This window comes from Bradyrhizobium nitroreducens (assembly GCF_002776695.1).
GTDB classification, from domain to species: Bacteria; Pseudomonadota; Alphaproteobacteria; order Rhizobiales; family Xanthobacteraceae; genus Bradyrhizobium; species Bradyrhizobium nitroreducens.
Genome location: NZ_LFJC01000003.1, coordinates 845095 through 958366, shown reverse-complemented (window position 1 = coordinate 958366; position 113272 = coordinate 845095). Strand labels below are relative to the sequence as shown.

The 113272-nt window shown below is 64.3% G+C and carries 105 protein-coding genes, 3 tRNA genes, 1 pseudogene and 1 riboswitch (2 of these 110 running past the window's edge); of the genes and pseudogenes, 57 read left to right on the top strand and 52 right to left on the bottom strand.

Going from position 1 to position 113272, the window contains the following annotated elements:
* The 3 genes in view from folD to TSA1_RS04795 are tightly spaced (at most 14 nt apart) and all read right to left on the bottom strand, a layout consistent with a single transcriptional unit that may run on beyond the window.
* Positions 1-394, bottom strand: partial view of a bifunctional methylenetetrahydrofolate dehydrogenase/methenyltetrahydrofolate cyclohydrolase FolD gene (gene folD, locus TSA1_RS04805; protein ID WP_100175343.1) — the beginning only. It extends 491 nt beyond the left edge of the window; only the first 394 of its 885 coding nucleotides appear in the window; the start codon lies at positions 392-394; its stop codon lies off the left edge, out of view.
* Positions 395-403: 9 nt separating this feature from the next.
* Positions 404-760, bottom strand: coding sequence for a DUF167 domain-containing protein (locus TSA1_RS04800; RefSeq protein ID WP_100175342.1), 357 nt, complete (start codon positions 758-760; stop codon positions 404-406).
* Between the two features lie 14 nt (positions 761-774).
* Positions 775-1065 carry a YggT family protein gene (locus TSA1_RS04795; protein ID WP_097660567.1) on the bottom strand — a complete coding sequence of 97 codons (291 nt, stop codon included), beginning with the start codon at positions 1063-1065 and terminating at the stop codon, positions 775-777.
* Between the two features lie 203 nt (positions 1066-1268).
* Between TSA1_RS04795 and TSA1_RS04790 the strand changes: the two genes are divergently transcribed.
* Positions 1269-1344: transfer RNA gene (locus tag TSA1_RS04790), tRNA-Ala, on the top strand.
* A 112-nt stretch (positions 1345-1456) separates the two neighbouring features.
* On the opposite strand, the pseudogene TSA1_RS04785 reads toward TSA1_RS04790, so the two are convergent.
* The 7 genes and pseudogenes from TSA1_RS04785 to TSA1_RS04755 form a co-directional block, all read right to left on the bottom strand.
* Positions 1457-2269, bottom strand: a pseudogene (locus TSA1_RS04785) (enoyl-CoA hydratase).
* Between the two features lie 97 nt (positions 2270-2366).
* A complete protein-coding gene (locus tag TSA1_RS04780; protein WP_100175341.1) occupies positions 2367-3161 on the bottom strand; it encodes a glutamine amidotransferase in 795 nt (264 codons plus the stop codon).
* A 124-nt stretch (positions 3162-3285) separates the two neighbouring features.
* Positions 3286-4065 carry an SDR family NAD(P)-dependent oxidoreductase gene (locus tag TSA1_RS04775; protein WP_100180971.1) on the bottom strand — a complete coding sequence of 260 codons (780 nt, stop codon included), beginning with the start codon at positions 4063-4065 and terminating at the stop codon, positions 3286-3288.
* Positions 4066-4293: 228 nt separating this feature from the next.
* Positions 4294-4782 carry a tellurite resistance TerB family protein gene (locus TSA1_RS04770; protein WP_100175340.1) on the bottom strand — a complete coding sequence of 163 codons (489 nt, stop codon included), beginning with the start codon at positions 4780-4782 and terminating at the stop codon, positions 4294-4296.
* 165 nt (positions 4783-4947) lie between these two features.
* A complete protein-coding gene (locus tag TSA1_RS04765) occupies positions 4948-6357 on the bottom strand; it encodes an adenylate/guanylate cyclase domain-containing protein (protein ID WP_100175339.1) in 1410 nt (469 codons plus the stop codon).
* A 51-nt stretch (positions 6358-6408) separates the two neighbouring features.
* A complete protein-coding gene (locus TSA1_RS04760) occupies positions 6409-7779 on the bottom strand; it encodes a cytochrome P450 (protein ID WP_100175338.1) in 1371 nt (456 codons plus the stop codon).
* A 35-nt stretch (positions 7780-7814) separates the two neighbouring features.
* A complete protein-coding gene (locus TSA1_RS04755; protein WP_100175337.1) occupies positions 7815-9191 on the bottom strand; it encodes a hydrolase in 1377 nt (458 codons plus the stop codon).
* 136 nt (positions 9192-9327) lie between these two features.
* On the opposite strand from TSA1_RS04755, the gene TSA1_RS04750 reads away from it, so the two are divergent.
* On the top strand, positions 9328-11016 hold the full coding sequence (locus TSA1_RS04750; protein ID WP_100180970.1) for an MFS transporter: 1689 nt from the start codon (positions 9328-9330) through the stop codon (positions 11014-11016).
* A gap of 59 nt (positions 11017-11075) precedes the next feature.
* Here the strand turns inward: TSA1_RS04750 and TSA1_RS04745 are convergent, their stop codons facing one another.
* Both TSA1_RS04745 and TSA1_RS04740 read right to left on the bottom strand, forming a co-directional pair.
* A complete protein-coding gene (locus tag TSA1_RS04745; protein WP_100175336.1) occupies positions 11076-11291 on the bottom strand; it encodes a hypothetical protein in 216 nt (71 codons plus the stop codon).
* Positions 11292-11456: 165 nt separating this feature from the next.
* Positions 11457-11780, bottom strand: a complete 324-nt coding sequence (locus tag TSA1_RS04740; RefSeq protein ID WP_100175335.1) for a hypothetical protein — start codon at positions 11778-11780, stop codon at positions 11457-11459.
* 253 nt (positions 11781-12033) lie between these two features.
* On the opposite strand from TSA1_RS04740, the gene TSA1_RS04735 reads away from it, so the two are divergent.
* Positions 12034-13095, top strand: a complete 1062-nt coding sequence (locus TSA1_RS04735) for a polysaccharide deacetylase family protein (protein ID WP_100175334.1) — start codon at positions 12034-12036, stop codon at positions 13093-13095.
* 73 nt (positions 13096-13168) lie between these two features.
* Here TSA1_RS04735 and TSA1_RS04730 read toward each other — a convergent pair whose 3' ends face one another.
* From TSA1_RS04730 to TSA1_RS04705, 6 genes are all read right to left on the bottom strand, one after another.
* On the bottom strand, positions 13169-13561 hold the full coding sequence (locus TSA1_RS04730; RefSeq protein ID WP_100175333.1) for a hypothetical protein: 393 nt from the start codon (positions 13559-13561) through the stop codon (positions 13169-13171).
* 108 nt (positions 13562-13669) lie between these two features.
* Positions 13670-15259 (bottom strand): F0F1 ATP synthase subunit delta, encoded by a 1590-nt coding sequence (locus tag TSA1_RS04725; protein WP_245448101.1) that lies wholly within the window; start codon positions 15257-15259, stop codon positions 13670-13672.
* Positions 15260-15443: 184 nt separating this feature from the next.
* Positions 15444-15519 (bottom strand) — tRNA-Thr (locus TSA1_RS04720).
* 97 nt (positions 15520-15616) lie between these two features.
* Complete coding sequence (locus TSA1_RS04715; RefSeq protein ID WP_100175331.1) at positions 15617-17353, bottom strand: heme biosynthesis HemY N-terminal domain-containing protein; 1737 nt, start codon at positions 17351-17353, stop codon at positions 15617-15619.
* A 36-nt stretch (positions 17354-17389) separates the two neighbouring features.
* On the bottom strand, positions 17390-18583 hold the full coding sequence (locus tag TSA1_RS04710) for a COG4223 family protein (RefSeq protein WP_100175330.1): 1194 nt from the start codon (positions 18581-18583) through the stop codon (positions 17390-17392).
* A 60-nt stretch (positions 18584-18643) separates the two neighbouring features.
* Positions 18644-19390 (bottom strand): uroporphyrinogen-III synthase, encoded by a 747-nt coding sequence (locus TSA1_RS04705; RefSeq protein WP_100175329.1) that lies wholly within the window; start codon positions 19388-19390, stop codon positions 18644-18646.
* A 155-nt stretch (positions 19391-19545) separates the two neighbouring features.
* Between TSA1_RS04705 and tsaD the strand changes: the two genes are divergently transcribed.
* Genes tsaD through TSA1_RS04690 form a run of 3 tightly spaced genes read left to right on the top strand, consistent with a single transcriptional unit; the run spans position 19546 to position 22012 of the window.
* Entirely contained in the window at positions 19546-20613 is a 1068-nt protein-coding gene (tsaD, locus tag TSA1_RS04700) for a tRNA (adenosine(37)-N6)-threonylcarbamoyltransferase complex transferase subunit TsaD (protein WP_174719275.1), read from the top strand.
* A gap of 2 nt (positions 20614-20615) precedes the next feature.
* Positions 20616-21596 carry an NAD(P)H-dependent glycerol-3-phosphate dehydrogenase gene (locus TSA1_RS04695; protein ID WP_100175327.1) on the top strand — a complete coding sequence of 327 codons (981 nt, stop codon included), beginning with the start codon at positions 20616-20618 and terminating at the stop codon, positions 21594-21596.
* Positions 21597-21598: 2 nt separating this feature from the next.
* A complete protein-coding gene (locus tag TSA1_RS04690) occupies positions 21599-22012 on the top strand; it encodes an EVE domain-containing protein (protein ID WP_100180969.1) in 414 nt (137 codons plus the stop codon).
* 71 nt (positions 22013-22083) lie between these two features.
* On the opposite strand, the gene TSA1_RS04685 is transcribed toward TSA1_RS04690, so the two are convergent.
* Positions 22084-23178, bottom strand: a complete 1095-nt coding sequence (locus TSA1_RS04685; protein ID WP_100175326.1) for an adenylate/guanylate cyclase domain-containing protein — start codon at positions 23176-23178, stop codon at positions 22084-22086.
* A 101-nt stretch (positions 23179-23279) separates the two neighbouring features.
* Here TSA1_RS04685 and TSA1_RS04680 point away from each other — a divergent pair, with 101 nt between their 5' ends.
* Positions 23280-23735, top strand: coding sequence for an SRPBCC family protein (locus TSA1_RS04680; RefSeq protein ID WP_100175325.1), 456 nt, complete (start codon positions 23280-23282; stop codon positions 23733-23735).
* Between the two features lie 11 nt (positions 23736-23746).
* Here TSA1_RS04680 and TSA1_RS04675 read toward each other — a convergent pair whose 3' ends face one another.
* Positions 23747-24916, bottom strand: coding sequence for a DNA topoisomerase IB (locus TSA1_RS04675; protein WP_100175324.1), 1170 nt, complete (start codon positions 24914-24916; stop codon positions 23747-23749).
* 402 nt (positions 24917-25318) lie between these two features.
* Between TSA1_RS04675 and acs the strand changes: the two genes are divergently transcribed.
* Together acs and TSA1_RS04665 are read left to right on the top strand one after the other, a co-directional pair.
* Positions 25319-27265, top strand: coding sequence for an acetate--CoA ligase (gene acs / locus TSA1_RS04670; protein WP_100175323.1), 1947 nt, complete (start codon positions 25319-25321; stop codon positions 27263-27265).
* Between the two features lie 443 nt (positions 27266-27708).
* Positions 27709-28224, top strand: coding sequence for a L,D-transpeptidase (locus TSA1_RS04665; protein WP_100175322.1), 516 nt, complete (start codon positions 27709-27711; stop codon positions 28222-28224).
* 55 nt (positions 28225-28279) lie between these two features.
* On the opposite strand, the gene TSA1_RS04660 is transcribed toward TSA1_RS04665, so the two are convergent.
* Both TSA1_RS04660 and TSA1_RS04655 read right to left on the bottom strand, forming a co-directional pair.
* On the bottom strand, positions 28280-28870 hold the full coding sequence (locus tag TSA1_RS04660; RefSeq protein ID WP_100175321.1) for a thermonuclease family protein: 591 nt from the start codon (positions 28868-28870) through the stop codon (positions 28280-28282).
* Between the two features lie 168 nt (positions 28871-29038).
* Positions 29039-30031, bottom strand: coding sequence for a methyltransferase domain-containing protein (locus TSA1_RS04655; protein WP_161497183.1), 993 nt, complete (start codon positions 30029-30031; stop codon positions 29039-29041).
* A gap of 895 nt (positions 30032-30926) precedes the next feature.
* On the opposite strand from TSA1_RS04655, the gene TSA1_RS04650 reads away from it, so the two are divergent.
* The 4 genes from TSA1_RS04650 (at position 30927) to cysN (ending at position 36675) form a co-directional block, all read left to right on the top strand.
* Positions 30927-32636: a methyl-accepting chemotaxis protein gene (locus tag TSA1_RS04650; RefSeq protein WP_100175319.1), complete on the top strand. Its 1710-nt coding sequence runs from the start codon at positions 30927-30929 to the stop codon at positions 32634-32636.
* 159 nt (positions 32637-32795) lie between these two features.
* Complete coding sequence (locus TSA1_RS04645) at positions 32796-33815, top strand: sulfotransferase family protein (RefSeq protein WP_100175318.1); 1020 nt, start codon at positions 32796-32798, stop codon at positions 33813-33815.
* A 14-nt stretch (positions 33816-33829) separates the two neighbouring features.
* Complete coding sequence (gene cysD / locus TSA1_RS04640; protein ID WP_100180968.1) at positions 33830-34780, top strand: sulfate adenylyltransferase subunit CysD; 951 nt, start codon at positions 33830-33832, stop codon at positions 34778-34780.
* A complete protein-coding gene (gene cysN / locus TSA1_RS04635) occupies positions 34780-36675 on the top strand; it encodes a sulfate adenylyltransferase subunit CysN (RefSeq protein WP_100175317.1) in 1896 nt (631 codons plus the stop codon). The genes cysD and cysN overlap by 1 nt, the downstream gene beginning before the upstream one ends.
* A 39-nt stretch (positions 36676-36714) precedes the next feature.
* Here cysN and TSA1_RS04630 read toward each other — a convergent pair whose 3' ends face one another.
* Positions 36715-36918: a DUF1674 domain-containing protein gene (locus TSA1_RS04630; protein ID WP_100175316.1), complete on the bottom strand. Its 204-nt coding sequence runs from the start codon at positions 36916-36918 to the stop codon at positions 36715-36717.
* A gap of 189 nt (positions 36919-37107) precedes the next feature.
* On the opposite strand from TSA1_RS04630, the gene TSA1_RS04625 reads away from it, so the two are divergent.
* The 3 genes from TSA1_RS04625 to purH all read left to right on the top strand — a co-directional run bounded on the left by TSA1_RS04625 (position 37108) and on the right by purH (position 42087).
* The gene (locus TSA1_RS04625) at positions 37108-38454 is read left to right on the top strand and encodes an RsmB/NOP family class I SAM-dependent RNA methyltransferase (protein WP_100175315.1); all 1347 of its coding nucleotides are present in this window, start codon (positions 37108-37110) and stop codon (positions 38452-38454) included.
* A gap of 156 nt (positions 38455-38610) precedes the next feature.
* Positions 38611-40329, top strand: coding sequence for a heparinase II/III family protein (locus TSA1_RS04620; RefSeq protein ID WP_174718756.1), 1719 nt, complete (start codon positions 38611-38613; stop codon positions 40327-40329).
* Positions 40330-40387: 58 nt separating this feature from the next.
* A riboswitch (ZMP/ZTP riboswitch) is annotated at positions 40388-40469 on the top strand.
* A gap of 25 nt (positions 40470-40494) precedes the next feature.
* Positions 40495-42087: a bifunctional phosphoribosylaminoimidazolecarboxamide formyltransferase/IMP cyclohydrolase gene (gene purH, locus TSA1_RS04615; RefSeq protein WP_100175313.1), complete on the top strand. Its 1593-nt coding sequence runs from the start codon at positions 40495-40497 to the stop codon at positions 42085-42087.
* Positions 42088-42195: 108 nt separating this feature from the next.
* Here the strand turns inward: purH and TSA1_RS04610 are convergent, their stop codons facing one another.
* Positions 42196-43581: an MFS transporter gene (locus TSA1_RS04610; protein WP_100175312.1), complete on the bottom strand. Its 1386-nt coding sequence runs from the start codon at positions 43579-43581 to the stop codon at positions 42196-42198.
* 103 nt (positions 43582-43684) lie between these two features.
* Between TSA1_RS04610 and ggt the strand changes: the two genes are divergently transcribed.
* Together ggt and TSA1_RS04600 are read left to right on the top strand one after the other, a co-directional pair.
* A complete protein-coding gene (ggt, locus tag TSA1_RS04605; RefSeq protein WP_174718755.1) occupies positions 43685-45433 on the top strand; it encodes a gamma-glutamyltransferase in 1749 nt (582 codons plus the stop codon).
* Between the two features lie 116 nt (positions 45434-45549).
* Positions 45550-46845 carry an MFS transporter gene (locus TSA1_RS04600; protein ID WP_100175311.1) on the top strand — a complete coding sequence of 432 codons (1296 nt, stop codon included), beginning with the start codon at positions 45550-45552 and terminating at the stop codon, positions 46843-46845.
* A 223-nt stretch (positions 46846-47068) separates the two neighbouring features.
* Here TSA1_RS04600 and TSA1_RS04595 read toward each other — a convergent pair whose 3' ends face one another.
* Positions 47069-47734 carry a glutathione S-transferase family protein gene (locus TSA1_RS04595; RefSeq protein ID WP_063198664.1) on the bottom strand — a complete coding sequence of 222 codons (666 nt, stop codon included), beginning with the start codon at positions 47732-47734 and terminating at the stop codon, positions 47069-47071.
* 149 nt (positions 47735-47883) lie between these two features.
* Between TSA1_RS04595 and TSA1_RS04590 the strand changes: the two genes are divergently transcribed.
* From TSA1_RS04590 to panE, 4 genes are all read left to right on the top strand, one after another.
* Entirely contained in the window at positions 47884-48480 is a 597-nt protein-coding gene (locus TSA1_RS04590) for a DUF2239 family protein (RefSeq protein ID WP_100175310.1), read from the top strand.
* 76 nt (positions 48481-48556) lie between these two features.
* On the top strand, positions 48557-49921 hold the full coding sequence (locus tag TSA1_RS04585) for an MATE family efflux transporter (protein ID WP_100175309.1): 1365 nt from the start codon (positions 48557-48559) through the stop codon (positions 49919-49921).
* Positions 49922-50011: 90 nt separating this feature from the next.
* Positions 50012-50620, top strand: a complete 609-nt coding sequence (locus TSA1_RS04580) for a 2-hydroxychromene-2-carboxylate isomerase (RefSeq protein WP_100175308.1) — start codon at positions 50012-50014, stop codon at positions 50618-50620.
* 108 nt (positions 50621-50728) lie between these two features.
* Positions 50729-51652 (top strand): 2-dehydropantoate 2-reductase, encoded by a 924-nt coding sequence (panE, locus tag TSA1_RS04575; protein WP_100180966.1) that lies wholly within the window; start codon positions 50729-50731, stop codon positions 51650-51652.
* A gap of 92 nt (positions 51653-51744) precedes the next feature.
* On the opposite strand, the gene TSA1_RS04570 is transcribed toward panE, so the two are convergent.
* From TSA1_RS04570 to TSA1_RS04560, 3 genes are all read right to left on the bottom strand, one after another.
* Positions 51745-52338, bottom strand: coding sequence for a c-type cytochrome (locus tag TSA1_RS04570; protein ID WP_100180965.1), 594 nt, complete (start codon positions 52336-52338; stop codon positions 51745-51747).
* A gap of 178 nt (positions 52339-52516) precedes the next feature.
* Positions 52517-53785: a PQQ-dependent sugar dehydrogenase gene (locus TSA1_RS04565; RefSeq protein WP_100175307.1), complete on the bottom strand. Its 1269-nt coding sequence runs from the start codon at positions 53783-53785 to the stop codon at positions 52517-52519.
* Between the two features lie 340 nt (positions 53786-54125).
* Entirely contained in the window at positions 54126-55124 is a 999-nt protein-coding gene (locus TSA1_RS04560; protein ID WP_100175306.1) for an NAD-dependent epimerase/dehydratase family protein, read from the bottom strand.
* A 533-nt stretch (positions 55125-55657) separates the two neighbouring features.
* On the opposite strand from TSA1_RS04560, the gene TSA1_RS04550 reads away from it, so the two are divergent.
* Positions 55658-56398, top strand: a complete 741-nt coding sequence (locus tag TSA1_RS04550; protein ID WP_145984263.1) for a DUF3800 domain-containing protein — start codon at positions 55658-55660, stop codon at positions 56396-56398.
* A 767-nt stretch (positions 56399-57165) separates the two neighbouring features.
* On the opposite strand, the gene TSA1_RS04545 is transcribed toward TSA1_RS04550, so the two are convergent.
* Both TSA1_RS04545 and TSA1_RS04540 read right to left on the bottom strand, forming a co-directional pair.
* Positions 57166-58893 (bottom strand): DUF262 domain-containing protein, encoded by a 1728-nt coding sequence (locus tag TSA1_RS04545; RefSeq protein WP_100175303.1) that lies wholly within the window; start codon positions 58891-58893, stop codon positions 57166-57168.
* 291 nt (positions 58894-59184) lie between these two features.
* Positions 59185-59259: transfer RNA gene (locus TSA1_RS04540), tRNA-Gly, on the bottom strand.
* A gap of 275 nt (positions 59260-59534) precedes the next feature.
* Here TSA1_RS04540 and trxA point away from each other — a divergent pair.
* Together trxA and TSA1_RS04530 are read left to right on the top strand one after the other, a co-directional pair.
* Complete coding sequence (gene trxA, locus TSA1_RS04535; RefSeq protein WP_174718754.1) at positions 59535-60458, top strand: thioredoxin; 924 nt, start codon at positions 59535-59537, stop codon at positions 60456-60458.
* A 34-nt stretch (positions 60459-60492) separates the two neighbouring features.
* Positions 60493-61170 (top strand): LON peptidase substrate-binding domain-containing protein, encoded by a 678-nt coding sequence (locus TSA1_RS04530; RefSeq protein ID WP_100175301.1) that lies wholly within the window; start codon positions 60493-60495, stop codon positions 61168-61170.
* 73 nt (positions 61171-61243) lie between these two features.
* On the opposite strand, the gene TSA1_RS04525 is transcribed toward TSA1_RS04530, so the two are convergent.
* From TSA1_RS04525 to TSA1_RS04515, 3 genes are all read right to left on the bottom strand, one after another.
* Entirely contained in the window at positions 61244-61846 is a 603-nt protein-coding gene (locus TSA1_RS04525) for a cytochrome b/b6 domain-containing protein (protein ID WP_174718753.1), read from the bottom strand.
* A 60-nt stretch (positions 61847-61906) separates the two neighbouring features.
* The gene (locus tag TSA1_RS04520; protein ID WP_100175299.1) at positions 61907-62185 is read right to left on the bottom strand and encodes a PepSY domain-containing protein; all 279 of its coding nucleotides are present in this window, start codon (positions 62183-62185) and stop codon (positions 61907-61909) included.
* Between the two features lie 224 nt (positions 62186-62409).
* On the bottom strand, positions 62410-62760 hold the full coding sequence (locus tag TSA1_RS04515; protein ID WP_100180964.1) for a hypothetical protein: 351 nt from the start codon (positions 62758-62760) through the stop codon (positions 62410-62412).
* A gap of 89 nt (positions 62761-62849) precedes the next feature.
* Between TSA1_RS04515 and TSA1_RS04510 the strand changes: the two genes are divergently transcribed.
* Both TSA1_RS04510 and TSA1_RS04505 read left to right on the top strand, forming a co-directional pair.
* Complete coding sequence (locus tag TSA1_RS04510; RefSeq protein WP_100175298.1) at positions 62850-63380, top strand: TetR/AcrR family transcriptional regulator; 531 nt, start codon at positions 62850-62852, stop codon at positions 63378-63380.
* A gap of 59 nt (positions 63381-63439) precedes the next feature.
* On the top strand, positions 63440-63637 hold the full coding sequence (locus TSA1_RS04505) for a Trm112 family protein (protein WP_100175297.1): 198 nt from the start codon (positions 63440-63442) through the stop codon (positions 63635-63637).
* A gap of 114 nt (positions 63638-63751) precedes the next feature.
* Here TSA1_RS04505 and TSA1_RS04500 read toward each other — a convergent pair whose 3' ends face one another.
* Positions 63752-64972 carry a ubiquinone biosynthesis hydroxylase gene (locus tag TSA1_RS04500; RefSeq protein ID WP_100175296.1) on the bottom strand — a complete coding sequence of 407 codons (1221 nt, stop codon included), beginning with the start codon at positions 64970-64972 and terminating at the stop codon, positions 63752-63754.
* 201 nt (positions 64973-65173) lie between these two features.
* Here TSA1_RS04500 and tesB point away from each other — a divergent pair, with 201 nt between their 5' ends.
* Positions 65174-66037, top strand: coding sequence for an acyl-CoA thioesterase II (gene tesB, locus TSA1_RS04495; RefSeq protein WP_100175295.1), 864 nt, complete (start codon positions 65174-65176; stop codon positions 66035-66037).
* Here tesB and TSA1_RS04490 read toward each other — a convergent pair.
* Positions 66034-66882 carry a DUF4339 domain-containing protein gene (locus tag TSA1_RS04490; RefSeq protein ID WP_100175294.1) on the bottom strand — a complete coding sequence of 283 codons (849 nt, stop codon included), beginning with the start codon at positions 66880-66882 and terminating at the stop codon, positions 66034-66036. The two genes, tesB and TSA1_RS04490, sit on opposite strands and share 4 nt — an antisense overlap.
* A gap of 33 nt (positions 66883-66915) precedes the next feature.
* Positions 66916-67812, bottom strand: a complete 897-nt coding sequence (locus tag TSA1_RS04485; RefSeq protein WP_100175293.1) for a DUF4339 domain-containing protein — start codon at positions 67810-67812, stop codon at positions 66916-66918.
* Between the two features lie 248 nt (positions 67813-68060).
* Here TSA1_RS04485 and TSA1_RS04480 point away from each other — a divergent pair, with 248 nt between their 5' ends.
* From TSA1_RS04480 to xth, 12 genes are all read left to right on the top strand, one after another.
* Complete coding sequence (locus tag TSA1_RS04480) at positions 68061-68399, top strand: P-II family nitrogen regulator (protein WP_100175292.1); 339 nt, start codon at positions 68061-68063, stop codon at positions 68397-68399.
* A gap of 109 nt (positions 68400-68508) precedes the next feature.
* Positions 68509-69810 carry an ammonium transporter gene (locus TSA1_RS04475; protein WP_100175291.1) on the top strand — a complete coding sequence of 434 codons (1302 nt, stop codon included), beginning with the start codon at positions 68509-68511 and terminating at the stop codon, positions 69808-69810.
* Positions 69811-69849: 39 nt separating this feature from the next.
* Positions 69850-70164 carry an ArsR/SmtB family transcription factor gene (locus tag TSA1_RS04470; protein WP_100175290.1) on the top strand — a complete coding sequence of 105 codons (315 nt, stop codon included), beginning with the start codon at positions 69850-69852 and terminating at the stop codon, positions 70162-70164.
* 12 nt (positions 70165-70176) lie between these two features.
* On the top strand, positions 70177-70533 hold the full coding sequence (locus TSA1_RS04465) for an SRPBCC family protein (RefSeq protein ID WP_100175289.1): 357 nt from the start codon (positions 70177-70179) through the stop codon (positions 70531-70533).
* 39 nt (positions 70534-70572) lie between these two features.
* On the top strand, positions 70573-71175 hold the full coding sequence (locus TSA1_RS04460; RefSeq protein ID WP_100175288.1) for an ATP-dependent Clp protease proteolytic subunit: 603 nt from the start codon (positions 70573-70575) through the stop codon (positions 71173-71175).
* Positions 71176-71616: 441 nt separating this feature from the next.
* Complete coding sequence (locus TSA1_RS04455) at positions 71617-71955, top strand: P-II family nitrogen regulator (protein ID WP_008142813.1); 339 nt, start codon at positions 71617-71619, stop codon at positions 71953-71955.
* A gap of 37 nt (positions 71956-71992) precedes the next feature.
* A complete protein-coding gene (locus tag TSA1_RS04450) occupies positions 71993-73441 on the top strand; it encodes an ammonium transporter (protein ID WP_100175287.1) in 1449 nt (482 codons plus the stop codon).
* Between the two features lie 203 nt (positions 73442-73644).
* Complete coding sequence (locus tag TSA1_RS04445) at positions 73645-74049, top strand: GFA family protein (protein WP_100175286.1); 405 nt, start codon at positions 73645-73647, stop codon at positions 74047-74049.
* A gap of 283 nt (positions 74050-74332) precedes the next feature.
* Positions 74333-75547, top strand: a complete 1215-nt coding sequence (locus tag TSA1_RS04440; RefSeq protein WP_174718752.1) for an aminotransferase class I/II-fold pyridoxal phosphate-dependent enzyme — start codon at positions 74333-74335, stop codon at positions 75545-75547.
* A gap of 9 nt (positions 75548-75556) precedes the next feature.
* Complete coding sequence (locus TSA1_RS04435; protein WP_100175285.1) at positions 75557-78034, top strand: DNA translocase FtsK; 2478 nt, start codon at positions 75557-75559, stop codon at positions 78032-78034.
* A 151-nt stretch (positions 78035-78185) separates the two neighbouring features.
* Entirely contained in the window at positions 78186-78944 is a 759-nt protein-coding gene (locus TSA1_RS04430) for an outer membrane lipoprotein carrier protein LolA (protein ID WP_100175284.1), read from the top strand.
* Between the two features lie 254 nt (positions 78945-79198).
* Positions 79199-80014 (top strand): exodeoxyribonuclease III, encoded by an 816-nt coding sequence (xth, locus tag TSA1_RS04425; protein WP_100175283.1) that lies wholly within the window; start codon positions 79199-79201, stop codon positions 80012-80014.
* 53 nt (positions 80015-80067) lie between these two features.
* Here the strand turns inward: xth and TSA1_RS04420 are convergent, their stop codons facing one another.
* On the bottom strand, positions 80068-80511 hold the full coding sequence (locus TSA1_RS04420; protein WP_100175282.1) for a cyclic nucleotide-binding domain-containing protein: 444 nt from the start codon (positions 80509-80511) through the stop codon (positions 80068-80070).
* Positions 80512-80569: 58 nt separating this feature from the next.
* A complete protein-coding gene (locus tag TSA1_RS04415) occupies positions 80570-81256 on the bottom strand; it encodes a response regulator transcription factor (protein WP_007598630.1) in 687 nt (228 codons plus the stop codon).
* 202 nt (positions 81257-81458) lie between these two features.
* Between TSA1_RS04415 and TSA1_RS04410 the strand changes: the two genes are divergently transcribed.
* Positions 81459-82028 (top strand): L,D-transpeptidase family protein, encoded by a 570-nt coding sequence (locus tag TSA1_RS04410; protein WP_174719273.1) that lies wholly within the window; start codon positions 81459-81461, stop codon positions 82026-82028.
* Between the two features lie 6 nt (positions 82029-82034).
* Entirely contained in the window at positions 82035-82820 is a 786-nt protein-coding gene (locus tag TSA1_RS04405) for a 2-keto-4-pentenoate hydratase (protein ID WP_100175280.1), read from the top strand.
* 221 nt (positions 82821-83041) lie between these two features.
* Here the strand turns inward: TSA1_RS04405 and TSA1_RS04400 are convergent, their stop codons facing one another.
* Positions 83042-83731: a YggS family pyridoxal phosphate-dependent enzyme gene (locus tag TSA1_RS04400; RefSeq protein WP_100175279.1), complete on the bottom strand. Its 690-nt coding sequence runs from the start codon at positions 83729-83731 to the stop codon at positions 83042-83044.
* Positions 83732-83839: 108 nt separating this feature from the next.
* Here TSA1_RS04400 and TSA1_RS04395 point away from each other — a divergent pair, with 108 nt between their 5' ends.
* Positions 83840-85543 carry a diguanylate cyclase domain-containing protein gene (locus TSA1_RS04395; RefSeq protein WP_100175278.1) on the top strand — a complete coding sequence of 568 codons (1704 nt, stop codon included), beginning with the start codon at positions 83840-83842 and terminating at the stop codon, positions 85541-85543.
* 29 nt (positions 85544-85572) lie between these two features.
* On the opposite strand, the gene TSA1_RS04390 is transcribed toward TSA1_RS04395, so the two are convergent.
* The gene (locus TSA1_RS04390) at positions 85573-86622 is read right to left on the bottom strand and encodes a GGDEF domain-containing protein (protein WP_174719272.1); all 1050 of its coding nucleotides are present in this window, start codon (positions 86620-86622) and stop codon (positions 85573-85575) included.
* Between the two features lie 192 nt (positions 86623-86814).
* Here TSA1_RS04390 and leuS point away from each other — a divergent pair, with 192 nt between their 5' ends.
* The 3 genes from leuS (at position 86815) to holA (ending at position 91149) form a co-directional block, all read left to right on the top strand.
* Positions 86815-89451, top strand: coding sequence for a leucine--tRNA ligase (gene leuS / locus TSA1_RS04385; RefSeq protein ID WP_100175277.1), 2637 nt, complete (start codon positions 86815-86817; stop codon positions 89449-89451).
* The gene (lptE, locus tag TSA1_RS04380) at positions 89438-89989 is read left to right on the top strand and encodes an LPS assembly lipoprotein LptE (protein WP_100175276.1); all 552 of its coding nucleotides are present in this window, start codon (positions 89438-89440) and stop codon (positions 89987-89989) included. Before leuS ends, lptE begins: the two co-directional genes overlap by 14 nt.
* Before the next feature lie 131 nt (positions 89990-90120).
* Positions 90121-91149: a DNA polymerase III subunit delta gene (gene holA / locus TSA1_RS04375; RefSeq protein WP_100175275.1), complete on the top strand. Its 1029-nt coding sequence runs from the start codon at positions 90121-90123 to the stop codon at positions 91147-91149.
* 199 nt (positions 91150-91348) lie between these two features.
* Here holA and TSA1_RS04370 read toward each other — a convergent pair whose 3' ends face one another.
* The 7 genes from TSA1_RS04370 to hemJ all read right to left on the bottom strand — a co-directional run bounded on the left by TSA1_RS04370 (position 91349) and on the right by hemJ (position 99986).
* On the bottom strand, positions 91349-92236 hold the full coding sequence (locus tag TSA1_RS04370; RefSeq protein ID WP_174718751.1) for a ParB/RepB/Spo0J family partition protein: 888 nt from the start codon (positions 92234-92236) through the stop codon (positions 91349-91351).
* 153 nt (positions 92237-92389) lie between these two features.
* Positions 92390-93244: a ParA family protein gene (locus TSA1_RS04365; protein ID WP_100175273.1), complete on the bottom strand. Its 855-nt coding sequence runs from the start codon at positions 93242-93244 to the stop codon at positions 92390-92392.
* Between the two features lie 29 nt (positions 93245-93273).
* The gene (gene rsmG, locus TSA1_RS04360; protein WP_245448099.1) at positions 93274-93960 is read right to left on the bottom strand and encodes a 16S rRNA (guanine(527)-N(7))-methyltransferase RsmG; all 687 of its coding nucleotides are present in this window, start codon (positions 93958-93960) and stop codon (positions 93274-93276) included.
* Positions 93961-94069: 109 nt separating this feature from the next.
* Positions 94070-95950 (bottom strand): tRNA uridine-5-carboxymethylaminomethyl(34) synthesis enzyme MnmG, encoded by a 1881-nt coding sequence (gene mnmG / locus TSA1_RS04355; RefSeq protein ID WP_100175271.1) that lies wholly within the window; start codon positions 95948-95950, stop codon positions 94070-94072.
* 433 nt (positions 95951-96383) lie between these two features.
* Positions 96384-97721 carry a tRNA uridine-5-carboxymethylaminomethyl(34) synthesis GTPase MnmE gene (gene mnmE, locus TSA1_RS04350; protein ID WP_100175270.1) on the bottom strand — a complete coding sequence of 446 codons (1338 nt, stop codon included), beginning with the start codon at positions 97719-97721 and terminating at the stop codon, positions 96384-96386.
* 313 nt (positions 97722-98034) lie between these two features.
* On the bottom strand, positions 98035-99300 hold the full coding sequence (gene rho / locus TSA1_RS04345) for a transcription termination factor Rho (protein WP_008133567.1): 1266 nt from the start codon (positions 99298-99300) through the stop codon (positions 98035-98037).
* A gap of 251 nt (positions 99301-99551) precedes the next feature.
* Positions 99552-99986, bottom strand: a complete 435-nt coding sequence (gene hemJ, locus TSA1_RS04340; RefSeq protein WP_100175269.1) for a protoporphyrinogen oxidase HemJ — start codon at positions 99984-99986, stop codon at positions 99552-99554.
* 461 nt (positions 99987-100447) lie between these two features.
* On the opposite strand from hemJ, the gene TSA1_RS04330 reads away from it, so the two are divergent.
* From TSA1_RS04330 to dnaQ, 4 genes are read left to right on the top strand one after another with little or no spacing between them, the layout of a single operon-like run.
* Entirely contained in the window at positions 100448-101287 is an 840-nt protein-coding gene (locus tag TSA1_RS04330; RefSeq protein ID WP_100175267.1) for a pyruvate, water dikinase regulatory protein, read from the top strand.
* Positions 101288-101295: 8 nt separating this feature from the next.
* Positions 101296-101904, top strand: coding sequence for a Maf family nucleotide pyrophosphatase (locus TSA1_RS04325; RefSeq protein WP_100175266.1), 609 nt, complete (start codon positions 101296-101298; stop codon positions 101902-101904).
* 23 nt (positions 101905-101927) lie between these two features.
* Complete coding sequence (gene coaE / locus TSA1_RS04320; RefSeq protein ID WP_100175265.1) at positions 101928-102527, top strand: dephospho-CoA kinase; 600 nt, start codon at positions 101928-101930, stop codon at positions 102525-102527.
* Between the two features lie 54 nt (positions 102528-102581).
* The gene (gene dnaQ / locus TSA1_RS04315; RefSeq protein WP_100175264.1) at positions 102582-103298 is read left to right on the top strand and encodes a DNA polymerase III subunit epsilon; all 717 of its coding nucleotides are present in this window, start codon (positions 102582-102584) and stop codon (positions 103296-103298) included.
* Here the strand turns inward: dnaQ and secB are convergent.
* Positions 103295-103783, bottom strand: coding sequence for a protein-export chaperone SecB (gene secB, locus TSA1_RS04310; protein ID WP_097660485.1), 489 nt, complete (start codon positions 103781-103783; stop codon positions 103295-103297). The genes dnaQ and secB overlap by 4 nt on opposite strands.
* A gap of 416 nt (positions 103784-104199) precedes the next feature.
* On the opposite strand from secB, the gene TSA1_RS04305 reads away from it, so the two are divergent.
* Genes TSA1_RS04305 through TSA1_RS04295 form a run of 3 tightly spaced genes read left to right on the top strand, consistent with a single transcriptional unit; the run spans position 104200 to position 107001 of the window.
* Positions 104200-104907 carry a Tim44/TimA family putative adaptor protein gene (locus TSA1_RS04305; RefSeq protein ID WP_100175263.1) on the top strand — a complete coding sequence of 236 codons (708 nt, stop codon included), beginning with the start codon at positions 104200-104202 and terminating at the stop codon, positions 104905-104907.
* Entirely contained in the window at positions 104885-106414 is a 1530-nt protein-coding gene (gene mltA, locus TSA1_RS04300; protein ID WP_174718750.1) for a murein transglycosylase A, read from the top strand. The genes TSA1_RS04305 and mltA overlap by 23 nt, the downstream gene beginning before the upstream one ends.
* Entirely contained in the window at positions 106411-107001 is a 591-nt protein-coding gene (locus TSA1_RS04295; protein ID WP_100175261.1) for a Smr/MutS family protein, read from the top strand. The genes mltA and TSA1_RS04295 overlap by 4 nt, the downstream gene beginning before the upstream one ends.
* On the opposite strand, the gene TSA1_RS04290 is transcribed toward TSA1_RS04295, so the two are convergent.
* The 4 genes from TSA1_RS04290 to hslV all read right to left on the bottom strand — a co-directional run bounded on the left by TSA1_RS04290 (position 106998) and on the right by hslV (position 110771).
* Positions 106998-108122 carry a hypothetical protein gene (locus TSA1_RS04290; RefSeq protein WP_100175260.1) on the bottom strand — a complete coding sequence of 375 codons (1125 nt, stop codon included), beginning with the start codon at positions 108120-108122 and terminating at the stop codon, positions 106998-107000. The two genes, TSA1_RS04295 and TSA1_RS04290, sit on opposite strands and share 4 nt — an antisense overlap.
* A 28-nt stretch (positions 108123-108150) precedes the next feature.
* Complete coding sequence (gene hslU, locus TSA1_RS04285) at positions 108151-109455, bottom strand: ATP-dependent protease ATPase subunit HslU (RefSeq protein WP_100175259.1); 1305 nt, start codon at positions 109453-109455, stop codon at positions 108151-108153.
* A 49-nt stretch (positions 109456-109504) separates the two neighbouring features.
* Positions 109505-110119 (bottom strand): DUF2585 domain-containing protein, encoded by a 615-nt coding sequence (locus TSA1_RS04280; protein ID WP_100175258.1) that lies wholly within the window; start codon positions 110117-110119, stop codon positions 109505-109507.
* A 91-nt stretch (positions 110120-110210) separates the two neighbouring features.
* Complete coding sequence (gene hslV / locus TSA1_RS04275; RefSeq protein ID WP_100175257.1) at positions 110211-110771, bottom strand: ATP-dependent protease subunit HslV; 561 nt, start codon at positions 110769-110771, stop codon at positions 110211-110213.
* A 190-nt stretch (positions 110772-110961) separates the two neighbouring features.
* Here hslV and hisB point away from each other — a divergent pair, with 190 nt between their 5' ends.
* The 4 genes from hisB to hisA form a co-directional block, all read left to right on the top strand.
* Positions 110962-111555 (top strand): imidazoleglycerol-phosphate dehydratase HisB, encoded by a 594-nt coding sequence (gene hisB, locus TSA1_RS04270; protein WP_100175256.1) that lies wholly within the window; start codon positions 110962-110964, stop codon positions 111553-111555.
* Between the two features lie 67 nt (positions 111556-111622).
* Positions 111623-112153 carry a DUF2628 domain-containing protein gene (locus tag TSA1_RS04265; RefSeq protein ID WP_100175255.1) on the top strand — a complete coding sequence of 177 codons (531 nt, stop codon included), beginning with the start codon at positions 111623-111625 and terminating at the stop codon, positions 112151-112153.
* Positions 112150-112800: an imidazole glycerol phosphate synthase subunit HisH gene (gene hisH / locus TSA1_RS04260; RefSeq protein WP_100175254.1), complete on the top strand. Its 651-nt coding sequence runs from the start codon at positions 112150-112152 to the stop codon at positions 112798-112800. The genes TSA1_RS04265 and hisH overlap by 4 nt, the downstream gene beginning before the upstream one ends.
* On the top strand, positions 112797-113272 hold the 5' portion of the coding sequence (gene hisA, locus TSA1_RS04255; RefSeq protein WP_100180961.1) for a 1-(5-phosphoribosyl)-5-[(5-phosphoribosylamino)methylideneamino]imidazole-4-carboxamide isomerase. Its footprint extends 262 nt past the window's final position; 476 of the gene's 738 nt are visible here — the first part of the coding sequence; the start codon lies at positions 112797-112799; its stop codon lies beyond the right edge, outside the window. The genes hisH and hisA overlap by 4 nt, the downstream gene beginning before the upstream one ends.

Below are 113272 nucleotides of genomic sequence, written 5' to 3'. Positions count from 1 at the left end.
CGAGCCGGCCGGCATTGTTCGGGTGCAACCCGTCGACGTCCTTGGCGGGGTCGATGGCGTTGATGACGGCTTCCGTGTTCAGCCCCTTCGGCAGCGGCAGCTGCACCAGGATGCCATGCACAGCCGGATCGCGGTTAAGCTTTGCGACCAGCGCCAGCAGGTCTGCCTGCGACACGTCGGCCGGCAGCTTGTGCTCGAACGAAGCCATGCCGGCGGCCTGGGTCTGGGTGTGCTTGGAGCGGACATAGACCTCGCTGGCGGGGTCGTTGCCGACCAGGACCACCGCAAGGCCCGGCACCAGATTGTGCTCGCGCTTGACGCGGGAAACCTCGTCGGCCACGCGGGCACGGAGCTCCGCGGCAATCACTTTTCCATCGATGATCTTGGCGGTCATGTCAGCTCCTCAGTCTGTCGATTTGGCCGCAACGAGCTGGCGCAGGGCATCGCCGAGCCGCGCCGGATCGCCATCGACCGCGATCTGCTTCAGCCGCGAGGTGGCTCCGGACAGGAGCCTCACGCTGGCCTTGGGGACGCCAAGCGACTTTGCCAGCAGCACCAAAACGGCCTTGTTGGCCTCGCCTCCGTCGGCGATCGCGCGCACCCGCACCTTGAGCACGCTGCGGCCATCGGCCAGTTGCTCGATCCCGTCGATGTCGTCGCGGCCACCGCGCGGCGTCACACGCAGCGCGATGCTGATTCCTGCGGCCGAATAGCGCCAAGGTTCCTTGCAAGGTTCCCTGGAGGCGTCTTTGGCGACCAAGGCGTCCGGCTCGCTCAGATCACGTTCGGATAGATGTAGTACAGGATCACCCGCTCGATGAACATGATGAGCAGGATCAGGATGATCGGCGAGATGTCGAGGCCGCCGAGACTGGGCAGGAGATTGCGAATCGGTGCCAACACCGGCTCGGTGATCCGGTACAGGAACTCAGCGACCGCCGACACGAACTGGTTGCGGGTGTTCACCACGTTGAAGGCGATCAGCCAGGACAGGATCGCGGACGCGATCAGCAGCCAGACGTAGAGGTCGAGCACGATGATGACGATGTCGAGAACGGCACGCATGGCTATTGAAGACTCTGGCTTTTGAAGACTTTGGCTGCGATCGGAATTGACGCCTTTTGCTAGATATCGGTTCCCCCCCGCCCAAACAAGGGAAGTCGGCGCCGGAATGGCTAAAACCGGGTTATAGCCGTCCTTGACTTGACCTTGGCGGGGACTTAAATGGCGCCCGGTTGTCGGCCGCGTTTACCAGAGCGGCCAGCAAAGGGGCCATAGCTCAGCTGGGAGAGCGCGTCGTTCGCAATGACGAGGTCGGCGGTTCGATCCCGCCTGGCTCCACCACGCTTCGCCCTTCGGGCTCCGCGTGGCGCAGCCACGACGGCGCCCGAAGGACGAAGCGTGGTGTCCGGCGAAGCCCGCAGGGCGAAGACGGACTATCCCCCGATCCTCCCCCCTACCTCCCCGTAAACCGCGGCGGCCGCTTTTCCATGAAGCTCGCCACCCCCTCGCGGAAATCGCTACTGCCCAGCGCCACCATCATCTCCCTGTTCGCCTCGGTCGTGGCCTCGGCCAGGGTCTGGAACGGCACCTCGTAGAGCTGGCGCTTGATCACGGCCATCGCACTTGGCGAGACGAAATCGGCGAGATCGCGCGCATAGGCGTAGGTCTCCTCGCGCAGCTTCTCCGGCGAGCAGAGCCGGTTGACCAGGCCGATCCGCAACGCCTCCTCGCTCGTCACGCGCCGGGCCGAAAGCAGGAGATCCATCGCGTTGGCGTGGCCGACGATGCGCGGCAGCATCCAGCTGATGCCGTGCTCGGCAATCAGACCGCGTCGCGCGAAGGCTGTGGTGAACACCGTATTGTCGGCGGCAAAGCGCAAATCGCAATAGAGCGCGTGAACGAGGCCGATGCCTGCGGTCGCGCCGTTGAGCATGGCGATGACCGGCTTCCTGATCGAGGGTTAATAGCCATAGCGCGTCTGCCAGTCCGGCCGCCGGTTCATGTCGAACGGCGGCAGATTCGTTGCGCGCCTGACGTCGTCGGGGTCGAGCCCCTTCAACGCATCCATGTCGGCACCGGCGCAGAAGGCACGGCCAGCGCCGGTGAGCACGATGACGCGGACATTGTCGTCGGCGCTCGATGCTTCCATGGCATGGCGAACGTCGCGCTCCATGATCGGCGTCCACGCATTCATGCGATCGGGCCGGTTGAGCGTGATGGTCGCGACCTTGTCGCTCACCTCGTAGAGGATGTGTTCGTAGGCCATGGCGCTCTCCCTGTCTGCCGGCACGCGTTCGCGCGCGCTCGTTAGCAATGAGCCTAGCATATCCAATGGTAAGGCAGGGACTTGCGCGAAGACGCGATCACTCGGCCGCTTGCGCCAGCACCGGCCGGCGCGCGAGCCAGCCGTCGATGAAATGATCGAGCCAGGCGCGCTCTGCGGCATCGTACACGGCACGATCCGCGAAGTGATGGTGCCGTTGCCGCGCTCCGGGCGCGTTGAAGCCGTCATAGCCGCGCGTGGTCCAGCGATGCATCATCGCGTAGGTCACGTCGGGGTGAAACTGCACGCCGAAAGCGTTGCCGGCGCGGAACGCCTGCACCGGAAAATCATCGCCTTCTGCCAGCAGCTCCGCGCCGACAGGCAGTTCGAATCCCTCGCGGTGCCAATGATAGACCTGCGCCGGCCAGGCCGGGCAGAGCGCGCGCCCGGCAGCGGTCGGGCGGATCGGGTAGTAGCCGATCTGGGTCAGCGCCTCCGCATGCGGCGCGACGCGCGCACCGAGCTGCATGGCGAGCATTTGTGCCCCAAGGCAGATGCCGAGGAACGGCCGCTGCTCGCGCAGCGGAATTTCGAGCCAGTCGATCTCGCGGCGGATGTAGTCGTCGGGATCGTTGGCGCTCATCGGGCCGCCGAAGACCACGGCGCCGGCATGAGCGTCGAGCGTCTCGGGCAGCGGATCGCCGAAGCGGGGACGGCGGATGTCGAGGGGATGACCGAGGGCGCGCAGCGCGTTGCCGACGCGGCCGGGGGTTGAAGATTCCTGATGCAGGACGATCAAGACCGGCAACCGGCTTTCGGAGGCGGCAGTGCTCGGCACCCTCTTTCGGAAGGGCACCAATTCTGCGCCACCAAACCTGTCCGTCCGGAACGACATGGCCTCTGCGAGTGCTATCGGTTCAGACCGCCAGCATAGCTAAGCGATGGTTAACATCGTGTGAGTTCGCGCACACAACGATAGTGAAGCAAGCTCCGGGCCACTACGGCGGCTGCGGACTTTTCTAATTCCGGCGCCTCTGGAACCGGCTGGTGGCAGCCAGGATGAAGCCGCGCGGGAAAAAGCGCAGCGCAAACGGCACAATCTTGATGCCGAGACCGGGCAGCACCGCCCGTTTGTTGGTCATCAGGCCACGATAAGCCTCTTGCGCGACATCGGCGGCCGAAACGTTGAGAAGGGCCGTATTGTGCTGCGACCCGACGCCGGCGCGCGCCTGGAATTCGGTGGGCACAGGGCCCGGGCAAAGCACGGTGACGCGAACGCCGCGCGGCGCGAGCTCCGCCCGAAGCGCTTCGGTGAAGGAAATCACGTAGGCCTTGGAGGCATAGTAAACGGCCATGCCGGGGCCGGGCAGGAAGCCTGCAACCGAGCCGACGTTGAGAAGACCGCCCTTGTTCCTGATCAGCTGATCGGCAAAGCGCAGCGACAGATCCGTCAGAGCCCGCACGTTGACCTCGACGATCCCGATCTGCTCGTCGCGGTCGCGCTCGATGGCATCACCGAACACGCCGAAGCCGGCATTGTTGACGAGGTGATCGAGCTCGACGCCTTCGGCCGCGAGCGCTGCTGCGATGGCCTCGCCGGCGGCGGGATCCTCGAGATCGCAGGCGATCACGATCGGCTTCTTGCCGCCCCTGGCAGCGAGCTCGTTCGCAAGCGCCTCCAATCGATCCGCGCGCCGCGCCGTCAATGCGAGACGATGTCCATTGGCGGCGAACACGCGTGCCAGCTCCACACCTATGCCCGCCGAAGCACCGGTGATCAACGTTACCCGCTCAGTCACGATCGAAGTTCTCTTGAATTGAAGTCTTTGGCCCCGGCAATGGCCGAACGAGAGCATAAGCCGTGCGCGACAGGCAAGCGGCGCTGGCGGCATGGCCGCTTGAGCGGGCGACAGGGGGAGCAGGAAAGACCGGTATTTGCAGGCGAATCCGCAAAACCGGGAGGAAGGTGCGGCCTACATTAAAATTTCGTCATGTGACTTGCGTGTCAGGCCGCCGGCCGGGACAAGTCAGCCGCCGACGGCACCATCCTTCACCTGGCCACCGACGCGCTCGGCCACAGCGTGCTTCAGGTCGATCCGGTCGCGCTGGGAAATCCCGAGCAGGTCGGAGGCACGCCAGACGACGTTGTCCTCGAATTCGGTCACCTGGCCGTCGGCATAAACCAGCTCCCACATCATCCGGACGATGCGCTTGCGGCCCTCTTCGTCGAGCGAGCGCATGATGACGCTGGTGAAGTGATAGAGATCCACCGCCTCGCCCTCGACCTGGGTGGCGTCCGCGATCAGGCGATCCGCGGTGCCGTGATCGAGCCCGAAATGGCTCTCGATCAGGCTGTGCAGCTTGCGCTGCTCGGCCGCCGTCGGCTGGCCGTCCAGCGAGACCACGTGGACCAGCAGCGCCGTCGCCGCCAATCGATAATCGCTGTCGCCGAACGAACGACTCTGGTCGTTGGGGGCGACGATGTCGGCGATGAATTGGCGCAGGCCGTCGAGCATGAGATCCTACCGAAATCGATGCAGCCGCGAGGGGGGAGGGCGGCTGTTACCAGCATTATATGAGCAGGATACTCAACCGGCGCAACGTGCGGCAGTTCCGCGCGCCGGATTACGTTTCGGCAATCTGGCCGCTGCGCATTGGGCGGGGACGACAACGGAAATTCTTCACGGAATCTCGTAAACCACCATCTTGTCGGCGATGCCGCGCAGCGCGGCCTGCTTCTGGATCGGCTTGATCTCGCGCTGCTGGAGTATTGCCGCGACCGCCGGCGCATCGAGCACCGGGCCGGTGATGTGGATCTCCTGCGCGGTCGACAGGCTCTGCACGCGGGCGGCGATGTTGACCGTCTGGCCGAAATAATCCTGCCGCTCGTTGAGCATCACCGCAAGACACGGTCCTTCATGGATGCCGATCTTGACGATCAGATCGTCGGTACCGCGCTGCTTGTTGAGCGCGTCCATGGCCGCGCGCATCCGCAAGCCGGCGACGATGGCGTGCTCGGGACGGACGAAGGTCGCCATCACGGCATCGCCGATGGTCTTCACCACTGCGCCCTTCTCCGACGAGATGATCTCGAGCAGCGCATGGAAATGCGCGCGCACGAGATCGAAGGCGGCAAGATCGCCGACGCGCTCGTAGAGCGCGGTCGAGCCCTTCAGGTCGGTGAACAGGAAGGTCAGCGAGGTGATCTGGAGCCGCTGGTCGAGACTGAGATTGTCCGCCTTGAACACGTCGCGAAACGTCTGGTTGGACAGCATCCGCTTGGCGGTGAGGAACGGCTTGCGCTTGCCGATGAGATGGTGGAGCGCCTCGGCCGCGATGAACACCGACGGCAGCACGCGCACGCCCGCCTGGTTCTCCAGCGACAGCCGTAGCGGGCCGGGCCGCATGGTCGTGGTCCCCGTCGGGGCCTGCACCTTGTTGTACATGATGGCGAGCTGCTGGCGGTCCTTGGTCGGCTCGCCCTGGACGTCGATGAAATGGGCGGCGTGCGTCACCGGCTCGAAGATGATGACGAAGTCACCAGGCAGTTGCAGCGACATCGTCGCCTTCTCGCCCGCCGGCAGCTCCATCGTATCCAGCGTCACCTCGTTCGCCAGTGTCGCGAATGATTCCTTGTTGAAGTCGACGCCGGAGCTCCAGAATACCTGCTTGAAATATTCCCACACCGGAAGCGTATCAGGATCGTGCGCCGCGATGCGCCGGACCCTCGGATTCACGGTGAAGGACACCTCGACCTGATCGTCGACGGAGGCCTTGTAGCCGCAGGCGCAGAGCGCGCAATGATAATCGTCCGGCTTGAGCGCCTTCAACGTCGTGTGCGCGCCCAGCACGCCGCCGCAGCCCGGACACAGCACGTTCCAGCCGAGATCGAACAGCCCGAGCCGCGCCGCGTGCAGAAAGGCCGAGATCGCGTGCTCTTCGTCGACGGCATGTTGCGTGGCGAAGTCGAGGACGTTGACGCGGTTGAGCTCGTGATCCTCGCCATCCTCGATCAGACGCGCAATCGCATCGACCACCTTCGCGTCGGCGGTCTGCTTGAGAACGGAAAACTGGGCCTGGATGTCGCTCATGGCGCAACTCTATCTAGGGCGCATCACGCCGTCGGCCAGACGAGGGGCCTGTCACCGACGCGTGATGCGGAACATGGGTGAGTGGTCCGGCTGGGTCGTGACGACGCCGAGCGGAATCACGGGGTTGGTCGTATCGGCAAGCTCGACGCGGAACGCGCCGATCAGCCGGGCCAGCGCCAGCACGGATTCGGCCTGCGCGAACGGCGCGCCGATGCAGACGCGCGGACCTGCGCCGAACGGCAGATAAGCGAAGCGATCGGGCGCTTCCTTCGACATGAAGCGCTTTGGAATGAACGCGTTCGGCTGGTCCCACAGCTTCTCGTGCCGGTGCAGCAGCCACGGTGCGATCATGATGATGTCGCCCTTGCCGATCTCGATTCCGGCCGCATTGTCCTTCTCGCGCGCGGCCCGCGCGACCAGGAATGCCGGCGGATAGAGCCGCATGGTCTCCTCGATCACCGCGCGGGTGAATTTCTGCCGGTCGATGTCGGCGATGCTGTCGAGATGCTCGCCGCGCGTCTCGGAGGCGACTTCCTCCTGCGTCTCCGGATCGAGCGCGAGCAGATAGAGCGCCCAGAACAGCGCCGTCGCCGTGGTCTCGTGACCCGCGAGGATCATGGTCGCGACCTCGTCGACGAGCTGCTCGTCGGAAAAGCCCTTGCCGGTTTCGGGGTCGCGCGCCGCATCCATGAGATCGAACAGGTCGCGCGGCGGCGCACCGTCCTTCTTGCCGGCTTTGCGCCGCTCGGCGATCAGCATCGCGACGAATTCGGTCCAGCGCTTGCGGAAACGGGCGCGGGCAAAATCCATCGGGCTTGGCCACGACACCGGCAGCAGCATGTCGAGGAAATACGGCCGTCCGAGCCGGGCGGCATATTCCATGATGAAGTTGCGCAAGGTCGTGCCGTGCTGGTCCATGCCGAACGAGAACATCGTGCGTCCCGCGATCTCCAGCGTCATGCGCTGCATGACCTCGCGCAGGTCGATGTCTTCCCCCGAGCGCGCCTCCAGCTTCGCGATGGTCTCGTCGAGCACCGCCGTCATGTGCGGAACGAGATTGGCGGTGGCGCGCGGCGTGAAGGCCGGCGCAAGGGTGCGGCGCTGAAACGTCCAGGAGTGACCTTCCGCGATCAGAAGGCCGTCGCCCAGCACGGGACGCAGCATGCGGATCCCCGCCGGCGTGCGCGTATAGTTCTCGTAATTGGTCAGCAGGACGTGCCTGATCGCGTCCGGCTGGTTCAGGATGAAGCTGTTGCTGAGGAAGAAGCGGCCCTTGATGACGTCTTCCTCATAGGCGCGCTGCCCCCAGGTCGCGATCATGTTGTGCCGGATCACGGCAAGCCGGCCGAAGAACGACATGTCGTCGGGCGCACGCGGGGGAGCGGGAGGGATGATGGGCCGACGCACGCTGGCGATGTTCATGGCTCTCTCCCGAGAGGTGTGACGCAGGTCAATAGCTAGTAAGTCAGCTCGGCAATCGCAATCCTGTTTTCCGAGGCCGGCCAGGCCCGTGCCACAATCCGTTCTTCGCCGAACTGGGCCACGAATTTACGCCCAACCTCGCTGGTTGGAAGACGCAACGTCGCTGCCGAATCCGTGGGTACACCCGGCTTGACGTCGGCCGGCTCCTTGCCGTCGAACAAAACCACGTCCCGCGGCAGACCGAAATAGCCGCGCGGACGCGACATGATCACGACCGCGCCGGCATCCTTGTCGGCGGGACCGAGCGGGCGCGCGGCACGCAGATGCACGACGTCGGAGGAGCGCGGGAAAGGCGAGCGATAGACGTGCGTCGTCGGCGCATCTGGGGACGTCACGACGAATTCGAGCGCCCAGAAGGGTTCGACCTGCGCCGGCCCCCAGCGACCATCGGCGCCGGTCTTTGCGCTATGCACGGCGGCACCATTACGCTCACCAGTATCAGGATCGACGCGGAAGATATCGACGGTTGCACCCGCCACCGGGCGGTTGGTCGATACGCCGCCGGGCGTGCCGGTGACGAGGCCGCTGAGCTTGACGGCCGGCTCCGGCACGATCGCAATGCGCGCAGGCTCGCGACCCGCGATGAATTTGTAGATCTCCCGGAAGGCACGCGGATGGAACGCCACCTCGCGATGGTCGAGCGCGCCGAGCACGAGATTGGTGGCGCCCTTCAGCTCCGGCCCTTCATTGGTGACGCCGGTCGGCGTGCCGGGCTTGCCGATGAAGCGACCGTCGGCCTGCGCGTATTTGTCCATGCCGTCGCTGCGCAAGGTGAGGAAGGCAACACCGGGCGTCACCTCGCTCTCGCCCTCGTTCAGGCCGCGCAGGAACGTGCCGCGGCCGTTGAACTCGTTGTTCGGCTGATCGTCGGTCGCGAACACGCCGTGATTGGGCGTGCCGCACAAGACGGCGTGGCTGACATCGCCGGCGCCACCGTTCTTGATGACATTGCGGATCGCATAGCCGCCGCGCGAGCTGCCGACCAGCGCCACGCGGGACGCGCCGGTCCGGCGCTTCAGCTCGGCGATGGCGGCAGCGAGCTCGCGGCGCTGGTCCTCGGTCGAGGAACGGTTCGCCTGCTCGACCTTGTCGTCGGCGCGTGCATTGGGGTCGGTGAAGTTGATCGCCATCATGCGATCGCGCGCGATGCCGTTGGATTCCATCCGCCACAGCGTCGTCATCCAGAGCGCGTCGTAGTCGCCATTGCCGTGGACGAACAGGATCGGCGGCGGCGGGTCCGAAGGCAATGCAGCCGCCGGCGCTGATTGAGCCCATGCGCCCGTCCGCAAGCTCGCAATTGCGAAAGGCAAGCTGCCCGCCCCCTGCAGGATCGTCCGTCGCGACAGCTTCATCTGTTCCTCCCCGGCAAACCGCCTCTTTGCACCGCTTATAGCGGCCTAACCACTGGACAGCGAAGGACTTTCGCAGGCATCACTGAATTTGCCGGAATCGCCAGCACCACTTCTGCCAGCCCATATGGAAGGGGATATGACCGAGCCGCCGAACCGTCAGAAAATGGCCGCCGACGGCATCACCGCGCCGCTGCGCTACACCGTGTTCCGGCGCATCTGGCTCGCCAGCCTGCTCTCCAATCTCGGCCTCCTGATCCAGGGCGTGGGCGCGGCCTGGGCGATGACGCAGATGGCGGCATCGGCCGATAAGGTCGCGCTGGTGCAGACCGCCCTGATGCTTCCGATCATGCTGATCTCGATGCCGGCCGGCGCCATTGCCGACATGTATGACCGCCGCATCGTCACGCTGGTCTCGCTGATGATCGCCCTCACCGGCGCGACGGCGCTGACGGTGCTGGCCGGGTTCAATCTCATCACCCCGGAAACGCTGCTCGCCTTCTGCTTCGTGGTGGGCAGTGGCAACGCCCTGTTCGGCCCGGCGTGGCAGTCCTCTGTCAGCGAGCAGGTACCGCCCGATGCGCTGCCTTCGGCGGTCGCGCTGAACGGCATCAGCTACAACATCGCGCGCAGCTTCGGCCCCGCGGTCGGCGGCGTCATCGTCGCCGCGCTCGGCGCGGTGGCCGCCTTTGCCTGCAACGCGCTTCTCTATCTGCCGCTTCTCGTGGTGCTGCTGCTCTGGCGCCGCTCGGTCGAGCCCTCGCGGCTGCCGCGGGAAAAGCTCAACCGCGCCATGGTCTCGGGCTTCCGCTACATCACCAATTCGCCGCCGATCAAGATCGTGCTGTTGCGCACGCTGGTGATGGGCCTGATCGGCGGCGCCATCATGGCGCTGATGCCACTGGTCGCGCGCGATCTGCTGCACGGCGGCGCGCAGACCTATGGCATCATGCTGGGCGCCTTCGGTATGGGCGCTGTCGTCGGCGCACTCAATATCCATGAACTGCGCAAGCGCATGAGCGGCGAGGCCGCGATCCGCGCCTGCACCATCTCGATGGCGTTCGCGATGGCCGCGCTTGCGCTGAGCACGGAGCCGGTGCTGACGGCAACGGCGCTGGTGCTGGCCGGCGCGGTCTGGATGGCCGCCATCGCGCTGTTCAACATCGGCGTGCAGCTGTCGGCGCCGCGCTGGGTGGCGGGCCGCTCGCTCGCGGCATTCCAGGCCTCGATTTCCGGCGGCATCGCGATCGGCGCCTGGGGCTGGGGCCATCTCACCGACTTTGCCGGCGTCGAGATCGCGCTGCTGACGGCCGCCGGCCTGATGCTGATCTCGCCGCTGCTCGGGATCTGGCTGACGATGCCGCGCGTCGGTGCCCGCAACGAGGATGCCGACGTGCTGGCCGATCCCGAGGTGAAGCTGTCCCTGACGGGCCGCAGCGGCCCGCTGGTGGTCGAGATCGAATATCGCGTGGCGCAGGACAACGCGCGCGCGTTCCACAATGTCATGCAGGACGTGCAGCTCTCCCGGCAGCGCAACGGCGCCTATGGCTGGTCGATCGCCCGCGACATCGCCGATCCGGAATTGTGGACCGAACGCTATCACTGCCCGACCTGGTTCGATTACCTGCGCCAGCGCAACCGCTCGACCCAGTCCGAACGCGCGCTGCATCAACAGGCGATCGATTTCCACATCGGCCCGGACCCGGTGCGGATCCGCCGCATGCTGGAGCGTCCGTTCGGCTCGGTGCGCTGGAAGGACGAGACGCCGGACAGCGCAAGCGCGGAGGTGTTGCCGGTGGTCGCGACAGCGGCGGGAAGCAGCACGTAGGACTCTCTTCGTTCCGGGCTCGCGCCTTACGGCACGCCCCGGAATGACGAGGGTATGCTTTATTGCCCGTGCTCGGTCAGCACCTTCTCGCAGCCTTTGCTCAGCTTCGGGCGGTTCTGCTTCAGGCAGGCGAGCACGGCGCCGTCGCCATTGTTCATCACGGCGCGGCAGAAGCGCGTGACGTCGCGCGCGCAGGCATCATGGCCGGGCTGCTGTTGCGCTGACGCGGCGGACGCGCACAGGAGCAAGGAAACAACGAAAAGAAATCTGGTCATCGCATAATGCCTCTTACCCGGAAAGATGTGCGGGGAAGCTAGTGCGACGATCCCGCACCTGCAACGGCTTTATTGCCGAGCGGGAGGCGTGCCGCCGCGTGGCCCCGGCACAAGGCCGGGGCACATCGCGAGGGGAGCTAACCAACGCAACGATGTCGTTGCGCGTTACTGACTGTCCTGGGCGTCAGCGACCTTGCGCGAGGCGCCCTTGGCGAGGTCCTTGTCCATCACCGCGCGGCAGCCGGCGCTGAGATCCGAGCGATGCTTCATCATGCACGCCGTGATCTTCGGGATGTTGGGGATTTCCGACGAGCACAGGCGGAAGGCATCGCCGGTGCACATCTGCTGCGCCTCGGCCGAGAAGGCGAAGCTCGAGGTCGTCGAGACCAGCGAGACGATGGCGGCGAAGCCGAGGGCCAGGCTGGTGTCGCGGACCCTGGCAGAGAAGGACTTGGTGTTCAGCGACGTGGTTTTCAGCGACTTGGTCATTTGAAGCTCCCATTGGCGCCGTCGCAACGGCGCCCGTTGTTGATGGGAACTACGATGCTCCAGCAAAACAGTTTCCACTGTGATGACCATCACGTGCCGCGCCCCGACTGTGACCTTGGTCACTTTGGCGCAGCTGTCTGAAATTCCTCCACAACCGCCGTCGTGTTGGTGTCACGTTAACTGTTACTTCGCATTAATGGCTCGTCGCGCGGGAAATTCCGCAGGTTTGGTTGCGTAATTGGAAAGAGTAGCGATGCGTAATGCGTTGGGCCTGATGCTGGCCAGTGTCCTTGCGGCGGTCGTGATCGCCGCCGGCGGTTGGTTTTATTATTCCTCGCGCGCCGACCAGGGCGCTCCCAAGACAGTTGCAGCCCGTGCCGCCGACCCATTGCCGGCACCGGCGAAGTTCGCCGCCAGGGATGACGTCGAGACCACCGCGACGGTCCCGGCGAAGCCGGCAGCGATTGCCCAGGCACCCGCGCCCATGCCAGCTCCCGTCATGCCGGTCCAGCCGAAGCAGGCCTGCGCCAATCCGAATGCGCTGGGCGTCTCCCGCGTGGTCGAGATCGACACCACCGGCGGCCCCGGCTTCGGCTTCGATCATTTCAAGCAATTCGACTTCCTCACCGACAAGGAGGTCGTACTGACCTTCGACGACGGCCCCTGGCCGGTGAACACGCCGAATGTGCTGAAGGCGCTCGCTGACGAATGCACCAAGGGCCTGTTCTTCTCGGTCGGCAAGCATGCGACCTATCATCCGGAAATCCTGCGCCAGGTGCTGGCCCAGGGCCATACGGTCGGCACGCACACCTGGTCGCACGTCAATCTGAACGGCAAGAAGATGACCGAACAGATGGCCAAGGACGAGGTCGAGAAGGGCGTCAGCGCGGTGAAATTCGCGCTCGGTGCCAACCCTGCGCCGTTCTTCCGCTTCCCGCAGCTTCAGCATAATCCGGCGATCGTGAGCTATTTCGGTACCCGCAACGTCGCGATGTTCTCGACTGACGTCGACTCCTTCGACTTCCGCAAGGGCGCCACGCCGGAGAAGATCATCGAGACGGTGATGACGCGGCTCGACAAGCTCGGCAAGGGCATCATCCTGATGCACGACTTCCAGAAGAACACCGGCATCGCGCTGCCGGCGCTGCTCGCGCGCCTCAAGGCCGGTGGCTACAAGGTCGTGCAGATGAAGGCCAAGACGACGCTGCAGTCGCTGCCGGAGTATGACGAAGCGCTGATGAAGGACATGAAGGTGCCGACAGCAAGCACGAATACGCGTCCGATCTCGAGCGTGGTGCAGACGGTGTCGCAGTAAACGCCATCGGTTCGATCCAGAATTCTTGCGTCATGGCCGGGCTTGTCCCGGCCATTTGCTTTTGGCGAGCCGCTTACCAATAGATGCCGTGGCGGTGCAGCTCGCTGATGATGCGGCCCTCGGTCCAGCGCTTGGACCTCGGCTTGTCCGCCCTCGCCGTCTTTTTGTTGGCGGGCCTGGTTGTCGCGACCGGCGCCGGAGTCGGCGGCGGCGTGGTCGCCGCCGGAGCGGTCGTAGTGGCCGGCGCGGAGAGCGACACTGCCGGCGGACGATCCGAATATTTCGGCGCCTCGGTGGCCGGCACAGCTTCGCTCGCCTGCGGCGTGGAGGTGGTCGCCGAGGTCGGCGTGGTCAGTGGCGCGGGAGCCTGAGCACCCGCCGCCGACAGCGACAGGCTGCGGGAGCCGTCTGCCTGGGCAGAGGCGGAAACCAGGACCATGGCGGCAACCAGAATGATCTTGCGCATGTGAAATCTCCCCGTGTTTGCGTGCTCGGGATACTACGGACGCCGTGCTGGAGATTAAGTGATTGGCCTCACATAAGCGCGGTACATTTTCGAACCGGCATGCCGCGGTCAACACCCGCGTCGATAGACCCGCACGCTCACGTCCGGAAAGCTCATGCTGTCGAGCAGGCAGAGGCCCTTCTCCGCGTCCATGCGGGCGATCAGCTCGTCGCCAACGCGCGGCCCGACCAGCGTGTGCTGGATCGAACTCGAGAGCACCAGAATCTCCGACCGCAACAACGCATCGCCCGTTTCTTGCGCGCTCCGATAAAACAGCTCGTCGCGGATGACGAGATTCATCTTCGCCCGCGCCGCGTAGAGCTGGATGGTCGCCGACGTCACCGGATAAGGGCTGGAGAAGCCGACATAAAGCGGGCCGGGCGTTTGCGGCTTGATCTCGCGCAGCAGGGACCAGAGCCGTTCGGTCGCGAGGCGGATGCTCTCCTGCTGCTGCGCGCTCAGCGGCGTCGCCGTGCTGATCTGACCGACGACGACATGCCTGAGGAAGAGCTGGAGAACAAATGCAAGCGCCAGCACCCGGCCCGCCGTGAGGAGGTAGCGGCGGATCTCGTTGCTCAAGCCGAGGCGGGCGAGCAGCTCTTCGATGAGCGCCGCACTGGCGCACCCATTGAGGACCATCGCGACGACGAACAGGCCATAGAACATCGCACCGAAATAGTAGGTCTTGATCGCCGCGACGGAGGGGATGGCATAGGCGATCAGCACGGACACGAGCAGGACAAGGGCATCGCGCAGCGCTGCGCTTCCGCAGATCGACGCGAGCACTAGACGCAGCAGCATCAGGCCGGTCCCGATGGCGAACCAGTAATGCAGACCGAACCGTCCTTCTCCACCGATCGAGAAGCGTAACAATCCAACCCAGAAACCTTCGCCCGTCGTCCAGAGATCGCGCTGGCTGACAAACACCAGGAGGATGTAGGTGACGGTCTCGACCATTGCGGGTCCGATCAGTACGGCCGCGGTCGCGATCAACGGCAGCACGAACCACACGAGCACGCTGAGTGCAGTCCGGAGCGACGGGCGCAATCCGCCGGCCTGGATACAATCGACGACCAGCCGGATCGCGAATGCGCTGCCGAGCAGAGCGAGCGCAGCCGGGAACGATGTCGGCTTGATGCTGGCGGCGAGTGCGCAGGCAACGCCGAGGCCAGCCAGCGACCAAGTGCTGCGCCGGAGCACGCCGCGGTAGACGATGGCTCCCGCAGCAAGACCGACGGCAAGACCCGAGGGCAAATCGGGACGTGCCTCGGTGACCGTGTGCCACAGCACAGGCACGCAAGCCGCCGCGACCAGACACGATGCGATCTCGAGAACCGGCCGTCGTCGAACGAGCCAGACGATCCCGATCAGGAAGCCGAAGACGATCGCGGCATGAACGAGATAAGGACCGACATAAGTTTCGGGAAACAACCAAAAACCAGTGGCCGCCACCAGAGTCGAAAACGGCGCATGGTGATGCAGCAAGTCCGAGATGCTGCCGGCGACGCCGCGACTTCCAAAGGCATTCACCCACCTGACGGCGTCGCCGAAATAGGAGACGTCGTCATAAAGCGGAGGAACGGATAGCCGCCCGTGCAGCCGCGAGGCGTCGAGCGATCTGGAGGCGACGACGGCGGTGATGCCTGAGGCGAGAATCACGAGGCCGGCGATCCGCAGCCATGCGCCCCAATCCGTTCTGCCCCTCGTCTCCGTACCCAGCACTTGCCCCGTCGCGCGCATTTCATCGGCAGCGCATCGTAGTGACACAAGGGCGGAGCGCAACGCGCGAGCCGGCCTCAGTGAGAAGACCGCAGGCGTGTGAGGACCGGGAAAATCGAGGCGCTGGTGCCGCAAGAGGGATTCGAACCCCCGACCCCGTCATTACGAATGACGTGCTCTACCGACTGAGCTATTGCGGCGAACCCTGCCCGGAGCCTGATGCCGACCCCGATACGCGCGCTCCTGATATCGGGCATGGCCCGAATTGGCAAGGACAAGCCGGGTTCGAAATGCGGCTCACGCGCCCCAGCGCGACCAGAACCCGCGCCAGCCGCCGGCCTGGGCCTTGGGGGTGCCGATTTGTTCCGTAAATTCATCGCTCGGGCCCTCGTCATCGATCCCGGGATCGTCGGGAGCCCGAACAATCGGGATGACCGCGGGAATCGGCGCCAGCGCGGGCTTGGCGAGGTCGGCGCGGGTCCGGAACACCGGTGTTGCCGCCGGAGGCGATGATTCGGCGGGCTCGGGAGCCGGTTGGACCGGTTCGGCGGTCACAACGGCGGGCTCTTCCATGGCGCTCGGGGGCGAATTGTCCTGAGCGGCCGGGGCTGGGGCTGGTGCCGCCACGGGCGGTTCCGCCGGACCTTCGCTGGGAGCGACCGTCACGCGCTTCGGCGGCGGCGCCGCCAGCATGGCTTCCTCGAAGGCGGAGGATTCGATCGTGGTGCCCCTGCCCGAGGGCAGGCTCGCGACCGGCGTCTGCCACTGGAAGGCGTCGAGGCGGCCGGTGACCGGGGAAACCGGGCGCCAGCGGTCGCTGACATAACCGTCCGCCGTCCAGGCCGGATCGTGGCGGGCGCGCACCGCGCGCAGGGTCCAGGCGCGGGCACGGCCGCTATCGCCATGCTCGGCGCGCTCGATCTCGGCCATCAGCAGCGCCACGCGCTGGGTCGGATCGTTGACGTAGGGCGCCAGCACCTCGCGCGCGCGGGCGAATTCGGAGGCATCGATCGCGGCGCGCGCGATCGCGAGCTGGCCCTCGACATGGCCCGGCTTGTCGGCCGAAATCTTCGCCGCAAGCGTCTCGACGCGCTGCAGGCGCTGCCGCGCGGAATCGCCGAGCTTCACATGGGCATAGGCCTCCGCGAGATCGGGATGCGGGTTGGCGAGCCAGGCGGCCTCGACCAGCTTCATGGCACGGCGCACCTGATGCGCCTCGCTCTCGAATTTTGCGGCGAGCACCGCCGCCGGCACCAGGGTCGGCGCGAGCTTGATGGCTTCCATCACGCTCTCGCGCGCGACGTCGCGGTCCATGGTCTCCAATTCCAGCGCGCGCGCCGCGAGCAGCACGCCGCGCTGGCGGCGATAGGCCGGCTTGTCGATCAGGCCGGCGGACAGGTTCGAATCGAGAATCGCCAGCGCCCCGCTCCAGTCGCCGCGTGCGCAGCGGAAGCCGAGTACCGCATGGGAGGCCCAGGTCGAGGACGGCGACAGCTTGATCGCCTCCTCCGCGATCATCACGGCGCCGACGGCATCATCGGCGCGCTGCGCCTCGATGAACAGGCCGCGCAGGCCGAGCAGGCGCGTGTCCTCGCGTTCGGCCATGGCGCGGAAGACGCGCTGCGCCTCGTCGCGATTGCCTTCGAGCTGCGCCGATTGCGCATGCAGGAGCAGTGCGAGCGGATCATTCGGTGCATGCCGCCGCGCCGCCTCGGCGTGACGGCGGGCGAGCGCGGTGTCGCCGTGACCGATCGCGAGCAGGCCGTGGGTGATGGCGTGGCGCCCCCGCGCGTGACGCTTCTCGTGGCGGCGGCGCCGCATGCGCCCAGGCGTGCGCCAGATCGTCGTCACGATGCTCCAGACCAGCACGACGGCGGCGGCAAAGAGCCCAAGCAAGAACACGAATCGGGGAAGCGTCGTCGAGACGCGGAAACTGCCCGCAGTCAGGACGAGATCGCCCGGCTGGTCGGCAACCCAGGCCGCGCCGGCCGCCGCCAGCGCGATCAGGACGAGGAAGAAGACGATGCGAAGCATGGCGATCCCTATTACGCGCCGATTGTTGCGCGAATCTTATCGAGCAGATTTGGCGAGATCCGCCATGGCATCGTCGGCGAATTTGCGAGAGGCGGCGAGCGCAGCGTCGCGGGCCTCGGCCTTGTCGAGCCAGGCCTGCGCCGGCACGCGATCGGCCTCCGGCAGCGTCTTGAGCTCGCGCCGCGCTTCCACGAAATCGTTGCGGAGCGCCGCCGCCGTCACCCGCGCGACGATGGCGCCGCGATCGTTGCCGACGCCGTCGGTGCGCTCGATGCGAACGAGTTTCGACGCACCGGCCTGGAGGCGTTCGACGATGCCGGCATTCGCGGCGGGGGCCTCCGCTGGCGGCGACAATTTCGGAACGATGTTGAGCAGCTCGCGACTCAGCGCGACCGGGGTCGGGATGCCCGACGATGCAAACGCATCGAGCGGCTTCAGCATGTCAGGCTTGGCGGCGAGCGAACGCGCTGCGGCCAGCTGCGACTGGTAAGGGTCGCCATGACGAACGGCGACGTCGAGCAAGGCGGCCGCCACCACGAAGCGCAACGGCTTGTCATCCATCGCCTTGTTATCGGCGATCTTCTCGCCCTGCTGCGCGAGCTCGGCCCGCTCCGTCTTGCTGGCGCGCTCGAGCTGCGCGATGCGATCGTTGAGAGCGGCAAGGCCCGGGACGGCCGCGGCAGGCGCCGACTTCGCATCGTTCAATGCGCTCGCGGTCTTGTCGAATTGCGCGCGCAGATTCGCGATGTCGCTGCGCAAGCCGGTTGCGGACTTCTCCAGCGCGTCGATCCGTGCCGCCATGGCGGGATCGGCGACGGGCTTGCCGGCCCTGGCTTCGACCGCGGTGACGCGGCCGCTCAGCGCATCGACCGTGGCGCTCGTGACCTCCGGCGCGGCGGGCGGCGCCTGCACGGCGGGCCAGCCCAGCATCCAGCCGACTGCGATCACGACCGCCGCGGCGACAGCGCCGGAGAACGGCGCGACGACCCAGGGCGAAATCGACGACGCGGGAGCCTGCGCTTCGATGCGCTCCGGCTCTGCGTCAACCTGGTCGGATTTGGCCTGCTCGGGCTCGGCGTGCTCCGGCGCAGGCGGGGCCTCGGGCTCGACCGCCGGCTCCTGCGGCTGGGTCGAAACTTCGGTGGCTTCGAGGTCGATGGTGGGCGGAGTGCGCTTGGCACGACCAGCGTCGGGCGCCAATCCTGCGTCTTCAGGCTTGTCGTCGGCCATCGTGACGGTTCCTTACACTTCCATACCGGGACTCAATTACGTCGGATTCGGCCCGACCTCTTACGCCAAACGGGTCCGCAAAGCACGCTCCAAGGTGGCAAATAAGGCATTTTCGTCCGGTGTCGCGGCAACCAGAACCTGCGACGCGCCGGCCTCGCGCAGCGCGTCCGCCACCGCCTCGGACAGGCAGCATTGCGGGATGGCCAGCGCCGAGATTTCGACGCCTTCGTCCCGCGCCGCATCCAGGAACGCGCGGGCGCTGCGCCGGGAGTAGTGCAGCACCGCCTCGACCCCGTGGGCGGCAAAGCCCTCGCAGACTTCGCGCGGCAGATGCTTGACCGGTGCCATGCGATAGGTCGTCTGCGTGATCACGGTGAAGCCGTCCGCACCAAGCTCGCCGCCGAGGTCGCGCGACAGATCCGCGCCCGCAAGATACAGCAGCGTGCTTTTCTTCTTCAGCACCTTGTCGCGTGCGCTCTGCACCACTCTGTCGCGCAAGGACGCGGCATCGCCGCCGGCAACGATCACCTGGGCGAAGCCGGCGTCGCGGGCAGCAGCGGCCGTATGCTCGCCGACCGCAAACAACGGCAGCTCCAGCAGACCAAGATCCCGCAATTGCGGTGCGACGGCACGGATCGCGTTGGCCGACGTGACAATGACAGCGGCATAGGGGGCTTCACTTTCGTCACGGAGGGCGACCGGCTCGAACTTGAGAGCCGGCGCAAGCATCACCGTATGCCCCCGCGCGCGCAGATTTTCCGCCGTCGCCTCATTGTCGGGATGCGGCCGTGTGACAAGAATGGACATCGCTCGTGTTCCGAACCAATTGGCGGCGACGCATCACTGGGATGGCTGCGCGTGACGATTGCGCAATCTGGCCCCGGAATGCTACCGGACGTACCAGAACTCCGCTTTCCGGATGAGCGCAAGGGCGCAAATTGGATAACAATTCGCCAATGCTGGTGCTGGGCATCGAAACAACCTGCGACGAGACCGCCGCGGCCGTGATCGAGCGCGCGGACGACGGCCGCGGCAAGATCCTGTCCAACATCGTGCGGTCGCAGGTCGAGGAACACGCCCGCTTCGGCGGCGTGGTGCCTGAGATTGCCGCCCGCGCCCATGTCGATCTGCTCGACGGCATCGTCGATCGCGCCATGCGCGAGGCCGGCATCGGCTTCGGCGACCTCGGCGGCGTTGCGGCCGCCGCCGGGCCGGGCCTGATCGGCGGCGTCATCGTCGGGCTCACCACCGCGAAGGCGATCGCGATGGTGCACGACACGCCGCTGGTCGCGGTCAACCATCTGGAGGCGCATGCGCTGACGCCGCGCCTCACCGACGGAATCGAGTTTCCCTATTGCCTGTTTCTCGCCTCCGGCGGCCATACCCAGATCGTCGCAGTCACCGGCGTCGGCCAGTATGTGCGGCTCGGCACCACCGTCGACGACGCGATCGGCGAGGCCTTCGACAAGGTCGCGAAGATGCTTGGCCTGCCATATCCCGGCGGACCGCAGGTCGAGCGCGCGGCGGCAAGCGGCGATGCCACGCGCTTTGCGTTTCCGCGGCCGATGCAGGGGCGTCCCGATGCCAATTTCTCGCTGTCGGGATTGAAGACGGCGGTTCGTACCGAGGCGAGCCGGCTGGCCGAGATCACGCCGCAGGACATCAGTGATCTCTGCGCGAGCTTCCAGGCCGCCGTGCTCGATTCGACCGCCGACCGGTTGAGCGTCGGCCTCAGGCTGTTCCGCGAATGGTTCGGCGCGCCGCGCGCCCTGGTCGCGGCCGGCGGCGTCGCCGCCAATCAGGCGATCCGCGGCGCCCTCGATGACGTCGCAAGGCAGGCTGGAACGCAATTGATCATGCCGCCGCCGGCGCTCTGCACCGACAATGGCGCGATGATCGCCTGGGCTGGCGCCGAGCGCCTTGCGCTCGGTATGACCGACACGATGGAGGCCCAGCCCCGCGCCCGCTGGCTGCTCGACGCCAACGCGACGGCGCCGGCAGGCTACGGCAAGACGCGGGCGGGATATTAGCAATGTTGGCGTTCCAATCCGTCGCGGTGATCGGCGCCGGCGCCTGGGGTACGGCGCTGGCGACTGTCGCAGCGCGGGCCGGGCGCACGGTGACACTGTGGGCACGCAATGCCGACCATGCCGCGCGGATCGCCTCGACCCGCGACAATCCGCGGCTGCCCGGCGTGCGGATCGCTCCTGAGATCATCGTCACGAGCGATCTCGCCGCGGCGGCGCGTGCGGAGATGCTGCTGATCGCAACGCCAGCGCAGCATTTGCGCGGCGCGGTCAACATGCTGGCCTCGCATCTGACAGGCGAGGTGCCGATCGTCGCCTCCGCCAAGGGCATCGAGCACGGCACCCACAAATTCATGACCGACGTGATCGCGGAGGCCGCGCCGGGCGCGCAGCCGGCGATCCTGTCGGGCCCGAGCTTTGCCGACGACGTCGCCCGCGGCCTGCCGACCGCGGTGACGCTGGCGGCAAAGGACGAGGCGCTGGCCAGTCGCCTCGTGCAAGCGCTGGGCTCGCCGACATTCCGCCCCTATCACTCCACCGACATCCGCGGCGTCGAGATCGGTGGCGCCGCCAAGAACGTGCTGGCGATTGCAGTCGGCATCGCAGTCGGGCGCAAGCTCGGCGCTTCCGCCCAGGCTGCGCTGACGACCCGCGGCTTTGCCGAGCTGACGCGTCTCGGCCGAGCGCTCGGCGCGCGCAGCGAGACGCTCGCGGGCCTGTCTGGTCTCGGTGATCTCATTCTGACCTGCTCGAGTCCGCAATCACGCAACTTCGCGCTTGGCCTCGCACTCGGCCGCGGCGAGCAGCCGCCCGCCGGCAAGCTTGCCGAGGGCGAATTCACCGCGCCGGTGCTGATCGAACTCGCGGCTTCGCAAAACATCGAGATGCCGGTATCAGAAGCGGTCGCGTCGATCCTGAGCGGCCGGAGCACGATCGACGCCGCGATCTCGGGGCTGTTGACGCGCCCCTTCAAGGCAGAGGAATGAGCATGGCGTACTGGCTGGTGAAGTCCGAACCATCGGTGTGGTCCTGGGACCAGCAGGTGGCGAAGGGCGCCAAGGGCGAGGCCTGGACCGGCGTGCGCAATTACACCGCGCGCCAGAACCTCGTCGCCATGAAGAAAGGCGACAAGGCGTTCTACTATCATTCCAACGAGGGCAAGGAGATCGTCGGCATCGTCGAGATCATCAAGGAAGCCTATCCCGATCCGACCGACAAGACGGAAAAATTCGTCTGCGTCGACATCAAGGCCGACAAGCCCTTGAAGACGCCGGTGACGATGGCCGCGATCAAGGCCGAACCGAAACTGAAAGACATGGCGCTGGTGAAATATTCGCGCCTCTCGGTGCAGCCGGTGACGGCGGAGGAATGGAAGCTGGTGTGCAAGATGGGCGGGGTCTAGTCGCAGGTGCTGTAGCCCGCCAAGCGACATCCGGGATGGTCCGGTCCCGCATGGCGCTATGCTCATGCGGGCTACGATAGCAGAGCCTGCGTCGCCGGCAGCGCAAACACCTCGCAGGGCGCAGCAATGCCGCGCAGCTCGCGCATCCCAAGCGAAATCAACGGCATCTCCGTCTCGGCGGCGAGCGCACCCGACACCAGCACGGTCCGTCCCAACGGCTTGCACAATCCCTCGAGGCGGCTGGCGAGATTGACGGCGGGGCCGATCGCCGTGAAATCCAGCCGGTTGGCCGCACCGATATTGCCCCAGAGCATCTCACCCAGATGAAGCGCGGCACCGAATGCCAGCGGCGGTAACCCTTGAGCGCCGCGCTCCTTGTTGAGATAGACCATCCCGGCTTCGGCGGCGCTCGCGGCGCGGAGTGCGGCTTCGCAGGCGTGGCGCGGGGTCGCCTCGACCACTGGAAAGATCGCGAGCACGCCGTCGCCGATGAATTTCAGCACCTCGCCGCCGAAGGCGTGAACGGCGCCTGCGATGCGGTCGAACCAGGCGTCGAGCGCAGCGATGACCTCTCCAGGCGGAGAGGTGTCCGACAGGGTCGTGAAATTGCGCAAATCCGCATAGAGCAACGCGGCCTGAATGGTCTCGCCGAGATCGCGCCGCAGCGGTGCCGCCAGCACCCGCTCTGCGCTGCGCTTGCCGAGATAGGCATCCAGCGTTGCCCGCAACGTGGCGCGCGCAGCGAGTACGGCGAGGGGCGTCGCGGCAAAACGCGCGGCTTCGCGCAGTTGCCCGATTTCGTCTGCGGTGAACGGACGCGGCGCGATCCAGCCAAGCAACGGCCCGTCTTGTCGCCCGACGACGTCTTCGTGCACCTCGCCACGCGCGATATCGTGCAACCAGCGGCGACCGGCATCATTGGGCGGATCGGGTGCCAGGCCGCCAGGCGCGAAGCCGAGCGCTTCGATCACCTGACCACTGTCGGCGCGCCACAACCAGGTCCGCTTCGCGATCAGCGGATGCGGCACCTCCAGCGTCAGGGCGCCCGCCGCGAGCGGCACGCCGTCGGCGACCAGATGTGCGCCGAGTTCCGCGAGCAGGCGATCCGCTCCGGCACTGTCCGAGGCGGCATCGACAAGCCAGGCAAGGGTCGGGGACAGCTGCATGGTTCGATCATGACGAAGGCGAGCCGGGTTTGTCACGGGCAATCCTTGACGAGCCGCTTCGGCGCCGCCATGTGCAACTGTCAGCGAAGGGATATTCCCCGATGACCGAACCGTTCGCAGTGCGACGCGAGACCCAGATCGCCGCCCCGCGCGCCACCGTTTTCGCTTACCTGACCGATCCCGAGAAGATCCTGGGCTGGATGGGCTCGGACGCGACCACGGAGCCGCATCCCGGCGGGCTCTATCTGCTCAAGGGCATCGGCCCGCGCGGCGGCGTCGCCCGTGGTGCCTTTCGTGAGGTCGTGCCGGTGCATCGCCTTGCCTACACGTTCGGATGGGAAGGCGGCCAGGAAGTGCCCCCCGGCTCGAGCCTCATCGAGATCGACCTGATCGAGCGCGATGGCGGCACGCTGCTGCGCATGACCCATAGCGGGCTGCCGACCGCGGAGCAGGCGGCCGCACATGCAACGGGATGGGCGCATTATATGGAACGGCTCACGACCGCAGCCGCCGGCGGTGATCCCGGTCCCGACCGGGGCGTTTCCAACAAGGCGTAGCAGCGGGAAGGTCAGACCGCGGCGGTTGCCACCACCTGCGCCAGAAGCTGCTCGCGCCGCGCCTGCGAGCGCTGGCCCTTCATGGTCGCGGCGAAGCGCTCCAGGATTCCGTCCTCGAACGCCGTGACGATGGTGTCGTGGACGTAGCTCTTGCGGCAGATCGCCGGCGTGTTGGAGAGCTTGTCGGCGGCGGCACGGATCGCGTCCAGCACCTGCTTCTTGCGGCCGCGCTGGCTGGTCGCCGGCGTGATCCGCGACAAGGATTCAACGACCACAGCAGACGCCATCAGCGTACGGAAATCCTTCAGCGAGATCTTGATGCCGGCAATCTCGCGCAGGAAAGCGTTCACCTGCGTGGTGCTGACCGCACGCACGATGCCGTAGGCATCGCGGTACTGGAACATGCGCTTGCCCGGGACGCCCTGCAAAATGCCGATGGCGCGCACCAGCTTGGCCGCGTCGCACTCCTTGCGCACGGCCTTGCCGCCCTTCGCCTTGAAGGTCAGCACGAAGCAATCGTCTTCCAGCGTCACGTTCGACTTCAGCAGCGTGGTCGCGCCGCGGGTGCCGTTGAGGCGGGCATAGGATTCGTTGCCGGGACGGATCGCGGTGCGGGCGATCAGCTCGATGACGGCCGAGAGCGCGAAGTCACGCGTCGGCTCGTCGCCCGACAGGAACGCCGAGACCTTGCGCCGGATTTTTGGCAGCGCGCCGACGAGCTTTTCCAGGCGATGTGCCTTGCGATGCTCGCGGACCTTCTCCCAATCGGCATGATAGCGATATTGCAGCCGGCCCGCGGCATCGCGGCCCACGGCCTGCAGATGCGAGCTCGGATCGGCGGAGTAGCGCACCTCGCGATAGGCCGGCGGCACCGCCATGGCGTGCAGCCGGCGGATGGTGCGGGCGTCGCGGATATGGGCGCCGTTGGGGCGGACGAAGGAATAGCCCTTGCCGCGCTTGATGCGGCGGATGGTCAGCTCGTTCTGGTCGCCCAGCCGGAGGCCGAGCTCCTTGGCGAGCGCCTCGACGGTCGCCGCGGGGGCCTTATCGAAGACCTTTTTCGGGCTGGGACGCCGGAAAGGGGCCGCTTTCGGCCATTGTCCTAGGGTCTTGGCGAGCGCAATGGCCGCAGGATCGGCTGAAGCGGGCCGTATCGTCCCGATATTCTGCTGATCCATCATAGTCTTATGCCTTAGCCCTGTCTGTTACCGGTCAATGCCGCTGTTCTGATTTTTGTTCCGAGGGGTCTCTCCGGACCCGGGTTGGCCATTTAGGGTGTTCCGAACGCTATTGCGAGTCCCGAATCAGTGAGAGACGGTTACTGAATACCTCCCTTGGTGCATGAGGGCTCTGCAAAGGCCCGATCCGCGGAGCTGAGGAAAGACCCCGAAGCCGCGCCCGTGGCCTGTTTCAGATCTGCGACAATCACAACGGGTGACCTTGATCTTCCGCATGGTCGGTGGCCCGCCGAAGGTCCAGCTTGTGCTCCTTGTCGGGTCCGGTTAGCCCGACGCATAATCAGTCAATGATCAAGTCGGCTCGCCGGTCGCCAGCATTCGGCCTGCCGCAGGTGGAGGGAAAGCATGTCCGAGAAGATCTACGACGTCCCTGCGGAGTGGGCCAAGCGCGCCTGGGTCGACCAGGCGAAGTACAAGGAGATGTACGCTCGCTCGATCTCGGACCCGAACGGTTTCTGGGCGGAGCAGGCCAAGCGCATCGACTGGATGCACGCGCCGACGAAAATCGAGAACGTCTCCTTTGCGCCCGGCAACATCTCGATCAAATGGTTCGAGGACGGCATCCTCAACGTCGCCTACAATTGCATCGACCGGCATCTCGCAAAGCGCGCCAACCAGACCGCGATCATCTGGGAAGGCGACGATCCCTCGCAATCCAAGCACATCACTTATCAGGAGCTGCACGACGAGGTCTGCCGGATGGCCAACATCCTGCGCACCCGCAACGTCAAGAAGGGCGATCGCGTCACGATCTACCTGCCGATGATCCCCGAAGCGGCCTACGCGATGCTGGCCTGCGCGCGGATCGGCGCGATCCACTCAGTGGTGTTCGCGGGCTTCTCGCCGGACAGCCTCGCGCAGCGCATCAATGACTGCCAGTCCAAGGTCATCATTACCGCGGACGAAGGCCTGCGCGGCGGCAAGAAGGTGCCGCTGAAGGCCAATGTCGACGCAGCACTCGCCAAGGCCGACGGCGTCGACTGGGTCGTCGTGGTCAAGCGCACCGGCGGCAAGGTCGACATGAACCCGACACGCGACCTCTGGTATCACGAGGCAGCGGCGATGGTGACGACGGAATGCCCGGTCGAGCACATGCACGCCGAAGACCCGCTGTTCATCCTCTACACGTCGGGCTCGACAGGTCAGCCCAAGGGCGTGCTGCACACCTCGGGTGGCTATCTCGTGTTCGCCTCGATGACGCACCAATACGTGTTCGACTATCACGACGGCGACATCTACTGGTGCACCGCCGACGTTGGCTGGGTCACGGGCCACAGCTACATCCTCTACGGGCCGCTGGCGAACGGCGCGACGACGCTGATGTTCGAGGGCGTGCCGAATTACCCGGATAATTCGCGTTTCTGGAGCGTCATCGACAAGCACAAGGTCAACATCTTCTACACCGCGCCGACCGCGATCCGCGCACTGATGCAGGGTGGCGACGCGCCGGTGAAGAAGACCTCGCGCGCCTCGCTCCGCCTGCTCGGCTCGGTCGGCGAGCCCATCAATCCGGAGGCGTGGGAGTGGTATCACCGCGTCGTCGGCGACGACCGCTGCCCGATCGTCGACACCTGGTGGCAGACCGAGACCGGCGGCATCCTGATCACGCCGCTGCCGGGCGCGACCAAGTTGAAGCCCGGCTCGGCGACGCAGCCGTTCTTCGGCGTGGTGCCCGAAATCGTCGATGCCGACGGCAAGGTACTCGAAGGCGAGACCACGGGAAATCTTTGCCTCACGCGCTCGTGGCCGGGACAGATGCGCACGGTCTATGGCGATCACGCCCGCTTCGAGCAGACCTATTTCTCGACCTACAAGGGCAAGTACTTCACGGGCGACGGCTGCCGGCGCGACGCCGACGGCTATTACTGGATCACCGGTCGCGTCGACGACGTCATCAACGTGTCCGGCCATCGCATGGGCACCGCGGAAGTCGAGAGCGCGCTGGTCGCACATGAGAAGGTGTCGGAAGCCGCTGTCGTCGGCTTCCCGCACGACATCAAGGGTCAGGGCATCTACGCCTATGTCACCCTGATGGCCGGCGTGCAGCCGACCGAGGATCTGCGGAAGGAACTCGTCACCTGGGTGCGCAAGGAGATCGGTCCGATCGCCTCGCCCGACCAGATCCAGTTCGCACCCGGCCTGCCCAAGACCCGCTCCGGCAAGATCATGCGCCGCATCCTGCGCAAGATCGCCGAAGACGAGCCGGGCAGCCTTGGCGACACATCGACCCTGGCCGATCCCGCCGTGGTCGACGATCTCGTCAATAACCGGCAGAACCGGAAGCCGGCGTAAGGCGAATTCTCGTGCCCCGGACGCAGCGCAGCGCCCCCGGCGATGCGAAGCATCGTCCGGTGCGGTGCGCTGCAGAGCCGGGGCCCATCGAGCCGCGCAACGAAGGAACTGGGTCCCGGCTCTGCGTCGCGACGCTACGCGCCGCGCCTTGTCCGGGACACGAGACTGCCTTTTGCACCGAGGCCCCGAAACAACGGCCGTTCACACCCTCACGCTCTTGTCAGGGCGCGCGGCGGCGCGGCCGCATCTTTCCCGCCGAGTGTTGTTTTCAGGTCATTTACTTTGTTTCGAACATTTCCTTTGTTCCCCCTGCTGGCTGGCCCCTGACGGCCGCGCGTGGAAACCATCCGGTTAACGGGCGCGGTTAAGATTGTCGGGACGAGCGGGCAATTGCCGGTTTTGCGTAGATTTGAAAGACCCGTTCGGGGGAAGGGGGAGAATCGATGTCGATGAGGGTTGCGGTGGCGCTAGCTGCCACCATCGGGGCGGGGGTCTTGATGTCGACGGCGGCAGAGGCGCGGCCGGAGATGGTGGGAACGCATTTGGCCGACTATTCGCCGGGCACCATTGTCGTCAAAACGAGCGAGCGGCGACTCTATCTCATCCTCGATAACGGCCACGCCGTGCGCTATCCGGTCGGTGTCGGCAAGTCCGGCAAGCAGTGGGCCGGCACCACGCGCATCGACGGAAAGTATCGCAACCCGGCCTGGGCACCGCCGGCCGAGGTCAAGCGTGACAAGCCGAGCATTCCCGACATGATTCCGGGCGGCTCGCCGCGCAACCCGATGGGCGTTGCGGCGATGACGCTGGCCGGCGGCGAATACGCCATCCACGGCACCAACGTGCCGGGCTCGATCGGCGGCTTCGTCTCCTATGGCTGCATCCGCATGCTCAACGACGACATCACCGACCTCTACAGCCGCGTCTCCGTCGGCACGACGGTGGTCGTGACGCGCTGATCGCCGCGACCAGACCAGACGGCAAAGGGCCGCGTCCTTGGATGCGGCTTTTTTGTTACCAGAAGCGCCAGCTGCGTGCGCACCAGCCGTCGCGATGGCCGCCACCGTAGCTCCGTGCAAAACCGCCGGAGAGCAACGCCGCCGAAACGTTCGCGGTCCGCCGCGTCGCGACATCGGCGAGAACGCGACCGTATTTGTCTGGGCCGAGATTGGTGATGGTCACGCCCCCCTGGCCGAGCAGATCGCGCAAGGCGCGGGCCGCGGCTTCCGCCTTGTCCAGTTCCTCCTGGCATGACGCCTTCAGTTCGGGCGCATCGATGCCGCGCAGGCGAATTCGCGCGACGAGATCGCGTCCGTCGCGTTGATGTACGCGCGCCAGGAAAGTGTCGCCGTCGATGGTGCGGATGACATCGATCGGCAGGCGATCGTCGGGATTGGCTGAGTGCTGGAGGATGATCTCAGCGTCCTGCGCGCGCTCGTCTCCCAGATGCGGAACCGACCTGTTCGTGCCGTGCCGGAATGTGAGCACGACCGACACGACAAGCCCGATCACGAACACCCACGGCACCAGTCCGGCAAAGCGACGGCCGAATGGCGAGCCGCCGAACCGCGGCCGATAAGCATTGGGGCGATCCTGGAAACGCATCAACCGATGCTAGGGCTGAGTCGGGGATGACGGCAAGGTACGGTCGGACGCGCGGCCTGCCGCCAACGCGCGCCTCGTCCGGATCGTGATCGGTCGTAAATTCCACCTATGCAGAGAACGCTATCCCAAGCGCGGCGGATAAGGCAGCCGCAACGCTCCCGTTGTCGATTAACTCACCCGCTCAACGCGCGCTGCATCTCCGATCGAGTTGGTTTTACGCCAAGCTGCATCGAGCTTTACCACGAGCCGATCGCCAGCTTCGAGGGTGACGGCCGTGGCCAGAGTGCTCATATGCTCTGCCGTCCATAGCAGATGGCTGTCGGACCAGAGTTCTTGTGTCCAAAGGATGGCATTGCATAAGCCCGGGGCGACAAGGTCCAGGCTCAACTCGCCTGGATAAGGTGCCGTTTGCGTCTCAGCAGCGTAGTTGATGTCGGCAACCTGGCTTTCACTGCTCAGTTTGCGGAATGCGCCGCGCAGATAACGATAACCTCCACTTCCCCACGATGGAGACCATTCGTAGTCAGCGCTGATGCGCGGGCGCGCCATCGTGTGTTGTAACTCCATGCGTGCCGTCTCGAACAGCGTCGTCAAGCTAAGCTGATACCGCTTCTCCATATCGGAAATACTGCGGCGCAGATCATCTAGTTCGGTACCGGCGTCGACACCGGGCCATTCACAGGCAACACCAGAATAGCGAACCCGGTCCGGTATGATGATGCAATTCGGCCCACCGAATTGCTCGCGCAAAGCGTAAACGAGCGTCGAGCGAGCCTCGTCGACAACGAGATGATTCGTATAGACGAAGGCGATAATGGCATCGAAGCCACCATTGAGCGTGTCGCGCGACTGGGTTGTGAGATCGCCTTCGACGAAGCGGATCTTGTTTGAAAGACCATTCTCCTCGGCTAGGGCGCGCGCGAGCTCCACGTTCTCGCGATCGATCGCAACGACCTCAGAAGCGCCCGCCTTCGCAGCGAGGAACGACATGAGCCCGGTACCGCAGCCGGCGTCGAGCACGCGCATTCCGGGTCGGATGAGCCGTTCGATGGCGCGTGCAACGGCCATGGTGCGATCGACTCGTGCGAGCAGTCTGACATGCGTAATACTGGAGAACAGTGGGTTGTGAAAGGAATGGGCAGGTTTCGTGGCTGTCGACATCGGCGGAAGTCCGGGTGCTATGGTTGATTTCACTTTCCGTTCGGGTGTTGACATCGTCTCGGAGACCGACGCTAAGCCGAAATTCTCATAACGTTGCCGGCGGCAAGATCCGTACCGGCGATTCAAATCATAAGTTCCAATCGTGTGAGCAGCTCGGGGGCCCGGCGTATGGAACTGGTCGTCCGGCTCCGCTCAAGATTCTTTCACCTGTTCGCAGGCTATTGCTATCTTAAGATGTGTCAACGACATTCGATGCCTATACCCGCCTAAGTAGATTCATCCCGCCGTCGGAATGGCCCCGGCGCGGAGCGGAACTTAGCAAGCTACGGATTCGGATCAGGGAATTGCGACAGATGGCTCGCGTTTAGGCGCCAAATCCGCTCCACTAGCGTGGCGGATCAGAAGTTCGCAAAACCAGTGCTGCGAAAATGGGAGCGACCACGATCTCGGACGCCATCTCCGTTGGCTTGCCGCGCAGCCGGATGTCGCGGCCGCGACCACCCTTGCCGGAGGCGAATGCGCGATTCACGTCACCAACCGGCCCGGATCAATCGGCGGCTTCGTATTCTCTGACTGCATTCGCACGCTGAACGAAGACGTTTCCGATCTCTGCAGCCACGTTTCGCTCGCCACCACAAATGGTCGTGGGCCGCTGCCGGAATTGATGCCGCGCGGCTTGCTGTTTGCGGCGCATCCACGCACTGAACGCGCTATCATCGCCGTCACCAGCCTCGTTTCGGGTGATCACGATCGGCTGAAGCAGCGCGACCCCGTAATTCTACTACCAGATGTAACAATCTTCCGTGCCTACTTTGCATAAAGCTGCAATTCGTTTACGCGAATTTCAATTTTTGGTTGCCAACTGGCACGGGTATCTGCTGGGACGGGGTTCACGATGGCATCCTTCAAATTTCGTATCGGTACAAAGCTGGGCATCGTCTCAGCGATCAGCATCCTGCTGGTCGGTGGCATGCTGGTCAATCAGGCGCTGGGCAATCGGTCGATTGTCGCATCCAACGGCTTGTTGATTCTCAACTATCTCAACAAGGGCAATGCGCAGTCGGCGCAGACAGCGATAGCGCGGGCGCAGACAACCGCTCTTGAGATCGCGTCCGCGCAGTCAGTCGCAAGAATCGATGAGCTCCTTCAGGTTCTCCGCGCCAACGTGACCAAAGCCGACACGGAGATTGATGCCGCGCGCGATCGGGCCAAGCAACAGTTTACAAAGGATGCCTATCAGGCGGCCCGGCAAGCAGTGGATGCCTATCTGACCAGCGCCATCGAGCTTGCGGAGGCGCAAAAGCGCGTCATTGGCGCCAATGGAGGGGCCGAGGCGGAAGCGGCGAAGGCCCGCGTTCTTAACGAGCGTACGTTCCCGGCGGCTGCGCAAGTCAACGCTGCCATCGACAAAGGGGTGGACATCGCCAACGAATACTCGGCCAAGCGTAAGAGCCAGGTGCTGGAGGAATTGGATTCTACCGCCAATTTCGCGCTCATAATCGGCGTGGCCGTCATATTGGCGCTGATCGGTTCCGCAGTCTTCGCGGTATTGAACATCGCCCGACCGATCCGGCATATCGGCGGTGTGCTGCTGCAGCTCGCCGACGGCAACAAGACCATCGAGATTCCCTTCACGACCCGTGGCGACGAAATCGGTGACAACGCCCGTGCGGCCCGTACCTTCAAGGACAATCTGATCCGCATCGAGCAGATGGAAGCCGAGCAGAAGGATCTGGAGGCCGCAGCCGCCGCCCGGCGCAAGGATGAGATGATGAAACTCGCCGGTTCGTTCGAAGCCGCGGTCGGCAGCATCATCAACTCGGTATCGTCAGCCTCCAAGCAACTCGAATCCGCCGCCGGCACGCTGTCGGGGACGGCAGAGGAGACGCAGCAACTCTCCGGGATGGTGGCCGCAGCTTCCGAAGAGGCCTCCACCAATGTCGGCGCTGTGGCTTCCGCCGCAGAAGAGATGAGCACGTCGGTGGTCGAGATCGGCCGGCAGGTGCACGATTCCAGCCGCATCGCCGGCGAAGCGGTGAGGCAGGCCGAGCGCACCGACGCGCAGATCAACGAATTGCTCAAGGCTGCGGGCCGGATCGGCGACGTCGTCAAGTTGATCACCGCGATTGCGGAGCAGACCAACCTGCTGGCGCTGAACGCCACGATCGAGGCGGCTCGCGCCGGCGAGTCCGGCCGCGGCTTCGCCGTGGTCGCCAGCGAGGTCAAGGCCCTCGCGGCACAAACCGCGAAGGCCACGGAGGAAATCGGCGCGCAGATCGCCGGCATGCAGAGCGCGACGCAAGACTCCGTTGGCGCGATCAAGGAGATCAGCGCCACCATCGCCAGGATCTCGGACATCTCGACGACCATCGCTGCAACCATTGAAGAGCAGGGTGCTGCGACGGCCGAGATCGCGCGCAATGTCAACGAGGCAGCGAAGGGAACCGTCGAAGTTGCGGACAAGATCGCTCAGGTCAGCCAGGGCGCCAGCGCCACCGGCGCTGCGTCCGGACAGGTGCTGTCATCGGCGCGCTCGCTCTCCAGCGAGAGCGGGCTCCTGAAAGCCGAGGTCGAGAAGTTCCTCGAGACGGTGCGCGCGGCCTGATTTGATTTACGGCGAAGTGGCGAGCATCGCGTCGATGCTCGCCCGTCGCAACCCCGGTAAATCACGGGTTTGACGGCAATCAGAAAACAACTATAGGTAGGCGAGCCCCGAAAAGCGCGATCATCGTCGCCAGCGGTATCTGTTCCAGGGAGCCCCAGCATGAACAACAACCAGGTCTTCGCCGATTCCCTGCAACGAATGGCCGATCTGATACGCCAGCAGCACAGCTCGCTCGACGTCATGCCGCTCTCGCCAGTTGGCGAATTCCAAACCAGAACAGTCAGTCTCGAGACTTTGATGCGGGAAGTCACCGAGTGCCTTTCCGCAAGCTTTCGGCAGCGGCCGGCGCACGATTTTCCGATGCTGCATTTCGCATGGGGAAAATGCCGAGTCGGGTCGACGGCGCTGACCAACCTGTTTGGCACGATGGGAATGCCCTCATACTACCAGCCGGTGAAGGCCATCCTGCGCGATGCAATGGTGGGCAACTCATCGAGACCTTGGATCGTGCCATCAGCAAGCAATAGCCCGAATATCTTCAGCAAGGAGACGATGGGCCCCTATGTGCTCGCGGAATGTCTGTTCAATCCCCTACAGATATTGATTGATGCGGGCTATCCGCGACACCGGCTCCATTGCATCATGCTCGATCGCGAACCGGCGAGTTCACTGGCGTCGTGGATCGAAAAATGGTCGGACCGCGTTTCTGAAAAAACGCTGGTCCACAATTACGTTGCCGCCGCGCTCAACGCCGCGCGGGTGGAGACTTATGCCAAGCGACACGGCATTCCGGTCACCCGTTACGTGTATGAAGTGAGCAAGGAGCCCGTATCGTCGGTGCGCATCCTCTTCGACCGGCTCGGTCTTTCGAACAGCTTTGCCGAAAAGGCGGTGACGTGCTGGCGGGAGAAAGGACCGGACCAAGCGGATAACGCACGAGTTATATGGCCCAGTGAGGCGATCATCTACGACGTCCCCAATCTGCATACCTCCGATACGGCCTACCGCTACCAACGCCGCGCGACGTCCTCGCTGAGCCAGACGGTGCTGGACGCTCTTGAGTATTGCGGCGTCAATGACGTCTATCGCGCTTCGGTTGCAGGCTGCGTTGGCGATCTCTCGCTCGATACCGATACCGCCACGCACCTGTTCGGCGACTGCATGGGCACCGCCGCATGACCGGACAGATCGTCATGGAGGCCCCGCCGGCGCACGACGCGCCGGACGAGGCCCCGGCGCACCGCAGCGCCACCAGCCATCTCCGGCGCCTGGAAGCGGAGAGCATCCACATCCTGCGCGAAACCGCGGCCGAGTTTCGCAAGCCGGTGATGCTCTATTCGATCGGCAAGGACTCCTCGGTGCTGCTGCATCTGGCGATGAAGGCATTTCATCCCGGCAAGCCGCCGTTCCCCCTGCTGCACGTCGACACGACCTGGAAATTTCGCGAGATGATCGCATTTCGCGACCGCCGCGCGCACGAGCTCGGCCTCGACCTGATCGTCCATACCAACGATGACGGATTGCGCCAGGGCATCGATCCCTTCACCCACGGCTCGGCCCGCTACACCGACGTCATGAAGACGCAAGCCTTGCGGCAGGCGCTCGACCTTCACGGCTTCGACGCCGCGATCGGAGGCGCGCGGCGCGACGAGGAGAAATCGCGCGCCAAGGAGCGCGTGTTCTCACACCGGAGCGCGGCGCATCGCTGGGATCCGAAGAACCAGCGGCCGGAGCTGTGGAGCCTGTACAACACGATGCTCGCACCCGGCGAGAGCATGCGGGTGTTTCCGCTGTCGAACTGGACCGAGCTCGACATCTGGGACTACATCCTCGCCGAGAACATCCCGATCGTGCCGCTCTATCTGGCGGCAAAGCGCCCGGTGGTCGAGCGCGACGGCGCGCTGATCATGGTGGACGACGAACGGATGCCGCTGCGCCCGGAAGAAGAACCGCACCTGCGCTCCGTCAGGTTCCGCACCCTCGGCTGCTATCCGCTCACCGGCGCAACGACGTCGAACGCGGCGACGCTACCGGAGATCGTGCGGGAGATGATGGCCTCGCGCACCTCCGAGCGGCAGGGACGCATGATCGATCGGGACAGCCCCGCATCGATGGAGCGCAAGAAGGCGGAAGGCTATTTCTGATGTCCTATCACGAGGCCCCCACGATCGCCGCGTCCGATGCGCCGCGGCTGGATCGGGATGATCGTCCGACGTTGCGTTTCGTCACCTGTGGCAGCGTCGACGACGGCAAGAGCACGCTGGTCGGCCGCCTGCTGTACGATTCCAAGACGCTGCTCGACGATCAGCTCGACGCGCTCGCGTCCGAGAGCAAGATCGCCGGCACCACCGGCGGCGATCTCGATTTCGCGCTGCTGGTCGACGGCTTGCAGGCGGAACGCGAGCAGGGCATCACGATCGACGTCGCCTACCGCTTCTTTGCCACCAGGCTGCGCCGCTTCATCGTCGCCGACACGCCGGGACACGCGCAATATACCCGCAACATGGCGACCGGTGCCTCCAACGCCGAGCTCGCCGTGGTGCTGGTCGATGCCCGCAAGGGTGTCATCACGCAGACCCGGCGCCACAGCCACATCCTGTCGCTGCTCGGCATCCGCCATGTCGTGCTCGCCGTGAACAAGATGGATCTGATCGGATTCGACGGGGATCGCTTCGCGGCCATCACGGCCGAATACCTCACCATGGCCGGACAGCTCGGAATCTCGCAGGTCCAGTGCATCCCGGTCGTGGCGCCCGACGGCGACAACATCGTCGCTCCGAGCGTGCGGATGCCCTGGTACACCGGACCAACCGTCACCGCCTATCTGGAGTCGGTCGACGTGTCCGGCGACGTCTCGCAGCGGCCGTTCCGGCTGCCCGTGCAATGGGTCACCCGGCCGAACGCGGAGTTTCGCGGCTTCTGCGGCCGGATCGCCAGCGGAACGATTGCGACCGGCGAGACCATCGCCGTGCAGCCCTCGGGCCGTCAGACGCGCGTCGCACGCATTCTCTCGCCCGACGGCGAGCGCGATCACGCTGCGGCCGGCGAATCGGTCACGCTCACATTGACCGACGAGATCGACGTCAGCCGTGGCGACGTGCTGACGGCAGGAGCCGCACCGCAGGTCTCGGATCAGCTGGCGGCGCATCTGGTCTGGTTCGACGACGAGGCCATGGTTGCCGGCCGGCGCTATATGCTCAAATGCGGCACGGCCTCGACCGGCGCGGTCATCACGACGCTCAAGCACCGCATCGCCATCGACACCATGGCGCAGGAAAGCGCCGCGACGCTCGATGCCAACCAGATCGGCTACGCCCATCTGAGCCTCGACCGGGCGCTGGTGTTCGAGGCCTATCGCGACAGTCGCGACATGGGCAGCTTCATTCTCATAGATCCGATCAGCCACCGCACCGCCGCGGCGGGGATGATCGACGTTTCGCTCCGCCGCGCCACCAACATTCATTGGCAGCGGTTGGCCGTCGACAAGTCCGTGCGGGCGCGGCTGAAGCAGCAGCGGCCCTGCGTGCTCTGGTTCACGGGGCTGAGCGGCGCCGGAAAATCCACGATCGCCGATCTCGTCGACCGCAGGCTTGCCGAGCTCGGACGCCACGCAGCGTTGCTCGATGGCGACAATCTTCGCCACGGCATCAGCCGGGACCTCGGCTTCTCCAACGCGGACAGGGCGGAGAACGTCCGTCGCGCCGCGGAGATCGCCGCATTGTTCGTCGACGCCGGCATGATCGCGCTGGTCGCGCTGATCTCGCCGTACCGCAACGAGCGCGAGCAGGCACGCCAACGGGTCGAGACGGGCGAGTTCATCGAGATCCACGTCGCGACCCCGCTCGCCGAATGCGAGCGCCGCGATCCCAAGGGGCTCTATCGGAAGGCACGAGCGGGCGAATTGCCGGCGTTCACCGGCATCGACGATCCCTATGAGAGACCGCAAGCTCCGGAGATCACCATCGACACCTCGGAGCTGTCGACCGACGCAGCCTGCGAACGCATCATCGGTTACCTCCGCGACAATCACTATCTGTAGCGTCCGGAGGCGGACACGATCCGCCGGATCGGCGATGACTCAGAAGTCGGAGGCGATGCCCTTGCGCTCCCAGTCGCCGTAGCGGGTGGGCTCGGGGCCCTTCGGGCCCTGCAGCTCCTTCGCCCTGGCCTCGCTCCCGGCCTCCGCGGCTGCGGCCTGCCGGCGCGCCTCGGCTTCGGCCAGCGCGCGCTGGGCTGCCGGCGAGAGGGGCTTGCGATCGGGAACGGGAGGCTGGTCACTCATGGCCCGGTGTTCTAGCGCAGGACGGCTTGCGGCGCGACGTCCAATAACGCATTCCTGAAATCGGGCCCGAAGGGCTGAAAAAGCCGGAAGCTATTCTTACATTTGGCATATTCGCGTGCCAGAGATTGCTTTCTCAAGGCATGCGCCCATTGCGGCGGAACTGCCGCTCGCTCAGAACCTTGCTTTTGCATGCCATCTCAACGTTTCGCCCCTCCATCCGAAGTGCCAGGCCTTGCGGCACGACGGATTGCCGCCGACATCGTCGACGGCGTGCTGCACAAGCACCGCACGCTCGACGATCAGCTCGACGGCGGCGGCGCCCATCCCGGACTGAAGACGCTGGCGGACCGCGACCGCGCGCTGATGCGGCGCCTGGTTGCCACCGTGCTGCGCCGGCTCGGCACGCTCGGCCATGTGCTGTCCCGCCTGCTGGACAAGGGCATCCCCTCCGAGGCACCGCGCGCGCAGAGCGCGCTCCTGATCGGCGCCGCGCAGATCCTCTGGATGGACGTGCCGGATCATGCGGCCGTCGATCTCTCCGTCCGCCTCGTGCAATCCGACCGGCGCGCCGCGCGCTACGCCGGCCTCGTCAACGCCGTGCTGCGCCGCTGCGCGCGCGAGGGCAAGGCGCTGGTCGAGGAGGTCGCCACGCAATCGCTGGACCTGCCGCCATGGCTGCTCGCGCGCTGGAGCGCGCATTATGGCGAGGCGACCGCACGCGACATGGCGCTGGCGCTCGGCCACGAGCCCTCGCTCGATCTCACCGTGAAGTCGGATGCCGCACAATGGGCGAGCCGCCTGCATGGCGAGACGTTGCCGACCGGGACGGTGCGGATGCTGCTGCACGGCTCGGTGACCATGCTGCCCGGTTTCGCCGAGGGACAATGGTGGGTGCAGGACGCCGCCGCCGCGCTGCCGGCCCGGCTGTTCGGCGACGTCAAGGGCAAGTCCATCGCCGATCTCTGCGCGGCCCCCGGCGGCAAGACCGCGCAACTGGCACACGCCGGCGCGCATGTCACGGCGATCGACCGCTCGCCCGCCCGGGTGGCGCGCTTACGCGAAAATCTGGCGCGGCTGTCGCTGCAGGCCGAGACCGTCGTCGCTGACGCCGTGGAATGGGCCGGTCCCGCCGAGGGCTTCGACGGTGTTCTGATCGACGCGCCCTGCACCTCGACCGGTACGATCCGCCGTCATCCCGATGTGGCCTGGCTGCGGCAGGAGTCGGACATCACCGCCCTGTCCGCGCTCCAGCAACGGCTGCTGCGCAAATCCGTGTCGCTGCTCAAGCCTGGCGGCACGCTGATCTATTGCACCTGCTCGCTGGAACCCGAAGAAGGCGAGCAGGCCGTGGCGACGCTGCTGGCCGCCGAGCCCGCGCTTCGCCGCGTCCCGATCATGGCCTCGGAGGTCGCGGGTCTCGACGAAATCATCACCGCCGACGGTGATCTGCGCACCCTGCCCTGCCATCTGCCGCACGCCGATCCCAAGCTCGGCGGGCTCGACGGATTCTTCGCAAGCCGGCTCGTTAAATCCTGATTTTGCACCGGTTTTTGCAACTCCCACACTGATTCGTCCCGTTCAGGGTGGTGTCAGGCGATCGATTTTGGGATTAATAAGGATTCGTCGGAATCCTCTCCCCCTTCAAGGCAAGGCGTGTCGGTCGCTCAACGCAGACGTATCTCGTCGCTGGTCATGAACCGCTTCGCGCGGAACATGCTCGCGCGCGCGAGCGGCGGTTCCGTTGCGTTGTCGCGGGTCTGGCCCGGCCGCACCGACCGGCTGATCATCGCGCCGCACGACCTGCGCACCGCGGATGCGACGCGCGCCGCCGAGATCTATGCCGGCCGCTTCGTCTTCGCCGGCAAGATCGTCAATTGCCACGGCCGCTCGATCTTCGATCTCGAGCCGCCGTCGGAGGACTGGGAGGTTGCGCTGCTCGGCTTCGGCTGGCTGCGCCATTTGCGCGCCGCCGACACTGCGCTGACCCGGGCGAATGCGCGCGCGCTGATCGAGGACTGGATCGCCAACCCCGCCAACAAGCGTCGCCCGGTCGCGCGACGCGCCGACGTGCTGGCCCGGCGCGTGATCTCGCTGCTGTCGCAGGCGCCACTGGTGCTGGGCGAGACCGACAACAAGTTCTACCGCCGTTACTTGCGCGCACTCGCACGCGAGATCCGCTTCCTGCGCTACACCATGGTCGACATTCCGGACGGGGTGCCGAAGCTCCAGGTGCTGATCGCGCTGTGCTACACGACGCTCTGCCTTGCCAATCAGGCACGGCACATCCGCAGCGCCTCGAAAAAACTGTCCGACGAATTGCAGCGGCAGATCCTGCCCGACGGCGGGCACATCTCGCGCAATCCGGGCGCGCTGATCGAGCTCCTGATCGACCTCTTGCCGCTGCGGCAGACCTTTGCGGCGCGCAACATCGCGCCGCCGCCGGCGCTGCTCAACGCGATCGACCGCATGATGCCGATGCTGCGCTTCTTCCGGCACGGCGACGGCAATTTCGCGCTGTTCAACGGCATGAGCGCGACGTCTTCGGATCTGCTCGCCACGCTGCTCGCCTATGACGACACCCACGGCGCGCCGATGGCGAACATGCCGCATACCGGTTTTCAGCGCCTCGATGCCGGCCAGACCACCGTGATCATCGACACCGGCCCGCCGCCGCCGGCCGGCGTCAGCCAAGACGCCCACGCCGGCTGTCTGTCGTTCGAATTATCGTCCGGCATCAGCCGCATCGTCACCAATTGCGGCATGCCGACCACGGGTCGCGACAATTGGCGGCCGTTCGCGCGCAGCACGGCGGCGCATTCGACGCTGACCTATCACGACACCTCCTCGTGCCAGTTCGTGGAGATGTCCGCGATGAAGCGGCTCCTGCACGGCTCGCCGGTCACAAGCGGGCCGGTCGAGGTCGAGAGCTATCGCGAAATCGTGCAGAACGGCACGTTGCTCACGACCTCGCATGACGGCTATCTCGCCAAGTTCGGGGCGATCCACCGCCGTGTGCTGATGATCGCCAATGACGGCGCGCGCATCGATGGCGAGGACATGCTGTCGCCGCCGCAGGGCGGACGCTTCAAGGGCGCAGATGCCGATTTCGCGCTGCGCTTCCATCTGCATCCCGCGGTGAAGGCGAGCCGGCTGTCGGATGCCCGCGGCGTCATGCTGGTACTGCCGAACCGCGACGTCTGGACCTTCGAGGCGCTCGACGACAAGGTGGACCTCGAGGACAGCGTGTTCCTGGCCGGCAATGACGGCCCGCGCCGCACCGCCCAGATCGTGATCCGGCAGGATGCGCGGCAGGCGCCCTCGATCCGCTGGAGTTTTGTGCGTTCCACAGCTTCGCCGACGATTACAAACGCCCGGAGAAATGCCCGGCGCGAGCCGGAACTTCCGCTGTAAACGCGCGGATTCAGCCCCATCTGAACGTTGTGAAGCACGCCGAAAACTGCTATCGAGCCCTCGTTCGCGCGACTGGCGACCTTGGATGGAGCACCATCGGGAAGCGCGACACATATCTGCCGCGCGCCTGGGCATAGACACTCCTTAAGACAGAGGATCTTGCTCATGACTGACCATCCCCGCCGCGTCACCCGCGCCCTGATTTCCGTTTCCGACAAGACCGGCCTGATCGAATTCGCCAAGGCGCTGGCCGCCCATGATGTCGAGCTTGTCTCGACCGGCGGCACCGCGAAAGCGATCGCCGCGGCCGGCCTCAAGGTGAAGGACGTTTCCGACCTCACCGGCTTCCCCGAGATGATGGACGGCCGCGTCAAGACGCTGCATCCGAAGGTGCATGGCGGCCTGCTCGCGATCCGCGACAACAAGGACCATGCGGAAGCGATGAAGGCACACGGCATCGCGCCGATCGACCTCCTTGTCGTCAATCTCTATCCGTTCGAAGCGACGGTCGACAAAGGCGCGGGCTTCGAGGATTGCATCGAGAACATCGACATCGGCGGCCCCGCGATGATCCGCGCCGCCGCGAAGAACCATGACGACGTCGCGGTCGTGGTCGAGGCAGACGACTACAAGGCCGTGCTCGACGAGCTCGCCGCCAACAGCGGCGCGACCACGCTGAAGCTGCGCCGGCGGCTTGCCGCGAAGGCCTATGCGCGCACCGCGGCCTATGACGCCGCGATCTCGAACTGGTTCAATCGGCAACTCGAGATCGACGCGCCCGACTTCCGCGCTTTCGGCGGCAAGCTGATCCAGTCGCTGCGCTACGGCGAGAACCCGCACCAGAAAGCGGCGTTCTACGCCACCCCTGACAAGCGCCCGGGCGTCTCGACGGCACGGCAGCTCCAGGGCAAGGAGCTCTCCTACAACAACATCAACGACACCGATGCGGCCTATGAATGCATCGGCGAGTTCGACGCCAAGCGCACCGCGGCCTGCGTCATCGTCAAGCACGCGAACCCTTGCGGCGTCGCAGAAGGCGCCAACCTCGTCGAAGCCTATCGCAGAGCACTGGCCTGCGATTCCACCTCGGCGTTCGGCGGCATCATCGCGATGAACCGTCCGCTTGACGCAGATACGGCCCGCGAGATCACAAAAATCTTCACCGAGGTGATCATCGCGCCCGACGCGACCGAGGAGGCGATCGCCATCATCGGCGGCAAGAAGAACCTTCGCCTGCTGCTCGCCGGCAGCCTGCCCGATCCGCGCGCACCGGGCCTCACCGCAAAGACGGTCGCCGGCGGTCTGCTGGTGCAGAGCCGCGACAACGCGGTGGTCGACGACATGACGTTCAAGGTCGTCACCAAGCGCGCGCCCACGGACGCAGAGATGCGCGACCTCAAGTTTGCGTTCCGGGTGGCCAAGCACGTCAAGTCCAACACCATCATCTACGCCAAGGATCTCGCCACCGTCGGCATCGGCGCCGGCCAGATGAGCCGGGTCGATTCGGCGCGGATCGCCGCACGCAAGGCGCAGGATGCGGCAGCTGAGCTGAAGCTCGCCGAGCCGCTCACCAAGGGCTCGGTGGTGGCCTCGGACGCGTTCTTCCCGTTCGCCGACGGCATGCTCGCCTGCATCGAAGCCGGCGCCACCGCCGTGGTGCAGCCCGGCGGCTCGATGCGCGACGACGAGGTGATCAAGGCCGCCGACGATCACGGCATCGCCATGGTGCTCACGGGCACGCGGCACTTCAGGCATTGATTTTGCCGTCATTCCGGGGCGCGCGCAGCGCGAACCCGGAATCTCGCGCGACAGCCTCTAGATTCCGGGTTCATCGCTCCGCGATGCCCCGGAATGACGGCTGCGATGCTACTCTTTCACCCGCATCAACAGCCCCAATCCCGCGACGAAGAACACCACCAGCACGGCCATGCCGGCCTTCTGGCTCGCCGTTGCCGCGGTAATCACGCCGATCAGGAGCGGGCCGATGAAGGAGGTCACCTTTCCGGTCAGCGCGAACAGGCCGAAATACTGCGCAATGCGATCCTTCGGTGCGAGACGGATCAGCAGCGTGCGTGAGGCGGCCTGCAGCGGGCCACCGGCCGCGCCGATCAGACAGCCCAGCACGAGATAGGCGCGCTCAGCCGCGCTCGAGAACAGCGGCGCGCCCGGCATGGGCGGTGTGACCTTCACGAACAACACGCTGTCCTTGTCGACGAGAAGGATCGCCGCCACGGATAATAGCAGCAGCAGCATGCTGCCGGCGATGACGCGCTTCGGACCGAGACGATCGTCGAGCTTGCCGCCGAGCCAGGCGCCGAACGTACCGGTGATCGCGAGCATGATGCCGAAGGTGCCGATCTGGATGGTGTGCCAGCCGAAGGTGCCCGCGGCATAGATACCGCCGAAGGCGAACAGCGACACCAGACCGTCGGTGTAGATCATGTTGGCGAGCAGGAACGCCGCGAGCGACTTCTGCTTCGGCAGGCTTCTGATCGATTGCTTCAGCTCCGACAATCCTTCGTGCAGCGCTTCGCGCAGCGGGTGCTTTGCCGGATAATCGGGCGTGAACAGGAACAGCGGCGTCACGAAGATCACGAACCACACCCCGGTCAGCGGTCCGACGATCCGATCGCCCTGATGACAGACCGGATCGAGCCCGAACAGCGGCGTAAGGCCGAGCAGCGTACGGCCGGTCTCGGGATTTGCAGCAAGGAAGCCGAGCACGATGATCAGGCTGACGATGCCGCCGATGTAACCCGTGGCCCAGCCGGTGCCGGAAAGCCGACCGATCCGCTCCGGCGGCACCAGCGTCGGCATCATCGCATTATTGAAGAGGGTGGCGAACTCCGCGCCGATGCTGGCGAGAGCCACCGCGGTGAGCAGCGGTGGAATGATGGCCTGATCGCCGGGCTTGCCGATCCACAGCGTGCACGAAGCCAGCACCAGCACCGCGCCGAATCCCGCAATCCATGGCTTCCTGCGGCCCGAAGCATCCGCGATGGCGCCGAGCACCGGCGACATCAGTGCGATCGCAAGGCCTGCAGCCGCCATCGCAAATCCCCACAGCGATTGGCCGGTGGCGGGATTGGGCGCAACGCTGGTGGCGAAATAGGGCGCGAACACGAAGGTCGTGATCAACGTGAAATAGGGCTGCGCGGCCCAATCGAAGAAGATCCAGCCGACGACGGCGGCGCGCGGCGGATAAGTCCGCGGCGCGCCGGCCATGCGCGCATCGGGGGCGATCGTCGTCATCACGCAGTCCTCATCACGAACAGTTTTGCCTCTCTCGGGGCAAACCGTATAGCATTGCCGCGAGGCGTGTGAACCGATCCGAAGCCGCCGCGGAAATTTGATCATGTCGTCATATCCGACTCGGCGGGCGTTTCTCGCTGTCATAATTACTCTGACGTTTGGTCTCGCGCCCGCGGCCGCTCAGGATGCCCGGCCGGGTTATGTTCCGCCGGCCCGCGACACCGTGCGCGCCGTCGCGGCCGAACATGGCATGGTGGTGGCGCAGGAGAGAATCTCCGCACAGGTAGGCGCCGACGTCCTGCGGCGCGGCGGCAATGCGGTCGATGCCGCTGTCGCGACCGGCTTTGCGATGGCGGTGACCTATCCGCGCGCCGGCAATGTCGGCGGTGGTGGCTTCATGGTGATCCATTCCGCCGACCGCAACGAAGACGTTACGATCGACTACCGCGAGACGGCGCCGGCGGCGACCACGCCGCAGATCTTCCTCGGCGCCGACGGCAAGCCTGATATGGCGAAGTCGCGGGATTCCGCGCTGGGTGTCGGCGTGCCCGGCACGGTGGCGGGACTTGCTCTGGCGCTCGAGAAATACGGTTCGGGCCAGTTCACGCTGGCGCAATTGCTCGAGCCTGCGGTCGCACTCGCCCGCGAGGGCTTCGTCGTCAGCGACGACATTGCGGATACGCTGCCGGGCTGGCACCGGCGGCTGGCACGCTGGCCTTCTTCGGCCAAGATCTTCTCGCGGCCCGATGGCACACCAATCAGTGAAGGCGACCGGCTGGTGCAGGCCGATCTCGCCGAGACGCTGTCGGCTGTCGCTGCACAGGGGCCACGCGGCTTCTATGAAGGGCCGGTTGCGGAAAGGCTCGCGAAGGCCGTGGCTGACGCGGGTGGCATCATGACGTCGGCCGATTTGAAGGCCTATCAGCCCGTGATGCGTGCGCCGGTGCGCGGCACCTATCGCGGCTACGACATCGTGTCGATGCCGCTGCCCTCGTCCGGGGGCATCGTGCTGGTGGAGACGCTCAACATCCTCGAGGGATTTCAGCTCGCCGATCTGAAGCAGGGTTCGCCGGCGTCGCTGCATCTCCTGATCGAGGCCATGAAGCGCGCCTATGCGGATCGCGCGCGCTATCTCGGCGATCCCGCCTTCGTCAACGCGCCGATCGAAACGCTGACGGCGAAGGACTACGCCGCCAAGATGCGCTCCGGGATCTCTGCCGAACGCGCCACACCATCGAATGAGCTGGTTTCCGCCGTTCCCTCGCCACGCGAGGGCAGCAACACCACGCATTTCTCCGTCGTCGATTCCCGCGGCAATGCCGTCAGCAACACTTATACGCTGAACTTCAGCTACGGCGTCGGCCTCGTTGCCGATGGCACCGGCGTGCTGCTCAACAACGAGCTCGACGATTTCACCGCCGCCGTCGGCGCCTCCAATGCCTATGGCCTCGTCGGTTTCGAGGCCAATCTGCCCGGGCCCGGCAAACGTCCGCTGTCGTCGATGTCGCCGACCATCGTGCTGAAGGACGGCAAACCCGTGCTGGTGACGGGCTCGCCTGGCGGCAGCCGCATCATCTCGACGGTGCTCCAGGTGATCGTGAACGTCCTCGACTACAAGATGGACGTCGCCGCAGCTGTCGGGGCGCCGCGGCTGCACCACCAATGGCTGCCGGACGAGGTGCGTGTCGAGAGCGGGTTTCCCAGCGATGTTCTGAAGGAGCTGAAGGCGATGGGCCATCTCATCGTCGAACCGATGGGCCAGACGTCGGCCAATTCAATTCTCGTGACGGCCAACGGGCCGCTCGGCGCGCCCGACCTTCGCACGCGGGGCGCAGAGGCGGCGGGGCAGTAGCGCTATCTCCGCATAGCCCCAAGACAGCTCCAAGATAGCTCCAAGACAGCTCCAAGGCTTGCGTGCGTCGCGACGCGTGCTACCACCGCGGCCAAGAAACTGCCGGGGAAACGCAGATGACCACGACCGATCCGAACCAGCGCATCGAACGCACCGAGATCGAAGACACCAGCCTCCTTGCTTTCTACCGCGACATGAACGTCGCCGAGCGACGGACGTTCTGGGCCTGCGCGGCGGGCTGGGCGCTCGACGGCATGGACTTCATGATCTACCCGCTGGTCATCGGCACCATCATCGCGCTGTGGAAGGTGGATGCGGCCTCCGCAGGCCTCGCCGGCACGGTGACGCTGCTCGCCTCCGCGATCGGCGGCTGGCTCGGCGGCTATCTTTCGGACCATATCGGGCGGGTGAGGACGCTGCAGATCACCATCGTCTGGTTCTCGTTCTTCTCGCTGGTCTGCGCCGTCGTGCAGAATTTCGACCAGCTCCTGATCGCACGCGCCGTGCTCGGCCTCGGCTTCGGCGGCGAATGGGCGGCAGGCGCCGTGCTGATGGGCGAGGCGATCCGGCCGCAATATCGTGGCCGCGCGGTCGGCTCGGTGCAGTCGGGCTGGGCGGTCGGTTGGGGCCTCGCAGTGCTGTCGCAGGCGATCCTGTTCTCGGTTTTGCCGCCTGAGACGGCGTGGCGCTGGATGTTCGTGATCGGCGCGCTGCCGGCGCTTCTCGTGTTCTACATCCGCCGCTCCGTCACCGAGCCGGAGATCGCGGCCGAGGCTCGCGCCAGGCACGCCGCGAGCGGCGATCGCCCGGCGATCTGGGAAATCTTCTCCGGCCCGATCCTGAAGACCACGATCCTGGCCTCGCTGATGGCGACGGGCTGCCAGGGCGGCTACTACGCCGTCACGTTCTGGGTGCCGCAATTCCTGACCAAGGAGCGGCATCTGTCGATCGTCGGCTCGACCGGCTATCTGTCGACGCTGATCATCGGCTCCTTCATCGGGTATCTCACGGGAGCCTGGCTGGCCGATCGGATCGGGCGGCGCAATCTGTTCCTGATCTTCTCGATCGGCGCCATCGCGGTGGTGCTGCTTTATACGCAGCTGCCGCTCACGAACGAGATCCTCTGGGTGCTCGGTTTCCCGCTCGGCTTCTTCGCCTCGGGCTATTTCTCCGGCATCGGCGCGTTCCTGACCGAGCTCTATCCGACGCGGCTGCGCGGCTCCGGCCAGGGCTTTTGCTACAATTTCGGCCGCGGGATCGGGGCGCTGTTTCCGTTCCTCGTCGGCGCGCTATCGGCGTCAACGTCGCTCGCAAACGCGATCGCGATCTTCGCGGTGGTCGCTTACGCGCTGTTCTTCATCGCCGCCTTTGCGCTGCCGGAGACGCGCGGACGCGTGCTGCATCCACACTAAAGCATGATCCGGAAAAGTGCGAAGCGGTTTTCCGGAAAGATCATGCGCAAACAAAAACCTAAAGCGCGATGATGATTCATCCAAACTCATCGCGCTTTAGCGATCACGGTCATCCCGGGGCCGGCTCGCAGAGCCGAACCCGGGATCTCGAGATTCTCCGGTGCGCAATTGCGCAGCTGAGGTCTGGTCCTTCGGACCATCCCGGAATGACGGTGCAAACGACTTACCGCCCCACCTGGTACGGCCCGCCCTTTTCCAGCGCGCGGGCATAGGCCGGCCGCGCGTGGATGCGCTCGAGGAACGCCATCGCCTTGGGATGACCCTGCTCGAGCCCGCCGCGCGCTTGCGCAGCTTCCAGCGGGAAGCTCATCTGGATGTCGGCCGCGGTGAACTCGTTGCCGGCGAACCACTCGCTCTTCGCAAGCTCGCCTTCCCAGTAGTCCATGTGCTGCTTGAGCTGCGGATTGACCAGCGTGGTCAACGCCTGGTTCGAGACCTTGCGCACCAACGGACGCAGCAGCGCCGGCGCGCGCTTCGGCATCAGCGTGAACAGCAGCTTCAGCAGCAGCGGCTGCATCGCAGACCCCTCGGCGTAGTGCAGCCAATAGGTGAAGCGCAGCCGCTCCGGCGTGTTCGGCGGCGGGATCAGCCGGCCGTTGCCGTAGGTTGCGACGAGATATTCGATGATCGCGCCCGACTCCGCGATGGTGTTGCCGTTGTCGGTGATGACGGGGGACTTGCCGAGCGGATGGATGGCGCGCAGCTCCTTCGGCGCCCGCATGTCCGGCTGGCGCTGATAGCGCACGATCTCATAGGGAACGCCGAGCTCCTCGAGCAGCCACAACACACGCTGCGAACGGGAATTGTTGAGGTGGTGAACGGTCAGCATCGGCAGATCCCCAGAAGGCCAGGCGTGGTCGGTCGGCCGCGTACCTGCCAGCCCGGGGGCCCAATGTCGAGCCTTTGGCGCGGATATTTTTATCCGGGTATATTGACGTTTTGAATTTACCCGGGTATTAAAGGCCCGACTTCGTCAAAATGGCAATGACTCCGATGCAGAAGATTTTCACCGCCTTCCAGGGCCCGCGCCGTCTGGTCTCCGGGCCGGCCGGCGAGGTCGCGCTGGTCGTCAAGCGGGTGGCGCAACGGCCGGACGAGCCCATCCTCATCTTCGAGGACGCCACGGGCCGATCGATCGACTTCGATCTGCGCGGCGGGGACCGCGAGGTGCTGGTGCGGCTGGCGAAGCTTGTCCCGCCCCCGGTCGCGGAGACCGCACTGCCGAACGAGCCACGCGGACGCGGCCGGCCGAAGCTCGGCGTGGTCGCGCGCGAGGTGACGCTGTTGCCGCGGCACTGGGAGTGGCTTGGCGCGCAGCCGGGCGGCGCCTCGGTCGCGCTGCGCAAGCTCGTGGATGAGGCGAGGCGCGCCAGCGGCGACAAGGACCGAGAGCGGCAGGCACGCGATGCGGCCTACCACTTCATGTCGACCATGGCGGGCAATCTGCCTCAGTTCGAGGAAGCTTCGCGCGCCCTGTTCGCGGATGATCGGCGACGCTTCACCGGGCTGATCGCGGACTGGCCCGCCGACATCCGCGACCACATCGTCAAGCTCGCCTATAGCGACCGCGCGTAAACCGCGCGGCGCTCTTCACAATCCCATCGACGGCCCAAGCCGCGCGCTTAGCGCGGCAACGGCGTCGCACGCCCTGATGAAAGGCCCCACCATGTCCGCCGCCAAGCCGCTCTGGAAGACATTTTTGCGCTTCCTCGCGCCCTTGATGCTGAGCAACGCGCTGCAATCGCTGTTCGGTACCGTCAGCAACGTCTATCTCGGCCAGATGATCGGCGTCGACGCACTGGCGGCCGTCTCGGTGCTCTTCCCGGTAATGTTCTTTCTGTTCGCCTTCGTCATGGGCCTCAGCACCGGCGCGACCGTCTTGATCGGTCAGGCCTTTGGCGCGCGCGAGCACGACAAGATCAAACTCATCGCGGGCACGACGCTTGCGATCGGCCTGTTGCTGTCCGTCTCGGTTGCGCTGATCGGCGGCCTCTTCAGCCGTCAGCTGATGATGGCGCTTGCGACGCCCGCGGACATCCTCGATCAGGCCAGCGCCTATGCGCGCATCATGCTGCTCACCATGCCGCTCGGCTTCGTCTTCCTGCTGATGACGGCGATGATCCGTGGCGTCGGCGACGCGCTGACGCCATTGCTGGCGCTGGCCTTGTCGACCGCGATAGGTCTGGTCCTGACGCCGATGCTGATCCGCGGATCGTTCGGATTGCCGGCCGCCGGCATCACCAGTCCGGCCTGGGCGGCAGCGATCTCGAACGCGCTCACGCTGATCGCGCTGGCCCTTTATCTGCTGCGGAAGAAGCACGCGCTGGCACCGGACGCGGCGCTGCTGCGTCACCTCCGGCTCAACGGTGTGATGCTGGGAAAGATCCTCGCCATCGGATTGCCGAGTGCCGTCGGCATGGTCGTGATGGCCATCGCAGAGCTGGTCCTGCTCGGACTCGTCAACGGCTTTGGATCGGATGCCACCGCGGCTTACGGCGCCGTCAACCAGGTGATGGGCTATACGCAGTTCACGGCGATGTCGATTTCGATCGCGGTGTCGATCCTCGGTGCGCAGGCGGTCGGCAGCGGCGACAGAGCCCGGCTCGACGGCATCGTGCGCACCGGCCTCGCCTTCAACCTCGTTCTGACTGGCGGGCTGGTGGCGCTGATCTACCTCGCGCCGCGCGCCGTGCTCGGCATCTTCATCACCGATGGCACCGTGCTCGATCTGGCGAAAGGGCTGCTCTTCATCGCATTGTGGAGCTCGGTGCCGTTCGGCCTCGCCACGGTGTTTTCGGGCGCCATGCGTGCCGCCGGCGTCGCGTTGACGCCCATGCTGCTCTCGATCTTCGCGATTGTCGCGATCGAGCTGCCCGCCGCGGTGATCCTGAGCCGCACGATTGGCCTGGCGGGCGTGTGGGCCGCCTATCCCATCGTGTTCTGCGCCATGTTCGTTTTGCAGATGGGCTATTACCTCCTGGTGTGGCGCAAGCGGGCCATCCAGCGTCTGGTCTGACGCTCAAAGTATTATGACCATCATTAAACGGTGGACCTGCGGGGCACGCTGCGCCACAATGGGTGAAAAGCGTCCTCAGGGAGAACGAGTTTGACCCGCACAGCCCCGCAGTTCCTGTTCGATTTCGGCAGCCCGAACGCCTATCTCAGCCATCTCGCGATTCCCGCGATCGAACAGCGCATCGGCGTCAAGTTCGAATACGTCCCGATCCTGCTCGGCGGCATCTTCAAATCGACCAACAACAAATCGCCGGCCGAGACCCTCGCGGGCGTCAAGAACAAGCGCGAATTCCAGCAGGTGGAGACCGAGCGCTTCATCAAGCGCTTTCATGTCCAGCCCTATGTCTGGAATCCGCATTTCCCCGTCAACACGCTGAACCTGATGCGCATGGCGATTGCGGCGCAAGCCGAGGGTGTATTCGAGACATATGTCGAGGCCGCCTTCCACCACATGTGGCGCGAGCCGAAGAAGATGGACGATCCTGACGTCGCGGCCAGGGCGCTTACGTCCTCCGGACTCGATGCACAGAAGCTGTTTGCTCGCAGCCAGGAACCCGAGGTGAAGGCCAGGCTGATCAAGAATACCGAGGACGCCGTCGTCCGAGGCGCGTTCGGCTCGCCGACCTTCTTCGTCGGCAACGAGATGTTCTTCGGCAAGGAGCAGCTCCGCGAGGTCGAGGAGATGGTGCTCGGGACGTAGGCGCTCATGCCCGGCGACAGAATGTGATTGCGGCAACGTTTCGGATTGCTTCGCTTCGCGCGCAATGCCGATTATAAGTAGCCGCCAAGAGCAATAATGGAGCATCCCATGCGTATCCTCGTGGTCGGCGCCGGCGCCATCGGCGGCTATTTTGGTGGCAGGCTGTTGCAGGCCGGTCGTGACGTCACCTTCCTGGTCCGTCCGAAGCGCGCCAGCGAGCTCGCAAGCGCCGGCCTCGTCATCAAGAGCCCGAATGGCGATGTGACGCTGAAGAACCCGCCGACCGTGCAGGCGGATGCGCTCAAGGACAAGTTCGACGTCGTGCTCTTGAGCTGCAAGGCGTTCGACCTCGACGACGCCATCAAATCGTTTGCCGCGGCGGTCGGTCCTGATACCGCTGTCATCCCCATGCTCAACGGCATGCGCCATCTCGACATCCTCGACGCCAGGTTCGGCAAGGAGCGCGTGCTCGGTGGCCTCTGCGCTATCGCCGCGACCTTGAACGAGAAGCGCGAGGTGGTGCAGCTGCAGCCGATGCAGGCGATCAGTTACGGCGAGCGCGACGGAACGCCGTCAGATCGCGTCAAGGCGATCGACGAGGCCTTCAGGAGCGGCATCACCGGCGCCGCCGCCAGTCAGAACATCATGCAGGACATGTGGGAGAAGTGGGTGTTCCTCTCCTCGCTCGCTGCATCCACCAGCCTGATGCGCACCTCTGTCGGCAACATCCTTGCAGCTCCAGGGGGAAGGGATTTCCTGCTCGGCATGCTCGATGAGACCAGTTCGATTGCCACCGCCTCGGGTTATCCGCCGGGTGGCCCGTTCTTCGAGCGGGTGAAGGGCAACCTCACCACCGAGGGATCGCCGATGACGGCCTCGATGTTCCGCGACATCAAGGCCGGCCTGCCGGTCGAGGCGGATCATGTCATCGGCGATCTGATCGCGCGCGCAGACGCCGCGAAGGTGCCGGTGCCGAAGCTGCGCATCGCCTACACGCATTTGAAGGCGTATGAGAAGCAGCGGGCGGGGTAGGCGGTAATCCCACTCTCCGCTGTCGTCCCGGATCTGCGCGTGCTTGGAGCGCGCTTGTCCGGGACGACACCGAGTTTGCAGCAACAGCTGCGCTATTTCAGATGCGCCAGATAGTGCGAGACCGCCGTGATTTCCTCATCGCTCATGCGATAGGCGACATCGGCCATCGCAGCAACGCCGCCGCCGACGCGCTGACCCGCCTTGTAGTCGTGCAGCGCCTTGACCAGATATTCCTCACGTTGCCCGGCGAGCCGCGCCACGGCCTTGGTGCCGGCGAAGCTGTCCGTGTGGCATGAGGCGCAGCGGCGGCCGGCGGCAACTTGAGCCCCCTTTTTCGACAGGTCCGGATCCCCGTCTTCCGGTCCCTTCGGCGGCGTCATTTGCGAGAAATAGGCGCCGAAATTGCGGATGTCCTCGTTGGTGATCTCCTCGGCGATCGGTTTCATCTGGTCGTTCTTGCGCGAGCCGGCGCGGAAGAACACGAGCTGCCACTGAATGAATTGATCGGGCTGGCCGGCCAGCGAGGGAATGTTCTCGGTTTGCGAAATGCCGTTCTCGCCGTGACAGCCGGAGCAGACGGAGGCCTTCTCCTTAATCCCAGGATTATCGGCTGCCTGGGCTGGGACCAACGCGAGCGCCGCGAACAAAAGCGCGCCGACAACATACGAAGAATACTGGCGGCGCATGATTGATTCCTGATCTGGCAAGCGCGTCATTCGTCCCAAGAGGGCTCTGCGGTCCATAACCCCGATTTGCGGTTATGGGTTCCGGACTCACACTGACGCGCGATCCGGAACGACATCGACGTCAAAAGCAAAAGGCTGCGGCACCTTGCGGCCACCGCAGCCTCTCATCGTGTGCGTGCTACTTCTTGCTGTAGCTGATGCGATAGATCGCGCCGGCCCAGTCGTCAGCGACGAGGATCGAACCGTCCTTGGCGAGGATGATGTCGTCGGGACGGCCGAGATAGCCCTGGTCGCCCTCGATCCAGCCGGAGGCAAACACTTCCTGCTTGGGATTCTTGCCGTCAGGCCCGACGATCACGCGCATGATGCGGCCGCCCTGATACTTGTGGCGATTCCAGGAGCCGTGCTCGGCGATCAGGATGTTGTTCTTGTACTCGGCGGGGAACTGGTCGCCGGTATAGAACTTCATGCCGAGCGGAGCGACATGGGCACCGAGGTTCAGCACCGGCGGCGTGAACTCGGAGCATTTGTGGCCCATCGCGAACTTGTCATCGGGCAGATTGCCCTGGTGGCAGTAGGGATAGCCAAAATGCTCGCCGATCTTGTTGATCATGTTCAGCTTGTCGCTGGGCAGATCATCGCTGATCCAGTCGCGGGCATTCTCGGTGAACCAGTATTTTCCGGTGCGCGGATCGACGTCACCGCCGACCGAGTTGCGGACGCCGAGCGCGTAGATCTCGGCGTTGCCGGTCTTGGGATCGACGCGCCGGATCTGCGAGACACTGGTCGGGGGAATGCCGATGTTGAAGGGCGGTCCGAACGGAATGTAGAACCAGCCTTCCTTGTCGACCGCGATGTACTTCCAGCCATGCGCGGCATAGGACGGCATGTCGTCATAGACGACCTTGCCGTCACCGAGCTTGTCGAGATTGGCCTCCGCGTTGTCGTAGCGGATCAGCTTGTCGACGGCGATGACGTAAAGTGCGCCGTCCTTGAAGGCGAGACCGGTGGGCATGTTCAGGCCCTTGAGGACGGTCTTGACCTCCTTCTTTCCGTTGTTGTCCTTGATGGCATAGACGTTGCCGAGGCCGAATGAGCCGACGAACAGCGTGCCCTTGTCACCCCAGGCCATCTGCCGCGCGGCCAGCACACCCGAGGCATAGACCTCGATCTTGAAGCCCGGCGGCAGCTTGATCTTCTTGACGATGTTGGCGAGCTCGGCATCGGACGCGCCAGTCGGCGGACCCGACGGCGGCGCAAGACCCTTCTGCGCCTCGGTCTCATCGCCCAGGAACCAGTCATCCGGCGGATGGGTCCAGAACTCCTTGGTGCCGGATTCGTATTTCTTGAGCGGTTTGCTCTTGTCCTGCGCATTGCCAATGCTGGTACCCGCAAGAAGGGCCACGGCCGCAAGCGCCAACACGGATCGATGGAACATCGATGTCATCGCGTCACTCCCCTAAGGCAGCCGCCAGGGCTGCGATTTATTTTGTTTTGCTAGTCGAGAGGCGAAGTTTGGGATCTGCCGAGGGGCAGACTTAAAAAGGCTAGCACATCTGCGAGCGCTGAGAAGGGCATCGCGTGTGCTGCGGTTGCGCTCATTAAAAATTGAGACGGAGTGTCAATGAGCACGAACACCACGACGACAGCGCTCTCGCTGCAACGCGGAATCGGGCAGGCAGGGGCGTCAAACAAAAAATGCGAAAACAACCCCATGCACAGTAGAACGGCGCAGGTGCGCTGGTCGGGGGCCGACCCGACAGGCACTTGACTCGTCGAGCAAAACATCAATGGCGGCGCTTATCGGCGATCGGATAGGGCCCGTCGTCCAACACCACCTCATGATAGCCTTTCGAGCCGACCTCGCGCGCCAGCGCACTGCGAAAATCGCGGCCCTCGCGGAGGCAGCTCAGCGCATGCGTGAAGTCGAATTCCGGCCGCCAGCCCAACTCGCGCCGCGCGCGCTCGTTGACGTAGACGCGATCGATCTCGGAGAAGAGTTTCCAGCCGCGCGCCGCATAGAGCTCTGCGCACTCCGGATAGAGCTCGCGCACGACGCCGGCCGCATCGCGCGCAAGCGCCGCGAGGTGATGCTGCTCGAACGGGCTGGTGGCCGAGACGATGTAGCGGGCGAAGCCGATCTTTGGCGCGCGCTCGGCGGCGAGCAGGTGGGCGCCGACGGCATCTGCGATATCCAGCCGGCGATAGAGCAGCTCGTTGGCTTGCGCGTTGTCCAGCGTGTAAGCCGAGCGCATCGCGGGATCATCGTCGTCCTCGGGAAAGAAGCGCGAGGTCCGCAACACCACGACCGGCAGGGCACGCTCGCGGAACAACAGCTCGCATAGAGTTTCCGCCATCAGCTTGGTGGTGCCGTAGATGTTCTTCGGCACCGCCGACAGGTCCTCGGTAACCCACACAGCCGCCTGTCCGGCTCCGGCGCGGAGCTGGGAGCCGAACGCGCTGGTGGTGCTGGTGAAGACGAAGCTGCGGACGCCGGCGGCGACGGCTGCCTCGAGCAGGTTGAGCGTGCCGGTGACGTTGGTGTCGACGAAATCCTGCTTGGAGTGCGTTGCCACATGCGGCTTGTGCAGCGTCGCGGTGTGGATGACGGCGGTCACGCCGGTCATCCGAGCCCGCACGAAGTCGGGATCGACGATCGAGCCGACGGCGTCAGTGAAGGGCGAGGGCTTCAGGTCGAGTCCGCGCGCGGGTGAGCCGCGCCGGCGCAGGGTGCGGAGAATGGCTTCGCCGAGGTGGCCTGCGCTGCCGGTGACCAGGATTGTCATGGCAGACCGAATGAACCGGACAACGGGACCGCCACCCGCTTCTGGAGCGGTGATTGAGACTTGCTGTAAATCCAGCTGCGTTGGAGGCTCATATCCTTCACAGACCCGATTTTAAAGTGGTTACAGCAGCTTAGCGGCAAAACTTACCCGCAGCTCACTGGTCTTCCACCCATATCTAGTATTTTGTTAGACGGACTCACCCAGTCCTTGACGAGAAAATTCGACTCATCCAACTTCTTCTTGTTCGGCGCGAGTGTGTTTGAGTCCCGCCAAGCACTCCCCCAAAGGGTCCTGAATTTTTGCTCCTCAAAGCAGTGCGCTTTGCGAGCATTGGGCCTGTCGGGCGTGAGTGACACAGGCCCTCACACAGAGACCTAGGAGCAGTCCCGGCCATTCGTCGGGCTTGTCCTTAGGCTTCGGCTTCTGCGGCTGGTTGGCAATGATGCCAAGCTGTTCGTCGAAGCGCTTCTCGTCGTCGTCCGTCTGGGTCGCGGGCGGCTTGTTTGAACTTCTCAATCTGAGAAGATTTTCTAGTGGGCGATGCCATGCGAATCCCTGCGAAACCGGAAGAGATCGTCGAGGTTTATGCTGACGAAAGCAGCCAGAACAAGCACCGCTATTTGGTGCTGGGTGCCATTGTCGTCCATCTGCTCGACACTCCTGAGTTGATCGATGCCATAAAAAAAGCGCGCCTGCCGGAGTTACCCCAAGGGGAGGCAAAGTGGGCGAAAGTCTCAAAGGCTAAGCTGGCGGCCTATAGGCGAATGGTAGACGTCGTTTTCGACAATCAGCACAAATGGCATTTCCACTCGCTCTTCGTTGATACGACCCAGCAAGACCACAAAAAATTCAACGATGGCGATAGCGAGATCGGCTTCAACAAGGAGCTATACCAGCTCGCTAACAAAGTCCGCCAGCTCTATTCGAAAGCCTACTTTCATCTCTATCCCGACTACCGTGACACGAGAAGCCTGCCTGAAGATCTCCGTCAGATTCTCTGTCACGGTGCACGAAAGCGTGGCGATACGAGAGATTGGCCGGTCAGGCGTTGCCAGTTCCGAGATTCGAAAAGAACAATCCCCCTTCAAGTCTCTGACATTCTAATCGGCGCGATAGCGTATCAACTCAACGGTCACGACAAAGCTGCTGATGCCAACCCTGCAAAGGTGGAACTGGCAAAGTACATCATGAAGCGCGCGGGCATCGCCGACATCACGAAGGGCACGGCACGAGCCGCGAAATTCTCGGTCTGGCCACGCAAGCTGCGAAAATGAAAAGGGTGGTCCCTAGCCTCTAGACCGTATCCACGATCCCCACCTTTGGGTGGGTGCCACCGCCTAGGCGGTGGCGTCAGGCTAGGGAGTTGATTCGGAATATAGTCGCTCTGATTCACCTTGTGAATCATGGGGATATCTTTTTTCGAAACCTGATTTTCTTAAGCGTTTTTAAATCCATAGGCTGGGGGAAAGCCTGCGCAAATTTGCGCACCCTACCAAGGGAGAAACTGTTCCTCGTCGGTACAGTTGCTCTAGAGCAACCGAAATTGCCTCCATCTATGCCGCATTCGTTTTGCTGAAATGAGGCCCAATAGGGCAGCTGCTTGCCGGCAGCTCCTTGATCGCCGGCTCGGCACGGGCCTGATCGTCAACACCCAAAGCGACGCAATTGCTGCGCCGAAATCGAATTCTGCGAAATAGCGGTGCAGATGTCGGGGACTTCGGCTTTGCCACTTCGCGTAAATAGCCGCGCCGCGAAATCCCCGAATGGATCAGACTTCACGGACGGCTTTCGCGCAGGCAGCGCGCCTGAAGCGCACGGCCAGCACCCGGTCCACAATCATGGCGCGCGGGCGACCGATGATGGCGTTCTCGATGGGATCGAAATTCACGCCATTGCCGGAGACCGCAGCACGTAGACAAAGACATCGTTCGGAGTCACGGCGACCGCTACATTAAGTCAGAGATCGCTGTGGCCCGCAGGCCTGCGAAAATTCACCCAATTCCTGCCGCCCTTCGGTTGCTCGACGATTTCGTCGTAGGCCTTAGGCGGACGCTTTCCCCTTTTTGGGTTGGCTTGCTACCTGGCCAGATGATTCCGCTAAGGCCCAGACTGTTGCAAGCTTTTCTATGAGCGTCTCCTGCCGCTTAGCCAAATGCTCCGGGCTCCACTTTGCTGCTTGCAAGACGCCTTGGGTGAGAGGAAATGGCGAGGTACCGTCCTTAGACGCGAAATATTCGATCTTCTTCCGGTCAAAATCCCAATTCGAAGCGCGAGTGTTGATGCGGCGCGTCAAAAACACAAGGTTCGCGAGCCGATGGGTCCATTCTGTTCGTTGAGCTTCGTTGGGGAATAGCGTTGCCCATTCACTCTTTTCTGTCACCGTCTGAGGTAGCACGTGTTCAATTGAAACAAGTTCGTCATAGCTTGCCCCGCCGCCAGAGAGGGCTTCGTCAAGCCGTTGCAGAACAGGCTTGCAAACACGCGCTTTCTGATAGAGCGGGCCGGATAGTGCGTCCAGAAACTCTTTCTGCTCAGACGGGTCGAGTGCTAGCCCGGCCTTAGGCTTTTCTCTACCTGCTCGCGGGTCGAATTCGTCCATAACGGCGGAGCAGCGGGCAATTCGTGTATTGATATCCGCTCGAGTGACAAACAGATAATACGCCAGCCGCTCAAGCTCGATCAGAAATTTTGCTATCTCCGCTTGGTCACCTTTCGCGCGCTTCCAGAGGCGAAGCAGGACGGGAGGCAACCAATCTTTGTTGTCGATGCGATCGAGAGAGCGAACCGCTTTTGCCGCTTCATCGCCGAATTGCTTTTTTATCGCAGCGCCGTCACTAAGCAGCAGCATTGCGTCAGCAATCGGCTCAAGAGTGTCGGAAACAAACTTTTCAGCGTTGCCGTTGAAGGTGCTAACAAACTTTGGGAAACCCACTTCGAGGGCGATGCGGGGCTTATCGCGCTCAAACATCGTCCGAATGTGCCCAAACAGCTCGACCATGCGGTCTCTTCCGAGGGCTAACTCCGCAGTCTCCCACCGTTCGGCCAAATCTTTCTCGTGAATCGAACCCGCGCGCTCCAGAAGATTCGCTTTGAGAATATCCGTAGCGGTTAAATCAAGCCCGCGCGCATTCAAGACAGTGAATATGCGCCTTGCCGCTTCGGCAGTCGGCACCGCGACTACCACGAGATAACAGCGTTGGATTAGGTAAGCGATCAGCTTGTTGCGGCGATCTTCGTTCAATTTCGACAATTCGCCGCGCAGATGGATGGCGTTGCGCGCGATGTTCTGCTGGCTGCCTTCGAGAATATCTGGGTCGGGAAGAGCATTCGTCGCGTCAGGGTTTTGAACATATTTTTGGAAGAACGCCCGGTCCCGCTGGCGCAGGAGCAGACGAAAACGTTCTGCCGAGCCGCCGTCAGGGTTGGCTTTTTGATATACATAGACGCGCCTCGTTCCTCGAATCTCAGGATCAGTCGTGAGATCGCGAAGAATGCTTAGAATGATCGTCAGCGTCGTTAAACGCTGTTGGCCATCAACTACCCGAGACAAGGGCTTATGTGGCTCCTTGATGAGGACGATGCTACCGAGGAAATAGACATCATCGCCATTGTCCATTGCCTCAATAAAGTCTGTTAGCAGCTCTTGCGCTTGTTGCTCCTCCCAAGCGTAAGGCCGCTGGTAGGAAGGTATTTCAAATTCATAGTCGTCGCTAAAGATTTGGTTGAGTTTACTTTCGTGAGCTTCAATGAGGCTTAGCTGCTGTGGCATTCCATCCCCCGAACCGAAAATAGCTCGCGACCGATGAAACTATCGCATTGGTTGCATGCCGGGGAGGTGGAATTTAGTAGAGCGTCGATGGGAGGGCCGCTTCTGCAAAACAAGCCGAAGACAATCTAATTGTTGGGCACGCGGTCAAGCCTCCGCGTCGACACCTGCACTCGTCTTTGCCTCGATAGTCGCCGGGGAAAGGCGCTGTATAACTTGGGCTAAGCCCAATCCGAAAAACGAAGAGAAGACCGTGTGCGCGATCGCGGACTTGCTCTCTCGCCGGAGAAAAATTGGAGCGGGCGAAGGGGCTCGAACCCTCGACCCCGACCTTGGCAAGGTCGTGCTCTACCACTGAGCTACACCCGCATCCTGTGTCGGTCGCGTGACGCGCCGGCAACGGCTGTCGTATGCCAAAAGCGGGAAGGGAATGCAACAGCTACCGGCGGCATAGATGCGCAATCCGGGGCCCAATATGGAGCCCGAATGCGACCAAATCGCCCGGAATCGCCCCGGAACCGCCGAATCGGTCCCGATGGATTGAAATTCGGCCCATTCGGCCCAATTTAGGAGCCGACAGCGAAGCATAGGGAGCGGCGACGTGCTAAAGACCCGCCATTCCAGACATCAGACGAGGGGATGCCGTGACGATCATCGACCAGGGTAACGGAGCCGCAAACCCGGCAGCGGCCGATCTGATCAAGGACACCACCACCCAGACCTTCGTGAAGGACGTCATCGAGGAATCGAAGCGCCAGCCGGTGCTGATCGACTTCTGGGCGGAGTGGTGCGGCCCCTGCAAGCAGCTCACCCCCGTGCTGGAAAAGGCGGTCAGGGCCGCCAAGGGCAAGGTCAAGCTGGTCAAGATGAACATCGACCAGCACCCGGCGATCCCGGGCCAGATGGGCATCCAGTCGATTCCGGCCGTGATCGCCTTCGTCAACGGCCAGCCGGCCGATGGCTTCATGGGTGCGGTGCCGGAGAGCCAGCTCAACGCCTTCATCGAAAAGCTGACCAAGGGCGTGACCGCGCCGGGTGAACCGAATATCGCTGAAATCCTGCAAGAGGCCGAGGCCGTGCTGGCCGAGGGCGACGCTGCAGCCGCCGCGCAGATCTATGCGGAGGTGCTCCAGTACGATTCGACCAACATCGCCGCTCTTGCCGGGCTCGCAAAATGCTACACCGTCTCCGGCGCGATGGAGCAGGCCAAGCAGACGCTGGCCATGGTGCCGGAATCCAAGCGCAACGATCCCGTGGTGAAGGCGGTGCAGACCGCGATCGATCTCGCCGAGCAGGCCCAATCGCTCGGACCGGTCGCGGAGCTGGAACAGAAAGTCGCCGCAAACCCACTCGATCATCAGGCCCGATTCGACTTGGCGACCGCGCTCAACGCGCAAGGCGACCGCACTGCTGCCACCGCGCAGCTGCTCGAGATCGTCAAACGTGACCGCAAATGGAACGATGACGGCGCCCGCAAGCAGCTGGTGCAGTTCTTCGAGGCCTGGGGCAGCGCGGATGATGCAACCGTCGAGGGACGCAAGCGTTTGTCGACGATCCTGTTTTCGTAAGGCGAACTGGCAAGGCCAGGGGGGACCGGGGCAGATGCCGATCAACATCGAATATCGCGGGCCCGCCGACCTCCCGGAGATTATTCCGGTGTTTCCGCTGCCGGGCGCGCTGCTGCTGCCCCGCGGCCAGATGCCGCTGAACATCTTCGAGCCGCGCTACCTTGCGATGGTCGACGATTCTTTTCGCGACGGCCATCGCCTGATCGGCATGATCCAGCCCGACGTCGCGCACTCGCCGAAGGATTCCGACAGGCCGACGCTGTTCCGCGTCGGCTGCGTCGGCCGCATCACCCAGCTCGCCGAATCCGGCGACGGCCGCTATATCCTCGAGCTCACCGGCGTCTCGCGCTTCAAGGTGATTGAGGAGCTCGAGGTGCTCACCGCCTACCGGCAGTGCAAGGTGGATTTCTTCGCCTTCGCCAATGACTTCACCGCGCGCATGGGCGAGGACGAGGTCGACCGCGAGGCGCTGCTGTCCGTGCTGGCGGACTTTCTGAAGGCCAATAATCTCAAGGTCGACTGGGAAGGCGTCGAAAGCGCGCCCAACGAAGCGCTCGTCAACGCGCTGGCGATGATGTCGCCCTACGGCCCCGCGGAGAAGCAGGCCATGCTGGAAGCGCCTGATTTGAAGACTCGCGCCGAGATCCTGATCGCCGTGACAGAGATGGACCTCGCCAAGAAGCGTACCAGCGGCGATCCTCCGCTACAGTGAGGGCGCAAAGCCCGCCTCAAACTCCGTCATGCCCGGGCTTGTCCAAGCCATGACGAGGAGAGAGTGTCGAAACTCACGTCCCCGATGAATGCCCCCGAATGCGCTTGCGGCCGGTGATCATCGCGCGGATCAGGCTCTCGCGCTGGAGCAGCCCCATCAACAGCACGCCCAGCACATGCAGCACCACCAGGACGATGACCGCATCCGATGAATAGTGGTGGGTATCCTCGACCCACCACACGCCGAAGAAGGTGACGGTGACCGACATCGCGCCTGTGATCGCCGAGACGGTGAGCGAGGCCAGCAGCGCCACCAGCATCAACGTGCCGGCGGGATTGAGCCCGATATAGCGGCCGGTGATGCCGCGGCGCAGATTCCAGAGATAGCGCGGTGCCGCGCGGAGCCTGGCCCTGATCATGCGGAAGCGCGAATAGCGGCTTCCCCAAAAGCCCCAGACGAAGCGGAAAGCCAGAAGCCCCAGCACCGCATAGCCGACGACACGATGAAGCCGGTCATAGACCGTCGGAGTGAACCACGCGGCCAGAACGCAGGCCGCGAGAGCCCAGTGCCAGAGGCGCAGCGGGAGATCCCAAACTGCGACCGTCCGCGAAGCAGTTCGATCCGCGGGGGTCCTGTCGGATACCCCGCGCGCTTCTGGCATCGCTTCTTCAATCAAGCAAAGACCACCCTCAAGCCCCGCTTCGCGCAGATCACGCCGCGCCGTCTACGTCAGGCCCTACTTGGCGATCGTGTGCTTCAGGCTGAGATCCTCGGGGCTGTAGAACAGCTCGTAGAGCTTGCCTTCCTTGACGCCGTAGACTTCGTAGCACGAGCCTTCGATCTTGGAGCGCCGCACCTCGTAACCCAGCGCCTTGGCCTTGGCTTCGGCTTCACTCGCCGGCTTCCACGACGCCTTGTCGAGCTTGGTGCAGTCCTTGAAACCGTCGGCCATGGCCGCCGACCCCATGCCCATCGCGACCGTCAGTGCAATGGCAACAACACGAATGACCTTCACGAACCTCTCCTCCTTTGTCGTGCGCGCTACGCGAGCCGCGAAGCGGGACTGAAGGAAGCAAAGAGGGTGGTGAAGTCAATCGGTGACGGGCATGCTGCGCTTTAGATAAGTTCTATTGTTGAGATTAGAGTAGTTCTAACGTGACCGAAAATGTGAGCGCGCCCTGCGGCAAAGGCAGATTTGCGCCACTGCTGCGGCCTTACGCCTCACGGACGGATGCTCATCTAGTATCCGGCAACCGACATGACGACGACCGCACTGAGAGCCATCCAGCCGAAGTGCCGGCCGCGCGTGGCCCATGCGTTGGCGAGCGCGGAGAAACCGAACACGCAGGCCATCGTGGCAACGATCCAGTGACGCGCCAGCTCCGAGTGCATCCGGGGCACCACGATCAGAAGCACGCCACCGCCGATCCAGGCAATGGTCGAGGCCTGCCAGACCAGGCGGATCAGGGTGCGGAGCCGTTCCGGCTCGATGCGGGCGCGGGCGAACACCTTGGCTTCGCCAAGATAGCCGTGGATGAGGGCCACCACGATAGTCAGCACGCCGGCGCACTGGAGCAAGAGATCACGCATCGTTGTCTCCATACATGTGTGTATGGTGGCATAGGTGCTGGCCCGCGGCCTGTCAATACACTAGTGTATGGTCGGATCTGGGAACCGAAATGACCGAACAGCTTTCCGCCGACGACTGGATCAAGGAAGGGCTGAAGGCGCTGGCCGAGAGCGGCTTCACCGCGCTGAAGGCCGATCCGCTCGCCAGGGCCATGGGGGTGTCGCGTGGCAGCTTCTACTGGCATTTCGCCGATCTGGCCGCGTTTCATGCCGCCGTGCTGAAGCGCTGGCGCGAGATTGCGGCGGAGCAGATCATCGCCGACGTCGAGGCCGCCGACGGCGAGCCGCTGAAAGCACTGTTGCACAGGTCATTTGGCGCGCGCCTCGATCTCGAACGCGCGGTGCGCAGCTGGGCGGCCTTCGATGCGGCGGCACAAGGAACCGTGCGCGCCATCGACCGCCGCAGGCTCGATTACATCGAAGGGCTGCTGGGAAAGCTTGGGCTCGAGGCAGCAACGGCCCAGGCCCGCGCACAGATCCTTTATTGGACGTTTCTCGGGCATGTCCTGTCGGGCGCGCCGGTGCCGAAGGCGCGGCTGCAGGCCCTGCTCGACGAGATCTTCGCGATGATCTCTGCGTGAGCCCGCAATGGGCGGACGCGAATTTCTGTGCTAGAGGCAGCCGACCGCCGGAGACCCCGATGAACACGTCCACCGAACGACCCGAAAATACCGTCGATCCCAAGCTGCTGGAAATTCTGGTCTGCCCGCTGACCAAGGGCCCGCTGGAGTTCGATTCTGCAAAGCAGGAGTTGATCTCGCGCAGCGCCAAGCTGGCTTATCCGATCCGCGACGGCATTCCGATCATGTTGCCGGAAGAGGCGCGCAAGATCGATTGACCTCGTCTCCGAGTCTTCGCCAAACTCTTGCTGCGGCGTATGGGTCCCGGATCGGCGCGCGCTCAGGCGCGCTTGTACGGGACGACAGTGGAGGGTGTAGCGCCAGCGTCCCGCCTACAACGCCTCGCCCTTCAACAGCCTCGGCACTTCGCCCGTCAACCCTGCGGCCTGGCGGATGAAGAGGTTCTTCAGCGGCGGGGCGCGGTCGACGAGGCCGAGGCCGATGTCGCGCACGGTGCGCAGCAAGGTCGACTGGTTGGAGAACAGGAAGTTCAGCGAGTTGGTGGCCACACCCATCGCCATGGTGTCGAAGCGGCGCCAGCGCTGGTAGCGCTCGAGCACGTCGGCGCCGCCGAGATCCATGCCGAGCCGCGCCGCGTCGACGACGACCTCGGCCAGCGCAGCGACATCCTTCAGCCCCATGTTGAGGCCCTGCCCCGCGATGGGGTGGATGACATGGGCGGAATCGCCGACCAGTGCGAGACGCTCGGCGATGAAGGAGCGCGCGACGAAATAGGACAGCGGAAACGCGCGCGGCTTGTCGAGCGCCTTCACCTCGCCGAGATGCAGGCCGAAGCGCTGCTCGAGCTCGGCGTGGAATTCCTCATCGGGGAGCGCGATGATGCGCGCGGCCTCGGCGCGGCGCTCGGTCCACACCAGCGAGGAGCGCCTGCCCGAGAGCGGCAGGATCGCGAACGGGCCCGCCGGCAGAAAGTGTTCTTCGGCGCGGCCCTCGTGATCGCGCTCGTGACCGACGGTGACGACGATGCCGGACTGGTCATACTCCCAGCCATGGGTCGCGATGCCCGCCCGCTCGCGCAGCTTTGACCGCGCGCCATCGGCGGCGACCAAAAGACTTGCAGCGATCACGCTGCCGTCGCCGAGCGTCACGTCGATGCCTTCGGGGCGCGCGTCATAGGAGGCGACGGTGGTCGCACGCAAATCGATGCCCTCGGCCTCGGCGCGCGCCGTCAGCGCGTCGATCAGGCGGCGGTTCTCGACCATATGCGCAAACGGCTCGCCCGGCGCGACGTCGCCGGCGAAATTGAGGAACACCGGACGGGTGGCGTCTTCCAGCTTGGAGTCGGTGACGATCATGTCGAGGATCGGCTGTGCCTCGGCCCTGACGTCGTCCCAGGCGCCGATCGCCTCGAACAGGCGACGGCAGGCGGCCACGATCGCGGTGGCGCGGGGGTCACGGCTCGGCCGCGTGCCGAGCGCGGGATCGGCGACGATGACGGGGATCTCGGGCCCAAGCCCCTGGCGCAACGCCAAGGCCAATGCGAGGCCGGCAAACGCGCCGCCACCAATGACAATGCTACCCTGTACCGACATACCCAAATTCCCGGTCAATTCTCGGTCTTGCTAGCAGACTTGAGCTGGGCGAAACAGTGCGGTGAAACAAGGGCGGAACGGCCCAAATCCGTCATTCCGGGGCGCGCAACGCGCGAACCCGGAATCCAGAGGTTATCAGCTCGAGATTCCGGGTTCGCACTGCGTGCGCCCCGGAATGACGCAGCACCAGAAAGCACCATCATGTCCAAAAGCCTGATCGACCTCATTTCGATCCTCGACCTCGAGCAGCTCGAGGTGAACCTGTTCCGCGGCAACAGCCCGAAGACGAGCTGGCAGCGGGTCTTTGGCGGTCAGGTGATCGGGCAGGCGATGGTCGCGGCCTGCCGTACCGTCGAGGGCCGCCTGCCGCATTCGCTGCATTGCTACTTCATCCTTCCGGGCGATCCGCAGATCCCGATCATCTACCAGGTCGAGCGCCTGCGCGACGGCAAGAGCTATTCGACCCGCCGCGTCACCGCCATCCAGCACGGCAACGCGATCTTCTCGATCATGGTCTCCTTCCATGCCGAGGAAGAGAGTGCTTTCGATCACCAGGACAAGATGCCCGACGTGCCCCCGCCCGAGAAGCTCACGGCGGAGGAGGTGGCGAAGCAGCCGATGTTCAAGGAGATGCCGGAATTCATCCGCCGCTACTATGAATCGGACCGGCCGATCGAGCTGCGTCCCGTCGAGCTCGGCCGCTATTTCGGCCAGAAGATCGACGACGGCCGCATTCATGTCTGGATCAAGACCGCGGCCACGCTGCCGGATGATCCCGCGCTGCACATGTGCGCGCTCGCCTATGCATCGGACTTCTCGCTGCTCGATGCGATCATGGCGCGCTACGGCCGCACGCTGTTCGACAAGCGCATGATGCCCGCAAGCCTCGATCACGCGATGTGGTTTCACCGCCCGTTCCGCGCCGACGAATGGCTGCTCTACGCCCAGGATTCCCCGAGCGCACGCGGCGGCCGCGGCTTGACTCGTGGCTCGATCTTCAAGCCCGACGGTACGCTGGTCGCCTCTGTGACGCAGGAAGGCTCCGTGCGCGAACGGCGGTCCTAGACTGGCGCGGTTCTGCGCTCGACGAGTGCGAACTGCGCCATGGTCCACGTGAAATACCAGCGCAGCAGCCACGGAATCGGAATGATCAGAAGGCAGCCGAAACCGAATGCGAGAGTTCGCCACAGCAGCTGAAGGCCGGTGCCGACGAAGATCATCTCGCGCCGCGTTCCCGCGATGTTGCGACAGATCCAGCGCATCCATGCGGCCATGACCCAGGCCCAGCCGATGATCGTGAACATGGCGAGAAACATCAGAAGCTGCCAGCCGATGAAGACCCAGGGGCTGCCGTTGAACGTCATCTGAATCGGCTGGCCGTTCGAGCTGAGATTGGCGACGACCCAGCGCATCACCATCCAGGACAGGAAGGCCTGGAGCGGGATCGCCGCAAGCTGAAACAGGTCGTGGACGAGGCCCGCATAGCCCACCAGCGCCAGCGCGATGAAGACGTACCAGACATCGCCGACCTCTCCGGTGAAGCCGATGTTCGGTCGTTGCGGAACGTGGATGCGCGGGAAGAGCCAGCGGTAGTAAGCGGTGGCGGTCCAGGGAGCCGGCACCACGACGGCGCTGCCGATCACCAGCAGGATGCACCATCCCAGGAACGACCACAGCGGCAGATCTACCGAGAGCCGGCCTCGCCCCTCGCCGCTCGAAGCTGCCGCCGTCGATCCGCCGGGCACCAGACCGGGGACCGCGCCGGCCTTTTGCCAGCCCGCCATCCCCTCGGTCCAGACCAGCGTGTCTGACCGCACGATGCCCCGTGCGATCAGATCGCGAAACTGGGCCTCCGGGAACGGCCCCTTCTGCTGGCCCTCGGATGCGTGAAACCAGAGTCGATGCGACATCTACGTCTGCTCGCTACCGAAGGCCCGCGGCCGTCACATCGCCGCCTGCGACCCGCGTGGCGCAAGCACGGTCTGCGAGGCGAACCAGTTCATGATCCAGCGGTACACCCACGGAATCGGGATGATCAGGGTGCACAGGATCGCTGCGACGATGCCGCGCCAGAGGATGTCGAGACCCGAGCCCTTGAACACGATCTCGCGCCGCGTGCCTTCGATGCTGCGGCAGAACCAGCGCATCTGGGCTGCGGCGACCCAGGCCCAGCCGATGATGGTGATGATGGAAATCGCGAACAGCAGATTCCAGCCGATATAGGCCCAGACCGAACCGGTGAAGCTGAAGCCGAGCGGCTGCCCGTTGGAAGCAAGGTTTGCGATCATCCATTTGATCAGCAGCCAGTAGAGCACGAGCTGGACGATGAACAGCAGATTGCTCAGCAACTGGCTGCCGATGAAGCCGATCGCGATCGCCAGAACGATGAAGCCGAAGAACCAGGGCACCAACGTCATCGCGCTGCCGGTGAAGCTGAGATTGGGCCGCCCGGGAACCCTGACGCAGGGCACGATCCATTGCATGTACCAGACGAACAGCCACGGCACCGGGATGACAAAGCACGAGCCGATCACGAGCACGAGCGTGCGCCAGGTGAAGTCGAGAATGCCGAAATCGACCGACAGCGATCCTCCGCCGGCGCTACCGCCCGCATGACCACCACCGCCCATCATCGGCGGTCCGCCCGCCGGGATCATCGGCGGCGCGCCGCCGCCCCCGACCAGGCCGGGGATTTCGGCGGCCTTCTGCCAGCCGGCCATGCCCTCGGTCCACACCAGCGTATCCGGGCGCACGACGCCCTGGGCGACGAGATCGCGGAACTGCCCTTCCGGAAAGGGCCCCTGCTGCTTGCCCTCGGATGCGTAGAACCAACTCGCCATGAAACGTCCCCCTCAAACATACTTATGTACCAGCCGGGACGCTTGGGTTCACCGCATCCATGCCGAAAATGCATTGTGAAGGATGAACGGTTGCCCTGTACAGAGGCGGCCGTTCACATGACCGCCCTTGGCCAAACGTTTTTCCGCTTCAATCTGCAACTTTTTTGTGCCATTTGCCCGGAAAGATGCCAGATTGACGCAGCGCCGTGGACATACGGCGCGGCGCATCCCGGGGAATAGGCCTGACCATGAAGCTCGTCGTCGCGATCATCAAACCCTTCAAGCTCGATGAGGTCCGCCAGGCCCTGACGTCGATCGGCGTCCACGGCATGACCGTGACCGAAGTAAAGGGCTACGGCCGCCAGAAGGGCCACACCGAGATCTATCGCGGCGCCGAATATGTCGTGAATTTCCTGCCGAAGCTGCGCATCGAGATCGCGGTCGCCTCTGACGTCGCCGACAAGGCAGTCAGCGTGATCACCGCGACCGCGCGCACGGGGCAGATCGGCGACGGCAAGATCTTCGTCACGCCGATCGACCATGCACTGCGCATCCGCACCGGCGAGACCGACAGCGACGCGCTCTAAATCTTAGTTTCGACGCGTTTTCTTCGCGCGAAAACGCTTCGCTCTTCTTCGATCGCACCGGGCAACGACGCCGGATCGTGCGACGCCAATTGATGCCGGGGGGAACGATATGGCGGGAATGTTGCGGCGCGCGGCTTCGATGGCTGCGCCGATCGGATTTGCGCTGGTTATGGCCACGCCTGCATATGCGGCGGAATCCGAGATCAACACGGCCGACACGGCCTGGATGATCGTCGCCACCGCGCTGGTGCTGATGATGACGATCCCGGGGCTTGCGCTGTTCTATTCCGGCATGGTGCGCAAGAAGAACGTGCTCGCCACCATGGCGCAGAGCCTTGCCGCCGTGACCATGATCTCCATCCTCTGGGTCGCGTTCGGCTATTCGCTGTGCTTCGTCGGCGACGGTCCGTGGATCGGCACGCTCGACCGCTGGTTTCTCGCCGGCATGACCATGGACAGCGTCAATCCGGCCGCGAAGACCATCCCGGAAGCACTGTTCATGCTGTACCAGATGACGTTTGCCATCATCACGGTGGCGCTGGTTGCGGGTTCTGTTGCCGATCGGATGCGGTTCTCCGCCTATCTCCTGTTCTCCGTCGCCTGGTTCATCTTCGTCTACATTCCGCTGGCGCATTGGGTGTGGGGCGGCGGCTTCCTCAACAGCATGGGCGTGCTGGATTTCGCGGGCGGTCTCGTTGTGCATCTGTCGGCCGGTACCGGCGGCCTCGTTGCGGCGAAGGTGATGGGGCGCCGCCACGGCTACGGCACAGAAAATCTCTCGCCGTTCGACCTGTCGCTCGCGGTGATGGGCACCGGCCTGTTGTGGGTCGGCTGGTTCGGCTTCAACGGCGGCTCGGCGGGCGCAGCCAATTCACGTGCCGTGATGGCGATCATCGCCACCCACCTCGCTGCCTGCTCGGGCGCGCTGACCTGGGGCGCGATCGAATGGTCGACGCGGCGCAAGCCCTCCGTGCTCGGCATGATCTCCGGCGCGGTGGCCGGTCTCGGCACCATCACGCCGGCCTCCGGCTTCGTGGCGCCCTGGCACGGCATCGTCATCGGAATCCTCGCCGGTGCTGTCTGCTACTGGGCCTGCACCTGGCTGAAGCACCGCTTCAACTATGACGATTCGCTCGACGTGTTCGGCGTCCACGGCATCGGCGGCCTGACCGGGACCCTGCTCGCCGGCGTGTTCGCAACCAGCGCGATCGGCGGCACCGCCGGCCTGATCGAGGGCCACCCGCAGCAGCTGCTGATCCAGTTCTATGGCGTCGCCGTCACCTTCGTCTGGTCGGCGGGCGTGAGCTTCATCCTGCTCAAGCTGGTCGGCCTGTTCGTGCCCTTGCGCGTATCCCGTGAGCATGAGCTCGAAGGTCTCGATATTTCGCAGCACGGCGAAGCCCTGCAGTAAGAGCTTGCGCAACACATAAGCGTATGCTTATGTGTTGCCATGACCGAAGCCGACATCTTCAAGGCGCTGGCCGATCCGACGCGCCGCAGGGTCTTTGAGAAGCTCGCCGGCGGAAGCCTGAATGCCAGCGCTCTGCGCGATGGTCTGGAGATCAGCCAACCCGCGATGTCGCAGCATCTCGCTGTGCTGCGCGATGCAGGCCTCGTGCGCGAGCAGCGGCAGGGCCGCTTTGTGAATTACGAAGTCGACCCGAACGGAATCGTCGCCATCGGGGCATGGCTTGCGCGCTACCGCGCCTACTGGCCGAAGCGCATGGAAGCACTCGCCGACCTCCTCAAGGACATGGATCAATAAGGATCTGGATCAATGAGCGACCTCGTGAAGCCTGATCATCCCGATCAAAGCCTGGTGCTGGAATTTGAGTTCGACGCACCGCCGGCAAAAGTCTGGCGCGCCGTCACCATTCCGGCTTTGCGCGAGCGCTGGCTGCCGGATTGCGACCTTGCCCGTGCCGAGCCGGAATCATCGATTCCCGGCGAGGAGGTGCGCTACCGGCTTCGCGATTCCGAACCGCCGTTCCGCGAGAGCCGCGTCACCCTCCGGATCGAGCGGCATGAAGACGGCCGCACCCGCTTACGCATCATCCAGCAGCCCTGCGACATCACGACAGAGCTGCCGCGGCCGGCCAATACCAATTGCTGCCTGATGCGCGCGGCGGCCTAGCACAAGAGACTTCATCACCTGCAGACATGGAGGTCGCCGATGCGCGACATGCTTCAGCTCGTCCCTATGGTCGTCGAACAATCAGCGCGTGGCGAACGATCCTTCGACATCTACTCGCGGCTGCTGCGCGAACGCATCATCTTCCTCAACGGCGAGGTCAATGACGCGATGTCCGGGCTGGTCTGCGCGCAGCTGCTGTTCCTGGAGGCGGAGAATCCGAACAGGCCGATCAATCTCTACATCAACTCCTATGGCGGCGTGGTGACCAGTGGCCTTGCGATGTACGACACCATGCAGTTCATCAAGGCGCCGGTGCATACGCTGTGCATGGGCACCGCGCGCTCGATGGGCTCGTTTCTGCTGATGGCCGGCGAGCCCGGTCACCGTGCCGCGCTGCCCAATGCGAGCCTTCACGTCCATCAGCCGCTCGGCGGCTTTCAGGGCCAGGCGTCCGACATCCTGATCCACGCCAACGAAATGCAGCAGACCAAGCGGCGCATCATCCGCCTCTATGCGCAACATTGCGGGCGTTCCGAACAAGAGGTGGAACGGACCCTCGACCGCGACCACTTCATGACGGCGCAGCAGGGGGTCGAGTGGGGCCTGGTCGACAGGGTCTTTGCGGAGCGGGAGGCCGCCTGACGTTCCGACGGCGGTTCCGACCGGATGCTCCACCAGAAGCTTGTCCCGCCGACAGGGCAGCACTTGCGCGCATCCAGTGGGCACAAGGGTCGGCAGCTTGATATTTCGCGGCACGGCCAAGTCGTTCCGGAACCCTATACTGTATTTAGATACCGTATCGCTGCCCGACACATGAGCAACATTGTGTCGGCAGCCTGTCGTGCTCGTGTTTTGAGCAGACATGATCACGTTTTGGGCGCGACGGAATAGCGCACTGCACCGCAATACCCGTCGAACGCGAAAACCCCCGTTTTCATAGTCCGTTAGGCAACACGCCCGATCTGGCACGGCATTTGATTCTAAGGGTCCCGGCTGTGCCCGCGTAGTGAACTTCTCCCTCGTGGCGAACCAGTCGAGAACGCCCGGCCACGTCCGGACCGGGCCCAAGCGGGGATAGGACCCATGAAAATTGTTATGGCGATTATCAAGCCATTCAAGCTGGAAGAAGTCCGTGACGCCCTGACCGCCATCGGCGTTCACGGTCTCACGGTGACGGAAGTCAAGGGATATGGCCGCCAGAAGGGCCATACGGAAATCTATCGCGGCGCCGAATATGCCGTGAGCTTCCTGCCCAAGATCAAGATCGAGGTCGCTGTCGCCTCCGACCAGGTCGACAAGACCATCGACGCCATCACGTCCGCTGCGAAAACCGGGCAGATCGGCGACGGCAAGATCTTCGTCATCAACCTCGACCACGCGGTGCGCATCCGCACCGGCGAGGCCGATGCCGCGGCCCTTTGATTTCGCGCTCAACCTTATCCAATCAGGAGTGAATAATATGACGTTCAAGCGTCCCTATGGCGCGGGATTGGCGGCTCTCGCAGTCGGCCTGTTCGCTGCGACCGCAGCCTACGCCGAGCCAACGGTCAACAAGGGAGACAACGCCTGGATGCTGACATCGACAGTGCTCGTGCTGTTGATGACCATCCCCGGCCTCGCGCTGTTCTACGGCGGTCTCGTCCGCTCCAAGAACATGCTCTCGGTCCTGATGCAGGTGTTCTACACCGTCTGCGTCGTCACCGTGATCTGGGCCGTCTACGGTTACAGCCTCGCTTTCACCGGCGGCTCCGACTTCATCGGCGGCTTCTCCAAGGCCTTCATGATGGGCGTCACCACCGACTCGAAGGCCGCGACCTTCTCGGTCGATGCCAACATCTCGGAGCTCATCTACATGTGCTTCCAGATGACCTTCGCGGCGATCACGCCCGCGCTCATCGTCGGCGCCTTCGCCGAGCGCATGAAGTTCTCGGCGATCGCCCTCTTCATCCCGCTCTGGGTCACGCTGATCTACTTCCCGATCGCGCACATGGTCTGGTACTGGCCGGGCCCGGACATGATCCAGGATGCGGCCAAGGCTCTGGCTGCGGCGGGTGATGCGGCGGCGAAGACCGCGGCGCAGGCCAAGCTCGACGAGATCAACGCCGACGCCGGCTGGATCTTCAAGAAGGGCGCGATCGACTTCGCTGGCGGCACCGTGGTGCACATCAACGCCGGCATCGCAGGCCTCGTCGGCGCTCTCCTGATCGGCAAGCGCGTCGGCTACGGCAAGGAGCTGATGGCTCCGCACTCGCTGACGATGTCGATGATCGGCGCCTCGCTGCTCTGGGTCGGCTGGTTCGGCTTCAATGCCGGCTCCAACCTCGAAGCCAATGGCGGCGCTGCGCTTGCCATGACCAACTCCTTCGTCGCCACCGCAGCCGCCGCGCTGTCGTGGATGTTCGCGGAGTGGATCATCAAGGGTCATCCGTCGGTGCTCGGCGTCATCTCCGGCGCTGTCGCGGGCCTCGTGGCCGTCACCCCTGCCGCCGGCTTCTCCGGCGTGATGGGCGCGATCGTCCTCGGCCTCATCGTCGGCGTGGTCTGCCTGTTCTTCTGCACCGTCGTGAAGAACGCGCTCGGCTATGATGACAGCCTCGACGTGTTCGGCGTGCACTGCATCGGCGGCATCGTCGGCGCTCTCGGCACCGGCATTCTCGTCAACCCCGCCCTCGGCGGCGCCGGCATCATCGACTACACCGCGATCCCGCCGAAGGTTGCCGACTACGACTTCGCAGCGCAGATGATGTCCCAGATCTGGGGCGTCGGCACCACGCTGGTGTGGTCGGGCGTCGGTTCGGCGATCCTCTACAAGGTCGTCGACGTGATCGTCGGTCTGCGCACCAATGTCGAGAGCGAGCGTGAAGGCCTCGACATCACCGAGCACACCGAGCGCGCCTACAACATGTAACTCCTCCCGGGCGCGGTCTCCCCGGAGATCGCGCCCAGAACTACGGTTCGGGCACATACCCGGCAATGCCCTGACCGTTGAGGGGCTCCAGCGCAAGCTGGAGCCCCTTTCTTTTTGCCGGATGCGGGAGAAGAAAAAGATTGCCATTCCGGGCCCGCAGCGCAGAAATATCGACCACAACGAATAACAATCGGGAGGACGTCATGCATTTGGAAGGTGGATGCTATTGCGGCGCGGTGCGCTACAAGGCCGAAGGCGATCCGATGATGCAGGCCCAGTGTCATTGCCGCGAATGCCAGTACATCTCAGGGGGCGCGCCCAACACCTTCATCGCGATGCCGGTCGCCGGCTTCAGCTACACCAAGGGGCAGCCCAAGCAATTCACCCGCAAGGACCTCGAACGCGCCGTCACGCGCGAATTCTGCGCCGAATGCGGCACCCATCTGGTGACCAAGGTTCCGGGCCTGCCCGCCGCGATCCTCAAGGTCGGCACGCTGGACGAGCCGGAACAGTTCCATCCGCAGATGGCGATCTACACCTGCGACAAGCAGGAGTTTCACGCGATCCCCGCGGGCATGGCGACATTCGAGAAGCTGCCGGGGCACTGAAGCACCTGATTCTGCGAAGCTCGTCATGCCCGGGCTTGTCCCGGGCATCCACGTTCTTGAGTGCCGCCCGGAAGGCGTGGATGGCCGGGTCAAGCCCGGCCATGACGCAGCTCCCGAACAGCCTCCCATCCCGTTGTTATCCGGCCCCATTATTCCTGCTCTGGACGGCGGCGGCGGCCGATGGTTAATCGCGTCTTAACCTCGCCCTATCTATGGTGAACTGAACCGCTTTCCTGCCGGCGCCGTGCTGCGACCGGCCGTTCCAAGAGTACTGGCGCCCAGAATGGCTCTGTCCGCTTCAACCCGTGCGCCGCAGGGCGGTGGTAGCTCCGATTCCGCACGCTCGCCCTTCGTCCGGCTGAACGAGCTGCTGGCGCCGCATCAGCCAGGCAAGCCCTTGATTTCGCTTGCGGTCGGCGAACCGCAGCATCCCGTGCCGGATTTCGTCGGCCCGGTGCTGGCCAAGCACATCGCCGATTTCGGCCGCTACCCGATGAACCAGGGCACCGAGCCGTTCCGGAACGCTGCTGGCGCCTGGCTGTCGTCGCGCTTCAAGCTGCCGCGGCCGCTCGACCCCAAGTCCGAGATTCTCGTCCTCAATGGCAGCCGCGAGGGCCTGTTCCTCGCCGCGATCGCTGCCGCGCGCTATGTCGGCCCGCGGCCCGGCAAGCCCGCGATCCTGATGCCGAACCCGTTCTATCCGGTCTATGGCGCCGGCGCCTTAGCTGCAGCCTGCGAGCCGGTCTATCTGCCGACCACCGTGGAAAACGGCTTCCTGCCCGATCTCGACGCCATCGACGAGGCGACTTTGGCGCGCACCGTGGCGTTCTATCTGGCCTCGCCTGCCAATCCGCAGGGATCGGTGGCCTCGCGCGATTACTTCACGCGCCTGAAGAGCCTCGCTGATCGCCACGGCTTCATGATCCTCAGCGACGAGTGCTATTCGGAGATCTACACCCGCGAAGCGCCGGGCAGTGCGCTCGAATGCGCGGGTGCGGATTTCACCCGCGTGGCTGCGTTCCAGTCATTGTCGAAGCGCTCGAACCTGCCGGGCCTGCGCGTCGGCTTCGCTGCCGGCGACAAGACATTCATCGGCATGTTTCTCGAGCTGCGCAACATAGCTGCGCCCCAGGTGCCGGTGCCGCTCCAGCACGTCGCGACCTTTGCCTATGGCGACGAGGCGCATGTCGAGGAGAACCGCAGGCTGTACCGGATCAAGTTCGATCTTGCCGACCAGATCATCGGCAACCGCTACGGCTATCGCCGGCCCGATGCCGGCTTCTGCGTCTGGCTCAACACATCCGAGATCGGCGACGACGTCTCCGTGACGCTCAAGCTTTTCAAGGAAGCAGGCGTGCGCGTGGTGCCCGGCAGCTTCTTGGCGCGGCAGCAGCCTGACGGATTCAATCCCGGCGCGGGCTACATTCGCCTCGCGCTGGTGCAGGATGGCGAGACCACGGCGCAGGCGCTGCATCGTCTGGTCGAGACTCTGGGTTAGGCGGGGCCCGTGAGCATGTCGGCAATCGAACGTGTCATTCCACTGGTCGGCCATCTGCCGCCGTCGATCCGCGAGGGTCTGGCGCGACGCATGCGCGAGCTCAGCGGCCTCGGCCTGATCGCGCTGGCAGGCGTCGCCTCGACCGCGCTGATGACCTGGTCGGTGCAGGATCCCAGCCTCAGCCATGCGACCTCGCGGCCGATCCGCAACATCCTCGGTTATGCCGGCGCGATCGGCGCCGATCTTGCGATGCAGATCCTCGGACTCGGCGCGATCATGCTGGTCCTGACCGTCGCGGTCTGGGGCTGGCGCATGATGACGCATCGCGCGTTCGATCGCGAAGCCCTGCGGCTCGGCTCCTGGATTCTCTGCACGGTGATCGCGGCGGGCTTCGTCAGTTGCTGGCCGCATGGCGGTGCATGGCCGCTGCCGACCGGCCTCGGCGGCGTGGTCGGCGATGCCCTGGTGCGCGCGCCCGCGGTGATTTTCGGGCCGCCCGGCACGATCTATCGCATCGTGCTGGGCACGATCCTGTTCGCCGCGATGACGGCGACCTTCCTGATCGCCTGCGGCCTCGGCGCGCGCGAGCATGACGAACTCCCCGATATCGAGGAGGACGACAAGCCGCTCGAGGAGGACGAGGACAGCGATCGCGGCTCGGTGTCGCTGGGCTGGCTGTTCCATGCGCTGATGAGCACAAAGGCGCGGCTGATCTGGCTCTGTGGCGCCGCCTACCGCTCGCTGGTCTCGAGCGGACCGAAGACCAAGGCCGCCAGCTTCAGCCGCCAGGAGCCGAATCTCGGCGGCGGCCGCGCCGCGCCGTCGATCTCGCCGCGGTCCGACGAGGAGGATTACGAGGATCAGCACGAGGAAGCGGAGGAAGAAGAGGAGGAAGAGGAAGAGCCGGCCGCGCGCGCCCCACGCAAGAAGGCTGCCCCGAAAGCTCCTGCCAAGAAATCCTCCGACAAGTTCGATCTGCCGTCCGTCTCCATGCTGGCGGCGCCGAAGGCGGGCGACCGGCAGCCGCTCAGCAAGGCCGAGCTCGAAACCAATTCGCGCTCGCTCGAAGGCGTGCTCCAGGATTTCGGCGTGCGCGGCGAAATCGTCAAAGCCAATCCGGGCCCTGTCGTCACGCTGTACGAGCTCGAACCTGCGCCCGGCATCAAATCGTCGCGCGTGATCGGACTTTCCGACGACATCGCCCGCTCGATGAGTGCGCTGTCGGCGCGCGTCGCCGTCGTGCCCGGCCGCAACGCCATCGGCATCGAATTGCCGAACGCGCATCGCGAGAAGGTTTACCTGCGCGAGCTGCTGGTGGCGAAGGAGGCGACCGACACGGTGGCGAAGCTGCCGCTCTGTCTCGGCAAGACCATCGGCGGCGACCCCGTCATCATCGACCTCGCCCGCACGCCGCACATGCTGATCGCCGGCACCACCGGCTCCGGCAAATCGGTCGCCATCAACACCATGATCCTCAGCCTGGTCTACCGGCTGCGCCCAGACCAGTGCCGGCTGATCATGGTCGATCCGAAGATGCTCGAACTGTCCGTCTATGACGGCATCCCCCATCTGCTGACGCCCGTCGTGACCGACCCGAAGAAGGCGGTGGTCGCGCTGAAATGGGCGGTGCGCGAGATGGAAGAGCGCTACAAGAACATGGCCAAGCTCGGTGTCCGCAACATCGACGGCTACAACACGCGCCTGCTCGAATTGAAGGCCAAGGGCGAGGAGCCGACGCGCACGGTGCACACCGGCTTCGACAAGGAGACCGGCAAGGCGATCTACGAGGAAGAGAAGCTCTCGCTCGATCCGCTGCCCTACATCGTCATCATCGTCGACGAGATGGCCGACCTGATGATGGTCGCCGGCAAGGACATCGAAGGCGCGGTGCAGCGCCTGGCGCAAATGGCGCGCGCCGCCGGCCTGCACGTGATCCTGGCGACGCAGCGTCCGTCGGTCGACGTCATCACCGGTACCATCAAGGCGAACTTCCCGACCCGCATCGCTTTCCAGGTGACGTCCAAGATCGACAGCCGCACCATTCTCGGCGAAATGGGCGCCGAGCAGCTGCTGGGCCAGGGCGACATGCTCTACATGGCGGGCGGCGGCCGCATCAGCCGCGTGCACGGACCCTTTGCCTCCGACGAGGAAGTCGAGAAGGTGGTGCGCCACCTCAAGACGCAGGGCCAGCCGGAATATCTCGAGGCGGTCACGGCCGAAGAGCCCTCCGAAGACGAGGACGGCGGTGCCGTGTTCGACGCCAGCGGCATGGGCGCGGACGGCGGCGGGGATCTGTTCACGCAGGCGGTTGCGATCGTCAAACGCGACCGCAAGGCCTCGACCAGCTACATCCAGCGCCGCCTGCAGATCGGCTACAACCGCGCCGCATCGCTGATGGAGCGGATGGAACTGGAAGGCATCGTCGGACCCGCCAACCACGCCGGCAAGCGCGAGATTCTGGTCGAGGAAGAAGACAGCCATATGTGAGGCGAGGAGCCTCGACACATCATTTCACGCAAAATCGATATCTGCTTTTGCCCGAAATCACGCTAAAAGGCGCCTAGCCATACAGGACGACGCGTTGATCAGACATCTGGACATTCGATTCGCTGCTACCATCGCTGCGCGAGGCGCGCGCGTGGCCGGCGTGCTGCTCGTCACCGCCGCGATGGTGACCGCTTCGTCCCTCGCCCAGACCGTTCCCGTGCCGAAGCCCGCGCCGAAGGGCCGCGATGGTGCTCAATCCGGAGGCGGTGGGCCCGCCGTCACCGGCGCGACGCAACCGCCGCCGAACCCGGTGATCCCGGATCCGCGCCGCAACGTGCCGAGCAGCATCTTCCAGACCTTCGACGCCAACCAGAAGGCACAGGCCGCCAAGGTCAGCGCCTATCTGTCATCGCTGTCGACGCTGGTCGGGAATTTCGTCCAGGTCGGCCCCGACGGCAGCAAGACGCAGGGCGATTTCTACATCCAGAAGCCGGGCAAGGTCCGCTTCGAATATGACGCGCCGAGCCCGATCGACATCGTCGCCGATGGTTCGTCCCTGGTGGTGCGTGACCGCAAGCTCGCGACACAGGACGTCTATCCACTGTCGCAGACGCCGCTGCGCTTCCTGTTGTCCGACCGCATCGACCTGATGAAGGACACCAATGTCGTCGGCGTCTCGGCCGACGACGTCTTCGTCAGCGTCACCATCGAGGAGAAGCAGGCCCTGGTCGGCACCAGCCGCCTTCTGCTGATGTTCGGCGCCAAGGACGGCCAGCTCAAGCAATGGACCGTCACCGATCCGCAGGGCTACGACACCACGATCGCGGTCTACAACCTGGATTCGAGCAAGAAGCTCGATCCCAGCATGTTCAAGATCGATTTCACCAATTACGGCCCGGCGCCGGGCTGAGCTCTCGTGTCCCGGACGCGCTGCAACGTTCTTGGCGTTGCTGCGCAGAGCCGGGACCCAGTGCGCGGCTCAAATGAGCCCCTCATCAGCAGCGCATCACTTCGAGCCGCGCAGCGTCCGGGGCACGAGAGTGTGCCCCCCGCTCGCCTCGCCAAGCTCGAAAAGACGTGGGCACGCTTCGCTTTGCCCACCTACGAGAGCTCGCTGTGGACAAGCATTTTCCCCGCACCAATCCGTGCTAAGACGCATTTCCCATGCGTTTTTCCCTGACAACCTGGAACATCAATTCGGTGCGGCTGCGCATCGACCTGGTCGCGAAATTCCTCAAGAGCGCACGGCCGGACGTGCTGTGCCTCCAGGAGACCAAGTGCATCGACGATGCCTTTCCGCTGAAGCGCTTCAAGCGGCTCGGCTATGAGCACGTCGCGCTGAACGGGCAGAAAGGCTATCACGGCGTTGCCATCGTCTCGAAGATTCCGTTCGAGTCGACCGACATCCGCACCTTCTGCGACAAGGTGGATTCGCGGCACATTTCCGTGTCGTTCGGCGCGAAGGCCAACATCGCGAAGCCGCTGGTGCTGCATAATTTCTACGTGCCCGCCGGCGGCGACATTCCAGATCCCGCGCTGAACGAGAAGTTCGACCACAAGCTTCGCTTCCTCGACGAGATGAAAGCGTGCGAGCCGCTGCATCCGCGCGGCGAGGATCGTCACATCCTGGTCGGCGATCTCAACGTCGCCCCGCACGAGAACGACGTGTGGTCGCACAAGCAGCTTCTGAAGGTTGTCTCGCATACGCCTGTCGAGACGGAGAAGCTTAAGGCGGCGCTCGAAGCCGGCGAATGGGTCGACGTCGCACGCGACCGCATTCCGATGTCGGAGAAGGTCTATACGTGGTGGAGCTACCGCTCCGCCGACTGGACCGTCGGCGACCGCGGCCGCCGACTCGACCACATCTGGGTCTCGCGCGCGCTGAAGGATGCGGTCAGCGATTTCAAGATTTTGCGCGACGCGCGGAGCTGGGAGCGTCCATCGGACCATGTGCCTGTGACGGTGACGCTGGAGGTCTAGACCTCCGTCGTCATTCCGGGTTCGCGCTGCGCGCGCCCGGAATGACGAGAGAGCTAAGACGTCAGCTTGGCGCCCGCCATCAGGATGTCGCTGGCGATCTGACTCGAGCGCACCGCGAATTCGTCACGCAGACGCACCGCCGCCGCCGGATCGCTTTCGAGCACGCGCTGGAACAGGCTGCGGGCGACGCGGATGACGGAGGAGTGCTCCAGCGCGATCGCGCTCGACGGCCGCTTCATCGGCACCACCAGCGCAAGCTCGCCGATCAACGCGCCGGGACCGGCGATCATTTCGGCGCCTGCGCCGTCCTCGACCCGGAAGGCGCCGCGCTGGACCACGAAGCCGGCATCGGCGGCGTCGCCGAGGTTGAACAGGGTATCGCCGCGAACGAAGTCGCGCTGCTCGGAGCCGATCGCCAGCATGCGCAACGAGGCGTCGCCCAACAGGCGCAGTGTCGGGACTCGCTCGAGAAGCGCTACGTCGTCGTCGATTGACATTCAGATCCGAGGCTCAAGGGCATGCGATCTAAAACGATTCGCACGCCCCTCAAGCGTATCACGGCACCAGCTTGTAGCCACCGGCTTCGGTGACCAGGATTTCCGGGTTGGCGGCATCCTTCTCGATCTTCTGGCGCAGACGGTAGATGTGGGTTTCCAGCGTGTGGGTGGTGACACCGGAATTATAGCCCCAGACCTCCTGAAGCAGGGTCTCGCGCGACACCGGCATCTGGCCGGCGCGGTAGAGGAAGCGGAGGATGGCAGTTTCCTTCTCCGTGAGCCGCACCTTGCGCGCATTGGCGGCGGTGAGCATCTTGGAGCCGGGCCGGAAGGAGTAGGGGCCGACCGAGAACACCGCGTCCTCGCTGGCCTCGTGCTGGCGGAGCTGGGCGCGGATGCGGGCCAGCAGGACCGCGAAGCGGAAGGGCTTCGCCACATAGTCGTTGGCGCCGGATTCCAGCCCCAAAATCGTGTCGGAATCGGTGTCGTGCCCGGTCAGCATGATGATCGGGGCCTTGAAACCGCCCTTGCGCAGGGAGCGGACTACCTCGCGGCCGTCGGTGTCGGGCAGGCCGACATCCATCAGAACAAGGTCGGGGGCATTGGCCTTGGCGGCGCTCGCGCCCTTGGCGCCGGTATCGACGGCGGAGGCTTCGAATTCTTCGTGCAGCGATAATTGCTCCACCAACGTGTCACGCAGATCGGTATCGTCATCCACGATCAGGATCTTGCGGGCATTGGCCATAGGGGGTCATCCTTTTGGGGTCCGACTCGGCGCGCATCCATGCTGCACCCAGCCGTGAGGGAAGTTTAGGGGTCGCTGTTGTTATTGTTGTTCGTGTTGAAGTAGTGGGCTGTTACCGATTCACAAGCCGGAAGCACTCTAACCCAGAATAGCAGGGCGTTTTGATGAATGTCCTGTAATGAATTCGACATTACACGTTCACATGAAAAATAAAGCAGCTTCAGCTAGTTACACCACAAATCAAGGTGCCGGACCGCTGTCCGCGATCCGCGTTAAGCCTGCGGCCGGAAATCCGCGCCGGGGCTGGCTGTTGGCCGGAGCTCTGACCATCCCGGTCGCACTGGGGAGGGGCGGCATCCTCGCCAACAAGCGCGAGGGTGACGGCGGCACCCCGAGGGGCAGCTTCCATCCCAGGCGCCTGTGGTGGCGGAGCGACCGGCATAGCCGTCCGCAGAGCTTCTTGCCGGCCCGGATCATCACCGGCGAGGACGCCTGGTGCGAGGATCCCAGGGACCGCCATTACAACCAGGGCATCCGGCTTCCCGAGGGGCAGGGCGGTGACCGGCTCAAGCGCGCCGACCATCTCTACGACTTCATCATCGAAATCGACCACAACACCCGGCCGCGCGTCGCCGGCCGCGGCAGCGCGGTGTTCCTGCACCTTGCCCGCGACAATTTCGGCCCGACGGCGGGCTGCGTCTCGATGACCAAGGCGGCGATGCTACAATTGCTGCGACGGCTGGGACCAAGAACAAGAATCATCATCGGGTGAGGGGACATGCTCGGGAAGGATCAGATCGCGGCCGCATCGCGCGTGCTCGACCGGCATTGGCGTGACGGCACCAAGCTCGATGCGCTGGAAGAACAGTTACGGCCACAGAGCCGCGCTGACGGCTACGCCATCCAGGCCGCACTCGAAACGCAATCGCCCGGAAAATTGTTCGGCTGGAAGATCGCAGCAACGAGCGAGTCCGGACAGAGGCACATCAATGTCGCGGGGCCGCTGGCCGGTCGCATCATGAGCGACACCGTGATTGCCGATGGCGGCACCGCATCGATGAAGGGCAACGCGATGCGCGTCGGCGAGCCGGAATTTTGTTTTCGCATGGGACGCGATCTGCCGCCCCGCGCAACGCCGTACACTGTCGACGAGGTGCTCGCCGCCGTCGACACCTTGCATCCCGCGATCGAAATTCCGGATTCGCGCTTCGTCGATTTCGCCGGTGCCGGCGAAGCGCAGCTCATCGCCGACAATGCCTGCGCGCATCTGTTCGTGCTGGGCGCGGCGACATCCGCGAATTGGCGCGCAATGGATCTCGTCGAGGAACGGCCGCAGATCACGCTGCGCGGCCAGCGTTATATCGGCCACGGCAAGAACGTGCTCGGCGATCCCCGCGTTGCACTCGCCTGGCTTGCCAACGAGCTCTCCGGGCTCGGCATCACCTTGCGGGCAGGGCAGGTGGTGACCACGGGCACGTGCCATTCGCCGCTGCCGATCGAGGCCGGCGATCATTTCGCGGTGGATTTTGGCGTCCTGGGGAAAGCGTCGGTGGGATTCGTGTAAACGTCGCCGTCATTGTGAGCATCGCACTTCGCGCACGTGCCCCGGACGCAGCGCAGCGCCCTTAGCGGTGCGCTGCAGAGCCGGGGCCCATTTCGCCGCATTGTACCTTGTTGCTCTGGGTCCCGGCTCTGCACTGCAACGCTTCGGCGTTGCAGCTTGTCCGGGACACGAGAGCGAGCCTCGTCGATCCACCTTAGTGGGGCAGCCGTCGCCAGCAGCTCTCACCGATGCCCGAAGATCGCGCTGCCCACGCGCACATGCGTGGCGCCGAGCATGATGGCTGTCGCAAAATCCGCGCTCATGCCCATCGACAGATTCTTCAATCCATTGCGCGCGGCGATCTTGGCGGTCAGCGCGAAATGCGCCGCCGGCGGCTCGTCGACCGGGGGGATGCACATCAGCCCGGAGATCGTCAGCCCATAGGTGTCGCGGCAGCTGGCGAGGAAGGCATCGGCCTCGCCGGGCGCGACGCCGGCCTTCTGCGGCTCCTCGCCGGTATTGATCTGGACGAAGAGCTGCGGGTGCTTGTTCTGGGATTCGATTTCCTTGGCTAACGCTTGGCAAATGCTCGGACGGTCGACCGAGTGGATGGCATCGAACAGCGCGACCGCCTCTTTCGCCTTGTTCGATTGCAGCGGTCCGATCAGATGCAGCGCGATGCCGGGGTAAGCAGACATTAACGCGGGCCACTTGCTCTTGGCCTCCTGCACCCGATTCTCGCCGAATACGCGCTGTCCGGCCTCGATGATCGGGGAAATGGCATCCGCGGCGAAAGTCTTGGACACCGCGATCAGCGTCACGGTGGCGCGATCGCGTCGCGCATCCCTGCAGGCGCGGGCGATTTCGGCTTCGACCGCGGCGAGCGCGTTTGGTGAATGGCCGGTTACCGGCGCGGCGTTGGCTTCTGTCATGAGGTCGATTGATTAAGGTCGTAACCTGGGTAAGTCCAATTTTACCGAGTTCAAGAAAGAGTTTTTGAACCCTTCGCTTTACCCTGCTCGACGGGGTGGGTAGCGAAGATGGCAAGCGTCAGTTTCAACCGCAAACGAGCGAAACTCAAGCAGGTTCTCGGAATCCGGGCGCGGCTTGCGTTGCTCGCCGTGATTCTTGTGGCGCCCTTGATGCTGGAGCGCATCCGTTCGCTCGAAGACACCCGCACCCGGCAGATCGCGCAGGCCACGGTTGAGTTTACCACCGTCGCAAGGCACTCCGCCGATGCGCAGCGTGAGGTGATCTCGTCGGTCGAGACCATCCTGAAATCGGAAGCTTTCATCCGCGCCTCCGCCGGCGGCGTCAGCAAGAGCTGCGACGTGCTGCGCGCGAGCCTGCCGTCGAACCTGCCCTGGATCCGCACGCTGTTGATCGCCGGCCAGGACGGACGCATCCAATGCGCCACCAACAACATGTATGTCGGCCTCGACCTCAGCGACCGGCCTTACTTCCAGCAGGCGCAGGAAACCGGGCGTTTCGTGCTGAGCGATTTCATCCTGTCGCGACCGGTACTATCGCCGACCGTGATGGCAGTCTATCCGGTGTCCGCCTTCAGCGGCACATCCGACGCCGTCGTGCTCGCCACCGTCAATCTCGACTGGATGTCGAAGGTGATGAACAATCTCGGCGGCCGCGCCGGCATCACCGCCGTGCTGGTCGACAGCGCCGGCACCGTGCTCGCCGCGCCGGCCGACCAGCACAGCGCAGTCGGCCGCCCGCTCGACAACATGCCGCTGATGTCCGCGATCGCCGACAAGGCGCTGCGGTCGGACCAGGACGAAGGCTCGCTGTCTTTCCTCGCCGCCGACGGCTCGCGCCGCGCGGTCAGCTACATCCGCATCGCCGGCACCAATGCCCGCCTGATCGCCAGCATCGACGAGGACAAGGTGTCCGCGGCGGTGAGCCGCGACATCCGCACCGCCTATCTCCAGCTCGCTTTCGTCGTCGTGTTCGTCCTGCTCGGCGCGCTGATCGCCGCCGAGAAGCTCGTCATCAAGCCGATCGAGATGCTCGCAGACATGGCCAAGCGTCTCGGCGAGGGCGATCTGTCGGCGCGCGCGGCGCGCAATCGCCTGCCTGCCGAATTCGTGCCGCTGGCCCGCGCCTTCAACGCGATGGCTGCGCAACTGAGCCAGCGCGAGCGCGAGCTGATCGCGAGCAACGACCGGCTGACGGTGATGGCCTCGATCGACATGCTGTCGGGCCTCGCCAATCGACGTGGCTTCCAGAGCCGGCTCGACTTCGAATGGATGCGGGCGCAGCAGTATGGCAGCGATCTCGCGCTGCTGATGATCGACGTCGATCATTTCAAGCTGTTCAATGACACCTATGGCCATCTCGAAGGTGATTCCTGCCTGACCCGGCTCGGCGAGTCGCTCTCCGGCATCGCCGCCGACACGATGGGCTTTGCGGCGCGCTACGGCGGCGAGGAATTCTGCCTGCTGCTGCCGAACACCGATGTGAACCGCGCCGTGGAAATCGGCGAGCTGGTGCGTGCGGCCGTGCTGAAGCTGTGCCTGCCCCACATCACCTCTGCCCACATGATCGTCACGGTCTCGATCGGCGTGGCCGCGGCGAAGCCCAATGAGGCCTTGCGTCCCGGCGATCTCATCGAAGCCGCCGACGCCGCGCTCTACGCCGCCAAGCACCGCGGCCGCAACAAGGTCGTCGAGCACGGGGTGCAGGCGATCGAGACCAGCGCGGCAGATATGATGATGGCGGCCAGCGCGTAGCGCGCGGTCGCTTCACCTCACCCCGCTTGCTATCCCGCAGCCCCGTCGCGATCGAGCTCGATCTCCGTCACCACGCGATTGCGGCCGCCGCCCTTGGCAAGGTAGAGCGCGCGGTCGCAGCGCTCGATGAGATCGGCGATGGCTTCACTGGCCCGATACTGCGCCACGCCGATCGACACGCTGATATGGGGCAAGGTCTCGCCGGTCGAGCGACGGGTGATCCTGCATTCGGCGATCGCGCGCCTGACATGCTCGGCGATCTCGACGCAAGCGGCAAGATCGGCGCCCGGCAGCACCGCGATCAGCTCCTCGCCGCCATAGCGCGCCGGCAGATCCTGCGCGCGCACCTTTTCGCGCAGCACCTTTGCGATCAGGCGCAGCACCTGGTCGCCGACGCCATGGCCGAACTCGTCGTTGAAGGTCTTGAAGTGGTCGATGTCGAGCAGGAGCACGCCGAGCGGCTCGCCCCAGTCCGCGGTGACTTGCGCCTTGCGCAGGAATTCATCGAGCGCCCGCCGGTTGGCGAGGCCCGTCAGCGTGTCGGTCCGCGCGCGCTCCTCGGATTTGGACAGCGAGTCGCGGATCACGTCGAGCTCGCGGGCCTTCTCGACAAAGCCCGCTTCCAGGCGCGTCGCCCTCGTGGCGGCTCGGGCGAGCTCGTTCATGAGCTGGGCAACCAGCGCCTTCGGATCGACGCCGGACTTGCCCTGGTCGGCGACCTCGCTGATGACCTGCATCTGCGAATGGTTGTCAGCGATTGCGGTCGCCAGAAATTCCCTGGCCGCCCCCATGAGGGCCTGCAGCCGCTCGGACGTGTCGACCACAGCGGCGGCACTCACCTGGGGCGCGACATAGGTCCTGAACAGGTCCTGATTGGTCCTGCTGTCGAAGGGACGATTATGGTCGATCAGGAGATCGATGGCGTTGCGCAGATCGTCATGGCCGCCCGCGAAATACTGGAACCAGACGGCAAAACTGGCCGGGGTCGGCGCAATCCGCCGTTCGGCCATGCTCCGCATAGCCCGTCCGGCGACGGACGCGGCGTAGTCGTAATCGAGTTCGTCGAAGCTGGGATCCATCGTGGTCATGCGGTCTCGTCAGGCCGCAAATTGGCATTGAGCCCTTAATCCCACCCCAACGTGGGCCCTCGTAGTTATGCGGAGACGCCGGGCAAGGTTCCAAATCGCGGCAACCCATTGACCCCTTGAGGACTTCTATGGCCTAGTCCGCCGTCTTGAGACGGCCGAACCCACAAAAACCCCAACGATTCCATGACCTCCGAACGCTATAACGCCCGCGACGCCGAACCGCGCTGGCAACGCCTCTGGGACGAACAGGCGATCTTCGTCTCCAAGAACGATGATTCGCGGCCGAAATATTATGTGCTCGAGATGTTTCCCTACCCGTCGGGGCGCATCCATATCGGCCATGTCCGGAATTACACGCTCGGCGACGTGCTGGCCCGCTTCATGCGCGCCAAGGGGTTCAACGTGCTGCACCCGATGGGCTGGGACGCCTTCGGCCTGCCGGCCGAGAATGCCGCGATCGAGCGCAAGGTCGCGCCCAAGGCCTGGACCTACGACAACATCGCCGCGATGAAGAAGCAGCTCCGCTCGATCGGGCTGTCGCTGGACTGGAGCCGCGAATTCGCGACCTGCGACCCCAGCTACTACAAGCATCAGCAGAAGATGTTCCTGGACATGCTCGCCGCCGGCCTCGCCGAGCGCGAGAAGCGCAAGCTCAACTGGGATCCGGTCGACATGACCGTGCTCGCCAACGAGCAGGTGATCGACGGCCGCGGCTGGCGCTCAGGTGCCGTCGTCGAACAGCGCGAGATGAGCCAGTGGGTCTTCAAGATCACGAAGTACTCGCAGGAGCTGCTGTCCGCGCTGGATGGGCTCGACCGCTGGCCCGACAAGGTCAGGCTGATGCAACGCAACTGGATCGGCCGCTCCGAGGGCCTCTTGATCCGTTTCGCGCTGGATGCAGCGACGACGCCCGCCGGTGAGAACGAGCTGAAGATTTTCACGACGCGCCCTGACACCCTGTTCGGCGCGAAGTTCATGGCGATCTCGGCGGATCATCCGCTCGCGCAGGCCGCCGCCGCGAAAAATCCGAGGCTTGCGGAGTTCATTGCCGACATCAAGAAGATCGGCACCGCGCAATCGATCATCGACACCGCGGAGAAGCAGGGTTTCGACACCGGCATCCGCGCGGTGCATCCGTTCGATCCGAGCTGGAAGCTGCCGGTCTATGTCGCCAATTTCGTGCTGATGGAATACGGCACCGGCGCGATCTTCGGCTGCCCGGCGCACGACCAGCGCGACCTCGACTTCGTCAACAAGTACAATCTCGGCAACACGCCCGTCGTGTGCCCCGAGGGCCAGGATCCCAAGACCTTCGTCATCACCGACACCGCCTATGACGGTGACGGCCGCATGATCAATTCGCGCTTCCTCGACGGCATGACCATCGATCAGGCCAAGGACGAAGTTGCAAGGCGCCTGGAAAGCGAGCTGCGCGGCAACGCGCCGGTTGGCGAGCGGCAGGTCAATTTCCGCCTGCGGGACTGGGGCATCTCACGCCAGCGCTATTGGGGCTGCCCGATCCCCGTGATCCATTGCCCGAAGTGCGACGTCGTGCCGGTGCCGGATGCCGACCTGCCCGTGGTGCTGCCGGAGGATGTGAGCTTCGACAAGCCGGGCAACGCGCTGGACCATCACCCGACCTGGAAGCACGTCACCTGCCCGAAATGCGGCGGCAAGGCTAACCGCGAAACCGACACCATGGACACCTTCGTGGATTCGTCCTGGTATTTTGCGCGCTTCACCGACCCCTGGAACGAGACCGCGCCGACGACGCCTGCGGTCGCCAACCGGATGCTGCCGGTCGACCAGTATATCGGGGGTGTCGAGCATGCGATCCTGCATCTGCTCTACAGCCGCTTCTTCACCCGCGCGATGAAGGCGACCGGGCACATCGCGCTGGACGAGCCGTTCGCCGGAATGTTCACGCAAGGTATGGTGGTGCACGAGACCTACCAGAAGGCCGACGGTACCTATGTGCAGCCGGCCGAAGTGAAGATCGAAGTCGGCGGCAACGGACGCCGCGCCACGCTGCTGACTTCGGGCGAAGACGTCCAGATCGGCCCGATCGAGAAGATGTCGAAGTCGAAGAAGAACACGGTCGACCCCGACGACATCATCGAGACCTACGGCGCCGACGTCGCCCGCTGGTTCATGCTGTCGGATTCGCCGCCCGACCGCGACGTGATCTGGAGCGACGAGCGCGTCCAGGGCGCCTCGCGCTTCGTACAGCGGCTATGGCGGCTGGTGAACGATTCCGTCGAACTCGGCAACGCCGCGCCGTCGGCCCGGCCGGCCAGCTTCGGTCCGGACGCCACCGCCCTGCGCAAGGCCGCCCACGGCGCGCTCGACAAGGTCACCACCGGGATCGAGCGGCTGCACTTCAACGTCTGCCTGGCCCATATCCGCGAATTCGCCAACGCCTTCTCGGAGATCCTGCAGCGTCCCGGCCAGCCGGCGGCCGATCTCGCGCCAGATTTGGCTTGGGCGATCCGGGAAGCCAGCCAGATCCTGGTCCAGCTGTTCTCCCCGATGATGCCGCACCTCGCCGAGGAGTGCTGGCAGGCTCTGGGCCAGAGCGGGCTGGTTTCGGAGGCCAATTGGCCCCAAATCGAACGCGATTTGCTGGTTGAGGACAGCGTGACCCTGGTGGTCCAGGTCAACGGCAAGAAGCGGGGTGAGGTCACAGTTGCAACAGCGGCCCAGAATCCGGAAATCGAGGCTGCCGTTTTGGCCCTCGATGCGGTAAAGCTGGCCCTGGACGGCAAGCCCGTCCGCAAGGTGATCATCGTCCCCAAGAGGATCGTAAATGTTGTCGGCTAGGATCCGCATCGCAGCCCGCTTGCTGGCGGTCGCCGCCTTGGCCGCGCTGACGGCCGGCTGTTTCCAGCCGATGTATGCCGAGCGGAGCGACGGGACCCCCGGCCTGCGCGAGAAGCTGATGGGGGTCGAGCTGCCCCCGATCAGCAAGCCCAACGCCTCCCGCGAGGCCCGCGTCGGCGTCGAAATCCGCAACGCGCTGGCCTTCAAGCTTTACGGCTCCGCGACGGGCATGCCGCCGACCCACCGGCTGGACATCCGCTTCACCACCAGCCGTTCCTCGCTGATCGTCAGCGCCACGACGGGATTGCCGACCAGCGAAAATCTCGGCATCGACGCCCAGTACAATCTGATCGAGGTCGCGACCGGCAAGTCGGTCATGACCGGCTCGACCTTCTCACGCGTGTCCTACGACATGCCGGGCTCCTATCAGCGCTTCTCCCGCAACCGCGCCGTGCGCGATGCCGAGGATCGCGCCGCCAACGAGATCGCCGAGAACATCACGACCCGGCTGGCCTCGTTCTTCACCGCGGGCACTTAAGTCATACCCGCCATTCCGGGGCACGTGTAGCGTGAACTCAGTTGCACAATTGCGCAGCTGAGAATCTCGATCAAACAATCGCTGGATTCCGGGCTCTCGCTTTGCGAGCCCCGGAATGACAATTGGGTCCGATGGTCGCGCTGCGCGGAAAAGAGATCGACGCCTTCCTCGCCCGCCCCGATGCGGGCCGTCCGATCATCCTGCTTTACGGCCCCGACGCCGGCCTCGTGCGCGAGCGCGCCGATGCACTGATCGCTTCCGGCGTCGATGATCCCAACGATCCCTTCTCCCTGGTCAAGCTCGACGGCGACGAGCTCTCCGCCGAGCCCTCGCGCCTCGTCGACGAGGCCATGACGGTGCCGCTGTTCGGCGGCCGCCGCGCCATCCGCATCCGCGCCGGCTCGCGCAGCTTCGCCAGCGGCATCGACACGCTGGCCGAGATGAATGTGAAGGATTGCCGCATCGTGATCGAGGCCGGCGAGCTCCGCCCGGAATCGCCGCTGCGCAAGGCCTGCGAGAAAGCCAAGACCGCGGTGGCGATCGGCTGCTATCCCGACACCGAGCGCGACCTCGCCAAGCTCATGGATGACGAATTGCGCATCGCGAATTTGCGCATCGCGCAGGATGCTCGCGCGGCGCTGATGTCGTTCCTCGGCGGTGACCGCCAGGCCTCGCGCAACGAGCTGCGCAAACTGACGCTCTACGCCCATGGCAAAGGCGAGGTCACGCTGGACGACGTGATGGCCGTGGTGGCGGATGCCTCCGAGCTCAAGCTCGACCCGATCGTCGACGGCGCCTTTGCCGGCCGGCCCGACATCGTCGAGACCGAATTCGCCAAAGCCATGATCGCTGGCACCTATCCCGGTGTGATCATCTCCGCGGCGCAGCGCCAGGCGGCGTGGCTGCACAAATCCGCGCTCGCGATCGCCGACGGCCAGCCGGCCTCAGCCGTGCTCGACGGCGGCTATCCGCGGCTGCATTTTTCACGAAAGCCCGCGGTCGAGACGGCGCTGCGCAATTTCAGCCCGGCCCGGCTCGCCGCGGTGATCGAGCAGCTCGCGACCGCCGCGCTCGACACCCGCAAGCAATCGACTCTCGCCGCCGCCATCGCCCAGCGCACGCTGATGGCGATCGCCGCGAATGCGAGGCGACGGGGTTAGAGCCCGCGATCTCCACGTCGTTGCAATGACGGTGTTGGCGCAGAAGCGCGCCACACGTCCAGTGTCGTCCCTGCGAACGCAAGGGACCCATAACCACAGGGAGACGTGTTGCGAAGATTCGTAGTCCGGTACTGCGACCGGATCCGATCGAGAGATCACGCGGTATGGGTACCCGCGTTCGCGGGGACGACACCCGGGCCTACAACACGCCCTTGGCGAGCCGCTTCATCACCTCGTCGAGCTGATCGAGATTGCGGTAGTTGATCTGCACCGAGCCGCCGGGGTCACGGTGATTGACGGTGACCTTGAGGCCGAGCGCGTCGCTGACGCGCTTTTCGAGATCGATCGTGTCGGGGTCCTTTTCCTTAGCCCCCGTGCTGCGCGCCTTCTGCGGCTTGCGCTCCGGCACGCCCTCTTCATGCGCGAGCGCCTCTGCCTGACGGACGTTGAGGCCCTCTTCGACGATGCGCTTGGCGGCCGCGAGCGGATCCGGCACGCCGATCAGCGCACGAGCGTGGCCGGCCGTGAGCTCGCCGGTCGCGATGAAAGCCTGCACCTCGGCCGGCAGCTTGGTCAGCCGCATCATGTTGGCGACATGGCTGCGGCTCTTGCCGACGACCCTCGCGATGTCCTCCTGGCTGCGTTTGAACTCGTTGGCGAGCGCGTGATAGCCCTGCGCCTCTTCCATCGGATTGAGATCCTCGCGCTGCACGTTCTCGACGATCGCGAACTCCAGCGCGTCGCTGTCGCTGATGTCGACCGGCACGATCGGCACTTCGTGCAGGCCCGCCATCTGCGAGGCGCGCCAGCGCCGCTCGCCGGCGATGATCTCGAAGCGGTCCTGCGCGCCCTTCACCGGACGCACCACGATCGGCTGGATCACGCCGTGCTGCTTGATGGACTCGGAGAGCTCCTTCAGCTCGGCGTCCAGAAAGGTGCGACGTGGATTGCGCGGATTGGCCTTGATGAACTCGATCGGCACCTTGCGCTGCGCGCGCGGTCGATCGACATGCTGGGCCTCGCCGCCGACGTCACCGATCAGACTTGCAAGACCCCGGCCCAGTCGCGAACGCGCTTCGTCGGCCATCGTCAGCTCCCTTGGATTCACGCTGCAGCACTCCAGAACTGAATTTCGAAACTTGTAGGATGGGTAGAGCGAAGCGAAACCCATCGCTGTTTGCGTTTGGGGGGATGGGTCTCGCTATGCTCTACCCATCCCACGAATCAACGTCGTCCGGCTTCAATGCGTGACGCGCAGCTCGCGCTCGCGCTGGATCACTTCGGTGGCGAGCCGCAAGTAAGCTTCGCTGCCGACGCATTTGAGATCGTAGACCAGCACCGGCTTGCCGTAGGACGGCGCCTCCGAGATGCGCACGTTGCGCGGGATCATGGTCTTGTAGACCTTCTCACCCATGAACTGGCGGACGTCGGCGACGACCTGGTTCGAGAGGTTGTTGCGCGAGTCGAACATGGTCAGCACGATGCCGTGGATCGACAGGTTCGGATTGAGCGTCGAGCGCACCTGCTCCACCGTCTGGAGCAATTGTGACAGACCCTCGAGCGCGAAGAACTCGCACTGCAACGGCACCAGGATCGCATCCGACGCTGCCATCGCATTCACCGTGAGCAGGTTGAGCGAGGGCGGGCAGTCGATCAGCACGTACGTGTAATCAGACTCCGGCGAGACGTTGTTGTTGAGCGCGCCGATCGCGTCGCGCAGCTTGAAAGCGCGGCCGGGCGTGGTGCCGAGCTCGAGCTCGAGACCGGAGAGATCCATGGTCGAGGGCGCGATGTGCAGCCGCGGCACCGCGGTCGAGACCACCGCTTCGCGCAAGCTCGATTCGCCGATCAGCACGTCATAGGTCGAGCACGAGCGGTTGCGGCGATCGATGCCGAGGCCGGTCGAGGCATTGCCCTGCGGATCGAGATCGACGATCAGGACGCGTTCGCCAATCGCCGCGAGCGCGGTGCCGAGGTTGATCGCTGTGGTTGTTTTTCCCACACCGCCCTTCTGATTGGCGAGTGCCAGGATGCGCGGATGGCCATGCGGGACCTCTGCGGTCTTTTCTTGCTGCGGCTCGTCAATCACGGTCATCGAAATTCCCCACTCAACCCCTGAACGCCTCACCCGCGCCGTTCAACTGAAGTCAGCTCGACGATCCAGCCGTCGCCTGTCCGGCTTCGGTGGAGCTGTGGCTGAATATTCCAATATTTAGCGGCTTCGGTCAATTCAGCCTCTACATCTTGACCCTTGAGAAACAACGCCTTTGCGCCCTGGCGCATCAGCGGCTCCGCAAAGCCGATGAGTTGATGTAGCGGAGCCAGCGCGCGGGCGGTGACGCAATCGACGGGGCCGGTGATTCTATCCACATTATCCCCGATCTCAGCGAGATGTACGACTCCCGGAGATGTGGTGACGCGGATCGCTTCGCGCAAAAACGCAGCCTTCTTGGCGATTCGTTCGACGAGATGCACGCTCGCGCCGGGCGTTCCGGCCATCGCGCAGGCCAGCACGACGCCGGGAAAGCCGCCGCCGCTGCCAAGGTCGGCCCAGCGCTTTGCGTCGGGCGCGAGATCGAGGAGCTGGAGCGAGTCGGCGATATGCCTGGTCCAGAGATGGGGTAGCGTCGAGGGCGCGACCAGATTGGTCTTGGCCTGCCACTCCCGCAGCAGCGCGATGTAGCGATCGAGCCGCTCTTCGGTTTCACGTGAAACGGGCGCGAGCTTGAGCGCCTCGCGCTTGTCGGCTGCGATAATGGAGTCGAGCGCCTGATCCTTGGCGTTGGATTTGTCGATCTTTGGTTTGGCCAAGCTCGGACCGGATCTATGACCCGTGCCCTCACCCGGTCCGGATCGTCGCGATAGCGGTCTGTCCCCGCCGGGTCCGCGCTGTTTCACGTGAAACGCCTATGCGATTGGCTTATGCGATTGCTTTTGAGGTCTTCCGTGCCTCGCGCCGGAGATAGGCCGCGAGGATGCCGAGCGCCGCCGGCGTCATGCCGTCGATCCGGCCGGCCTGACCGACCGTGAACGGCCGCGCCTTCTCCAGCTTGGCCCTCACCTCATTGGAGAGACCCGGCACCTGCTGGTAATCGACTTCCGACAGCACCATCCCCTCGTCACGCCGGAAGGCTTCGACGTCGGCGCTCTGGCGCTCCAGATAGACATCGTATTTAGCGTCGATCTCGAGATGGGTGGCAATGACGGGATCGATGGCGGACAGCTCCGGCCAGATCGTCCGGACCTGGCTCCAGCCGATCTCCGGATAGGCCATCAGCTCGAAGGCCGATCGGCGCTGGCCATCCCGGTTCAGAGACAGACCATGCTTGATCGCCTCGTTCGGGGTGATGGTCAGTGACTTTGAGAGCATCCGGGCCGCGTTCAGGGCGTCCATCTTGGCCCGGTGATGCCTGATACGGGCATTGCCGACGCAACCAAGTGCGATCCCCTTCTCGGTCAGACGCTGATCGGCGTTATCCGCCCTAAGCGTCAGCCGGTACTCGGCGCGCGAGGTGAACATCCGATAGGGCTCGCTGATGCCGCGGGTGACGAGGTCATCGATCATCACCCCGAGATAGCCATCCGCACGGTCGAATACCGTCAGTGCAGCACCGCTGGCGGCAAGCGCAGCATTCAGGCCGGCCACGATTCCCTGCCCGGCAGCTTCTTCATATCCTGTGGTGCCGTTGATCTGCCCGGCCAGGAACAGGCCGCGAAGACGCTTGGTCTGCAGGGTCGGATCGAGTTCGCGCGGGTCAATGTGGTCGTATTCGATGGCATAGCCCGGGCGGACCATCTTGACGCGCTCCAAACCAGGGATGCTGGCGAGGATCGCGAGCTGGACCTCCTCCGGCAGCGAGGTCGAGATGCCGTTGGGATAAACCGTCGTATCGTCGAGGCCTTCCGGCTCCAGGAAGATCTGGTGGCCGTCGCGATCGCCAAAGCGAACGATCTTGTCCTCGATCGAGGGGCAATAGCGTGGCCCAGAGCTCTTGATCTGGCCGGAATACATCGGAGAGCGATGGACGTTCGCGCGGATCACCTCATGGGTCGCCGCGGTGGTCCGGGTGATCCCGCACTGAATTTGAGGCGTCGTGATCCGTTCGGTCATCACCGAGAACGGCTCAGGCGGCTCGTCTCCGGGCTGCATCTCGACGGCGGACCAGTCGATCGTCGTGCCATCCAGACGGGGCGGAGTGCCCGTCTTGAGCCGCCCAAGGGTGAAGCCGGCACGCTCAAACGAGCTGGAAAGACCCATCGCGGGGGCTTCACCGACTCGTCCGGCAGGCCAATTCCTCTCGCCGAGATGGATCAGACCACGCAGGAAGGTCCCGGTGGTGACGACGACGGCCCCTGCCCGGAGCTCCCGGCCGTCGGCCAGCCGCAGTCCCGTGACGCGGCTGTCGACAACGATCAGCTCATCGGCCTCGCCTTCGATGACCGAAAGACCGTCGGTCTCCTGGATCGCGGCCTGCATCGCTGCGGCATAGAGCTTCCGGTCAGCCTGAGCCCGAGGACCGCGCACTGCCGGGCCTTTGCGGCGATTGAGCACGCGAAACTGGATGCCGCCGGCATCAGCAACGCGCCCCATCAGACCATCGAGTGCATCGACTTCGCGGACCAGATGCCCCTTGCCGAGACCACCGATGGCGGGATTGCAGGACATTGCTCCGACGGTAGAGAAGCGGTGCGTCACCAGAGCAGTCGTCGCCCCCATCCGGGCAGACGCAGCCGCGGCTTCACAGCCGGCATGGCCGCCGCCAATCACGATGACGTCGAAGCTCTCTCGCTCTGTTCGCATGATCGGACTTCTAGCTCAGAGGCAGGAAAGCCGGAAGCGGAAACTGGAGAGGTGAATGTTTCACGTGAAACGCGGGCCGGTGGGCTTCGGAGCATTTTTGCGAAAACAACCCCATGCACAGTAGCGAAGGCTTTGAAAGGACTGCTGTTTCACCGGGCCATTCTCCGCGATGAAAATAGAGCGGAAGCCGACGCTCCGCGCACTGTCCTTGCAAGCGAAACAATCCAGAATCCCGCTGGGAAGACAATCGGGGATTGCTTCGTCGCAAGGGCTCGCAATGACGGGCGCGGCCCGACGTTTCACGTGAAACAGAGGTGGACGCGGAACTCGGATGGAATGGAAGGCAATACGGGCTACGAGGTGGTTCCCGCGCCTGTTTCACGTGAAACATAAGAAATGGAACAAGCGCTAGTTCTACAATGAAGAACTAGCGCTACTTTCCGATGCAGAATTTCTGGAAGATGGCCCCCAGGACGTCCTCGACGTCCACCCGGCCCAACAGCCGACCCAAGGCATACGCGGCAGCGCGCAGCTCTTCGGCTGCCAGCTCCTCGCCCTCTTCTACAAGCTCCAGACTCCGGCGCAAGCTGTCTGACGCCTGGCGCAACAGATGGCGTTGGCGAGCCCGGGTCACCAAGGCACCCTCGGTCGTCCCGAAGAAATCGGCCGCGAATTTCACGAGTGCTTCGACCAGCTCGGGAATGCCGTCACCCCTGCTTGCCGAGATCGCGAACCCGCCGGCCGGTGCGGCGCCGCCGCCCTCGTTGAGGTCGATCTTGTTGCGCACGATCCAGACCGAGCCGCCGGACGTCAACAGCGGCGGCCTTGCATCCGGATCGACGGCGCGCCCGCCCTCCACCAGCCACAGCACGAGGTCGGCATCCTCGGCCCGCGCACGTGCGCGGCGCACGCCTTCCTGCTCGACCGGATCGTCGGTCTCTCGAATCCCGGCGGTATCGATGACGGTGACCGGATAGCCGTCGAGATCGAGTTGCACCTCGATCACGTCGCGCGTCGTACCGGCGTAGGGCGAGACGATCGCTACCTCGCGACGCGAGAGCTGATTGATCAACGTCGACTTGCCAACGTTCGGCTCGCCGGCGATCGCAACCACGAGGCCGTCGCGCAAGCGTTCAGAATGTCCCTGTGCCGCGAGGACTTCTGAAATTTCTTCGCGAAGGCTCTTGATCGCCTTCATCGCCGGCGCCCTCAGCTCCGCCGGCACGTCGCCCTCATCGGAAAAATCGATGCCGGCCTCGATCAGCGCCGAGGCCTCGATGATGCGCTCGCGCCAATCGCGTGCGCGATCGCCGAGCAGGCCTTGCAGCTGCCGCAGCGCCTGGCGGCGCTGGCGGTCGGTGTCGGCATGGATGAGATCGTCGAGGCCCTCGGCCTCGGTGAGATCGAGCTTGCCGTTCTCGAACGCGCGCCGCGTGAATTCGCCCGGCTCGGCCCCACGTGTATTCGGAACTATCGAAATACTGGCGAGGAGCGCGGCCAGCACGGCGCGGCCGCCATGGACGTGAAATTCGGCGATGTCCTCGCCGGTCGCGCTGCCCGGCCCGGGAAACCAGAGCACGACGGCGTCGTCGATCGGCTGTCCTGCGCTGTCCCGAAGCAGCCGGCGGCTGGCCTGCCGCGGCGCCGGCAGCTTGCCCGCGAGCGTCGTCAGCACCAGGCCGGCTTGGAGGCCCGAGACGCGGACCACCGCGATGGCGCTGGGCGCGCGGCCGGACGACAACGCAAAGATGGTCTGGTCTCGTGGATGCATGGCCTATTTGTGCGGCTCGTTGGGAAAAGGCAAACATCCGTTTCCGGCCCGGCCAACGGCCGCATCTTGCTGCAGCAAATCCCGCAGCAATTCGCATATTGCACCGCAATATAGAAGGACTGCATGCTGCGCCCGGCCTCCTGCGGCAGCAGTTCGGCCCAGCCGAATTCAAGTATTATTTAGATATATCAATATCTTAATAAAACCTAGGATCGGTCGTGCAGCATTCCTTCATGCTGCACCTACGCTGCAGCAAAGCCGCAAAACAAAAAGGGCGCCCGAAGGCGCCCTTTGATCCTTTGCTGCACTGCACTCAAGTATTCATGGAGTCGAAGAACTCCGAATTGCTCTTGGTCGAGCGCAGCTTGTCGAGCAGGAAGTCGATCGCGTCCATCGTCCCCATCGGATTGAGGATGCGGCGGAGCACGTACATCTTCTTGAGCACCTGCGGATCGGTGATGAGCTCCTCCTTGCGGGTGCCGGAGCGTGAGATGTCGATCGCCGGGAAGGTGCGCTTGTCCGAGACCTTGCGGTCCAGGATCAGTTCCGAGTTGCCGGTGCCCTTGAACTCTTCGAAAATGACTTCGTCCATGCGGCTGCCAGTATCGACCAGCGCGGTCGCGATGATGGTCAGCGAGCCGCCCTCCTCGATATTGCGGGCGGCACCGAAGAAGCGCTTCGGGCGCTGCAGCGCGTTGGCGTCGACACCGCCGGTCAGCACCTTGCCGGATGACGGCACCACGGTGTTGTAGGCGCGACCCAAACGCGTGATCGAATCGAGCAGGATCACGACGTCGCGGCCATGCTCGACCAGACGCTTGGCCTTCTCGATCACCATCTCGGCGACCTGGACGTGGCGGACCGCCGGCTCGTCGAAGGTCGACGACACGACCTCACCCTTCACCGAGCGCTGCATGTCCGTGACTTCTTCGGGACGCTCGTCGATCAGCAGCACGATCAGATAGCATTCGGGATGATTGTGCGTGATCGAATGCGCGATGTTCTGCATCAGCACGGTTTTACCCGTGCGCGGCGGCGCCACGATCAACGCACGCTGGCCTTTACCGATCGGGGCGACGATGTCGATCACCCTTGCAGAAAGGTCTTTTCGCGTCGGATCGTCGATTTCCATGCGGAAACGCTGGTTCGGAAACAGCGGCGTGAGGTTGTCGAAATTGACCTTGTGCTTGGCCTTTTCCGGGTCCTCGAAATTGAGCGTATTGACCTTCAGCAGTGCGAAATAGCGCTCGCCCTCTTTGGGGCTGCGGATGTGACCTTCGATGGTGTCGCCGGTGCGCAGGCCGAAACGGCGGATCTGCGAAGGCGAAACGTAGATGTCATCCGGGCCCGGCAGATAATTCGCATCGGGCGAGCGGAGAAAGCCGAAGCCATCGGAGAGAACCTCGACGACGCCCTGGCCGACGATATCGGTCTCGGCGAGCGCGAGCTGCTTGAGGATGGCGAACAACAGCTCCTGCTTGCGCATGGTGCTGGCATTCTCGACCCCATTCTCCTCCGCGAACGAGACGAGCTCGGCCGGCGTTTTGGACTTGAGGTCTTCGAGTTTAATTTCCCGCATTGGGGTGGTCCTGTGGGGTAGCCTTGGGAGGGGGGGTGCGAGGAGGCTCTGAAATGCGGACGTGAGAAGGCAAGGTCCGCAGGTCTGGCAAGGTTAAGTGCCGATGAGGCTTCAAACCTGATGCGGTGTCCGGCCTCTGGAAAGCTCAGACACAACCACATCCGCCTGCGTTGGGTGGGATGTCGGCAATATAGAAAATCGCTTCCCACTCCGCAAGCCGAAGCGCTAGGCGGATTGATCGCAAGTCCCGCCTAGAACGGCTTCACGATCACCATGATGACGATGAGAATCATCAGAACGGTCGGCACCTCATTGATAATCCGATAGAATTTCTGGGTCCGCGGGCGCCGGTCGGCGGCGAAATCCTTCAGCCAGCGGGAAAAAAAGCCGTGGACCGCGGACATCGCCAGGACCAGTGCCAGTTTTACGTGCAGCCAGCCGAAGGAGAACCAGTGGCCGGACCAAGCCAGATAGAGCCCGGCGAGCCAGGTCACGATCATGGCGGGATTGATGATGGCCTTGAGCAGACGGCGTTCCATCACCTTGAACGTTTCCGACTGCTTCGAGCCGATCTCGGCCTCGGAATGATAGACGAACAGCCGCGGCAGATAGAGCATGCCCGCCATCCAGGCGATGACGGCGATCACATGCAGCGCCTTGATCCAGAGATAGACGTCTTCGAACATTTTCGCGGGTCCGGATTTCTATCCAGCGAAGGGAGCACTGGGGATAGTAAGAACTCGTTAAGGTCTCACCTTCACACATAGTCCATCTGGAGCGCCCCTTCTCCTATAAAGAATCTTAGATTCTTAAGGTTTGAGTCTATGTGACCGTGGATTGGACTCACGCAATTCCGTCCGCGCGTTCACGCGCGCTTGTTCACACCCATCCACATATCCCGGACAGACCTGCCGCCTTCCGATAAGTCAACCGGCCTCAAAGGCTTGCGTGTTTTTATCGGCAGCTTATCAAGGGAGTTGTTCGCGCAATCCCGCTTTCGGCCTCTCAGGGCGGCGAACTTGTTCCCATGGGCAGTGGTGTGAAGAAAATTGGCACTTGTCCCGCCCCTGGTGTCGCACATCCCTTTCCGAGGGGTTAAGCTCCACAGAAATCCACAATCCACACCGCCTCCATACAAAGAGATTTTGTGCCGACCTCGAACAATTATTTCCATCTGCACCTGGTCTCCGACTCCACCGGCGAGACGCTGATCACCGTGGCGCGCGCGGTTGCCGCGCAATATGCGAACGTGACCCCCGTGGAGCACGTCTATCCGCTGGTGCGTAGCCAGAAGCAGCTCGATCGCGTGCTCGATGAGATCGAGGAGGCGCCGGGGATCGTGCTGTTCACACTGCTGGAGAAGGATCTGGTCTCCAGGCTCGAGGACAAGTGCAAGGGGATCAACGTTCCGAGCCTGTCGATCATCGGTCCGGTGATGCAGTTGTTCGAAGCCTATCTCGGGGCTGCGACCACAGGCCGCGTCGGCGCTCAGCACGTCCTCAACGCGGAATATTTCAAGCGCATCGACGCACTGAACTACACGATGATCCATGACGACGGTCAGCATGTCGAAGGCCTCGACGACGCCGACGTGGTGCTGGTGGGCGTGTCCCGCACCTCCAAGACCCCGACGTCGATCTATCTGGCCAATCGGGGCATCCGCACCGCCAATGTACCGCTGGTGCCGGGCATTCCCGTGCCCGAACAGTTGGAGAAGCTGACGCGGCCGCTGGTCGTCAGCCTGCATGCGACGCCGGAACGGCTGATCCAGATTCGTCAGAATCGCCTGCTCTCCATGGGAGCCGAATCCGGCAGCGACACCTATACCGACAAGCAGTCGGTGACCGAGGAGGTCGCGTTCGCGCGCAAGCTCAGCGCCAAGCATGATTGGCCGCTGCTCGACGTCACGCGTCGCTCGATCGAGGAAACCGCCGCGGCGATCATGAAGCTCTACAGCGATCGTCAGCGTAACCGGCCCACGGAATAGTTTTCGCAATGGGTCTGTGGCGCGGCAAATCTCCGTTGATCCTGGCCTCGCAGAGCAGCGCGCGCAAGATGCTGCTGGCCAATGCCGGGCTGGAATTCAAGGCTGTTGCCGCCGATATCGATGAACGCGGTATTCAGGCTGCGTCGAAGCTATCGAGCCCGCGCGAGATCGCTCTGCTGCTGGCCCGCGAAAAAGCCAAAGCCGTCTGCGCGGATCATCCCGGCAGCTACGTGATCGGCGCCGATCAGACGCTGGCCCTTGGCAACCGTCTCTTCAACAAGCCCGCTGGCCGGCCGCAGGCCTTGGCGCAATTGCGCGATCTCGCCGGCAACAGCCACGAGCTGAATTCCGCGGTGGCCCTGGCACGTGACGGCAAGGTCGTTTTTGAGGACGTCTCGGTGGCCCGCATGACGATGCGGGAGATGACCGAGGCGGAGTTGTCGGCCTATCTCGATGCCGCCGGCGATGCCGTCACCACCAGCGTCGGGGCCTATCAGCTCGAAGGCCTCGGCATCCATCTGTTCGAACATATCGAGGGCGACCATTTCACCATTCTCGGCCTGCCGTTGCTGGCGCTGCTTGCGTTCCTGCGGCGCGAACGGCTAGTTGCCGTGTGAATGACGGACATGGTTATAGGCTGATGCGGATCCTGGGACTGACCGGCTCGATCGGGATGGGAAAATCGACCACCGCGAAATTGTTCGCGGAGGCCGGCGTGCCCGTCTACGACGCCGATGCCGCCGTGCATGAGCTCTACGAGGGCGAAGCGGCGCCGGCGATCGAGGCCGCCTTCCCCGGCACCACCGCGAACGGCAAGGTCGATCGTCCCAAGCTGTCGGCGCGCGTCGTGCATGATCCCGCTGCCATCAAGCAGCTCGAGCAGATCGTCCATCCGATGCTCGGCGCCTCCCGCCAAAAATTCTTCGCCGACGCCGAGGCCGCCAAGGCGCCGGTCGTGGTGCTGGACATTCCGCTGCTGTTCGAAACCGGCGGCGAGAAGCGGGTCGACGCCGTGGTCGTGGTCTCGACCTCGCCGGAACTGCAGCGCGAACGGGTGCTGGCACGCGGCACGATGGACGAAGCCAAGCTGGACGCCATCATCGCCAAGCAGACCCCGGATGCCGAGAAGCGCAAGCGGGCCGATTTCGTGGTGGATACGTCCCACGGACTTGAGCCGGTGCGCGCCCAAATCGCGCACATCCTGGCCGAGGTCGTTAAGATGCCGCAGCGGCGAACCTGATTCGCGGCCGACCCGGCTCTCACGGCACCAATCTCAAGATACCGATCTCAGGACATGCGCGAAATCGTTCTCGATACCGAAACCACTGGCCTCGATCCGCTGCGCGGCGATCGGCTGGTCGAAATCGGCTGCGTCGAGATCCTCAATCGCATGCCGACGGGGCAGAGCTATCACGTCTACATCAACCCCGAGCGGGACATGCCGGCGGAAGCCTTCGCCGTGCACGGGCTGTCGGCTGAATTCCTGTCGACCAAGCCGTTGTTCCACGAGATCGTCGACGAGTTTCTCGCATTCATTGGCGATGCGCCGCTGGTGATCCACAACGCCTCGTTCGATATCGGCTTCATCAATGCCGAGCTCGACCGGATCAAGCGCGCGGCGATCCCGCGCGAGCGGCTGGTCGATACGCTGCTGCTGGCGCGGCGCAAGCATCCCGGCGTGTCCAACCGGCTCGACGATCTCTGCTCGCGCTATTCGATCGACAATTCACACCGCACCAAGCACGGCGCATTGCTGGACGCCGAACTGCTGGCCGAGGTCTATGTCGATCTGGTGGGAGCGCGGCAATCGCAGCTGCTCCTGGCGTCGGACACTCAGGAGATTCGCGTCAATGCGGCCGGCGATGCGCCGCGGCGGCAGCGCCTTGTGCCGCTCGCGCCGCGGGTTTCAGAGGCCGAGCGAGAGGCCCATCGGGCCTTCATCGCAACGATGGGCGAAAAGGCGATCTGGAACGAGTATCTCGCCGCCCCAGTCGCCCCACCGGCTGGTTAAGCCTGACCGGCTTGACCGCCCTGGGCGGCCATTTGCCGCTCCATGTTCTGGCGATAGAGGCCGACGAAGTCGACCGGATCCAGCATCAGGGGCGGGAACCCGCCGTCGCGCACTGCGGTGGCGATGATCTCGCGTGCGAACGGGAACAAGAGGCGCGGGCACTCGATCATGACCAGCGGGTGCAGATTTTCCTTCGGCACGTTGGCGATGCGGAACACGCCGGCATAAGCGAGCTCGAACGAGAACATGATCTTGCCCGCGGTCTCGGCCTTGCCCTCGACCGACAGCGTCACCTCGAACTCCTGTTCGCTGAGGTTGTTGGCGCTGACATTGATCTGGATGTTGATCTGGGGCGGCTGGCTCTGCTGCTGGAGCGAGCTGGGCGCGTTCGGATTTTCGAACGACAGGTCCTTGGTATATTGCGCCAGCACGTTGAGCTGGGGCGCCTGGGCCGCCTCGGGAGGGGTGCCGTTACCGTTGGTCATGAGAGTCTCTCCTTACCCGATTTGGGCTGAATTTCGCGGCGGTTGGCTAACATAGGGCCGCCTCGTTCCACAAGGACGAACGGTCCCGCAGGGGGATACGCCCCACGCTCGCAACTATGACGCTCATCCTGCCGTTTCCGCGAAATAGCGCCTTAAACGATTGAAGATGCGCGATTTCCGGGCAGGATCGGGTTTCCCCTTAAGCATAAAACGCGCTACACTTGCTGCTGTGCCAAAAGGCGCCATTGGCCGGGCAAGATTTCGTGCCTACATCCCGAAGGACCTGACGCGGACCTAAAATGGTGATGTAGACTTGCCGTTCCCGTATGGAACGGTCTACTGGCCGGATTGATTTTCCCGGCAACGAGCCCCTTCTAGTCGGCCACTTCTCGAGAAGACCAGAAAGCGAATACGACGTGGACATCTACACCATTATCTTCCTGGCGCTGGCGGTCTTCATCTTTCTGCGGCTGCGCAGCGTGCTCGGTCAGCGGACCGGCAACGAACGGCCGCCGTTCGACCGGACGGCCGCCCGCAATGCGTTGGGGGGAGCCCAGGACAACAATGTCGTGGCCATGCCGGGCAAGGTGATCGATCAGGCCCCGTTGGCGCCGACCGCCGAGCCGACCCCGCCCTCCGACCGCTGGAAGGGGCTGGCTGAACCCGGTACCCCGCTGGCGCAGGGCCTGGATGCCATCGTCGACAAGGATTCCACGTTCGATCCGCGCCATTTCATCTCGGGCGCCCGCGGCGCCTACGAGATGATCGTGCTGGCCTTTGCCAATGGCGACCGCCGCGCGCTGCGCGACCTGCTGTCGTCGGAGGTCTATGACAGCTTCGACGCCGCGATCAAGGAGCGCGAGAAGAACGATCAGAAGACCGAGACCCGCTTCGTCTCGATCGACAAGGCCGAGCTCGTCGGTGCCGAGCTGCGCGACCGTACCGCCCAGCTCACGATCCGTTTCGTCTCGCAGATGATCTCGGCCACCCGAGACAAGGCCGGCAACATCGTCGACGGCAGTGCCGATACGGTCGCCGACATCACCGACATCTGGACTTTCGCCCGCGACATCACCTCTCGCGATCCGAACTGGAAGCTGGTTGGCACCGGAAGCGCGAACTAAAGTCTTTCTGAAGAACAGCGCGACGGCGCTTTGCGCAGGCGTCGTCGTGCTGTCGTCGTTTTCGCTCGGCGCCGAGGCGGCGCGGCGCCACTATCGCAGCCATCACCATCATGCTCCGGCGCTGCCTGCCGCTCCGCCGCGGGCCTTGCCCTATCCGCAGCTGCCGCTGCCGTTCGAAATATCCGGCGCGCAATATCTGCCGCTGGCCTGGGCGGACGTGAAAGGCTGGGGCGATGACGATCATCTCGCGGCGTTCAAGACGTTTCGCGCGAGCTGCAAGACGATCAACGCTCAAACCGGCGTGGCCGAACCCAAGGCGCTGGCAGGCTCGCTGAGTGAGCCCTGCCGGGCGGCAAAATCGCTCGAGCTGACCGACGACGCCAAAGCCAAAACCTTCTTCGAGGAGAATTTCGCGCCGCTGCGCATCTCGCGTCTCGGCGAACCCGACGGTTTCGTCACCGGCTATTACGAGCCGGTGCTGGAGGGATCGCGCACGCAGACCGACGTCTACAATGTTCCGGTCTACCGCCGTCCCTCGAACCTGTTCGTGCGCGGCTACAAGCAGGATTCGGTGAGTCTGCCCAACAAGGGGCCGGTCTATCGCAAGATCGGCCGCCGCAAGCTGGTCCCCTATTACGACCGCGGCGAGATCGAGGACGGCAAGATCGCCGGCCGTGGGCTGGAGATCGCCTGGCTGAAGGATCCGACCGATCTGTTGTTCGCGCAGATCCAGGGTTCGGCGCGGATCAAGTTCGACGACGGCACGTCGGTCCGGCTCAACTACGACGCCTATAACGGCTATCCCTACACCGCCGTCGGGCGCATCCTGATCGAGCGCGGCATCATCCCGAAGGAGGAGATGTCGATGCAGAAGATCAGGGAATGGATGGCGCAGAACCCCGATGGCGCCAAGGAGCTGCGTCGTCAGAATCGCGCTTACATCTTCTTCCGCGAGGTCAACCTCTCCGACAAGGACGAGGCGGTGGGCGCGCAGGGCATCCCGCTGACGGCGGGACGCTCGATCGCGGTCGACAAGTCGCTGCATGTCTACGGCACGCCGTTCTTCATCGAGGGCGAGCTGCCGATCGAGTCCGAACGCGCCAAGACCGCGTTCCACCGGCTGATGATCGCGCAGGACACCGGCTCGGCCATCATCGGCCCCGCGCGCGCCGATCTGTTTTTCGGCGCAGGCCAGGAAGCCGGCCGCATCTCGGGGCGGCTGCGCCATCCCATGCATTTCGTGATGCTGGTGCCGAAGGGCCTCGATCCCAGCGTGCGTGCTGCGCGGCTGCCGGTGCCGGACCCGCGGCCGTCCGAGAAGATCGCAAAGCTGTTTCCGCAGACCCCCCCGGCAAAGGCGGGCACACCTGCCGCCGCCGCGGCGCAAGACAAGAACGAAACGGTTGCCATCGCCGGCCCCGTTCCGCTACCGGTGCCGCGCCCCGCGATCGACCCTGCCCCTGAACCGCGTCGGCCAGCGAAGAATCGTCCCCATCGGCAGCAATGAAGCGATCGTCCCGTCCGCCCGTGCTGGAGCCTCGCCCCTCGCCGCGTCGCCGCGCGCTGAGCGAGGAGGAGCGCGCGCTGTGGGACAGCGTCGCCAAACAGGTCAAGCCGCTCAGGAAGCTTCGCACGGCCAAGGCGCACGCCGCGCCGCCTGCCGCACCTTCACTGGCGGCTCCGGTGACCCGGCCTTCGTCGCCGGCAAGACCGGTTGCCACTGCGCCGGCGCCGCGGGTCACGAAACCGCCGGTCCCGCCCTTGGCGCCGCTCGGCAAGCGCGAGCGCGCGAAATTGTCGCGCGGCCGCAGCGAGATCGAGGCGCGGCTCGATCTGCACGGCATGACCCAGACGCGCGCCCATCGCGCACTGACCGGCTTCCTGCACCGCGCCCATCATGATGGACTGACCTTCGTGCTCGTCATCACCGGCAAGGGAAGAACCGGCGGCGAAAGCGGCGTGCTGCGCCGCCAGGTGCCGGAATGGCTGAGCCTGCCGGAATTCCGCGCTTTCGTCGTCGGCTTCGAGACCGCGCATATCGGCCACGGCGGCGAGGGCGCGCTGTATGTGCGGATCAGACGGGCGAGGTCTTAGAACGGCCGGATGATTCCGACGCGCGGGATCAACGTGATGATCAGGCCGAAGATGTTCGTGCGGCGATCCTCCGCCGGAATCAGCGCAGTGTCCCGCGCGGCCGGCAGCATCTTCACCGCATGCAGGATCAGGAACATGCAGACCGCCCAGTTCGAGATCCAGCGCGAATAGTCGAACACCATCGCGAACATCACGAGATAGGCGAGGCTGACGCCGACCAGCGCTGCGATGACGAACCGCCTGTGCAGATCGCTCGCGAGCGCGCCGATCAGGTCGGCAAAGAAACGCCACAGCGGCGTGTGCAGCCAGATCAGAGCTGCGAACACGGGCACGCCGAGGCTGTTGTGCGGCAGCCGGCCCCAGGTGTCCGAAATCTCCTTCGCCAGCGGCTGGTACCAGATGTAGGCGAATTGCAGCAGATCCGTGCGGGAAGGATCGGCCATACGCGTCTTCAGATATGCGACGAAATCCGCCTCCGGGATCGGCATCGTTCCCCAGAATTGCGCCGCGAAGAACAGCGCGGAGACGAGGCCGAGGGCGCCGATGCCGAAGGCGACGTTGCTGCGGTTGCAGCCATAGGCGAGGTAGTGCCTGATCACGACGATGGTGACGATCGTCGGCACATACATCAGGAGATGAATGTGGTGGATCAGCACGAGAATGACCGAGAACAGCGCGGCCGTGGCAACAAACAGCAGCGAACCCGCCGGCATCAGCAGCAGGACGATCGCCAGTGCGCAGCCATAGATGTCGAAATGGCCGAGCGTGTGCATGAAGTTCTTCAGGAAGAACGGCGAGCCCGCGATGAAGACGAACAGCGGCAGCGTCTTCGCGGTGAACCCGAACGTTCTCTGAAAGAGCCTCAGGAAAAGCGCCAGCGTCACCAGCCACGTCACCCCGCCGATCGCGAATACCAGCCACACCGGCACCTTGTCGGTGAACAATGCGATGACCGCGCCGATCAGCGCGCGCTTGATGAAGCCGAGATGATAGTCGACCAGGAGATGGATATAGGGGACGTAAGGCGGCAGCTGGATCTTGTGAATGAACACGCCGGCGATCACCGCCGCGTTGATCGCGAGCAGCAGACGCCAGGGGTTTTGCAGGATGCGTACGGTCACGCCGCATCAATAGCGTGACCGCTCCAAATTACAAAATGAACCGGCTCAGATCGGCGTTCTTGGCGAGGTCGCCGACGTGCTTCTGCACGAAATCGGCATCGACCTTGACGGTCTCGCCATTGCGGTCGGGGGCGGTGAAGGAGATTTCGTCCAGCACCCGCTCCATCACCGTCTGCAGCCGCCGCGCACCAATGTTCTCGACGGTGGAATTGACGGCGACAGCGACGTCGGCGAGCGCGTCGATGGCGCTGTCGGTGATGTCGAGCGTCACGCCCTCGGTCTGCATCAAGGCGACATATTGCTTGATCAGCGAGGCCTCGGGCTCGGTCAGGATGCGGCGCATGTCGTCGCGGGTCAGCGCCTGCAATTCGACGCGGATCGGAAGCCGGCCCTGCAATTCCGGCAACAGATCCGACGGCTTTGCGACGTGGAAGGCGCCGGAGGCGATGAACAGGATGTGGTCGGTCTTCACCGCGCCGTGCTTGGTCGAGACCGTGGTGCCCTCGATCAAGGGCAAGAGATCGCGCTGCACGCCCTCGCGCGAGACGTCGCCGCCGACGCGGCCGTCACGGGCGCAGATCTTGTCGATCTCGTCGAGGAACACGATACCGTTGTTCTCGACCGCGCTGATCGCCTCCAGCGTCAGCTGATCGGTGTCCAGCAGCTTGTCGGATTCCTCGTTGACGAGGATCTCGTGCGAGCTCTCGACCGTCAGCCGCCGCGTCTTGCTGCGGCCGCCCAGCTTGCCGAAGATGTCGCCGATCGAGATCGCGCCCATCTGCGCGCCCGGCATGCCCGGGATCTCGAACATCGGCATGCCGCTGCCGCCGCCTTGCGTCTCGATCTCGATTTCCTTGTCGTTCAATTCGCCGGCGCGCAGCTTCTTGCGAAAAGATTCACGCGTCGTGGAAGAGGCATTGGCGCCGACCAGTGCGTCGAGCACGCGCTCCTCGGCGGCGAGCTGGGCGCGGGCCTGCACGTCCTTGCGCTTCTTCTCGCGCACCTGGGCGATCGCGACCTCGACGAGATCGCGCACGATCTGCTCGACGTCGCGGCCGACATAGCCGACCTCGGTGAATTTGGTCGCCTCCACCTTGAGGAACGGCGCATTCGCCAGCTTGGCGAGCCGTCGCGCGATCTCGGTCTTGCCGACTCCGGTCGGGCCGATCATCAGGATGTTCTTCGGCAGCACCTCTTCGCGCAAGGAGCCGGTGAGCTGCTGCCGCCGCCAGCGGTTGCGCAGCGCGATCGAGACGGCGCGCTTGGCATCGGCCTGGCCGACGATGAAACGGTCGAGTTCGGAAACGATTTCGCGGGGAGAGAAGTCTGTCATGTCTGTCTAGCTAGGGCGGGAGGCGGCCAAGGACAAGTCGCTTTTTCGGTCAGATGATGGGCGGACCCGACTGCCATTGCTTCACGGCCTCGATCGGATGGATCAGCATCAGGATGTTGAGCGTCAGATTGTCGCGAATGTGGAGCGCCAGCATGAGCTCGAAGGCGAGGCCGATCAGGATCGTCGCCGATACGGGCAGAACGCGCGCGACGAGGAACCCGAGCATCATGGCCAGATTGTCGGAGACCGAATTGACGATGCTGTCGCCGAAATAATCCAGCGAGATCGTGCCGGCGCGGTAGCGCTCGATGATGAACGGCGAGTTCTCGACGATCTCCCAGGCGCCTTCGATCAGCATGGCGATGATCAACCGCGTCGGCCACGACAAGGACAGGAACGGCATGCGCACGAACAGCAGCCAGGTCAGGCCGTAGAACAGAAAGCCGTGCAGGATGTGCGAGAAGGTGTACCAGTCGGCGATGTGCTGGGAGTTCTCCGAGCTGTTCACCACGCCGTGCCACAGCTTGACATAGCCGCAGGTGCAGATCGGCACCCGCCCCATCGCGAACAGGATCGCGGCCTGCAGCGCCAGCAGCAACAGCGCGATGCCGACCCAGTAGGCTGGAGGGATCGCTGTCTTGGTGCTCTCGGGCGCGAGTGTCATGCCCGAGCAGCATTGTGCTCCCTCTCCCGCTCGCAAGCGGGAGAGGTTAGATCGAGCCCAGAGCTACGCTCCCCGTCCACGGATGGATCCTCTACCCGGTCGCCAGGCTCTCGATGGTCAAATTCCGGTTGGTGTAGACGCAGATGTCGGCGGCGATGTCCATGGAGCGGCGGACGATGGCCTCGGCGTCCTTGTCGGTGTCGAGCAGGGCTCGGGCCGCCGCCAGCGCGTAATTGCCGCCGGAGCCGATCGCCATCACGCCGGCCTCGGGCTCGAGTACGTCGCCGGTGCCTGTCAGCACCAGGGAGACGTCCTTGTCGGCCACGATCATCATGGCCTCCAGCCGCCGCAGATAGCGGTCGGTACGCCAATCCTTGGCGAGCTCGACCGCGGCCCGGGTCAGCTGCCCCGGATATTGCTCGAGCTTGGCTTCCAGCCGCTCGAACAGGGTGAAGGCGTCGGCGGTGGCACCGGCAAAGCCGCCGATCACGTCGCCCTTGCCGAGTTTCCGGACCTTCTTGGCGTTGGACTTGATGACGGTCTGGCCGATCGAGACCTGGCCGTCGCCGCCAACCACCACCTTGCCGCCCTTGCGGACGGTCAAGATCGTAGTGCCGTGCCAGCCCGGCGAGCTGTTCTTGGAATCCTGCATGAAGTACCTCACTGTCCGGCCTGATTTAGGCGGTCGGAGCTGAGGGCACAACGGGCCGCTCCGGCCCCAATTTCGGTCACCATAGGTGGAAGTGCCGCCCAGCCAAGGCGATCCCGCGGTAGCGAAGGCGTCATTTGGCTGTTAAAAGACCGGCGTTTTCGGCCCCGAGCCAGGATGAGAGCCAGTTTCAATGCGCACCGCGACGATCAAGCGCAAGACCAAGGAAACCGACATCGAGGTCTCCGTGAACCTCGATGGCACCGGCGTGGCCAATATCGCGACCGGCATCGGCTTTTTCGACCATATGCTCGATCTTCTCGCCCGCCATTCCCGCATCGACCTCACGGTCAAGGCGGTCGGCGATCTGCACATTGATTATCACCATACCACCGAAGACACTGGCATCGCGCTCGGCCAGGCGGTCAAGCAGGCGCTCGGCAACATGGCGGGCATCACCCGCTATGCCGGCATCCACATGCCCATGGACGAGACGCTGTCGCGCGTGGTCATCGACATCTCGGGCCGCCCGTTCCTGGTGTTCAAGGCCGATTTTCCCCGCGACAAGATCGGCGAATTCGACACGGAGCTGGTGCGCGAGTGGTTCCAGGCCTTCGCCATGAACGCCGGCGTGACTCTCCACGTCGAGACCCTATATGGCGATAACAGCCACCATATCGCCGAGTCCTGCTTCAAAGGTCTGGCGCGGGCGCTGCGCACCGCCGTCGCGATCGACCCGAAGGCGGCGGGCGAGATCCCGTCGACCAAGGGCTCGCTCGGCGGCTGACGTTTCCGGCCGGCGGCGGCATTCGCCGCTTGCGGTATCACTGAATCCCTAGGAACGGGGCATCACCATGCCTGTCTATACAGTTCATGCTCCCTCCCCCGCCGGAGCCGATCTGCGCGCGACCGACAAGTTCGTGTTCGTGCGCGACGGGTTTCATTTCTGGGCGATGGTCTTCGGACCGTTCTGGCTGCTGTGGAACCGGCTCTGGCTGGCGCTGATCGGCTATCTGATCTTCGTCGCCGCGTTCAATGCGGGCTTGTCCAGCCTCGGTATCGGTCGCTCTTCGATCTTCTTCGCCGATCTCATCGTTGCCCTGCTGACGGGCCTCGAGGCCTCGAGCCTGCGCCGCTGGACGCTGTCGCGCGGCAAATGGCGGCAGCTCGACGTGGTGGTTGCCGACGACGAGGACACCGCCGAGCGCCGCTTCTTCGAGCGCTGGAGCCAGAAGCAGCACGGCATCGTCAACGATCAATGGGCCGTCGATCGCGGCGGCCCGCCGCCGACCCGCCATACGCCGGGTCAGCAATTCTCGAACCCGCCGCCGATTCCGGCCGGCGGCATCATCGGGTTGTTTCCAGAACCGGGAGGGTCAAGATGAGCGTCGCCATCATCGATTACGGTTCCGGCAATCTGCATTCCGCAGCGAAGGCGTTCGAGCGCGCCGCGCGCAGTCTCGAAAATCCGCAAAAGGTTTTTGTCACCAGCGATCCCGATCAGGCTTACGAGGCCGACCGCCTGGTGCTGCCGGGCGTCGGCGCGTTTGCCGATTGCCGGCGCGGCCTCGACGCCGTCAACGGCATGGTCGAGGCGATCACCGAAGCGGTGCGGGTCAAGGCGCGGCCGTTCTTCGGCATCTGCGTCGGCATGCAGCTGATGGCAAGCCGCGGCAAGGAGCATGTCATCACCGAAGGCCTGAACTGGATCGGCGGCGACGTCGAGAAGATCACGCCGCGCGACGAGAGCCTGAAGATCCCGCACATGGGCTGGAACACGCTCGACCTGCTGCAGGAGCATCCGGTGCTGAACAAGCTGCCGCTCGGCCCCAAGGGCCAGCACGCTTATTTCGTGCACTCCTACCACCTCAACGCCGCCAACGAGGCGGACGTGCTCGCGCGCGCCGAATACGGCGGTCCCGTCACCGCGATCGTCGCCAAGGACACCGCCATCGGCACCCAATTCCACCCCGAGAAGAGCCAGCGTTTTGGATTGGCCCTGATCTCGAACTTTTTGCGATGGAAACCGTGATTCTCTTCCCCGCTGTTGACCTCAAGAACGGCCAGTGCGTGCGCCTGGAGCAAGGCGACATGGCGCGCGCGACCGTGTTCAACCTCAACCCGGCCGCGCAGGCGCAGAGCTTCGTCGAGCAGGGCTTTGAGTATCTCCACGTCGTCGACCTCGACGGCGCCTTTGCCGGCAAGCCGGTGAATGCGCAAGCCGTCGAGGCGATGCTGAAGGCGATCAGGATCCCGGTGCAGCTTGGCGGCGGCATTCGCGATCTCAAGACCGTCGAAGCCTGGCTCGACAAGGGCATCACCCGCGTCATCATCGGCACCGCCGCCGTACGCGACCCTGAACTGGTGAAGGCGGCGGCGAAGAAATTTCCCGGCCGCGTCGCGGTCGGGCTGGATGCGCGTGACGGCAAGGTCGCGGTCGAAGGCTGGGCCGAGACCTCGCAGGTCACGGTGCTGGAAATCGCGCAGCGTTTCGAGGATGCCGG

Bases quoted from the DNA above. Each gene is read 5' to 3' on its own strand.
- TSA1_RS04795 (WP_097660567.1), bottom strand. From the start codon at position 1,065: ATGCGTGCCGTTCTCGACATCGTCATCATCGTGCTCGACCTCTACGTC.
- TSA1_RS04780 (WP_100175341.1), bottom strand. From the start codon at position 3,161: ATGTCGTTCCGGACGGACAGGTTTGGTGGCGCAGAATTGGTGCCCTTC.
- TSA1_RS04770 (WP_100175340.1), bottom strand. From the start codon at position 4,782: ATGCTCGACGGCCTGCGCCAATTCATCGCCGACATCGTCGCCCCCAAC.
- TSA1_RS04765 (WP_100175339.1), bottom strand. From the start codon at position 6,357: ATGAGCGACATCCAGGCCCAGTTTTCCGTTCTCAAGCAGACCGCCGAC.
- TSA1_RS04760 (WP_100175338.1), bottom strand. From the start codon at position 7,779: ATGAACATCGCCAGCGTGCGTCGGCCCATCATCCCTCCCGCTCCCCCG.
- TSA1_RS04755 (WP_100175337.1), bottom strand. From the start codon at position 9,191: ATGAAGCTGTCGCGACGGACGATCCTGCAGGGGGCGGGCAGCTTGCCT.
- TSA1_RS04750 (WP_100180970.1), top strand. From the start codon at position 9,328: ATGACCGAGCCGCCGAACCGTCAGAAAATGGCCGCCGACGGCATCACC.
- TSA1_RS04745 (WP_100175336.1), bottom strand. From the start codon at position 11,291: ATGACCAGATTTCTTTTCGTTGTTTCCTTGCTCCTGTGCGCGTCCGCC.
- TSA1_RS04740 (WP_100175335.1), bottom strand. From the start codon at position 11,780: ATGACCAAGTCGCTGAAAACCACGTCGCTGAACACCAAGTCCTTCTCT.
- TSA1_RS04735 (WP_100175334.1), top strand. From the start codon at position 12,034: ATGCGTAATGCGTTGGGCCTGATGCTGGCCAGTGTCCTTGCGGCGGTC.
- TSA1_RS04730 (WP_100175333.1), bottom strand. From the start codon at position 13,561: ATGCGCAAGATCATTCTGGTTGCCGCCATGGTCCTGGTTTCCGCCTCT.
- TSA1_RS04715 (WP_100175331.1), bottom strand. From the start codon at position 17,353: ATGCTTCGCATCGTCTTCTTCCTCGTCCTGATCGCGCTGGCGGCGGCC.
- TSA1_RS04710 (WP_100175330.1), bottom strand. From the start codon at position 18,583: ATGGCCGACGACAAGCCTGAAGACGCAGGATTGGCGCCCGACGCTGGT.
- TSA1_RS04705 (WP_100175329.1), bottom strand. From the start codon at position 19,390: ATGTCCATTCTTGTCACACGGCCGCATCCCGACAATGAGGCGACGGCG.
- TSA1_RS04695 (WP_100175327.1), top strand. From the start codon at position 20,616: ATGTTGGCGTTCCAATCCGTCGCGGTGATCGGCGCCGGCGCCTGGGGT.
- TSA1_RS04690 (WP_100180969.1), top strand. From the start codon at position 21,599: ATGGCGTACTGGCTGGTGAAGTCCGAACCATCGGTGTGGTCCTGGGAC.
- TSA1_RS04685 (WP_100175326.1), bottom strand. From the start codon at position 23,178: ATGCAGCTGTCCCCGACCCTTGCCTGGCTTGTCGATGCCGCCTCGGAC.
- TSA1_RS04680 (WP_100175325.1), top strand. From the start codon at position 23,280: ATGACCGAACCGTTCGCAGTGCGACGCGAGACCCAGATCGCCGCCCCG.
- TSA1_RS04675 (WP_100175324.1), bottom strand. From the start codon at position 24,916: ATGATGGATCAGCAGAATATCGGGACGATACGGCCCGCTTCAGCCGAT.
- acs (WP_100175323.1), top strand. From the start codon at position 25,319: ATGTCCGAGAAGATCTACGACGTCCCTGCGGAGTGGGCCAAGCGCGCC.
- TSA1_RS04665 (WP_100175322.1), top strand. From the start codon at position 27,709: ATGTCGATGAGGGTTGCGGTGGCGCTAGCTGCCACCATCGGGGCGGGG.
- TSA1_RS04660 (WP_100175321.1), bottom strand. From the start codon at position 28,870: ATGCGTTTCCAGGATCGCCCCAATGCTTATCGGCCGCGGTTCGGCGGC.
- TSA1_RS04655 (WP_161497183.1), bottom strand. From the start codon at position 30,031: ATGTCGACAGCCACGAAACCTGCCCATTCCTTTCACAACCCACTGTTC.
- TSA1_RS04650 (WP_100175319.1), top strand. From the start codon at position 30,927: ATGGCATCCTTCAAATTTCGTATCGGTACAAAGCTGGGCATCGTCTCA.
- TSA1_RS04645 (WP_100175318.1), top strand. From the start codon at position 32,796: ATGAACAACAACCAGGTCTTCGCCGATTCCCTGCAACGAATGGCCGAT.
- cysD (WP_100180968.1), top strand. From the start codon at position 33,830: ATGGAGGCCCCGCCGGCGCACGACGCGCCGGACGAGGCCCCGGCGCAC.
- cysN (WP_100175317.1), top strand. From the start codon at position 34,780: ATGTCCTATCACGAGGCCCCCACGATCGCCGCGTCCGATGCGCCGCGG.
- TSA1_RS04630 (WP_100175316.1), bottom strand. From the start codon at position 36,918: ATGAGTGACCAGCCTCCCGTTCCCGATCGCAAGCCCCTCTCGCCGGCA.
- TSA1_RS04625 (WP_100175315.1), top strand. From the start codon at position 37,108: ATGCCATCTCAACGTTTCGCCCCTCCATCCGAAGTGCCAGGCCTTGCG.
- TSA1_RS04620 (WP_174718756.1), top strand. From the start codon at position 38,611: ATGAACCGCTTCGCGCGGAACATGCTCGCGCGCGCGAGCGGCGGTTCC.
- purH (WP_100175313.1), top strand. From the start codon at position 40,495: ATGACTGACCATCCCCGCCGCGTCACCCGCGCCCTGATTTCCGTTTCC.
- TSA1_RS04610 (WP_100175312.1), bottom strand. From the start codon at position 43,581: ATGACGACGATCGCCCCCGATGCGCGCATGGCCGGCGCGCCGCGGACT.
- ggt (WP_174718755.1), top strand. From the start codon at position 43,685: ATGTCGTCATATCCGACTCGGCGGGCGTTTCTCGCTGTCATAATTACT.
- TSA1_RS04600 (WP_100175311.1), top strand. From the start codon at position 45,550: ATGACCACGACCGATCCGAACCAGCGCATCGAACGCACCGAGATCGAA.
- TSA1_RS04595 (WP_063198664.1), bottom strand. From the start codon at position 47,734: ATGCTGACCGTTCACCACCTCAACAATTCCCGTTCGCAGCGTGTGTTG.
- TSA1_RS04590 (WP_100175310.1), top strand. From the start codon at position 47,884: ATGGCAATGACTCCGATGCAGAAGATTTTCACCGCCTTCCAGGGCCCG.
- TSA1_RS04585 (WP_100175309.1), top strand. From the start codon at position 48,557: ATGAAAGGCCCCACCATGTCCGCCGCCAAGCCGCTCTGGAAGACATTT.
- panE (WP_100180966.1), top strand. From the start codon at position 50,729: ATGCGTATCCTCGTGGTCGGCGCCGGCGCCATCGGCGGCTATTTTGGT.
- TSA1_RS04570 (WP_100180965.1), bottom strand. From the start codon at position 52,338: ATGCGCCGCCAGTATTCTTCGTATGTTGTCGGCGCGCTTTTGTTCGCG.
- TSA1_RS04565 (WP_100175307.1), bottom strand. From the start codon at position 53,785: ATGACATCGATGTTCCATCGATCCGTGTTGGCGCTTGCGGCCGTGGCC.
- TSA1_RS04560 (WP_100175306.1), bottom strand. From the start codon at position 55,124: ATGACAATCCTGGTCACCGGCAGCGCAGGCCACCTCGGCGAAGCCATT.
- TSA1_RS04545 (WP_100175303.1), bottom strand. From the start codon at position 58,893: ATGCCACAGCAGCTAAGCCTCATTGAAGCTCACGAAAGTAAACTCAAC.
- TSA1_RS04530 (WP_100175301.1), top strand. From the start codon at position 60,493: ATGCCGATCAACATCGAATATCGCGGGCCCGCCGACCTCCCGGAGATT.
- TSA1_RS04515 (WP_100180964.1), bottom strand. From the start codon at position 62,760: ATGCGTGATCTCTTGCTCCAGTGCGCCGGCGTGCTGACTATCGTGGTG.
- TSA1_RS04510 (WP_100175298.1), top strand. From the start codon at position 62,850: ATGACCGAACAGCTTTCCGCCGACGACTGGATCAAGGAAGGGCTGAAG.
- TSA1_RS04505 (WP_100175297.1), top strand. From the start codon at position 63,440: ATGAACACGTCCACCGAACGACCCGAAAATACCGTCGATCCCAAGCTG.
- TSA1_RS04500 (WP_100175296.1), bottom strand. From the start codon at position 64,972: ATGTCGGTACAGGGTAGCATTGTCATTGGTGGCGGCGCGTTTGCCGGC.
- tesB (WP_100175295.1), top strand. From the start codon at position 65,174: ATGTCCAAAAGCCTGATCGACCTCATTTCGATCCTCGACCTCGAGCAG.
- TSA1_RS04490 (WP_100175294.1), bottom strand. From the start codon at position 66,882: ATGTCGCATCGACTCTGGTTTCACGCATCCGAGGGCCAGCAGAAGGGG.
- TSA1_RS04485 (WP_100175293.1), bottom strand. From the start codon at position 67,812: ATGGCGAGTTGGTTCTACGCATCCGAGGGCAAGCAGCAGGGGCCCTTT.
- TSA1_RS04480 (WP_100175292.1), top strand. From the start codon at position 68,061: ATGAAGCTCGTCGTCGCGATCATCAAACCCTTCAAGCTCGATGAGGTC.
- TSA1_RS04475 (WP_100175291.1), top strand. From the start codon at position 68,509: ATGGCGGGAATGTTGCGGCGCGCGGCTTCGATGGCTGCGCCGATCGGA.
- TSA1_RS04470 (WP_100175290.1), top strand. From the start codon at position 69,850: ATGACCGAAGCCGACATCTTCAAGGCGCTGGCCGATCCGACGCGCCGC.
- TSA1_RS04465 (WP_100175289.1), top strand. From the start codon at position 70,177: ATGAGCGACCTCGTGAAGCCTGATCATCCCGATCAAAGCCTGGTGCTG.
- TSA1_RS04460 (WP_100175288.1), top strand. From the start codon at position 70,573: ATGCGCGACATGCTTCAGCTCGTCCCTATGGTCGTCGAACAATCAGCG.
- TSA1_RS04455 (WP_008142813.1), top strand. From the start codon at position 71,617: ATGAAAATTGTTATGGCGATTATCAAGCCATTCAAGCTGGAAGAAGTC.
- TSA1_RS04450 (WP_100175287.1), top strand. From the start codon at position 71,993: ATGACGTTCAAGCGTCCCTATGGCGCGGGATTGGCGGCTCTCGCAGTC.
- TSA1_RS04445 (WP_100175286.1), top strand. From the start codon at position 73,645: ATGCATTTGGAAGGTGGATGCTATTGCGGCGCGGTGCGCTACAAGGCC.
- TSA1_RS04440 (WP_174718752.1), top strand. From the start codon at position 74,333: ATGGCTCTGTCCGCTTCAACCCGTGCGCCGCAGGGCGGTGGTAGCTCC.
- xth (WP_100175283.1), top strand. From the start codon at position 79,199: ATGCGTTTTTCCCTGACAACCTGGAACATCAATTCGGTGCGGCTGCGC.
- TSA1_RS04420 (WP_100175282.1), bottom strand. From the start codon at position 80,511: ATGTCAATCGACGACGACGTAGCGCTTCTCGAGCGAGTCCCGACACTG.
- TSA1_RS04415 (WP_007598630.1), bottom strand. From the start codon at position 81,256: ATGGCCAATGCCCGCAAGATCCTGATCGTGGATGACGATACCGATCTG.
- TSA1_RS04410 (WP_174719273.1), top strand. From the start codon at position 81,459: ATGAAAAATAAAGCAGCTTCAGCTAGTTACACCACAAATCAAGGTGCC.
- TSA1_RS04405 (WP_100175280.1), top strand. From the start codon at position 82,035: ATGCTCGGGAAGGATCAGATCGCGGCCGCATCGCGCGTGCTCGACCGG.
- TSA1_RS04400 (WP_100175279.1), bottom strand. From the start codon at position 83,731: ATGACAGAAGCCAACGCCGCGCCGGTAACCGGCCATTCACCAAACGCG.
- TSA1_RS04395 (WP_100175278.1), top strand. From the start codon at position 83,840: ATGGCAAGCGTCAGTTTCAACCGCAAACGAGCGAAACTCAAGCAGGTT.
- TSA1_RS04390 (WP_174719272.1), bottom strand. From the start codon at position 86,622: ATGGATCCCAGCTTCGACGAACTCGATTACGACTACGCCGCGTCCGTC.
- leuS (WP_100175277.1), top strand. From the start codon at position 86,815: ATGACCTCCGAACGCTATAACGCCCGCGACGCCGAACCGCGCTGGCAA.
- lptE (WP_100175276.1), top strand. From the start codon at position 89,438: ATGTTGTCGGCTAGGATCCGCATCGCAGCCCGCTTGCTGGCGGTCGCC.
- holA (WP_100175275.1), top strand. From the start codon at position 90,121: ATGGTCGCGCTGCGCGGAAAAGAGATCGACGCCTTCCTCGCCCGCCCC.
- TSA1_RS04370 (WP_174718751.1), bottom strand. From the start codon at position 92,236: ATGGCCGACGAAGCGCGTTCGCGACTGGGCCGGGGTCTTGCAAGTCTG.
- TSA1_RS04365 (WP_100175273.1), bottom strand. From the start codon at position 93,244: ATGACCGTGATTGACGAGCCGCAGCAAGAAAAGACCGCAGAGGTCCCG.
- mnmG (WP_100175271.1), bottom strand. From the start codon at position 95,950: ATGCGAACAGAGCGAGAGAGCTTCGACGTCATCGTGATTGGCGGCGGC.
- mnmE (WP_100175270.1), bottom strand. From the start codon at position 97,721: ATGCATCCACGAGACCAGACCATCTTTGCGTTGTCGTCCGGCCGCGCG.
- rho (WP_008133567.1), bottom strand. From the start codon at position 99,300: ATGCGGGAAATTAAACTCGAAGACCTCAAGTCCAAAACGCCGGCCGAG.
- hemJ (WP_100175269.1), bottom strand. From the start codon at position 99,986: ATGTTCGAAGACGTCTATCTCTGGATCAAGGCGCTGCATGTGATCGCC.
- TSA1_RS04325 (WP_100175266.1), top strand. From the start codon at position 101,296: ATGGGTCTGTGGCGCGGCAAATCTCCGTTGATCCTGGCCTCGCAGAGC.
- coaE (WP_100175265.1), top strand. From the start codon at position 101,928: ATGCGGATCCTGGGACTGACCGGCTCGATCGGGATGGGAAAATCGACC.
- dnaQ (WP_100175264.1), top strand. From the start codon at position 102,582: ATGCGCGAAATCGTTCTCGATACCGAAACCACTGGCCTCGATCCGCTG.
- secB (WP_097660485.1), bottom strand. From the start codon at position 103,783: ATGACCAACGGTAACGGCACCCCTCCCGAGGCGGCCCAGGCGCCCCAG.
- TSA1_RS04295 (WP_100175261.1), top strand. From the start codon at position 106,411: ATGAAGCGATCGTCCCGTCCGCCCGTGCTGGAGCCTCGCCCCTCGCCG.
- hslU (WP_100175259.1), bottom strand. From the start codon at position 109,455: ATGACAGACTTCTCTCCCCGCGAAATCGTTTCCGAACTCGACCGTTTC.
- TSA1_RS04280 (WP_100175258.1), bottom strand. From the start codon at position 110,119: ATGACACTCGCGCCCGAGAGCACCAAGACAGCGATCCCTCCAGCCTAC.
- hslV (WP_100175257.1), bottom strand. From the start codon at position 110,771: ATGCAGGATTCCAAGAACAGCTCGCCGGGCTGGCACGGCACTACGATC.
- hisB (WP_100175256.1), top strand. From the start codon at position 110,962: ATGCGCACCGCGACGATCAAGCGCAAGACCAAGGAAACCGACATCGAG.
- TSA1_RS04265 (WP_100175255.1), top strand. From the start codon at position 111,623: ATGCCTGTCTATACAGTTCATGCTCCCTCCCCCGCCGGAGCCGATCTG.
- hisH (WP_100175254.1), top strand. From the start codon at position 112,150: ATGAGCGTCGCCATCATCGATTACGGTTCCGGCAATCTGCATTCCGCA.